General features: G+C 64.2%; 115 protein-coding genes and 8 pseudogenes (1 of these 123 cut by a window edge). 57 read left to right on the forward strand and 66 right to left on the reverse strand.

Translation table 11 applies throughout. The features are described 5' to 3' along the window. On the forward strand, window positions 1-858 hold an 858-nt coding region (locus DM868_RS10380), incomplete at its 5' end, for a dihydrolipoyl dehydrogenase family protein (RefSeq protein WP_137276822.1). 41 nt (window positions 859-899) lie between these two features. On the opposite strand, the gene DM868_RS10385 is transcribed toward DM868_RS10380, so the two are convergent. Then, window positions 900-1,685: an IclR family transcriptional regulator gene (locus DM868_RS10385; protein WP_137276823.1), complete on the reverse strand. Its 786-nt coding sequence runs from the start codon at window positions 1,683-1,685 to the stop codon at window positions 900-902. A gap of 262 nt (window positions 1,686-1,947) precedes the next feature. Between DM868_RS10385 and DM868_RS10390 the strand changes: the two are divergent. The 3 pseudogenes from DM868_RS10390 to DM868_RS10400 all read left to right on the forward strand — a co-directional run bounded on the left by DM868_RS10390 (window position 1,948) and on the right by DM868_RS10400 (window position 4,932). Then, window positions 1,948-2,582 (forward strand): annotated as a pseudogene (locus DM868_RS10390) (IS6 family transposase). Next, window positions 2,533-3,207, forward strand: a pseudogene (locus DM868_RS10395) (IS6 family transposase). The pseudogenes DM868_RS10390 and DM868_RS10395 overlap by 50 nt, the downstream one beginning before the upstream one ends. Before the next feature lie 1,071 nt (window positions 3,208-4,278). After that, a pseudogene (locus tag DM868_RS10400) lies at window positions 4,279-4,932 on the forward strand (AIM24 family protein). A 28-nt stretch (window positions 4,933-4,960) separates the two neighbouring features. On the opposite strand, the gene DM868_RS15150 reads toward DM868_RS10400, so the two are convergent. Further along, window positions 4,961-5,134, reverse strand: coding sequence for a hypothetical protein (locus DM868_RS15150; protein WP_170964482.1), 174 nt, complete (start codon window positions 5,132-5,134; stop codon window positions 4,961-4,963). A gap of 114 nt (window positions 5,135-5,248) precedes the next feature. On the opposite strand from DM868_RS15150, the gene DM868_RS10405 reads away from it, so the two are divergent. Genes DM868_RS10405 through DM868_RS10430 form a run of 6 tightly spaced genes read left to right on the forward strand, consistent with a single transcriptional unit; the run spans window position 5,249 to window position 9,546 of the window. Next, window positions 5,249-6,511, forward strand: coding sequence for a YihY/virulence factor BrkB family protein (locus tag DM868_RS10405; protein ID WP_246049061.1), 1,263 nt, complete (start codon window positions 5,249-5,251; stop codon window positions 6,509-6,511). Then, window positions 6,508-7,398, forward strand: coding sequence for a phosphatase PAP2 family protein (locus DM868_RS10410; RefSeq protein WP_137276824.1), 891 nt, complete (start codon window positions 6,508-6,510; stop codon window positions 7,396-7,398). The genes DM868_RS10405 and DM868_RS10410 overlap by 4 nt, the downstream gene beginning before the upstream one ends. 55 nt (window positions 7,399-7,453) lie before the next feature. After that, window positions 7,454-7,627: a 50S ribosomal protein L18Ae gene (rpl18a, locus tag DM868_RS10415; protein WP_137276825.1), complete on the forward strand. Its 174-nt coding sequence runs from the start codon at window positions 7,454-7,456 to the stop codon at window positions 7,625-7,627. Further along, window positions 7,624-8,082 (forward strand): prefoldin subunit alpha, encoded by a 459-nt coding sequence (pfdA, locus tag DM868_RS10420; RefSeq protein ID WP_137276826.1) that lies wholly within the window; start codon window positions 7,624-7,626, stop codon window positions 8,080-8,082. The genes rpl18a and pfdA overlap by 4 nt, the downstream gene beginning before the upstream one ends. A 6-nt stretch (window positions 8,083-8,088) precedes the next feature. Continuing rightward, window positions 8,089-9,153, forward strand: coding sequence for a signal recognition particle-docking protein FtsY (ftsY, locus tag DM868_RS10425; protein WP_137276827.1), 1,065 nt, complete (start codon window positions 8,089-8,091; stop codon window positions 9,151-9,153). Between the two features lie 3 nt (window positions 9,154-9,156). Then, window positions 9,157-9,546: a type IV pilin gene (locus DM868_RS10430; protein ID WP_137276828.1), complete on the forward strand. Its 390-nt coding sequence runs from the start codon at window positions 9,157-9,159 to the stop codon at window positions 9,544-9,546. 7 nt (window positions 9,547-9,553) lie between these two features. Here DM868_RS10430 and DM868_RS10435 read toward each other — a convergent pair whose 3' ends face one another. Further along, the gene (locus tag DM868_RS10435) at window positions 9,554-9,979 is read right to left on the reverse strand and encodes a cupin domain-containing protein (protein WP_137276829.1); all 426 of its coding nucleotides are present in this window, start codon (window positions 9,977-9,979) and stop codon (window positions 9,554-9,556) included. Between the two features lie 208 nt (window positions 9,980-10,187). Between DM868_RS10435 and DM868_RS10440 the strand changes: the two genes are divergently transcribed. Next, window positions 10,188-11,285 (forward strand): carbon-nitrogen hydrolase family protein, encoded by a 1,098-nt coding sequence (locus tag DM868_RS10440; RefSeq protein WP_137276830.1) that lies wholly within the window; start codon window positions 10,188-10,190, stop codon window positions 11,283-11,285. Window positions 11,286-11,301: 16 nt separating this feature from the next. Here the strand turns inward: DM868_RS10440 and DM868_RS10445 are convergent, their stop codons facing one another. Both DM868_RS10445 and DM868_RS10450 read right to left on the reverse strand, forming a co-directional pair. Further along, window positions 11,302-12,909, reverse strand: coding sequence for a hydantoinase B/oxoprolinase family protein (locus DM868_RS10445; RefSeq protein ID WP_137276831.1), 1,608 nt, complete (start codon window positions 12,907-12,909; stop codon window positions 11,302-11,304). Continuing rightward, a complete protein-coding gene (locus DM868_RS10450) occupies window positions 12,906-14,927 on the reverse strand; it encodes a hydantoinase/oxoprolinase family protein (RefSeq protein ID WP_137276832.1) in 2,022 nt (673 codons plus the stop codon). The genes DM868_RS10445 and DM868_RS10450 overlap by 4 nt, the downstream gene beginning before the upstream one ends. A 430-nt stretch (window positions 14,928-15,357) precedes the next feature. Here DM868_RS10450 and rimI point away from each other — a divergent pair, with 430 nt between their 5' ends. Genes rimI through DM868_RS10475 form a run of 5 tightly spaced genes read left to right on the forward strand, consistent with a single transcriptional unit; the run spans window position 15,358 to window position 17,899 of the window. Next, window positions 15,358-15,822: a ribosomal protein S18-alanine N-acetyltransferase gene (rimI, locus tag DM868_RS10455; RefSeq protein ID WP_246049062.1), complete on the forward strand. Its 465-nt coding sequence runs from the start codon at window positions 15,358-15,360 to the stop codon at window positions 15,820-15,822. Between the two features lie 47 nt (window positions 15,823-15,869). After that, window positions 15,870-16,403 carry a DUF5810 domain-containing protein gene (locus DM868_RS10460; RefSeq protein WP_137276834.1) on the forward strand — a complete coding sequence of 178 codons (534 nt, stop codon included), beginning with the start codon at window positions 15,870-15,872 and terminating at the stop codon, window positions 16,401-16,403. Beyond that, window positions 16,393-16,857, forward strand: coding sequence for a DUF5809 family protein (locus DM868_RS10465; RefSeq protein ID WP_222845527.1), 465 nt, complete (start codon window positions 16,393-16,395; stop codon window positions 16,855-16,857). The genes DM868_RS10460 and DM868_RS10465 overlap by 11 nt, the downstream gene beginning before the upstream one ends. Window positions 16,858-16,904: 47 nt before the next feature. Further along, window positions 16,905-17,495 (forward strand): NUDIX hydrolase, encoded by a 591-nt coding sequence (locus tag DM868_RS10470; protein ID WP_137277040.1) that lies wholly within the window; start codon window positions 16,905-16,907, stop codon window positions 17,493-17,495. A 44-nt stretch (window positions 17,496-17,539) separates the two neighbouring features. Then, window positions 17,540-17,899: a rhodanese-like domain-containing protein gene (locus DM868_RS10475; protein ID WP_137276835.1), complete on the forward strand. Its 360-nt coding sequence runs from the start codon at window positions 17,540-17,542 to the stop codon at window positions 17,897-17,899. Window positions 17,900-18,035: 136 nt separating this feature from the next. Here the strand turns inward: DM868_RS10475 and yciH are convergent, their stop codons facing one another. The 10 genes from yciH to serA all read right to left on the reverse strand — a co-directional run bounded on the left by yciH (window position 18,036) and on the right by serA (window position 29,198). Beyond that, window positions 18,036-18,329, reverse strand: coding sequence for a stress response translation initiation inhibitor YciH (yciH, locus tag DM868_RS10480; RefSeq protein ID WP_137276836.1), 294 nt, complete (start codon window positions 18,327-18,329; stop codon window positions 18,036-18,038). A gap of 34 nt (window positions 18,330-18,363) precedes the next feature. Beyond that, entirely contained in the window at window positions 18,364-20,595 is a 2,232-nt protein-coding gene (locus DM868_RS10485) for a transglutaminase TgpA family protein (RefSeq protein WP_137276837.1), read from the reverse strand. Beyond that, entirely contained in the window at window positions 20,592-21,629 is a 1,038-nt protein-coding gene (locus DM868_RS10490) for a DUF58 domain-containing protein (RefSeq protein ID WP_137276838.1), read from the reverse strand. Before DM868_RS10490 ends, DM868_RS10485 begins: the two co-directional genes overlap by 4 nt. A gap of 2 nt (window positions 21,630-21,631) precedes the next feature. Further along, window positions 21,632-22,603 carry an AAA family ATPase gene (locus DM868_RS10495; protein ID WP_137276839.1) on the reverse strand — a complete coding sequence of 324 codons (972 nt, stop codon included), beginning with the start codon at window positions 22,601-22,603 and terminating at the stop codon, window positions 21,632-21,634. Between the two features lie 153 nt (window positions 22,604-22,756). After that, window positions 22,757-23,047 carry a transcriptional regulator gene (locus tag DM868_RS10500; RefSeq protein WP_137276840.1) on the reverse strand — a complete coding sequence of 97 codons (291 nt, stop codon included), beginning with the start codon at window positions 23,045-23,047 and terminating at the stop codon, window positions 22,757-22,759. A gap of 84 nt (window positions 23,048-23,131) precedes the next feature. Beyond that, a complete protein-coding gene (locus tag DM868_RS10505; protein WP_137276841.1) occupies window positions 23,132-24,097 on the reverse strand; it encodes a sugar phosphate nucleotidyltransferase in 966 nt (321 codons plus the stop codon). A gap of 238 nt (window positions 24,098-24,335) precedes the next feature. Then, a complete protein-coding gene (locus tag DM868_RS10510; protein ID WP_137276842.1) occupies window positions 24,336-25,067 on the reverse strand; it encodes a diphthine--ammonia ligase in 732 nt (243 codons plus the stop codon). Window positions 25,068-25,109: 42 nt separating this feature from the next. After that, window positions 25,110-26,234 carry a DUF373 family protein gene (locus tag DM868_RS10515; protein ID WP_137276843.1) on the reverse strand — a complete coding sequence of 375 codons (1,125 nt, stop codon included), beginning with the start codon at window positions 26,232-26,234 and terminating at the stop codon, window positions 25,110-25,112. A 64-nt stretch (window positions 26,235-26,298) separates the two neighbouring features. Then, the gene (prf1, locus tag DM868_RS10520) at window positions 26,299-27,540 is read right to left on the reverse strand and encodes a peptide chain release factor aRF-1 (protein ID WP_137276844.1); all 1,242 of its coding nucleotides are present in this window, start codon (window positions 27,538-27,540) and stop codon (window positions 26,299-26,301) included. A gap of 77 nt (window positions 27,541-27,617) precedes the next feature. Beyond that, window positions 27,618-29,198: a phosphoglycerate dehydrogenase gene (gene serA / locus DM868_RS10525; RefSeq protein WP_137276845.1), complete on the reverse strand. Its 1,581-nt coding sequence runs from the start codon at window positions 29,196-29,198 to the stop codon at window positions 27,618-27,620. A 427-nt stretch (window positions 29,199-29,625) separates the two neighbouring features. Here serA and serB point away from each other — a divergent pair, with 427 nt between their 5' ends. Together serB and DM868_RS10540 are read left to right on the forward strand one after the other, a co-directional pair. Continuing rightward, window positions 29,626-30,258 carry a phosphoserine phosphatase SerB gene (gene serB, locus DM868_RS10535; protein ID WP_137276846.1) on the forward strand — a complete coding sequence of 211 codons (633 nt, stop codon included), beginning with the start codon at window positions 29,626-29,628 and terminating at the stop codon, window positions 30,256-30,258. Between the two features lie 63 nt (window positions 30,259-30,321). Continuing rightward, window positions 30,322-30,591 carry a hypothetical protein gene (locus DM868_RS10540; RefSeq protein ID WP_137276847.1) on the forward strand — a complete coding sequence of 90 codons (270 nt, stop codon included), beginning with the start codon at window positions 30,322-30,324 and terminating at the stop codon, window positions 30,589-30,591. Between the two features lie 28 nt (window positions 30,592-30,619). On the opposite strand, the gene DM868_RS10545 is transcribed toward DM868_RS10540, so the two are convergent. The 3 genes and pseudogenes from DM868_RS10545 to DM868_RS10550 form a co-directional block, all read right to left on the reverse strand. After that, window positions 30,620-31,909 (reverse strand): O-acetylhomoserine aminocarboxypropyltransferase/cysteine synthase family protein, encoded by a 1,290-nt coding sequence (locus tag DM868_RS10545; protein WP_137276848.1) that lies wholly within the window; start codon window positions 31,907-31,909, stop codon window positions 30,620-30,622. A 91-nt stretch (window positions 31,910-32,000) separates the two neighbouring features. Further along, entirely contained in the window at window positions 32,001-32,159 is a 159-nt protein-coding gene (locus DM868_RS15155; RefSeq protein ID WP_170964480.1) for a VanZ family protein, read from the reverse strand. 91 nt (window positions 32,160-32,250) lie between these two features. Beyond that, window positions 32,251-32,766, reverse strand: a pseudogene (locus tag DM868_RS10550) (DEAD/DEAH box helicase family protein); the annotation flags it as partial. Between the two features lie 208 nt (window positions 32,767-32,974). On the opposite strand from DM868_RS10550, the gene DM868_RS10555 reads away from it, so the two are divergent. From DM868_RS10555 to DM868_RS10565, 3 genes and pseudogenes are all read left to right on the forward strand, one after another. Further along, entirely contained in the window at window positions 32,975-34,228 is a 1,254-nt protein-coding gene (locus DM868_RS10555) for a saccharopine dehydrogenase family protein (RefSeq protein ID WP_137276849.1), read from the forward strand. Window positions 34,229-34,231: 3 nt separating this feature from the next. Then, window positions 34,232-34,471, forward strand: a pseudogene (locus tag DM868_RS10560) (hypothetical protein); the annotation flags it as partial. A 233-nt stretch (window positions 34,472-34,704) separates the two neighbouring features. Then, a pseudogene (locus tag DM868_RS10565) lies at window positions 34,705-35,009 on the forward strand (hypothetical protein); the annotation flags it as partial. A gap of 123 nt (window positions 35,010-35,132) precedes the next feature. On the opposite strand, the gene hutI reads toward DM868_RS10565, so the two are convergent. From hutI to DM868_RS10580, 3 genes and pseudogenes are all read right to left on the reverse strand, one after another. Next, entirely contained in the window at window positions 35,133-36,353 is a 1,221-nt protein-coding gene (gene hutI / locus DM868_RS10570) for an imidazolonepropionase (RefSeq protein ID WP_137276850.1), read from the reverse strand. Window positions 36,354-36,384: 31 nt separating this feature from the next. Beyond that, window positions 36,385-37,206 (reverse strand): M20/M25/M40 family metallo-hydrolase, encoded by an 822-nt coding sequence (locus tag DM868_RS10575; protein ID WP_137276851.1) that lies wholly within the window; start codon window positions 37,204-37,206, stop codon window positions 36,385-36,387. 133 nt (window positions 37,207-37,339) lie between these two features. Then, window positions 37,340-38,048, reverse strand: a pseudogene (locus DM868_RS10580) (IS701 family transposase); the annotation flags it as partial. A 482-nt stretch (window positions 38,049-38,530) separates the two neighbouring features. Here DM868_RS10580 and DM868_RS10585 point away from each other — a divergent pair. Together DM868_RS10585 and DM868_RS10590 are read left to right on the forward strand one after the other, a co-directional pair. After that, window positions 38,531-39,064 carry a DUF7342 family protein gene (locus DM868_RS10585; protein WP_137276852.1) on the forward strand — a complete coding sequence of 178 codons (534 nt, stop codon included), beginning with the start codon at window positions 38,531-38,533 and terminating at the stop codon, window positions 39,062-39,064. A gap of 8 nt (window positions 39,065-39,072) precedes the next feature. Continuing rightward, window positions 39,073-39,507 (forward strand): hypothetical protein, encoded by a 435-nt coding sequence (locus DM868_RS10590; protein WP_137276853.1) that lies wholly within the window; start codon window positions 39,073-39,075, stop codon window positions 39,505-39,507. Window positions 39,508-39,526: 19 nt separating this feature from the next. On the opposite strand, the gene metX is transcribed toward DM868_RS10590, so the two are convergent. From metX to DM868_RS10620, 6 genes and pseudogenes are all read right to left on the reverse strand, one after another. Beyond that, window positions 39,527-40,732: a homoserine O-acetyltransferase MetX gene (metX, locus tag DM868_RS10595; protein WP_137276854.1), complete on the reverse strand. Its 1,206-nt coding sequence runs from the start codon at window positions 40,730-40,732 to the stop codon at window positions 39,527-39,529. Next, the gene (locus DM868_RS10600; RefSeq protein WP_137276855.1) at window positions 40,729-42,009 is read right to left on the reverse strand and encodes an O-acetylhomoserine aminocarboxypropyltransferase/cysteine synthase family protein; all 1,281 of its coding nucleotides are present in this window, start codon (window positions 42,007-42,009) and stop codon (window positions 40,729-40,731) included. Before DM868_RS10600 ends, metX begins: the two co-directional genes overlap by 4 nt. A 71-nt stretch (window positions 42,010-42,080) precedes the next feature. Next, window positions 42,081-42,911 (reverse strand): hypothetical protein, encoded by an 831-nt coding sequence (locus tag DM868_RS10605; protein WP_137276856.1) that lies wholly within the window; start codon window positions 42,909-42,911, stop codon window positions 42,081-42,083. Between the two features lie 24 nt (window positions 42,912-42,935). Beyond that, entirely contained in the window at window positions 42,936-43,913 is a 978-nt protein-coding gene (gene gnd, locus DM868_RS10610; RefSeq protein ID WP_281280706.1) for a phosphogluconate dehydrogenase (NAD(+)-dependent, decarboxylating), read from the reverse strand. Next, the gene (thpR, locus tag DM868_RS10615; RefSeq protein WP_137276858.1) at window positions 43,885-44,433 is read right to left on the reverse strand and encodes an RNA 2',3'-cyclic phosphodiesterase; all 549 of its coding nucleotides are present in this window, start codon (window positions 44,431-44,433) and stop codon (window positions 43,885-43,887) included. The genes gnd and thpR overlap by 29 nt, the downstream gene beginning before the upstream one ends. Before the next feature lie 125 nt (window positions 44,434-44,558). Next, window positions 44,559-44,978 (reverse strand): annotated as a pseudogene (locus DM868_RS10620) (DUF3830 family protein). Between the two features lie 118 nt (window positions 44,979-45,096). Between DM868_RS10620 and DM868_RS10625 the strand changes: the two are divergent. Then, on the forward strand, window positions 45,097-45,780 hold the full coding sequence (locus tag DM868_RS10625; protein WP_137276859.1) for a haloacid dehalogenase type II: 684 nt from the start codon (window positions 45,097-45,099) through the stop codon (window positions 45,778-45,780). Window positions 45,781-46,059: 279 nt separating this feature from the next. Here the strand turns inward: DM868_RS10625 and DM868_RS10630 are convergent, their stop codons facing one another. Next, complete coding sequence (locus tag DM868_RS10630) at window positions 46,060-46,368, reverse strand: 3-keto-5-aminohexanoate cleavage protein (RefSeq protein ID WP_246049063.1); 309 nt, start codon at window positions 46,366-46,368, stop codon at window positions 46,060-46,062. Between the two features lie 83 nt (window positions 46,369-46,451). On the opposite strand from DM868_RS10630, the gene DM868_RS10635 reads away from it, so the two are divergent. Together DM868_RS10635 and DM868_RS10640 are read left to right on the forward strand one after the other, a co-directional pair. Beyond that, window positions 46,452-47,732 (forward strand): RNA-guided endonuclease InsQ/TnpB family protein, encoded by a 1,281-nt coding sequence (locus DM868_RS10635; RefSeq protein WP_137276861.1) that lies wholly within the window; start codon window positions 46,452-46,454, stop codon window positions 47,730-47,732. Window positions 47,733-47,945: 213 nt separating this feature from the next. After that, window positions 47,946-48,356, forward strand: a complete 411-nt coding sequence (locus DM868_RS10640; RefSeq protein WP_137276862.1) for a disulfide bond formation protein B — start codon at window positions 47,946-47,948, stop codon at window positions 48,354-48,356. Window positions 48,357-48,400: 44 nt separating this feature from the next. Here DM868_RS10640 and DM868_RS10645 read toward each other — a convergent pair whose 3' ends face one another. The 5 genes from DM868_RS10645 to DM868_RS10665 form a co-directional block, all read right to left on the reverse strand. Continuing rightward, window positions 48,401-49,087: a hypothetical protein gene (locus DM868_RS10645; RefSeq protein ID WP_246049065.1), complete on the reverse strand. Its 687-nt coding sequence runs from the start codon at window positions 49,085-49,087 to the stop codon at window positions 48,401-48,403. 217 nt (window positions 49,088-49,304) lie between these two features. Further along, on the reverse strand, window positions 49,305-51,554 hold the full coding sequence (locus tag DM868_RS10650) for an NADP-dependent malic enzyme (RefSeq protein ID WP_137276863.1): 2,250 nt from the start codon (window positions 51,552-51,554) through the stop codon (window positions 49,305-49,307). Window positions 51,555-51,676: 122 nt separating this feature from the next. Continuing rightward, window positions 51,677-51,898 carry a sensor histidine kinase gene (locus tag DM868_RS15485; RefSeq protein ID WP_246049067.1) on the reverse strand — a complete coding sequence of 74 codons (222 nt, stop codon included), beginning with the start codon at window positions 51,896-51,898 and terminating at the stop codon, window positions 51,677-51,679. A 206-nt stretch (window positions 51,899-52,104) separates the two neighbouring features. Beyond that, a complete protein-coding gene (locus tag DM868_RS10660; RefSeq protein WP_222845528.1) occupies window positions 52,105-53,355 on the reverse strand; it encodes an MFS transporter in 1,251 nt (416 codons plus the stop codon). A gap of 87 nt (window positions 53,356-53,442) precedes the next feature. Further along, window positions 53,443-54,264, reverse strand: coding sequence for a pantoate kinase (locus DM868_RS10665; RefSeq protein ID WP_137276864.1), 822 nt, complete (start codon window positions 54,262-54,264; stop codon window positions 53,443-53,445). Between the two features lie 113 nt (window positions 54,265-54,377). On the opposite strand from DM868_RS10665, the gene DM868_RS10670 reads away from it, so the two are divergent. Genes DM868_RS10670 through DM868_RS10710 form a run of 9 tightly spaced genes read left to right on the forward strand, consistent with a single transcriptional unit; the run spans window position 54,378 to window position 62,801 of the window. Next, entirely contained in the window at window positions 54,378-55,487 is a 1,110-nt protein-coding gene (locus DM868_RS10670) for a monovalent cation/H+ antiporter subunit E (RefSeq protein WP_246049069.1), read from the forward strand. Beyond that, the gene (locus tag DM868_RS10675) at window positions 55,487-55,756 is read left to right on the forward strand and encodes a cation:proton antiporter (RefSeq protein WP_137276866.1); all 270 of its coding nucleotides are present in this window, start codon (window positions 55,487-55,489) and stop codon (window positions 55,754-55,756) included. The genes DM868_RS10670 and DM868_RS10675 overlap by 1 nt, the downstream gene beginning before the upstream one ends. Further along, window positions 55,753-56,070, forward strand: coding sequence for a monovalent cation/H(+) antiporter subunit G (mnhG, locus tag DM868_RS10680; protein WP_137276867.1), 318 nt, complete (start codon window positions 55,753-55,755; stop codon window positions 56,068-56,070). The genes DM868_RS10675 and mnhG overlap by 4 nt, the downstream gene beginning before the upstream one ends. Beyond that, entirely contained in the window at window positions 56,067-56,624 is a 558-nt protein-coding gene (locus DM868_RS10685) for a DUF4040 domain-containing protein (protein ID WP_137276868.1), read from the forward strand. Before mnhG ends, DM868_RS10685 begins: the two co-directional genes overlap by 4 nt. Beyond that, on the forward strand, window positions 56,621-57,187 hold the full coding sequence (locus DM868_RS10690; RefSeq protein ID WP_137276869.1) for an MnhB domain-containing protein: 567 nt from the start codon (window positions 56,621-56,623) through the stop codon (window positions 57,185-57,187). The genes DM868_RS10685 and DM868_RS10690 overlap by 4 nt, the downstream gene beginning before the upstream one ends. Further along, entirely contained in the window at window positions 57,184-57,570 is a 387-nt protein-coding gene (locus DM868_RS10695) for a cation:proton antiporter subunit C (RefSeq protein WP_137276870.1), read from the forward strand. The genes DM868_RS10690 and DM868_RS10695 overlap by 4 nt, the downstream gene beginning before the upstream one ends. Beyond that, window positions 57,563-59,086, forward strand: a complete 1,524-nt coding sequence (locus tag DM868_RS10700; protein ID WP_137276871.1) for a proton-conducting transporter transmembrane domain-containing protein — start codon at window positions 57,563-57,565, stop codon at window positions 59,084-59,086. The genes DM868_RS10695 and DM868_RS10700 overlap by 8 nt, the downstream gene beginning before the upstream one ends. Further along, a complete protein-coding gene (locus tag DM868_RS10705; protein ID WP_137276872.1) occupies window positions 59,083-61,008 on the forward strand; it encodes a cation:proton antiporter in 1,926 nt (641 codons plus the stop codon). The genes DM868_RS10700 and DM868_RS10705 overlap by 4 nt, the downstream gene beginning before the upstream one ends. Continuing rightward, window positions 61,005-62,801 carry a Na(+)/H(+) antiporter subunit D gene (locus DM868_RS10710; RefSeq protein WP_137276873.1) on the forward strand — a complete coding sequence of 599 codons (1,797 nt, stop codon included), beginning with the start codon at window positions 61,005-61,007 and terminating at the stop codon, window positions 62,799-62,801. Before DM868_RS10705 ends, DM868_RS10710 begins: the two co-directional genes overlap by 4 nt. Before the next feature lie 18 nt (window positions 62,802-62,819). Here the strand turns inward: DM868_RS10710 and DM868_RS10715 are convergent, their stop codons facing one another. From DM868_RS10715 to DM868_RS10725, 3 genes are read right to left on the reverse strand one after another with little or no spacing between them, the layout of a single operon-like run. Continuing rightward, window positions 62,820-63,485 carry a cytochrome c biogenesis CcdA family protein gene (locus tag DM868_RS10715; RefSeq protein ID WP_137276874.1) on the reverse strand — a complete coding sequence of 222 codons (666 nt, stop codon included), beginning with the start codon at window positions 63,483-63,485 and terminating at the stop codon, window positions 62,820-62,822. Continuing rightward, window positions 63,478-64,041, reverse strand: a complete 564-nt coding sequence (locus tag DM868_RS10720) for a TlpA family protein disulfide reductase (protein ID WP_137276875.1) — start codon at window positions 64,039-64,041, stop codon at window positions 63,478-63,480. The genes DM868_RS10715 and DM868_RS10720 overlap by 8 nt, the downstream gene beginning before the upstream one ends. Then, window positions 64,042-64,722: an SCO family protein gene (locus tag DM868_RS10725; RefSeq protein WP_137276876.1), complete on the reverse strand. Its 681-nt coding sequence runs from the start codon at window positions 64,720-64,722 to the stop codon at window positions 64,042-64,044. It abuts the gene before it with no gap. 197 nt (window positions 64,723-64,919) lie between these two features. Here DM868_RS10725 and aglG point away from each other — a divergent pair, with 197 nt between their 5' ends. The 3 genes from aglG to DM868_RS10740 all read left to right on the forward strand — a co-directional run bounded on the left by aglG (window position 64,920) and on the right by DM868_RS10740 (window position 68,194). Beyond that, window positions 64,920-65,837: a glucosyl-dolichyl phosphate glucuronosyltransferase gene (gene aglG / locus DM868_RS10730; protein ID WP_137276877.1), complete on the forward strand. Its 918-nt coding sequence runs from the start codon at window positions 64,920-64,922 to the stop codon at window positions 65,835-65,837. 77 nt (window positions 65,838-65,914) lie between these two features. Beyond that, window positions 65,915-67,189: a nucleotide sugar dehydrogenase gene (locus DM868_RS10735; RefSeq protein ID WP_137276878.1), complete on the forward strand. Its 1,275-nt coding sequence runs from the start codon at window positions 65,915-65,917 to the stop codon at window positions 67,187-67,189. A 33-nt stretch (window positions 67,190-67,222) separates the two neighbouring features. Then, window positions 67,223-68,194 carry an SDR family oxidoreductase gene (locus DM868_RS10740; RefSeq protein ID WP_246049070.1) on the forward strand — a complete coding sequence of 324 codons (972 nt, stop codon included), beginning with the start codon at window positions 67,223-67,225 and terminating at the stop codon, window positions 68,192-68,194. Window positions 68,195-68,285: 91 nt separating this feature from the next. Here the strand turns inward: DM868_RS10740 and DM868_RS10745 are convergent, their stop codons facing one another. Then, entirely contained in the window at window positions 68,286-69,440 is a 1,155-nt protein-coding gene (locus DM868_RS10745) for a polysaccharide deacetylase family protein (RefSeq protein WP_170964484.1), read from the reverse strand. 371 nt (window positions 69,441-69,811) lie between these two features. On the opposite strand from DM868_RS10745, the gene DM868_RS10750 reads away from it, so the two are divergent. Both DM868_RS10750 and DM868_RS10755 read left to right on the forward strand, forming a co-directional pair. Continuing rightward, a complete protein-coding gene (locus DM868_RS10750; protein ID WP_170964485.1) occupies window positions 69,812-70,786 on the forward strand; it encodes a carboxylate--amine ligase in 975 nt (324 codons plus the stop codon). A 175-nt stretch (window positions 70,787-70,961) separates the two neighbouring features. Then, window positions 70,962-71,999, forward strand: a complete 1,038-nt coding sequence (locus DM868_RS10755; RefSeq protein WP_137276881.1) for a glycosyltransferase — start codon at window positions 70,962-70,964, stop codon at window positions 71,997-71,999. 294 nt (window positions 72,000-72,293) lie between these two features. Here the strand turns inward: DM868_RS10755 and DM868_RS10760 are convergent, their stop codons facing one another. Next, window positions 72,294-72,980, reverse strand: coding sequence for a CatB-related O-acetyltransferase (locus DM868_RS10760; protein ID WP_137276882.1), 687 nt, complete (start codon window positions 72,978-72,980; stop codon window positions 72,294-72,296). 444 nt (window positions 72,981-73,424) lie between these two features. Between DM868_RS10760 and DM868_RS10765 the strand changes: the two genes are divergently transcribed. The 3 genes from DM868_RS10765 (at window position 73,425) to DM868_RS15160 (ending at window position 78,304) form a co-directional block, all read left to right on the forward strand. Then, window positions 73,425-74,882 carry an oligosaccharide flippase family protein gene (locus DM868_RS10765; RefSeq protein ID WP_137276883.1) on the forward strand — a complete coding sequence of 486 codons (1,458 nt, stop codon included), beginning with the start codon at window positions 73,425-73,427 and terminating at the stop codon, window positions 74,880-74,882. Window positions 74,883-75,271: 389 nt separating this feature from the next. Then, window positions 75,272-77,590, forward strand: a complete 2,319-nt coding sequence (locus tag DM868_RS10770) for a BGTF surface domain-containing protein (protein WP_137277046.1) — start codon at window positions 75,272-75,274, stop codon at window positions 77,588-77,590. Between the two features lie 162 nt (window positions 77,591-77,752). After that, entirely contained in the window at window positions 77,753-78,304 is a 552-nt protein-coding gene (locus tag DM868_RS15160) for a hypothetical protein (protein WP_170964481.1), read from the forward strand. Window positions 78,305-78,785: 481 nt separating this feature from the next. Here DM868_RS15160 and DM868_RS15490 read toward each other — a convergent pair whose 3' ends face one another. Further along, window positions 78,786-79,133 (reverse strand): AAA family ATPase, encoded by a 348-nt coding sequence (locus tag DM868_RS15490; RefSeq protein WP_342776389.1) that lies wholly within the window; start codon window positions 79,131-79,133, stop codon window positions 78,786-78,788. Between the two features lie 241 nt (window positions 79,134-79,374). Here DM868_RS15490 and DM868_RS15165 point away from each other — a divergent pair, with 241 nt between their 5' ends. Further along, complete coding sequence (locus DM868_RS15165; protein WP_170964486.1) at window positions 79,375-79,521, forward strand: hypothetical protein; 147 nt, start codon at window positions 79,375-79,377, stop codon at window positions 79,519-79,521. Between the two features lie 22 nt (window positions 79,522-79,543). On the opposite strand, the gene DM868_RS10785 is transcribed toward DM868_RS15165, so the two are convergent. The 3 genes from DM868_RS10785 to DM868_RS10795 are packed head-to-tail and all read right to left on the reverse strand — an operon-like array spanning window position 79,544 to window position 82,170. Next, entirely contained in the window at window positions 79,544-80,311 is a 768-nt protein-coding gene (locus tag DM868_RS10785; RefSeq protein WP_137276884.1) for an ABC transporter ATP-binding protein, read from the reverse strand. Beyond that, window positions 80,308-81,111 (reverse strand): ABC transporter permease, encoded by an 804-nt coding sequence (locus DM868_RS10790; RefSeq protein ID WP_137276885.1) that lies wholly within the window; start codon window positions 81,109-81,111, stop codon window positions 80,308-80,310. The genes DM868_RS10785 and DM868_RS10790 overlap by 4 nt, the downstream gene beginning before the upstream one ends. Window positions 81,112-81,135: 24 nt before the next feature. Then, the gene (locus DM868_RS10795) at window positions 81,136-82,170 is read right to left on the reverse strand and encodes an ABC transporter substrate-binding protein (RefSeq protein ID WP_137276886.1); all 1,035 of its coding nucleotides are present in this window, start codon (window positions 82,168-82,170) and stop codon (window positions 81,136-81,138) included. A 233-nt stretch (window positions 82,171-82,403) separates the two neighbouring features. Between DM868_RS10795 and DM868_RS10800 the strand changes: the two genes are divergently transcribed. Continuing rightward, window positions 82,404-83,525: a pyridoxal phosphate-dependent aminotransferase gene (locus DM868_RS10800; RefSeq protein WP_137276887.1), complete on the forward strand. Its 1,122-nt coding sequence runs from the start codon at window positions 82,404-82,406 to the stop codon at window positions 83,523-83,525. 62 nt (window positions 83,526-83,587) lie between these two features. Then, a complete protein-coding gene (locus tag DM868_RS10805; RefSeq protein WP_137276888.1) occupies window positions 83,588-83,953 on the forward strand; it encodes a hypothetical protein in 366 nt (121 codons plus the stop codon). Window positions 83,954-84,084: 131 nt separating this feature from the next. Here the strand turns inward: DM868_RS10805 and thsA are convergent, their stop codons facing one another. From thsA to DM868_RS10835, 6 genes are all read right to left on the reverse strand, one after another. After that, complete coding sequence (thsA, locus tag DM868_RS10810; protein WP_137277047.1) at window positions 84,085-85,761, reverse strand: thermosome subunit alpha; 1,677 nt, start codon at window positions 85,759-85,761, stop codon at window positions 84,085-84,087. 326 nt (window positions 85,762-86,087) lie between these two features. Further along, window positions 86,088-86,651 (reverse strand): KH domain-containing protein, encoded by a 564-nt coding sequence (locus DM868_RS10815; protein ID WP_137276889.1) that lies wholly within the window; start codon window positions 86,649-86,651, stop codon window positions 86,088-86,090. A gap of 46 nt (window positions 86,652-86,697) precedes the next feature. Then, on the reverse strand, window positions 86,698-87,021 hold the full coding sequence (locus DM868_RS10820) for a hypothetical protein (protein ID WP_222845529.1): 324 nt from the start codon (window positions 87,019-87,021) through the stop codon (window positions 86,698-86,700). A gap of 5 nt (window positions 87,022-87,026) precedes the next feature. Further along, entirely contained in the window at window positions 87,027-88,412 is a 1,386-nt protein-coding gene (locus tag DM868_RS10825) for a cryptochrome/photolyase family protein (protein ID WP_137276891.1), read from the reverse strand. 47 nt (window positions 88,413-88,459) lie between these two features. Then, the gene (locus DM868_RS10830; RefSeq protein ID WP_137276892.1) at window positions 88,460-88,963 is read right to left on the reverse strand and encodes a GNAT family N-acetyltransferase; all 504 of its coding nucleotides are present in this window, start codon (window positions 88,961-88,963) and stop codon (window positions 88,460-88,462) included. Beyond that, on the reverse strand, window positions 88,960-89,469 hold the full coding sequence (locus tag DM868_RS10835; RefSeq protein ID WP_137276893.1) for a metallophosphoesterase: 510 nt from the start codon (window positions 89,467-89,469) through the stop codon (window positions 88,960-88,962). The genes DM868_RS10830 and DM868_RS10835 overlap by 4 nt, the downstream gene beginning before the upstream one ends. Before the next feature lie 85 nt (window positions 89,470-89,554). On the opposite strand from DM868_RS10835, the gene DM868_RS10840 reads away from it, so the two are divergent. Next, window positions 89,555-89,947 carry a DUF2237 family protein gene (locus DM868_RS10840; RefSeq protein WP_137276894.1) on the forward strand — a complete coding sequence of 131 codons (393 nt, stop codon included), beginning with the start codon at window positions 89,555-89,557 and terminating at the stop codon, window positions 89,945-89,947. A gap of 22 nt (window positions 89,948-89,969) precedes the next feature. Here the strand turns inward: DM868_RS10840 and DM868_RS10845 are convergent, their stop codons facing one another. The 4 genes from DM868_RS10845 to eif1A form a co-directional block, all read right to left on the reverse strand. After that, window positions 89,970-91,418, reverse strand: a complete 1,449-nt coding sequence (locus DM868_RS10845) for an NCS2 family permease (protein ID WP_137276895.1) — start codon at window positions 91,416-91,418, stop codon at window positions 89,970-89,972. 89 nt (window positions 91,419-91,507) lie between these two features. Further along, a complete protein-coding gene (locus DM868_RS10850; protein ID WP_137276896.1) occupies window positions 91,508-92,221 on the reverse strand; it encodes a phosphoribosyltransferase family protein in 714 nt (237 codons plus the stop codon). Between the two features lie 76 nt (window positions 92,222-92,297). Further along, window positions 92,298-92,825 (reverse strand): orotate phosphoribosyltransferase, encoded by a 528-nt coding sequence (pyrE, locus tag DM868_RS10855; protein WP_137276897.1) that lies wholly within the window; start codon window positions 92,823-92,825, stop codon window positions 92,298-92,300. A gap of 66 nt (window positions 92,826-92,891) precedes the next feature. Beyond that, the gene (gene eif1A, locus DM868_RS10860) at window positions 92,892-93,179 is read right to left on the reverse strand and encodes a translation initiation factor eIF-1A (protein WP_137276898.1); all 288 of its coding nucleotides are present in this window, start codon (window positions 93,177-93,179) and stop codon (window positions 92,892-92,894) included. Between the two features lie 150 nt (window positions 93,180-93,329). On the opposite strand from eif1A, the gene DM868_RS10865 reads away from it, so the two are divergent. Then, entirely contained in the window at window positions 93,330-94,397 is a 1,068-nt protein-coding gene (locus DM868_RS10865) for a zinc-dependent alcohol dehydrogenase family protein (protein WP_137277048.1), read from the forward strand. Between the two features lie 53 nt (window positions 94,398-94,450). Then, on the forward strand, window positions 94,451-94,657 hold the full coding sequence (locus DM868_RS10870) for a DUF7470 family protein (RefSeq protein WP_137276899.1): 207 nt from the start codon (window positions 94,451-94,453) through the stop codon (window positions 94,655-94,657). Window positions 94,658-94,850: 193 nt separating this feature from the next. Here the strand turns inward: DM868_RS10870 and DM868_RS10875 are convergent, their stop codons facing one another. Further along, window positions 94,851-95,084 carry a hypothetical protein gene (locus DM868_RS10875; RefSeq protein ID WP_137276900.1) on the reverse strand — a complete coding sequence of 78 codons (234 nt, stop codon included), beginning with the start codon at window positions 95,082-95,084 and terminating at the stop codon, window positions 94,851-94,853. Between the two features lie 77 nt (window positions 95,085-95,161). On the opposite strand from DM868_RS10875, the gene DM868_RS10880 reads away from it, so the two are divergent. Beyond that, window positions 95,162-95,494 carry a hypothetical protein gene (locus DM868_RS10880; protein WP_137276901.1) on the forward strand — a complete coding sequence of 111 codons (333 nt, stop codon included), beginning with the start codon at window positions 95,162-95,164 and terminating at the stop codon, window positions 95,492-95,494. A gap of 133 nt (window positions 95,495-95,627) precedes the next feature. After that, window positions 95,628-96,803, forward strand: a complete 1,176-nt coding sequence (locus DM868_RS10885; RefSeq protein WP_137276902.1) for a tubulin/FtsZ family protein — start codon at window positions 95,628-95,630, stop codon at window positions 96,801-96,803. Here DM868_RS10885 and DM868_RS10890 read toward each other — a convergent pair whose 3' ends face one another. The 5 genes from DM868_RS10890 to DM868_RS10910 all read right to left on the reverse strand — a co-directional run bounded on the left by DM868_RS10890 (window position 96,804) and on the right by DM868_RS10910 (window position 101,086). Further along, the gene (locus tag DM868_RS10890; protein WP_137276903.1) at window positions 96,804-97,910 is read right to left on the reverse strand and encodes a DUF2157 domain-containing protein; all 1,107 of its coding nucleotides are present in this window, start codon (window positions 97,908-97,910) and stop codon (window positions 96,804-96,806) included. Window positions 97,911-97,934: 24 nt separating this feature from the next. Continuing rightward, window positions 97,935-99,299 carry an oxidoreductase gene (locus tag DM868_RS10895; protein WP_137276904.1) on the reverse strand — a complete coding sequence of 455 codons (1,365 nt, stop codon included), beginning with the start codon at window positions 99,297-99,299 and terminating at the stop codon, window positions 97,935-97,937. 1 nt (window position 99,300) lies between these two features. Beyond that, entirely contained in the window at window positions 99,301-99,738 is a 438-nt protein-coding gene (locus DM868_RS10900) for a DUF6069 family protein (RefSeq protein ID WP_137276905.1), read from the reverse strand. 102 nt (window positions 99,739-99,840) lie between these two features. Then, window positions 99,841-100,380, reverse strand: a complete 540-nt coding sequence (locus DM868_RS10905) for a CDP-2,3-bis-(O-geranylgeranyl)-sn-glycerol synthase (protein ID WP_137276906.1) — start codon at window positions 100,378-100,380, stop codon at window positions 99,841-99,843. Between the two features lie 64 nt (window positions 100,381-100,444). After that, window positions 100,445-101,086: a DUF502 domain-containing protein gene (locus tag DM868_RS10910; protein WP_137276907.1), complete on the reverse strand. Its 642-nt coding sequence runs from the start codon at window positions 101,084-101,086 to the stop codon at window positions 100,445-100,447. 136 nt (window positions 101,087-101,222) lie between these two features. Between DM868_RS10910 and DM868_RS10915 the strand changes: the two genes are divergently transcribed. Next, window positions 101,223-102,083: a UbiA family prenyltransferase gene (locus tag DM868_RS10915; RefSeq protein ID WP_137276908.1), complete on the forward strand. Its 861-nt coding sequence runs from the start codon at window positions 101,223-101,225 to the stop codon at window positions 102,081-102,083. A gap of 23 nt (window positions 102,084-102,106) precedes the next feature. On the opposite strand, the gene DM868_RS10920 is transcribed toward DM868_RS10915, so the two are convergent. Continuing rightward, entirely contained in the window at window positions 102,107-102,352 is a 246-nt protein-coding gene (locus DM868_RS10920; protein ID WP_137276909.1) for a PRC-barrel domain containing protein, read from the reverse strand. A gap of 362 nt (window positions 102,353-102,714) precedes the next feature. Here DM868_RS10920 and DM868_RS10925 point away from each other — a divergent pair, with 362 nt between their 5' ends. From DM868_RS10925 to hisB, 3 genes are all read left to right on the forward strand, one after another. Continuing rightward, entirely contained in the window at window positions 102,715-102,894 is a 180-nt protein-coding gene (locus DM868_RS10925; RefSeq protein WP_137276910.1) for a DUF7511 domain-containing protein, read from the forward strand. Window positions 102,895-103,054: 160 nt separating this feature from the next. Further along, window positions 103,055-103,786, forward strand: coding sequence for a GNAT family N-acetyltransferase (locus DM868_RS10930; RefSeq protein ID WP_137276911.1), 732 nt, complete (start codon window positions 103,055-103,057; stop codon window positions 103,784-103,786). 67 nt (window positions 103,787-103,853) lie between these two features. After that, window positions 103,854-104,441: an imidazoleglycerol-phosphate dehydratase HisB gene (gene hisB, locus DM868_RS10935; RefSeq protein WP_137276912.1), complete on the forward strand. Its 588-nt coding sequence runs from the start codon at window positions 103,854-103,856 to the stop codon at window positions 104,439-104,441. Window positions 104,442-104,459: 18 nt separating this feature from the next. On the opposite strand, the gene DM868_RS10940 is transcribed toward hisB, so the two are convergent. The 5 genes from DM868_RS10940 to DM868_RS10955 form a co-directional block, all read right to left on the reverse strand. After that, complete coding sequence (locus tag DM868_RS10940) at window positions 104,460-104,681, reverse strand: hypothetical protein (protein ID WP_137276913.1); 222 nt, start codon at window positions 104,679-104,681, stop codon at window positions 104,460-104,462. Window positions 104,682-104,742: 61 nt separating this feature from the next. Beyond that, on the reverse strand, window positions 104,743-104,886 hold the full coding sequence (locus tag DM868_RS15170) for a hypothetical protein (RefSeq protein WP_170964487.1): 144 nt from the start codon (window positions 104,884-104,886) through the stop codon (window positions 104,743-104,745). 1 nt (window position 104,887) lies between these two features. Continuing rightward, window positions 104,888-105,382, reverse strand: coding sequence for a redoxin domain-containing protein (locus tag DM868_RS10945; RefSeq protein ID WP_137276914.1), 495 nt, complete (start codon window positions 105,380-105,382; stop codon window positions 104,888-104,890). A 63-nt stretch (window positions 105,383-105,445) separates the two neighbouring features. Further along, window positions 105,446-106,597, reverse strand: coding sequence for a thiolase family protein (locus DM868_RS10950; RefSeq protein WP_137276915.1), 1,152 nt, complete (start codon window positions 106,595-106,597; stop codon window positions 105,446-105,448). Between the two features lie 116 nt (window positions 106,598-106,713). Further along, a complete protein-coding gene (locus DM868_RS10955; protein WP_137276916.1) occupies window positions 106,714-108,594 on the reverse strand; it encodes a heme-binding protein in 1,881 nt (626 codons plus the stop codon). A 314-nt stretch (window positions 108,595-108,908) separates the two neighbouring features. Here DM868_RS10955 and DM868_RS10960 point away from each other — a divergent pair, with 314 nt between their 5' ends. Together DM868_RS10960 and DM868_RS10965 are read left to right on the forward strand one after the other, a co-directional pair. Continuing rightward, window positions 108,909-109,166: a hypothetical protein gene (locus DM868_RS10960; RefSeq protein WP_137276917.1), complete on the forward strand. Its 258-nt coding sequence runs from the start codon at window positions 108,909-108,911 to the stop codon at window positions 109,164-109,166. Next, window positions 109,163-109,420: a hypothetical protein gene (locus DM868_RS10965; RefSeq protein ID WP_137276918.1), complete on the forward strand. Its 258-nt coding sequence runs from the start codon at window positions 109,163-109,165 to the stop codon at window positions 109,418-109,420. The genes DM868_RS10960 and DM868_RS10965 overlap by 4 nt, the downstream gene beginning before the upstream one ends. Before the next feature lie 13 nt (window positions 109,421-109,433). Here DM868_RS10965 and DM868_RS10970 read toward each other — a convergent pair whose 3' ends face one another. Both DM868_RS10970 and lysS read right to left on the reverse strand, forming a co-directional pair. Beyond that, window positions 109,434-111,218, reverse strand: coding sequence for a site-2 protease family protein (locus DM868_RS10970; protein WP_137276919.1), 1,785 nt, complete (start codon window positions 111,216-111,218; stop codon window positions 109,434-109,436). 60 nt (window positions 111,219-111,278) lie between these two features. After that, window positions 111,279-111,445: the 3' end of a lysine--tRNA ligase gene (gene lysS, locus DM868_RS10975; RefSeq protein WP_137276920.1), read on the reverse strand. The gene runs 1,468 nt beyond the window's last position; 167 of the gene's 1,635 nt are visible here — the last part of the coding sequence; its start codon lies off the right edge, out of view — the gene reads right to left on this strand; the stop codon is at window positions 111,279-111,281.

Below are 111,445 nucleotides of genomic sequence, written 5' to 3' on the forward strand. Positions count from 1 at the left end.
ATCGGGATGGAGCTGTCGACGATGCTCGCGAAGCTCGGGACCGAGGTGACGGTTGTCGAGATGCTCGACGACATCCTGCCGGGGTACGACGAGGACGTCACGCGACTGGTTCGCAAGCGCGCCGAGGGGTTGGGGATCGAGTTCCACTTTGGGGAGGCCGCCCAGGGGTGGGAGGAAGTAGCTGCCGCGGCGCGGGTGAGGACCGAGACGGAGGACGGCGAGGGCCGCGAGTACACGGCCGAACGCGTCCTCGTCGCCGTCGGCCGCCAGCCCGCCTCCGATACCTGCAACGTCGAGGCCGCCGGCGTCGAGTCGACCGACCGAGGGGTCATCGAGACGGACGACGCGGCGCGGACGACCGTCGAACACATTTACGCGGTGGGCGACGTGGCCGGGGAGCCGATGTTGGCGCACACGGCGTACCGGGAGGGCCACGTTGCCGCGGAGGTGATCGCGGGGGAGCCGTCGCGGCTGGATTATCAGGCGATTCCGGCGGCCGTCTTCACGGATCCGGAGATCGGGACCGTGGGATTGAGCGCCGCGGAGGCCGAGGCGGAGGGGTTCGAGCCGGTGGTCGGTGAGATGCCGTTCCGAGCGTCGGGGCGGGCGCTGACGCTCGGTATCGAGGGGGGGTTCGTGCGGATCGTCGCCGACGCTGAGACGGAGTTCGTGTTGGGCGGGCAGATCGTCGGGCCGGAAGCGTCGGAGCTGATCGCCGAGGTCGGACTGGCGATCGAGATGGGGGCGCGCCTCGAGGACATCGCGGCGACGATCCACACGCATCCGACGCTGTCGGAGGCGGTCGGGGAGGCGGCGGCGAACGCGCGCGGTGCGGCGACCCACACGCTCAACCGGTAGCGACGTCACGCCGATCTCTCCTGTGTACTCGGTAAATAGGCTTAATTTAGCGTTCCGGATTCATGTGCTTGTCGTAGATCAGCTTCTAACGCTTGTTTTTTGTCGAGTAGTTTGTTCGGAATTTGCTCGAAGAGTCGATCATCATTAATTCGATACGCCGGCCCACCGACGCCAAGGGCTCCGAAGACCGAGCCGTCCGGATAAGTAATCGCTACCCCGACCGACCGCATTCCTTTGACCAACTCTTCATCGGTTATTCCGAACCCTTGCTCCCGTACTTTGTTAATTTCGTTTAACAGAGTCTCTCGATCAGTGATCGTACTACTCGTCGACGCTGGAAGCCCCCATCGATCGATGATCTCGTTCACTCGATACCTCGGTAATTCTGCGAGTACAGCCTTCCCGCCAGCCGAATTATGCAGGTCGAAACGGCGTCCGACCTGAAAGTTCGGATCCTCGATACTTTCGACGTCATTATAGATGGTGAATAACTTCCCCTGCTCTTGGACAGTGAAATCCGCGCCTTCTCCCAACTCGTCGGCTATCTGGAATACGTATTTGCGAGCAAGCGGATAATATTTGTTCCTCGATTTGGCACATTCACCGAGATGTAACAATTGAAGCCCGAGGACGTACTCTGGGCCGTGTTTGACCAACAACCCGGATTTTTCTAGAGTAAATAAATACCCGTACGCTGTACTCTTTGCCATATCGAACTGCTCGATCACGTCGTCCATTCGAACACCTCCCGATTCCTTCACGAATTCAACTATCTCGAGAGAGTTCTCTAATGTTTTTAATTTCCGGCCCTCTGGATCGCCAGACATCCTAATACATCAATAGCATACTGCGGGATAAAGGTTCTTCGTCGTGTCTTCTCCGATATAATTTAAAATGTAGGTTGGGGCACTGGGTACTGTTTAGATAAGCAGTTTGAGAAACGAGCAGATCAATGGTTTAGGTGTTCATGCTCAACCAAGATCTGCTCAAAGAAGCGTTAGATACGGCGAATGTTGAATGTTGGGAGCATGAGCGGGGCGGTGTTCAGATAAGAATGAAGAGTGAGGCGGTTCGTTTTCTGAGTGATCTATGCCCGAAAACGACCGCCTCAACGGCTGTTTGGACGAGATCGAGTTAGGTTTTGTGGAACGAGAAGCGACACCGAAATTTCTGATGAAGCTCGGTATTCAACTCCATCTTGCCGGTCTATCACGTTCGAATACTGTTTCTATTCTTGAACTATTCGGTGTCAATCGCGCTCAATCTATCGTACACAACTGGGTTCACAAGGCAGAACTACAGCCCGAATCTGGTCGAAATCCGGATCACGTCGCCGTCGACAAGACTGTGATCCAACTCAATAACGAGCAGTATTGGCTGTACGCTGCTGCCGATCCGAAACAAACGAATTACTTCATACACGGCTTGAACCAACCACAAACAGCGTAATCGCTCACACGTTCTTTGCTGAACTCCGCGAGAAACACGACGTTGGCAACGCCGTGTTTCTCGTTGATGGTTCGCACTCGTTGAAAGATGCCTGTCGCCGACACGGCCTCAATTTCAGACACGAAAAACATGGAAATCGGAACAGTATTGAACGTATCTTTCGAGAGATAAAACGACGAACTACCAGCTTCTCAAACTGTTTCAGCAACGCCGAAGCAGAAACTGCTGACGATTGGCTTCGATCTTTCGCCTTCGCATGGAATCAGCTTATCTGAACACTACCGTGAGCGGACGGCGACGCCTGTTCGGGCGTTCGCCGTCCGTCCCCAAGCGACCGGTTGTTCTCTTCGAGGGATACAAGAAATTCTTCGACTCTTCGGCGTGGAACGCTCTCACTAAGCGATCTGGAAATGGGTACATCAAGTTGCTGACAGCGTTCTCGACCCACCTGAGGCGAAGCCGAAGCGGGTCGCGGTTGACGAAACCGCTGTCAACATTAACGGCGAGCTGTGTTGGGTGTATGCTGCAATAGACCTTGACTCAAAATTTATTCTCGACGCTGAATTGTTCGGACGACATGGCACTGATCCGGCGGCTGCGTTTCTTCATCGCCTTGCCGAGAAACACGATCTCTCTGAGACCGTGTTTCTCGTCGACGGATTCGGATATGAGACTGTGTTTGCCCGATTAGGATTGAGCGGTCGGCGGAACTATACCGGCCGAAACCTCATCGAAACGTGGTTTCAAATCTTGGAACAACGTATCGACCGCTTCTACCACTCATGGGTGGACAGTCGGCGAAGCGTTCGACAATGGATTGAACAATTTGTACACTATTATAATCACCAACGACCCCATCAATCACTTCAAAATCGACCGCCAGTTGAAATCCTTAACTAGACAGTCCTAGATTGGATATTTGTCACTTTACGAATATTAAAAATGTCTAATTATACTTGTTTGAGGGACGAGAAGGCCGTTGAGTTGGTTCAGTATGATGCTCGTGAACTCGAATCAATGAGTGCTTTGTGGCGGCTTTAGAAGAATAGTGGAAGCAGGTGCAGGGTCATATTGGAACGAATAAGCAAGTGAGGGTGATTTCAGCCGATTCATAACAAATATAAATTGCCTCGACGATCGTCACGACAGGGCCGAGTTAGATCGTGCGGGGCGAGAGTGAACGACATCGAGCGAACTGATGGAGCTCAACGCTCCCTTCTACGTGCCAAAAATATCTATTTTGAATACAATTAATTAATTATATGATTTTGTGTCGAGCCCTCATAAAAATGCGTTACTTACGGGTGCAAAAAGTCGATCCAGCTCGCTAGCGACGCCTACCTGAACGTCGTTGCGCTCGATGAAACAGTGGAACAAATCAACGGCTAAACGTTTTGGCTGTTTACAGTTCTCGCCCCGGAACAAATACACTTCTGCAGGCACGTTATTTATAATAACGACAACGGCATTAACACTGCAACCTCTGCGGTGACTTCGCAAGAAACACGACGTTGAAAATACCGGGTCTCTCGTTGATTATGCGCAGTATCTCGCGGTTGTATTACAGGTCTCTGTACTCAGATCTTAGGCGATTCAGTATATATTCTAAACATCTTTGAGCATGTATTTTGATATATCTGATGACATACGTAGTCGTTTACAAACAGCTTTAGTCACGTCGATCGCAATACTGGCGAAACGTGGTTGCGAGGCTTCGCAGTCTGAGGAACTCGCGTAATTGAACACGATGCACTATATTGTGTATAGTTGACAATTCTTATACTAGTTTGCCAATTGGCTATGATTGTTCCTATTGTGGGGCCGTTCGAGCACCAACGAGACGAGCGTCCTAGCCGACGACTGAGCGCCGACGCCCTCGACACTCAAATCCTGCTTTCACAATCATTCACTTTCTTACCCTGGTCCGACAAACGTTCGGCGGAGCCGCCCTGAATCCGGCTCCGTGATACCATGGATATCGACCAGTTCAAATCCCAACACGCTCCCACCGACTCGGACGACACGTTCCAACTGGAGAACAGCTACACGCTCGACGTCGCCGTCGACGGCTCCGTGATGGCGAAAGCTGGCTCGATGATCGCTTACACGGGCGATCTCTCCTTCACCGGGTAGGCGACGCCCGAAGGCGGTCTCACCGGCTTTCTCAAAGAGGCCGCGACCGGCGAAGGTACTCCCATCATGAACGTCGAGGGCGACGGACACGTCTACCTCGCCGACCACGAGAAGAAGGTGCAGACCCTCTATTTGGACGCCGGCGACGCACTCACCGTCAACGGCGAGGATATCCTCGCGTTCGAGTCACAAATTTCCTATGAGATCAGCTCCATCGACAGCCTCGCGGGGGCGCTCGCGGGCGGCTTCACCAATGTCTATCTAGAGGGCCCCGGACACGTCGCGATCACCACCCACGGCGATCCGGTCGTCTTCGAACCGCCCGTCACGACCGATCCGAGCGCGACCGTCGCGTGGAACAACACCGCCCCGAACGTCGAGGTCAACCGGAACCTCTCAGACATGATCGGCCAAGAGTCCGGCGAACGCTTCCAGATGACGTTCGGCGGGACGGACGGGTTCGTCGTCGTCCAGCCGTACGAGGAACACTGACTTCCGCGCTAGTCGCCTCACGCACCGGTCAAAAGAGGTCGAGCACGTCCAACACCCGTTCGATGTACGCGTCGTACTTCCCATCGGTCCGCTCCTCGTCAGCGTCCGCGCTCTTCGGCTTGTCGTCGGCCACGCGGCGCGCTTCGAGCGTGCCGAGGGTGAATCTTCCGCGATCCCCCGCTCCGGTCGAAACCGCGTTCACGTGCGGATGATCGACGGCGATGTACGCCGATCGAACGGCGCGGTATCCGCGTTCGATCGCGACGGCTCGTTCGCTCCCACCGATTATATGTACCGCTCACCCATATCCGCGAACGTGAAGGGGTACGTCGACCGGACGGTGGCGATTGTACGCGGCGTCGCCGCTGGCGCGCGGTCCGATCGCGTGACGTTCATCGCCGCGGGGTTGGCCTACTACGCGTTCATCTCCCTCATCCCGCTGTTGCTGTTGGTGCTCGTCGTCACCTCCCTGTTCGGCGATTCCCAACTCGTCGGAACCTTCGTCGCCGCGATCACGAACGCCCTCGGCGACGAGGCCGGCCTGGCGATCGCCAACGCCCTCAGCGGAGCGGCTGGTCGCGGCGGCGCGACGGTCTTCGGTGTCGCGGCTCTGCTGTGGTCTGGGCTCAAACTCTTCCGAGGGCTCGACGTCGCCTTCTCCGAGGTGTACGGCCACCCGGGACCGAAATCATTCGTCGCCCAGATCCGAAACGCCGTCGTTACGCTCGGCGGCGTCGGCGTCGCCGTGACCGCGACGGTCGTCGTCGGCTCGCTCATCGCCGGACTGGGCATCGGCTCGATCGTCGAGACACCCACTGGGATCGGACTCGTCGGCAACGTCGGGCTCGTCGTCGGGCTCTCTGCGGCCTTCCTGCCGCTGTACTACGTCCTCCCCGGCGTCGACCTCCCCGTTCGTGAGGCGATCCCGGGAGCGGTGTTCGCCGCGATCGGCTGGACCGCACTCCAGACGGGGTTTCGCATCTACGTGACCGTCGCCGGCAGCTACGAGGCCTACGGCGTCATCGGCGGCGTCCTGTTGCTCGTCACCTTCCTGTATTTCGGCGCGCTCGTCCTCCTCGTGGGGGCCGTCCTCAACGCCGTGTTGGCCGGGCGGGCGGACGAGCGGACCGGACTCGCTGCTCCACCCGAGGAATCGACGCCCGAACCGACCGCGGTACTCTCAAGAATTATGACACGTGACCGACCAGACGACGAGGCATCGGCCGAGGAACTCCGCGACGAACTCGAACAGCTGTACGACGAACTCGACCGGTTCGAAGACCGGATCGACGATCGGACGATCCACCGCGAGGAGATCGAGCGCGACCTCAAGCGCTACGTCCGCGCCCGAATCCGCCGCGGAAAGGCCCGCGGCTGGGGGCCGTACCTCGTTCTCCTGTACGGCACCGCGATGACGCTCGGGGCCTTCTATTTCCTGTCGAGCGGCTGGGCGATTCTCGCCATGCTCGTCATCTGGCTGTCGACGCTCGGTCTCTACGCGCTGATGCTCGTCGTCGGAACCACCGTGACGGTCGCCGGCCTTCCGGGACGATTGAAGGACCGCTTCGACAGCCGATGACCCGGGAGCTCGGTGCGGTCGAGTTCGCCGCTGGACTGCCCGATTCGGTCGTCGTCGCGGCGGCGCTCGTGACGGCGCTCGGCGACGTCTGGTTCGTCTTCTTGCTGCTCGGGACGCTGTACTGGTTCGGGACCGCGCTCCCGGCTCGCCTCTCGCTCTCGCGTCGTCGCGCCGCCTTCGCCATCGCGCTGGCGTTCGGCGGCCTCGCCGCGACGACGGCGCTCAAAGAGACGTTCCGGTTCCCCAGGCCGCCCGGCGCGGCCGAACCGGCCGCAGCCGGTCTGATACCGGACGCGCTGCTCCCACTGTACGCCGAGATCGGGGCGTCGTCGGGCTTCGGCTTCCCCAGCGGCCACGCCGTCTCGGCGGTCGTCGTCTACGGCGGGCTCGCGCTGTTGATCGGTAGCACTCGGAGCTACGCCGTCGGCGCGGCGCTCTGCGCCGTGCTCCCGCTCACTCGGGTCGTCCTCGGGGTACACTATCTCGTCGACATTCTCGCCGGGGTGGCGTTCGGGGCGGCGTACCTCGGCCTCGTCCACCGGCTCTGTGGTCGCGGTTCAAATCCGGGACGGGCGATGATGATCGCGCTCGTCGTCGCGGTCGTCGGGGCCGGCGTGGGCTACACAGCCGACACGATGCTCGCGTTGGGCGGCGCGCTCGGCGCTCGGATGGCGTGGGGGGCCATTGGCGGCGCAGTCCTGGACGAGTCCGCGACGCGACTCGGCGGCGCGCTCGGGGCGGCGGTCGGGCTCGCGTTCGCCGGACTCTTCGCCGTCGTCTACGCCGTCGATCCGGCCCCCTATCTCTCCTTTATCGGGATGTTCGTCGTCATCTGGGGCGTTCTGGCCGCGCCGCTGGCCGGCGAGTCGCTCGCCCGACGCGTCTGAATCGGTCGGCAACTCTTAGGAAGATACTTCCGACTCGCGCGACGTATTATGTGGTATGAGTGAGTTCACAGTACGGGGTCGCTATCCCGCCCGCTACGGACAACAGGCGTTCGAGACGACGGTCGACGCACCCAACGAGAACGTGGCCGAGGAGCGCGTCTACGCGAACTTTGGCTCTCAGCACGGACTGAAACGAACCCAGATCGAGATCGACGGGGTGGACGCATGAGCCTCGGTGGCGGCGGCGGTCAGATGCAGCAGCTCCAAGAGCAGATGCAGGCGCTCGAACAGGAGAAACAGGCGATCCAAGCCGAGGTTCAGAACCTCCGCGGCGAGCAGGGCGAGATCGACGAGGCGATTGAGGCGATCGAGACGCTTGAGACCGGTTCGACGGTGCAGGTGCCGGTCGGCGGCGACGCGTACGTCCGCGCAGAGATCCAGGACATCGACGAGGTCATCGTCACGCTCGGCGGCGGCTACGCAGCCGAACGCGACAGCGACGGGGCGATCGACTCCCTCGAGGACAAACAGGACGCGCTGGACGACCGCATCGAGGAGCTGCAGGGTGAGATCGAGAAGGTCGAATCCGAGACCGCCAACCTCGAGGCCAAAGCCCAACAGGCCCAACAGCAGCAGATGCAGCAGATGCAACAGCAGATGCAACAACAGCAGGACGACGAGTAGGGGCCGATGTTCGACGGACTGAAAGAAAAGCTCGGCCGGTTCAAGAGCGACGTCGAGGCCGAGGCGGAGACAGAGGCGGAAACGGAAGCCGACGCTGACGCGGCGGCCGACGCCGACAGCGTTGCGACCGGGTCCGCCGAGCCGGACGCGACCGGCACAGACGACTCGGATGACGACGGCCCCGGGCTGGCCAAGAAGGCCGCCCTCGCCGCGACCGGCCGGACGATCATCACCGAGGAGGAGCTCGAAGCGCCGCTGGAGGCGCTCGAACTCGAACTGCTGAGCGGCGACGTCGAGATGGGCGTCGCCCGCGAGATCACCGAACGCATCCGCGAGCAGCTCGTCGGCGACACCCGAAAGCAGGTCGAATCGGGCGAGCAGGTGATCGAGCGGGCGATCGGCGACGCGCTGCGCGAGGTCATCGGCGTCGGCCAGTTCGACTTCGAAGACCGGATCGCCACGGCGGATAAACCGGTCGTCATTGTCTTCACCGGCGTCAACGGCGTCGGCAAGACGACCTCGATCGCGAAGCTCTCGCGGTGGCTCGAAGAACGTGGCTACTCGTCGGTGATGGCCAACGGCGACACCTACCGGGCCGGCGCGAACGAGCAGATCGAAGAGCACGCCGAGGCGCTCGGCACGAAGATCATCACCCACCAGCAGGGCGGCGACCCCGCGGCGGTCATCTACGATGCTGTCGAGTACGCGGAGGCGAACGACATCGATGTCGTGTTGGGCGACACCGCCGGCCGTCTCCACACCTCCAACGACCTGATGGCCCAACTGGAGAAGATCGACCGCGTCGTCGATCCGGACATGACGCTGTTCGTCGACGAGGCGGTCGCCGGCCAGGACGCGACGAACCGCGCGCGGGAGTTCAACGACGCCGCTGAGATCGACGGCGCAATCTTGACGAAGGCCGACGCCGACTCACAGGGCGGCGCGGCGATCTCGATCGCTCACGTCACGGGCAAGCCGATCCTCTTTCTCGGCACCGGACAGGGCTACGACGACCTCGATCGGTTCGACCCCGACGAGATCGTCGACCGACTCCTCCGCGACGAGGCGTGAGCCGTGCGTGACAGCACCGCAATCGCGGCGGTGCTCGTCGCCGTCGCGGCCGTCGTCACCGGACTCTGGTTCGTCACGGCGGAACTGTCGGCCGACGACCCGCCCGACGCGATGTTCGAGGTAATGGGCGACGCCTCGGCCGGCGAACTCACCGTCCAACACGTGGGCGGCGATTCGGTCGGCTCCGAATCGCTCCGAATCCTCGTCTACGAGGATCGGCCTATCGTCCCCGACCGGACGGTCCACGGGACGATCTGGGAGACGGAGACGGGGCTGATTCGGCCCGACAACCGAATCACGTTGGAGGATCGGCGGTTCGAGCCCGGACAGCGACTCGTCGTGCGCTGGTTCGGCGACGACGGGCAGGAGTCGATCTACGAGACGACGATCTGAGCCGGCGCTACTTGCCCTCCCAGTAGTCCACGTTCGAGTCCATCGGGTAGTAGCCATAGATCGTCCGCTCCTCGCGGCCGCCGGGTGGGGACTCGACGAAGACGCTCAGCTTTTCCGAGTCCGGGCGCACCGTCACTTCGGGATCGTTTATCATCGAGAACACGAGACATCGGAGCGGTTCCTCGGCGTCGTTGGCGATCTTGTGCCCGCCGCTTCCGCCCGCTGGGAACGCGACGTACTCGCCTGCGGTGAGTCGATGCGTCTCGTCGGCCAATCGGAGCGTTCCCGTCCCCAAGAGCACGTACGCGGCCTCCTCGTTCGCGGTGTGGTAGTGATAGGGCAACGACTCCTCGCCCGACGGGAGTTCGTAGAGGCTACAGCCGAGCCCCTCGCCTCCCGCGGCCTCGCCCAGTTGTTTCCGTCGGACGCTCATCTCCCCGCTCCCGATCTCCGTCCGCTCGATCTAGTCTTCGTTCACAAAGGTGCAAGGAGGAAGCCCACGGCTTTAGCCGTGGGAGGAATCCGACTGGTCCCATAGCATACCCGAGGCGTGCCGAGTAGATGAAAACCGAGGCCGCCCCGATTTCGCTCGCGTCAGAAAACCCCCAAACCTATCTCCCCCTGCAAAGTATGCCCATACCATGCCTGCCGAGTCATTCACGCTCGCGGCCGCACAGATCGAACCGGTCTACCACGACAAGGAGGGGACGCTGGATAAGACCTGCAGATACATCGAGAAGGCCGGAAAACAGGACGTCGACCTCGTCGTCTTCCCGGAGACGTACTTCCCCGGCTACCCGTACTGGCGTGGGAGCGTCTCCATCCCGCGATGGACTGACCTGATGGTCGATCTCCAAAAGAACAGCCTCTCGGTCGACGACGAGGCCATGGACGTCCTCGGCGACGCGATCGACGACGCCAACCTCAACGTCGCCCTCGGCACGAACGAACTCAGTGACCGCGCAGGTAGCGAGACGCTGTACAACTCGATCTTCTACTTTGATCGCCACGGCGAGCTGATGGGCCGCCACCGGAAGCTGATGCCGACCCAGGAGGAACGGGCGATCTGGGGCCGCGGCGATCCGTCGAGTCTCGCCACCTACAACACGGACATGGGGACGCTCGGCGGGCTGATCTGCTATGAGAACCACATGCTGCTGCCCAAGGCGGCGCTGGCGGCGATGGGCGAGGAGATACACGCGGCCGTCTGGCCGGGGTTTTGGGAGCAACACGGCCATCCGGGCGACAAGACTCGCGCCGAGAGCGCAGACGCCATCGAGACGTGTGATCAGTACCCCGCGATGCGCGAGTACGCCTTCAGCACGCAGTCGTTCGTCGCCGCCTGTTCGGCGTACATGGGCGACGACGTCCCCGAGGGGTTCTCCGAGGACGAACTCGGATGGAACATCGCTGCCGGCGGGAGCATGCTCATCAACCCCGCCGGGATCGTCAAGGCCGGGCCGCTCATCGGCGAGGAGGGGCTGTTGACCGCCGACTTCGAGCGCGACGAGCGCCGGGCGACGAAGGCATACTTCGACGCGATGGGCCACTACAGCCGGTGGGACGCGGTCTCGCTCGACGTCAGCGACGAGACGCTCTCGCCGTTCTCCGAGGGGTCACGCGGCCACCACGGGCGCTGTCTCTCCGCCGCGGCCGCCCAGGAGATCGCCGAGGAGTACGAGATCCCGATCGACGCCGTCGAGGACGTCGCCGACGCGGTGTCCGAACGGAACGTCTGAGAAAGGGGCTTTTCAGCTACTCGTCGTCCGATTCGGTTTTCCCGTCCGCGAGGTCCGCCTCGATCGCCTCCGGGTCCCGCTCGATGGGGTCACCGTGGCCGCCGCCGCCGGGCGTCCGCACGGTGATCGTCGTGTCCGCGGGCACGTCGACGGTCGTCTTCGCGCCGACCGCCTCGCCGTCGATCAGGTTCTCACCCGTCGCGCCCGGCCCGCCGCCGTCGATCCCCTGCGGCGCGAACCGTCTGCGCTCGGTTAGAAGCGACACCGTCGCCTCCACTTCAGTTCGGACCGTCCGTTCGAGACCTAACCCGCCGCGGAACCGACCCTCGCCGCCGCTTCCGGGCCGGAAGGCGTACCGCTCGACGAACAGCGGATACTCCGCCTCGAGCGATTCAATCGGCGTGTTGAGCGTGTTCGTCATCCCGACCTGCACGCCGTCCATCCCGTCCTTCGCCGCCCGGCCGCCGAACCCGCCGCCGATCGTCTCGTAGTAGGCGAACGAGCCGTCTCGGCCGCCGATGGTGAGGTTGTTCATCGTCCCCTGACTCGCCGCCGGCACGCGCTCGGGGGCCGCCGCCCCGAACGCCGCGAGCGTCACGTCGGTGACGCGCTGGCTCGTCTCGACGTTGCCGCCGACGACCGCGGCCGGCGGGGTCGGATTCAACACCGACCCCTCGGGCGCGTCGACCGTTATCGGCGCGTAACAGCCAGCGTTCGGCGGGATCTCCGGATCGGTCACGCAGCGAACGACGAAGTAGACCGCGCTCTTCGCGACCGCTCGCGGCGCGTTGAGGTTGCCGTCCACCTGCGCGCCCGTTCCGGCGAAATCGACGGTCAGCTCGTCGCCGTCGATCGTCACGCCCGCGACGATCGGGATCTCCGTCTCCGTGATCCCATCGCCCTCGAGGGCGTCCTCGGCCTCGTAGACGCCGTCCGGGAGCGATTCGATCTCCGCGGTGATCCGCTCGCGCGAGTACTCGATCACGGCATCGAACGACCGGACGACGAGCTCGAAGCCGTGCTCGTCGATCAGGTCCCCGAGGCGTCGCTCGGCCCGCTCGTTCGCCGCAAGCTGCGCGCGGAGGTCCGCCCGCCGCTCCGTCGGGTTTCGAACGTTCGCGAGGAGCAGATCGAACACCTCCTCGTTCCGCTCGCCGGCGTCGACCAGCCGCGTCGGGGGGATCCGAAGCCCCTCCTGGTAGATCTCTCTCGCGCCCGCGGGCATGCTCCCCGGCGTCATCCCGCCGACATCGGCGTGATGAGCGCGGGAGACGGCGAAGCCGATGATTTCGCCGTTTCGCTCCATCGCCGAGACGAGCGTCACGTCGGGCAGGTGCGTCCCGCCCGCGAACGGGTCGTTGACCGCGAACACGTCGCCGGGTTCGGGATCGCGGTCGAGGACGGCCTCGACGGCCTCTGGCATTGCGCCGAGGTGGACCGGGATGTGTTCGGCCTGCGCGACGAGCCGGCCGTCGGCGTCGAACAGCGCCGTCGAGCAGTCCTGTCGCTCCTTGATGTTCGGCGAGTACGCCCCGCGGATCAGCACCTGCCCCATCTCCTCGGCGATGCCTTCGAGCTGGTTTCTGAGCACTTCGAGCGTAATGGCGTCGATTTGATCGGTCATCGGTCTGCCTCCGTGTCAGCGGCGTCATCCGCCACCCGTTCCAACGAGAGCGCGCCGTCCGTGCGGATTCGCCCGCGCCAGCCCGGTTGGACGACGGTCGTGCTCTCGGCGCGTTCGAGGATCGCCGGTCCCTCGATCTCGGTGCCCGGTGCCATCGCGGCTCGGTCGTAGACACCCGTCTCAACCGTTCCCACATCGGGGAACACCGCTTCTCTGGTGTCGATCACGCCGTCGCCGCCACCCGCTCTGGAGACGGACGGTGGTTCGGTGCCGATGGCTGCGGTCACCCGCAGCGTGACCGCTTCGACCGGCGCGTCGAGCCGATAGCCGTAGGCGCGCTCGTGCGCCGCCTCGAACCGCTCGGCGACTCGCTCGGGGTCGAACGTCTCGACGGGGACGGTCAACTCGAAGCTCTGACCGGCGTACCGGCAGTCGGCGGCCCGTTCGAGTCGAGCCTCGTCGGGGTCGGACACGGCTTCGATGACGGTCGATTCGAGGTCGCCGTACACCGCGATCCCCTCACTGGGATCCGACGCCCCGAGCGGGAGTCGAACCGTCCGGAGCGTGTCGTGCGTCTCGTCGGCCGCGAGCAGCCCGTACGCTGAGAGGACGCCGGCCGGCCCCGGGATGACGACGCGTTCGATGTCGAGACGATCCGCGAGCGCGGTCGCGTGCATCGGTCCCGCGCCGCCGAAGGCGACCAGCCCGAAGCTCCGCGGGTCGTGGCCGCGCTCGACGGTCACCGAACGGATCGCCCGCGTCATCGTCGCGTTCGCCACACGGTAGACGCCCCGGGCGGCGTCCTCGGCGTCCTCGAGGCCGGCCTCGTCGGCGAGGCGCTCGAGCGCCGCGTGGGCGGCGTCGGCGTCGATCGTCAACTCGCCCCCCAGCGCCGCCTCCGAGCCAATGTAGCCCAACACGACGTTCGCGTCGGTGACGGTCGGTCGCTCGCCGCCGTGGCCGTAACAGGCTGGACCGGGGTCCGCGCCGGCCGACTCGGGGCCCACGCGGAGCGCGCCGCCCGCGTCGACCCATGCGATCGAGCCGCCACCCGCACCGACCGTCTCGATGTCGACCATCGGCGTCCGGATCGGGACGCCGCCGATCTCGGTGTCGGAGCTCCGCTCGGCGTCGCCGTCGCGGACGAGGCTCACGTCGCTGGAGGTGCCACCCATGTCGAAGGTGACGACGCCGGCCCGCTCGGAGCCGGCGGTCGTGGCGGCCCCCACGACGCCCGCGGCGGGCCCCGAGAGGACGGTCGTGACGGCCTGTGAGCGGACCGTTTCGATGTCCGCGACGCCGCCGTTGGACTTCATGATTCGTGGCTCCGGCAGCCCCTCCTCGCGCGAGCGGTCGAGGAGTCGACCCAGGTAGCCGCCGATCCCCGGGGCGACGTAGGCGTCGGCGACGGTTGTCGCCGTCCGCTCGAACTCGCGGAACTCCGAGAGAACCTCGTGGGACGCCGAGATGGGCACGTCGAGCTCCTCGCGGAGCGTCTCCGTCACCACTCGCTCGTTCTCCGGGTGCGCGTACGCGTGGAGCAGGCTGACTGCGACGCTCTCAGCGCCCGTCGATTCGATCGCCGCCGCGACGTCTCGAACCTCGTCCTCGTCAACGGGGACGTCTATGCCTTCAGGTGTCGCCCGTTCGTCGAGTTCGAACCGGCGGCGTCGCGGCACGAGCGGCGTCGGCTTGTCGACGTCGAGGTCGTATAGGTCGGGGCGGGCCTGCCGACCAATCTCGAGGACGTCCCGGAAGCCGGCCGTCGTGACGAGCGCGGTCTCGGCGCCCGCGCGTTCGAGTAAGGCGTTCACGGAGACGGTCATCGCGTGCGCGAAGTGGTCGACGCTCTCCGGCTCGATCCCGGCCTCGTCACAGGCCTTCCGGATGCCGTCGAGGACGCCGACGCTCTGATCGCCCGTCGTCGGTACCTTCGCCGTCACCAGATCGTCGTCGACGACGAGCGCTACGTCGGTAAACGTGCCGCCGACGTCGACGCCGATCCGTGCATCTGTCATGCAACACCCTGCGGCGTCCGGGGTATAGTATCCACCGCTGTCTGTGAACGGGACGGACCGAAAACGCTTCCGAGCGTCGAACCAGATTCCCAGCAGTTTCTCGCCGACACCGCATCGAACGAGCGTCGTATCGATGGCGAATATCTGTGAAAAGCTGGTTGGTATCTCTCTTATCTTGCACGATGGTCACGCCAGTCTGCGCGGTCGACGAATCGATGTACGACAGCGGCCTAGCTCGGAGGATTAAAAGCGGGGTGGGGGGTGGGGATGCACCCAAACGGGTGCGTATGCGCATTAAAACCCCGTCTATATCAATCTTCTGGCAAAGCCGCTTTCTGCTGGTACTTTCTCGGTGCAGTTTATAAATACGCCGTCGAGGCGTATATAATCGCCCGACAGGGCTATGTTCGCCACGGCGGTACGTCGACGCGTGACGAGCACCGATCCACGCGCCGCACCGGAGGTGCGTACGGCCGTCCGCGCCGACCTCCTCTCGGTGTTTCGAATCGAGAAGCGCTCGTTCGGTCAGCCGTGGCCGTACGCGGCGTTCGAGGGGTTTCTCGGCGCGCCCGGGTTCTTGGTCGCCGAGGTCGACGACTCGATCACCGGCTACGTGGTCGGTGACACCGTCGACGCCTACGGTGCCCCGGTCGGGCATATAAAGGACCTCGCGGTCGCCCCCGAACACCGCCGGCGTGGCATCGGCCGGACGCTGCTGTCGCGCGGTCTCGTCGCCCTCGCGTCCGCCGGCGTCGACCGCGTCAAACTCGAGGTCAGGCGGACCAACGAGGCCGCCCGATCGCTGTACGCCGAATTCGGCTTCGAACCACACCACGTTGTTCCAGCGTACTACGACGACGGCGAGGACGCTTTTGTCATGGTCAAACACTTCTAACGGCCGCCGTGCGCAGGCGTTTTGACGCTGGCGCGCCGACGGCCGGTATGGGATACGCCTGCCCCGTCTGTTCGGATCCGCAAGCCGACGCGGGACACCTCGCGAACCACCTCGCGTTCACCGCGATGCTGCGCGCCGACGGCCACGAGGCGTGGCTCGACGAACACGCCGCCGGATGGAGCGACATGGGCGAGCGTGAACTCGCGGCCGTCATCGCGGATCTGGTTGAGGAGACGGAGTTCCCGCAACTGTTCGAGGACACCGTCGGCGGCCTTGATGAGAACTCGGAGCCGCTCGAAGAACGCTCCGGGGCGCTGTTCGACGACGGGCCGGGGCACGACCACGCCGGCCACCACCACGACCACGGCGCTCACGACCGCGACCACGACGACCGCCGCGATTCGGCCGGCCCGGTCGACACCTCGGGTCCGATGGACGCCGAGACGGCCGAGGTACTGGAGGAGGCGAGAGAGATGACGCGTCGGATGCGCGAACCCCCCGCCGACGAGTCCGCGGAGGCTGCCGACGGCGACGCTGCGGGCGACGCGGACGGCGCTTCGGGAGACCGCGATGACGAGTGAAAACGCCGCCGAATCCGGCGACGTGGAGCGTCGCGGTTCCGTCACACCGGACTCGTGGGCCGACGCCGAGGCCCGATACGACGCGCTCGGTCCCACCGCTCAAGCCGTCGTCCGCGAGGTCGCGCGCGCGATGGCGTTCGACCGCGAGGAGTACGACGAGCGGGTCACGGGCAACGTCGTCGAGACGGCCCGGCAGGCGCTGTTCGCCGAGACGCTCGCTGTTCGAGTGGGATCGCGCGCGGCGTTCGACGCGTGGCGCGAGACGTACCCCGACGACGTCCGCGTCGCCGGCAGCGACAACGTCGACCGCGTCGCCTGGCACGTTTCGCCCGCCGCGGGGGCCGCTGTCGCTGCGACGTTCCAAAACGAGCCGGACGCGGCGGTCGCGACGGTGCGCCGGATGGCGTTCAATCGCCTGTACCGCGAGCGGTTGACCACGGGTGGGGCGGAGTGACCGACGACGCCGACGATGGGACTCGAAGGTCCACCTCGACCCTCGACCTGAGTCCCACGGAACACGAGTGGCCGGTGCTCGAATCGGTCGTCGAGTACGAGACGGGGTGGTACACCGGCGGGTACGATCTCGTCGAACTCCCCGACGGGCGGACGAAGCGCTACTACTGGGCCGAACTGCCGCCCGCGGTGGTCGTCGTCGCCGTCGTCGACGATCCGTCCGGCTTCGGGCTCCCCGTTCCCGAGACGGACGCGCCCGCCGGCCCCGCGGTCGTGATGGTCGAGCAGTACCGGCCGCCGATCGGCGAGCTCTGCTACGAACTCCCGGCCGGGATCGTCGAAGGCGACGAGGGCTACGCCGACGCCGCCGCGCGTGAACTCGAAGAGGAGGTCGGACTCGTCCCCGAGTCGATCGAGCTCCTCGAGGACTTTTGGTGTTCGACCGGCGTGCTCAGACACCCCCGTGGGATCGTGTGGGCCGAGGGGTTCAGCCGCGGCGAGCGGAAACTCGACGGGAGCGAGTTCCTCGACGTGGTCACCGTTCCGGTCGAGGGGGCGCTCGACGTCGCGCGGCGCGATCCGGCCAACGACGCGACCATCGAGGGGCTGCTGTTGGCGCGCGCCGACGGCCACCTCTGACCGCGACGACAATTTCTATAAGCCCTCCAGGGCGTACGAACGGTATGGACGGCGAAATCACCGCCGAAGAACTCCGGGAACTGCTCGATTCGGACGTCGATCTCTGTATCGTCGACATCAGGTCACCAGGGCAGTTCCGCCGCAGGCACATCCCCGGCAGCGAGAACGTCCCGTTTCCGGAGCTGACGGCTCGGATCGAGGAGTTCCCCGAGCGCGACCGCGTCGTGACGGTCTGTCCGCACGGCCAATCGAGCGTGCAGGCGGCGCGGCTCATCGCCTCCTACGAGGGGTTCGACGGGCGCGTCGAGTCGCTCAAACCCGGCATCGACGGGTGGCCCTACGACCTCGAAACGGACGCGGAGCCGACGGCTACCTCGGCGGACGGTCCGGACGCACCGTTTTAATTCGGTACCGAATCGCGCCTCCTCGACGGAGCACAAGTCCTCCAAACCGACCGTGTGTCGTTTCGCTGCGCTCACAGCGGCGGCTTCCCAGCGAGAAATTTGCACAGAAAAGGAGGTCGATGGCGGTTAGAGGGCGTTAGGCGACATTGAACCCCTTCTCCCGAAGGAACTCCTCGATCCGACCGAGGTGGTTGCCCTGGAGTTCGATCGAGCCGTCCTCGACGGTGCCGCCGCAGGCGAACTTCGATTTGAGATCCGACGATAACGAATCCATGTCGACGTCCCGCGGATCGAACCCTTCGATGACCGTTACCTCCTTACCGTATCGGCGCTCGTCGATGCGGATGTTGATCTCCTGAGACTCCTTGGCGACGTCCTCGCAGACGCAGAGCTCCTCAGGGAGTCCACACGTCGAGCAGACTTCCGACATTACAGTTCGCGTTACACGACGGCTGTATTAAACACTATCGGGACCCCCTGCCGGGCTTTCGCAGCCGGCCGGCCAGTTTCGACCGGTCCGCGCGCACCGCGTCGAGATCCACCCGAACGCGGGCAGCCGCCGTCTCGTCGACGCCGGGGCCGTAGCGTGCGCGTTCGTACGCCCGTTCGATCCGCCGCAGGCGCTCGTCGGCGTCGGCGAAGAACTGCCTCGGCGTCTCGCCCGGTGGTTTCGCCCGTCCGTCTCGCGATTCGAGGTAGACGGCGCGGCGATACGCACCCGCCACGACCGCCTCGGGCGACCCCTTCGGCAGTCGGCGGAGCCACCACTCGCGGTACAGTCGGGTCACCACACCGCTGCGACGAGCGCCCACGAGCGCGAGTATCGCGACGCCGAGTCCGAACCCGAGTTGCTCACCGCTCGGTAGCGGGACCGACGCCAACGGCGACGTCGACTCCCCGTCGGCGTCCGCCTCCCGGTCGCCGATGTCGGGTCCGTCAGCCACGGTCGCCGTCGGTTCTTCACCCCCAGCGGCGGGCGTTTCGGTCCCCGTCTGTTCGGGCGTTTCCGTCCCCGATTCGGGGTCCGTTTCGGTTCCGTTCGTCGTCCCATCGGCTGAGAGGCCGCTACCCGCTCCCGCGCTCTCGCTTCCGTCGCGGACCTGTTGTGCGGCCTCCTCGCGCGGTTCCGAGGGTGTGGGGTCGAACTCGATCCAGCCGTGTTCGGGGAAATACACCTCGACCCACGCGTGCGAATCGTAGCCGCGGACGACCCACTCGTCGTCGCCGACCTGCTCGCCGGGCGTGTAGCCGACCGCCATCCGCGCGGGGATCCCCTGCGTTCTGAGCATCGCCGTCATCGTCGTCGCGAAGTACGTACAGTAGCCCGCGGCCATCTCGAAGAGGAACGCGTCGGCGATGTCACCGCGCGGTCGATCGACGTCGAGACTGTACTCGTACTCCGTGCGGAACCAGTATTCGAGGACGCGAGCGGTGTCGTAGGGGTTCTCGGCGTTCGCGGTGAGTTGGTCCGTTCGCTGTGTGACTCGATCCGGCATGTCGGTCGGGAGCTGGGTGTATCGAGACTCGACGTCGTCCGGATAGTCCGTCCCCGCGTTTCGGAGTTCGTCCGCGGACGCCACGGGGATTTCGCTTTCGACGGTGTACGACTCGCCCGCCTGTAGCGTGCTGGTCGGCTCGAAACTCCCGCCCGGCGTGACCTGCACCGGCACCGGGACGCCGTCGATCCGGATCGGTTCTCTCGCCGCCGGAAGCGTCGCGATCGTGGACTCCGCCGTGTACTCCTGTTCGAGTCGCCGCGTGTCACCGGGTGGCCCCGGAAGCCGACCGTCGTATCCGCTCGACGACCCGCTCCGAACCCAGCCGCCCCCCGTGTAGCGATCGTACGTCCCGACTCGCCAGTAAGCGGGCTCGTCGGCCTCGACGGTGTATCGCCGCTCGGAGGTGAGTTCGACGGGGCCGGTGACGGCGACGCTGTCCCCGGCGTACACCAGGCTCGATTCGATCGTCGACCCGGACTCCCCGAAGTCGCTCTCGGGAAGCACCGCTCCGATCGCCCCTGGGACGACGCCGACGAAGAGCGTCAGCGTGACCATCGCGGCGACGGCGACGGCGACGGTGTCGACGTTCCCGAACCGCTCGCCGCGGCGCTCACAGTCCCCGATCGCGACGGCGATAGCGACGCCGACCACTCCCACGAACGTCTCGCCGTTGGTCGCGTCGCCGGTCAGGACGACGAGTCCCAACGCGACACCGCCCACCACGCTCGCGGCGACGTATCGCCGCCGGACGGCGAGATACCACGTCAGAAACACCGGTCCGGGGGCGATCGCCAGCGCCCACACGTCGGCGTTGACGATCCGGAGTACCGACAGCCCCGAGAGCAACGCCGTGATGTCGTCGAGAATCGGTTCGGCGAGCACGAGGAAACTGCCGCCTCCCGGTAGCGATCTGATGTACAGATACGTCCCGACGGTTCCGGCCGCCACCGAGACGACCGTCGCCGTCCGGGGACGGATCACCCGCGCGGCGACCGTTCCGACGACGACCGAGCCCACCACCGCGTAATACAGCGGCGTCGGATCGCCGGTAATGACGCTGATCCGGTGTAACACCGATAGAAACGCGCCGAGAACGACGACGATGCCACCGAGCGCGATGGCTCGCAGCAGCGGCAATCGTCCGACGGCGGCGGACGCGCCGCCGACGATCCTCGCTCTCGGGTCAGCGACGCTCATGCGATCGTCCCCGTCTCGGTCGGTGCGATCGATTCCGTACGCTCTTGGCGATTCGAGTCCCGCTCGGGTCCGATCTCGAGTCGCCGGCCGGCCACCGTGGCGGTCACGTCGTCACCCTGCCCGCGAACGTACACGTCTGCTCGGTCGCGCTCTCCCGCGGCCACCGTCCCGCCGCCAGTCCGCGCGAGCAGTCGAAGCGCGGTGACCGACCCGCCCGGACGGCTCGTACACTCCCCGTCGGCGACGACGACGGTGGCGGTGCGACCCATCGCGTCCAACCGGGTGAGGAGGCTCGTGACGGCCGACGCCATCGCGTCGGCGTCGTCCGAATCGGATTCGCCGACGATCATGACGCGGTCGCGCGTCGTGCGTCCCCCGTACTCGGCGACGAGGAACTCCTCGTCGGGTCGCTTCGCGCTCGCCCGCCAGTGGATGTCGCCCATCGTATCCTCGGTGGTGTACTCGCGCAACCGCTCGAACATCGATCGATCGGTACCGCCACCGCCGCTCGTGAGCCGGGACAGCGCTCGCGCCTCGACGTCGTACACGGTCGGATACACGAGGACGGTCTCGGCTTCCTCCTCCCCAGTGACCGCCGAGAACAGCCCGAACGAGTCCGAGATCCGACACCGAGCCGGTCCGACGCGGTGTTCGCCGCGGCGATCGAGTTCGACGGTGTACTCGAACTGACCGCCGTGACCGATCGCTTCAGTCACGGGATTCGTGGTCCCCTCGGGTACCGCGAGTCCGTCTCCCACCGGTTCGACGACGGTGCAGGGCGCGCTTGACTCGACGGTGACGCGCACCGTTCGGCGGTCGCCCGGGAAGCCGGCGTCGATACTGGCTCGGTCGACCTTCGGGGCGTCCGCCCGAAGCGTCTGTACCGCACCGATGAGGAGCGCGGACGCACCCGGGACGACGACGGCACCGAGCGAACGCATACCGAACGCGCTCCCGAGCGCGAGCGCGAGGCCGACGACGGCCGCGGCTCCGAGCCCCCGCCGCGTCGGTCGAAGCTGTCGGAGGGCCGCCATCGCTACCCCTCGACCGGCACCGTTTCGAGCGCGTTCGAGACGAGCGATTCGGCGTCGGGGTCGCCCGGGCGCGTCCGTATCCGGTGGGCGAACACCACGGATGCGGCCGCCTGTACGTCGTCGGGGATCACATACGACCGTCCGTCGAGGATCGCTCGTCCCTGCGCCGTGCGGACCAGCGCGATAGAGCCGCGGGGACTGACGCCCAACTCGGCGTTCTCCCGCGTGTAGCGGGCGAGGCGAGTGACGTACTCTCGGATCGGCTCGCTGACGTCGACCGAAGCGGTCGTCGCCCGGATCGCGCGAAGATCGTCGACCGAGGCGACCGGGGTGAGCGCCCCGATCGCGTGCCCGCCGATCGCCCGTTCGATGATCGCCGTTTCGTCGTCGGCGTTCGGATAGCCGAGACGCAGTTTCAGCATGAACCGATCCAGCTCCGCTGCGGGGAGTTCGTACGTCCGCTCGCGCTCGATCGAGTTCTGCGTCGCGATAACGACGAACGGGGACGAGATCCCGTGCGTGCGGCCGTCGACGGTGACCTGCTGTTCCTCCATGGCTTCGAGCATCGCCGCCTGGGTCTTCGGCGGGGCGCGATTGATCTCGTCGCCCAACACGACGTTCGCGAAGATCGGCCCGGGGCGGAACTCGAACTCCTCGGTTTTCCGGTCGTAGACGTTCGTCCCCGTGATGTCAGCGGGCAACAGATCCGGGGTGAACTGCACGCGCTTGAACGAGCAGTCGAACGACGACGCGATGGCGCGCGCGAGCATCGTCTTTCCGACGCCGGGGACGTCCTCCAAGAGAATGTGTCCTCCACCGAGCAGTCCCGCAACGAGCTGTTCGATCGACGCTCGGTTGCCGACGATAACGCTCCCGGCATTCTCGATGACCGCCCGCGCGACGTCGCCGGCCCACTCCGCGTCGGCCGGTCGCCCGTCACCGCCCACGGTCCGCGGATCGGTCGCATCCGTCATGGACTAAACACGATCGGCCGACCGATCGGACGGTCACTCCGCGGCTCCGGTGCATCGCTGCGTGTCATTACCGACCGAACGGGTCCCACGGACGTAAGCACTACGGCGGTACACGTCGGGTCGCCGGGCGTCCGGTCGATCGAGACGATCGCGCTATCTGACGGTGAACACCGGCTCGGAGACGCTCTCGCTCTTACACGTCGGGCATCTCGACGGCCGATTGATCAGCGAATCGAACCCGTCGAACCCGCAGTCGCGACACTCGGGTGGTGCCGCGAGCAGCCGTTCGTCGGTTCCGTCGAGCGACTTCGAGATGTGTTCGACGTGCGTCAGCGCCGCCGCGGTCGTGATCTCGAACTCGGTCGCGATCTGGCCGGCTTCGGCGGGTCGCTCGCGGAGAAACGAGGCGATGCGCTGTCGGGTGGTCCGCTCTGCACCCTGCATACTCCGCGTTCGAGGTCACTGCACAAAACGGTACTGCCGACACCGGCGGTTCGCGGCCGTTCACCGCCCCCGCACCGCCGGAGATCACTCGCCGTTCGTCAACTGGGTGTGCGCACCGATGAGCGCGCCGGCGAGGTCGATGTCCTCGATGCGGGTCCCCTCGTCGATGATCGTCTCGTGGATCTCACAGCCGTCGATCGTCGCGCCCTCGAAGACGATCGATCGGTCGAGCGTCGAGTCAACGATCTCCGCGTCGGCCATCACGTGGACGTTCTCGCCGATCGTCGACCGCTCGACTGTCGCCGATTCGGCGATCACGCTGTCGCCGTTCAGCTCCCAGGCGATCGCCTCGAGGTACGACCGCGGCGTCCCGATGTCGAACCACGGCTCCTCGAAGGTGAACGCGTGGACCGGCTCGCGGCTCTGGAGCCACTGGAGGAACCACCCGGGCTCGTCGGGGTTGTGCCCGTCCTTGAGGTACTCCTCGAATCGGAGCGACCTTCGTGGGAAGCCGTAGCAGGCGATCGAGACGAGCGTGCTGTTCGGCTCCTCGGGTTTCTCCTGGAACTCGACGACACGGTCGCCGTCGAGTTCGACGAGTCCGTAGGATTTTGCCTTCTCCCGGTCCCCCACGTCGTACGCCGCGAGCGCGGCGCTCCCGCGATCCTCGAAGAAGTCCACGAAGTCGGACAGATCGAAGCCAATGAGATTGTCGCCCGCCACGACGAGGAGGTCGTCGTCGATCCCCTCGCGGTCGACGAGCTGCCGAAGCGCGCCGACGACGCCGAACTTCTCGTCTTCCTCGACCGTCTCTTCGACCGAGAGAACCGGCTTCTCGAACGCGCTCTCTGCCAAATGCCTCTCGAACTCCTCGGCGAACCGCTCGTTCGTCGAGACGTACACCTCTTCGATCCGATCGTCGGCTTCGAGCGCGCCGAAGATTCGGTCGATGACCGTCGTCTCGCCGATCGGTAACAGCATCTTCGGCCGATGCTTCGTGATGGGCCACAGCCGCGTCGCATAGCCCCCCGCGAGTACGACAGCTTTCATTACCCCGACAGACAGAGCGAGCGGGTAAGTGCTTTTTTGTCTCGCCCACGCATTTATATACGATCGTGGGGCCATCGACGGCATGCCCTGACCGAGGCGGCGGCCCGCCCAGGCGGTTGCGGGAGCGTGGGCACCTCCCGATGCGACCGGACTCGATCGGCGTCGATTCCGCGAGCACGGCACACGGGTCGCCACGATCGAGCGTGCCGTCTGTTCGCCAGTCCACCCGACACCCCGCTCACCGACTATCGGAATCGCCCAGCCATGCGTCCGTGATCTGCAAACTTCCTCGAACTCCGTCGAATTCGGTCTCGTATTCGAGGCGAATCGGCCGCTCCATGTGCGGCCCGTCGGTGACAAGCGTCTCGAACTCCCCGCCTTCACCGAGAATGTGGATCCCGTAGGCCTCGTTGAGTTCTTCCAGCTCCGCGAACGCCTCGGCGTCCAATCGCCGACCGAGCCACGACTCGTCGAGCCCCGCCGCGGCGACCCTGACGATCGTGATCTCGAAGCCTGCATCGAGCATCGAGTCGGCCAACTCACGGGGGTTCGCCCGCCACAGCGGCGCGAACAGCTCCGCGTCGAGCCGCTCGCACATCGCCTCGATCCGATCGGTCTGGTAGCTGCTCTCGATCGCGCCGGCGGTGACGCCGCCGATCCCGCCTAGCTCCTCGGCCAGCGCTTCGAGCGCGGCTTCGAGCGGTTCGAGTTCGCGGTCGCCACGAGCGCCCGAATCCTCGTCGTCGGTGGCGCCCGCCTCGAAGTCGGCCGGTCGAACGTCGACCAGCGGGATCCCGATGCTCTCGGCCGCGAGTTCGGCCAGCTCGGTCGCCGGCATGTGGTACATGAACGACTCGCCCGACGGATGGACGGTGACGAGTCGTTCGACGGGAGCGTCGCGCTCCAGCGCTCGATACAGCGCCCACGCCGAGTCCTTCCCACCCGAAAAGAGGCTCACCCACGGATCCATACGATGGCTATTCGATCGGTGAGTAAATGGCCGTCGGTTGGTCTACTCGGGAAACTCCTCGAACGGCCGGTCGTTCGCCATCCGCGAGGTGAATGCGACGCCGATCAGACTGACGAGGATACCCGCCGCGACGTAGACCACGAGCCGACCCCAAATCGAGACGATGAATCCGTCGACCGAGACCGCCCCGGCCGTGACGGCCGGAACGACGACCGGATCGAGGAGGTCGGCGCGCTCGAGGAAGTAGCCGGTGAACCCACGAACGACGAGCCCGACCGCGACGATGCCGAACGGCAGGTTCATCAGCGCGCTCGATACGCCGTCTTCGGCCAACAGCTCGTCGATGAGCCGCCCCGTCGCCGCGGTGAGCGCGGCCACGGCGAACCACGGGACGCTGTAGAAGAGGAATCGCAGGCCGATCAACAACTCCGCGGTCTCGTCCGTCCCGGCCGCGCTGATCCCGCCCGCGAAGACGCCGATGAGCGCCAGTCCGGCGCCGACGACATACGTGACCAGCGATACCTGCCCCGAGTAGAACCCGTCGCGAATGACCGCCGGAAGTCTCGACACGAGTGAGTCGATCCCGAGGCCCTTGTAGAGCAAGAACATCCCGATGACGCCGACGATGGCCGACAGCGCGACCGCGACGTTGTCGGCGAGAAAGAGCAGGATCGGGAATGCCAGGAGTGCGGCACCGATCGGGACGAGAACCGTTCCCCGTAGCTGTTCGTCGCCGAGAAACTGCTTCAGCAGGTAGTAGGTCGACTGGATGTCGTGCGACTGACGGACGACGACGCGGTCGACCGCGTCGACGCGGATTCGGCTTTCGATGACCGGGACGAGCCGTTCGTCGCCGGCCGAGTCGATGACGACGACCGCGGCATCGAGGTCGTACTCTCCGATCAGCTGATCGATGCCGCGGGCGACCTCTCGGTCGGTTTTGATCCCCTCGCCGTCGCCCGGAATGACCGCGACGACCGTCTCCTCGCCGCCGTCGCTGAGATCACGAGCCACGTGGAGCGTCTCGAGCAGACAGTTGACGCGGCTGTCCTCGGGGTCCTCGAGGCCGATATCCGTGACGAGCGCCTGCACGGCCTCCCACCCGACCGTGGTGCCGTCGTGTCGACCTCCCCTGTCGCGATCGACGTACACGACTAGCGTACTCACGAGGGACCATTTCGCGGCGGTGGGCAAAAAGATTCAGGGGGTCGGTGCGTCGAGGCCGCTTCGTTCACACGCCGGTCGAGTACCGGAGGATCCCGGCGATCCCGCCGAACGCTGTCAGGAGCTGTTCGCCCTTCTCGAAGTCCGTCGAGATGAACTTCACGTCCGAGCCGCGCTGTTCGGCCAGTTCGATGAGGTGGTCGATCGCGTCCTCGCGCTCGATCACCTCGGCCTCCTGTCCGTTCTCGCAGGTGTGCGTCGGCGTGTTCGCCCGCCGGTCGACGAGTTCGTACTCGTCGCGCTCGCCGCACTCGTAGGTGACGACGTCCTGACGAAGGTCTTCGCTGATGAGGAGGCGATCGACCGAGCCCATGACCAGATTCCGCCGCGTCGCGTCGAACCCGTAGGTCGCCTTGCCGCCGTCGTGGAGCTGCTCGAAGAACTCCTCCATCTCGGATTTGTCCTTCATCACCTCCGTCTCGGCCAGCACGTCTTCGGCGGCGTCGACGAGGTCGTACAGCCCCGATTCGTCGGTGTAGGAGACGTCGAACTTCCCGAGCACCATGTCGCCGATCTCGTGGTGGAGATACTCGCCGTCGAGGAACTCATCCTTCGTCGGCGATGGCCCGCCGACCAACACGCCGTCCATCTCGTGGCGCTTCGGGACGAACAGGTCGTTCGCCATCCCCGCGACCTCCTGATAGAAGTTGTCGATGGCCTCGAGTCGGAGGCGGGCGAACCGCTGGGCCGACTGGCCACCCTTTCGCTGCTTGCCGGGCACGAGCGAGGAGGCCGACTTGACCGGCTCGACACGCTTGCCCTTCAGCCAGCCGACGTTCGCCTCCCGGCGATCGAGGACGACGAGGCCGTACAGCCCCTTGTCGCCCAGCATCTCCTGGAGCGGCTCGGTCAAAAAGTGCGAATCGCAGTGATAGCGGAACGACTCGATGGGGTCCGGCGGCGATTCGAGCACCTCAGTCACCATCGTCGTCTGGCCGCCACCCGAATCGACCGCGCCCGAGAAGAGAACCATTCCGTTCTCCGGTGGATGCACGTCGTAGTACTTCAGCCGGTCCTTGATGCTCTTCAAGGCGTCCTGCACCGCGGTTCTGGTCTGTTTGGACTTGATGTTCGACGCCTCGCTGTGTTCCTGTGTGACGTGCGCGACTACGTCGCTTATCAGCCGGTCCTCCGGGATGTAGATCGAGACGAGCTGGGTTCCCGAGCCCGAGTAGTCGTCGAGCTCTTCGATCACCTTCTGGAACTCGTATTTTTGTTTGTCGGACGGCTCTCCGTCGTCTTCGCTCATTGGGGGCCCTTGATGCCGGGGCGGTAAAACTCCGTCCTTTGTCCCTCGAACGCGAGTGCCGAAGCCGGCTGAAGCGCTCAACCGTTGAGGCTGATGTACTTCGTCTCGATGATCCGGTCGTCGGCTTCGAGCTCCCGTCGCGCTTCCTCCGGAACCTCCTGATCGATGTTGTAGACGGTGAGCGCTTCGCCGCCGTCGACCTCGCGGGCGTTGAACATCCCCGCAATGTTCACGTCGTACTTGCCCATCACGGTCCCGATGTGGCCGATGACGCCGGGTTCGTCGGTGTTGCGCGCGACCATCATCTGCCCGCCGGGGATCGCGTCGACCCGGTAGCCGTCGATGCGGACGATGCGGGCGTCATCGTCCGCAAACAGCGTGCCGCAGACGCCGATCTCGTCCTCGCCGTCGCTCACCGTGACGGTGACGAGCGACTGGAAGTCCTCGGACTGACGCCGTTTCGTCTCCGAGACCTCGATGCCTCGCTCCTCGGCGATCCGCGGGGCGTTGACCGCGTTGACCTGCCACTCGAGCGGCTGAAAGACGCCCTTGAGCGCCGACGCGGTGACAATCTCGACGTCCTCCTCGGCGATGTCGCCCTCGTACGTGATCTCGACGCGCTCGACGCGGCTGTCGAGCAGTTGGACGGCGGTCTTGCCGGCCGTCTCGGCGAGATCGATGTAGGGTTCGACCCGCGGGAACGCCGACTCGTCCATCGACGGCGCGTTCAGCGCGTTCATTACGGGTTCGCCGTTGAACGCGGCGAGCACCTGTTCGGCCGTCGAGACCGCGACGTTCTCTTGGGCCGCCTCGGTCGACGCGCCGAGGTGCGGCGTGACGATGACGTCCTCGACGTCGAGCAGCGGGCTGTCTTTGGGCAGCGGTTCCTCCGCGAAGACGTCGAGAGCGGCCCCGGCGACGATACCGTCCTCGACGGCCTCGGCGAGCGCCGCCTCGTCGATGATTCCGCCCCGGGCGCAGTTGACGACGTAGCCGCCCTCCATCTCGGCGAGCTCGGTCTCGCCGATCAAGTTCGCCGTCTCCGGCGTCAACGGCGTGTGGATGGTCAGCACGTCGGCGCGTTTGAGCGTCGTCTCCAGATCCGCGAGCTCTGCGCCGAGCTGTTCGGCGCGCTCCTCGGAGATGTACGGATCGAACGCGACGAGGTCCATCCCGATCGAGTCGAGCTTCTTTGCGACCTCCTGGCCGACCCGTCCGAGACCGACGATGCCGAGCGTCTTGCCGTTGAGCTCCGTGCCGAGGAACTCGCCTTTCGCCCACTCACCCGCTTTGAGGCGGGCGTGCGCCTGCGGGACGGAGCGCGCGGTGGCGAACGCCATCGCGACGGTGTGTTCGGCGGCCGCCCGAACGTTGCCTTCGGGCGCGTTCGCGACGATGACGCCCTGATCCGTCGCCGCCTCGATATCGATGTTGTCCACGCCGATGCCGGCCCGTCCGACGATGACGAGTTCGGGCGCGGCTTCGAGCACCTCCCTCGTGACTTCGGTCCCCGAGCGGACGATGAGCGCGTTCGCATCGGCGACCGCGTCGAGCAGTTCGTCGCCCTCGACGTCGTAGGCCGTGACGACCTCGTGATCGGTGTCCCGGAGGACATCGATCCCGGCGTCCGCGATGGGATCCGTGACCAGTACCTTCATGCGCGTACACTCCCGTCCGTCAGGGATAACGCTTTCTTCATCGATCCGCCTGAGCGGCGTTTTTCGACGAAATAAACCCACATATATGCATACTTTTTAACAACCATAGCTCTCTATACTCAGAATTGTGCGACTATCTCGACCCCGACGGTAGATCCTTGGGTCGCCCCGGCGATACGGGCTTATAGCTCTGGATCCCGGACTGACGCTCGCGGGCCTCATCCATGCGAACGTTGGGCGGCCTCCGCGAGAGGGCGATCGGATCGAGATCGGCCCGATAGCGCTGACGATGCTCGACCCGACCGAGACGCGTCTCCGGCGCATTCGGCTCGAGTGGAGCGAGCGAACCGGCTAATCGGGTGCCACGCGACCCCCGCCCACGACCGAGTACGATAACCCCTATGACCCCCCGCGACGCAGGACGAGTATGCTCATCGCGTTCGACTTCGACGGGACGCTCTCGGACTCTGAGATGACGGTGCTGCTCGGCGAGGAAGCCGGCGTCGCCGACGAGATCGACGAGATCACCGAACGGGCGATGAACGACGAGATCTCCTACGCCGAGAGCCTCTACGCCCGCGCGGAACTGCTCGACGGCCTCGAGGAGCCCCACGTCGAGGTGGGCTTCGATCGCGTCAGTTTGCGCCCTGGCAGCGCCGACGTGATCGAGGCGCTCTCGGCGGCCGGCCACCACGTCGCCATCCTAACCGGCGGCTTCGATCGCGGCGTCGAGAAGGCCCTCGACGCGGCGGGGACCTCCGTCGATACGATCGTCGCCAACCGACTGCCGATCCGAAACGGGAAGCTGACCGGGAACGCCGAGGGGCCCCTCATCGAGGGGACGAAAGACGACGCGCTCGCAGCTCTCGCCGAGGACCTCGACATCCCGATGGCCGACACCGTGGCGATCGGCGACGGCGCGAACGACCTCCCGATGCTCGAAGTCGCGGGGCTCGCAGTCGGGTACGAGCCGAAACCGGCCGTCGAACCGCACTGCGACGTGCTCGTCTCCTCGATGGCGGAACTGCGCGAGGTCCTGGAAACGGAAGGCGTGCTATAATCTCGACTCGCGGCGACTGTCCGTCTGACGCAACTTTATTCCAACCCGAAACGTGGAGAACGCATGAGCGTTCGCCGAATCGTGTTTGCGCCGCTGTATCTGCTCGCCGACTGGACCGACGACAATCCGATCAGCGCGCTCGGCGCGGTGGTAGCATTGGGTGCGCTCGCCGCGCTGCTCGTCTCCACGTCGCTCAGTAGTGGGGCAATTTCCGGCGGGCTAGCACTCGATTCGACGACTGCGGAACGGTTCGTCGACACCGCGATCGAGCGACCGGCCTACCTCGCGGCCGCCGTCGTTGGCCTCACGATGGTGGTGTTTTACGACGGGTAGACGGTAGCCGTCCCGCCGCCTCCGCCCCTCAGTTCGTCGCCGCCTTGATCGCCTGATCGAGGTCCTCGATGATGCGGTCGGTGTCCTCCAGGCCGACCGACAGTCGGATCAGGTCGTCCGTCACGCCGCTGGCTTGCTTTTCCTCGTCGGTGAGCTGTTGGTGCGTCGTCGACCCCGGGTGGATGATGAGCGTCTTCGCGTCGCCGACGTTCGCGAGCAGGCTCGCGAGTTCGACGTTGTTGACGGTCTTTCTGGCGGCTTCGTAGCCGTCCTCGAGTCCGAACGTGATCATGCCGCCGTAGCCGCCGTCGAGGTACTTCGTCGCCTCCTCGTGGGTCTCGTGGTTCTCGAGGCCGGGGTAGGTGACCCACGACGTCTCGGGGTGGTCCTGCAGGAACTCCGCGACGGCCATCGCGTTCTCGCAGTGGCGCTCCATTCGCATCGGCAGCGATTCGAGCCCCTGAATCGTGGCCCACGCGTCGAACGGGGCCTGCTGGTTGCCGAGGTCGCGGAGCCCGCGCGTCCGGGCGGCGTAGGCGAAGGCGGCCTCGCCGAACACTTCGGAGAAGTTGATGCCGTGGTAGGCGGGGTTCGACTTCGCGACTTCGGGGAACCGGTCGGCGTGTTCGTCCCACGGGAAGTTCCCGCCGTCGACGAGGACCCCGCCGATCGTCGTCCCGGAGCCGTGGATCCACTTGGTCGTCGAGTTCCACACGAGGTTCGCGCCGTGCTCGATCGGCTGACACAGCGCGGGCGTCGCGAAGGTGTTGTCGACGAACAGCGGGACGCCCGCGTCCTCGGCGATCTCGGCGAGCCGTTCGAAGTCGGGCGTCACGAGCGCCGGGTTGCCGATCGTCTCACAGTGGATGAACGCGGTGTCCTCGTCGACGGCCTCCTCGTAGGCGTCGTAATCGAGCGTGTCGACGAACCGGGTCTCGACGCCCCGGCGCTCGACGGTGTGCGTGAGGTAGGTGTAGGTGCCGCCGTACAACGACGACGCCGAGACGATGTTGTCGCCGGCGCTCGCGAGAATGAACGTCGCCAGGTCGAACGACGCCATCCCCGACGATGTGGCGAGCGCGGCGATTCCGCCCTCCAGCGTCGCGATGCGTTTTTCCAGCACCGCGTTGGTCGGGTTCATGATCCGCGAGTAGATATTGCCCACTTCTTGGAGTCCGAAGAGGTTCGCCGCGTGCTCGGCGTCCTCAAACTCGTAGGATGTCGTCTGATAGATCGGCGGGGCTCTCGCGCCCGTGGTCGGATCGGCCTCTTGGCCTGCGTGCAACGCGTTCGTGTAGAGGTCGTCTCTGTCGAACATACGAATGAGACGCACCGCGTCGGTGTTAATACCTAGTATCGATGGCAACCCTGGCCGATATCGGTGACGTAGCCTCACAGGCTCTCGACGATCAAACCGGCGGTTCGAGCGGGCGACCGACGCGGTAGAGCCGCACTCGACGGCGCAGTATCCGCCAGAGCCCGACTACGATGGCTGCTCCAGCGGCGTTCGCGAGCACGTCGCTGACGCTCGAGTATCGACGCGGCAACGCGAGCTGGAGGAGTTCCATCGCGGCCCCACGCCGATCGCGACGAGAAAGACGATCGCCAGCACCTGCCAGTCGGGCCGGGGGCTGTCAGCGAGCGCGTAGCCGAGAACCAGTGCGACCCCGGCGTAGGCTCACCCACCGAGGTATCGACAGGGTCGAAATCGGCTGTAAGTTGGTCGCCGAAGGCGTTGGTGAGCGTGGCGTGCCACTGGTTCATCAGATCGATCGTCGGCGTCACGACGAGCGTGCTCACGCCGGCGTCGGCGATGGCCTGGAGACCGAGAAAGGTCTTCCCGCTCCCCGTCGGGAGCACGACACTCCCTTGACGTCCGTGGTTGATCCAGGCGTTGAGGGCGGCCTGTTGGTAGTCACGCGGTTCGATGTGAAGTGCCGGCGTAAGTTCGAGGTCTGGGTAGCCCCGGGCAGCATCCTCGCAGGCTGCACCGAATCCATCGAGGAGTGTGGCTTGGTCGTCGTTGCCCGTCCATGTGCCGGCCCATTCGAGGAGGGCTCGATATCGATATGCCTGTGTGCGATGCTCGTCGATGCGGTCGTCCCACTCCGCGTGGGGCACATTCTCGGTCGCGTCACGGAGTAGGAGAGTTCCGTCGTCGAGTTCGATCCGCATTCGCTATGTAGATGTATGCGACCGGCCGGATTCAATCTGTGGGTCGCGTTTGAGTGGTTCCTGTGACTTGAGCTGAAGGCTTCGGTGCCTCATACTCTTCCCTCGAAACCGGGTGTCGTAGAAACCCGATAAAATGGTTCCACTATCATCGGTCAGTGCCTTGCCCGAACAGTTGAGGTTCTTCGCGTCCTATTGGTAGTAGAAACCCGTGTCATCTACAACAAACAACTACGATATCGTGGTCTGGGGAGCCACAGGATTCGCTGGCCAACTCGTCGCCGAACATCTCACCAGTCACTACCCCGCTGCTGAACTGTCTGTTGCTATTGGTGGTCGAAATGAATCTGAGCTCCGCCGACTCGCAGAAGGGCTTGCAGATGAGTCTGATCGAGAGGAGATCGCCATTGTTGTCGGTGATGCCACCAAACCGGCGAGCCTCCGTGAGATGGCCAGCCAAACGAAGGTCGTCTGTACGACAGTCGGGCCCTACACGACATACGGGACACCACTCGTCGAAGCCTGCATTGAGGCTGGAACCGACTACTGTGATCTCACCGGGGAGATTAATTGGGTCCGAGAGATGATCGACCGCTATCACGACGATGCTGTGGCTGCCGACGTGAAAATCGTCCACAGCTGTGGGTTCGATTCGATCCCATCCGACCTCGGGGTCAAACTGCTGCAATCGTACGCTACCGAGGCGTTTGGAGACCCTTGTGAGTTCGTTCGTATCTATCTCGAAGATGGAGAGGGTGGGGTGAGTGGCGGAACCTTAGCCAGTGCGGCCGAATTATTCGAAGCCGCTGCAACTGATCCGATTGCCCGAGAAACAGTATCGAATCCGTACTCGTTGGCTCCACCGGGCGAACGCTCCGGTGTCGATACAGGCGAACAACGACGACCACAGCGAGATTCCATTCGCTCGATATGGACGGCTCCCTCGCCGATGGCAGCCGTCAACGAACGGGTGATCCGACGGAGCAATGCCCTCTTGGAGTATCCGTGGGGCCGAGAGTTTCGGTGTACAGAGGTCGTTCCAACCAGTTCTGGGATCGGCGGTGCCGCAGCAGCTGGCGGGATCGCACTCGGCTTGGGTGTCGGAACCGCTGCGATGAAGAGTCGGCTGCTTCGGCGTGGATTGCGTCGGTTCGTGTTCCCTGAGCCGGGCACAGGGCCCTCGGAAGCGAAGATTAAATCAGGTCACTTCTTGATTCGTGTCATCGGCCGAGGGACAACGACCGATGGGCCGTTCACTGTGGTAAGTGAGATCGGAGCCGAACTGGATCCTGGCTATGGCGCAACCGCCCGGATGCTCGGAGAGGCTGGGATGTGCTTGCTGCGGGGTGAGACGGAGTCACCGCTAGACGGTGGCATTCTGACGCCCGCTTCGGGGATTGGTGATCCACTCGGTGATCGACTTCGGGATGTTGGCTTCACCGTGACCGCTGGTGCGTGGCAATGAGCTCGTGACGTTGCCCGTTACGCCGAATCGTTGGCTGAGCACAAGGAGCGGAACCCCCGGCTCGAAGAAGCGTCAGATGACCCCGACACCGTAGACCGTCCCGAAGATCTCCCGGAAGACGTCCCGACAAAAACGACGGTCACCATCAAGGAGATCAACGATAACCGCTACTACTACTGGCAGTGGCGGGAGGGAGACAAAATCAAGTCCAAGTGCAAGGGTCCAGTCAGTCCCAACGAGTAGGAGGGATAGCTAGCGTGGAATTGAATGGACGATCTCTCGTGTACGAGATGAAATCCCCAAGAGGATAGACAAAATCGAGGGGGATAAGAGCTCGTCATCAAACGAGAGGAGCCGCGAACGGATAAAAAAGCCGGTAATGGGTCCATACACGAAATTCGAGCTAGCGTACGTTCTCTCAGAAGGGACTGATCCAGAGGGTGTTGAGGCTGATCTCGGTGCATTCACTGATGCCGATCGTGACCGGCGACGGTGAGATGGCACGGAAGACGATTGGAAGCCTCAAGGGGGTCGAAGCCCGCGACGCGCCCGTAGTCGCGGTGACGGACGGCCAATCCGACGTCGAGCGCTACGCCGACCACGTGCTTCGGGTGCCGGAGACCTATCCCCAGGCCGCGGCGGTGCTCGCGAACGTCCAGTTACAGTTGGCGTCGTATCACGTCGCGAACCGACGCGGTCGATCGACAAGCGTCGGAACCTCGACAAGAGCGTGACGGTGGAGTGGGCGGACGTTCGAATCCCGACTGAACAACATCGGTAGCACTGTGTCGTGTGTCGACCGAGTCGAGAGGCGACCCTGAGTGTTCGACGCCCTATGGCAAGGGAAGCGGAGGTCAGCCAACAAGAAATCGGGTGGCTGGTGTGAAAGCTGGTGATCGAACAGTCAGTGAACGACGGTGCCGTCTTTGAGGACTGTCTCGACGAGCGCGCCGTCGTACTTGTACGGCAGGTGTCTGTACGTCGGTGCATCGAGGACGACCAGGTCGCCGGGTGCACCAGTGCGAAGGGTACCGCGGCCGTCAGTGCGGTCGAGTGCAGCGGCACCACGTTCAGTGATGCCGCGAATCGCCTGAGCGGGCGTCATCCCGACGCCGACGCAGGCGAGCGTCGCCGCGAATCCGAGCGTCGGCGCGTAGCAGTTGGGGTTGAAGTCGGTCGCAATTGCCGGAATCGTTCCGCGCTCCTCGAAGGGTGCAAGCCTCGGATACTCACCGTCGAGTCCGAAGGCAGTTCCCGGGAGGAACGTGGGGGTGACGCCGTTGTCGACGAGGCTGGCCGCGTCCTCGGGCGTCGACTGGAGCAGGTGGTCGGCGCTGGCTGCCGACAGTTCCGCGGCGAGCTGTGACCCACCGAGGCGGGCGAACTCGTCGGCGTGAATCTTCGGGGTGAGGCCGTGTTCCTGCCCAGCGGTGAGGATGCGACGGGACTGCTCGACGGAGAAGACGTCGGCTTCACAGAACACGTCACAGAACTCGGCGATGCCCTGGTCTGCCACCGTGGGAAGCTGCTCGGTGACGACCGACTCCGTGTATGCCTCGCTGGTAGTGTCGTCGGGGACAGCGTGTGCGCCCATGAATGTCGGGACGAGGCCGACGGGGTGGTTCTCGTTCACTCGGTCGATGACAGCGAGCATCCGGAGTTCAATGTCGGTGTCCAGTCCGTAGCCGGATTTTACCTCCGCTGTGGTCGTCCCGTTTGCAAGCATCACGTCGAGGTGGGTACGGAGTTGGGCTGCGAGTTCGCCGTCGGTCGCCTCGCGGACGTTGCGGACGGTGCGGAGAATGCCACCGCCATCGGCGAGAATTTCTTGGTAGGACTTGCCCGCGAGTTTGGCCTCGAACTCGTCGGAGCGGTCGCCGACGAACAGCGCGTGGGTGTGGGAGTCGACGAAGCCGGGGAGGATGCAGTTCCCGCTGGCGTCGACGGCTGTCTCGGCGTTTGCAGGCGGGTACTCGGCGGTAATCTCCGCCGACGGCCCGACGGCACTGACCGTCCCGTCCTCGATGACCACGGCCGCGCCGGTCTCGGTCTGGAGCGTCTCGCTGTCCTCGTCGGCCGGGCCCGTGACGATCTCAGTGGCGTCGTGAACGACGGTGTAGGTCATGCGTGCCCCCTGAAAGCGACTTGCGTCGATGTCATTCGCCCTCAGTTGCGTCTCGCATCGGGATTGGGACGTCGGACTCGTTGGCCTCCGCAAGCGCCTCCTCGTAGCCAGCGTCCGCGTGGCGGATGACTCCCATTCCTGGGTCGGTGGTGAAGACGCGACGGGCTTTCTCGGCGGCCATCTCCGAGCCGTCGAGGACGACGTGGTTGTTCGTGTGCAGCGAGTTGCCGATGCCGACGCCCGCGTCGTTGCTCGTGAGTTTCGTCCCCTGCTCGATGTGCAACTCGACCCAGGAGTCCCAGTGCGCCGCATCGATGGTGTCCTCGCCCGCAAAGCCGATGCGCTCCAAGTGAGTGGCGAGGGAGACCCCCTCGTCGTCGGTCAGTGAGAGCGCTTCGGATGCCGTACGTTGTCCTGTCGCCACTGACGAACCGAGCGTGCCGACACCGAAGCGAGCGCCCTCCTCTTCGGTGAAACAAACGACCTCGATCGGGCGGGCGGGAGAGACCTCTGCCGCCTGCATGGCGCGGACGCTCTCGAGTGCGCCATAGGTTCCCAGCGGCCCGTCGAAAATCCCACCGCGGGGGACGGAATCGAAATGGCTGCCGACGGCGACCGGGGCAGCATCCGGGTCACAACTCGGAGGTATCCAGCGACCGACGATGTTGCCAACGGCGTCGACGCGGACGGAGAGACCTGCCGCGGAGAGTCGCTCGACGAATCGCTCTCTCACTTGCTTGTCTGCGTCGCTGCCGGTGAGGACGGTTCGAGCCGGCCCCTCGCTCGCATCGACCGCCCCGAACTGCGCGTTCGCCTCGATATCCGCACGCAGACGCGCCGCGTCAACGTTCATGTTCCAATACTCTGTGTAGCCACTGATAAAGGCGCAACCACCGTGTGGGCGGTCTGCCCTATTCGAGCTCCGCTGGGTTCGCGTTTGTGCTGAGGATGGCGAGAGAGAGGCAAACAGGTCACCACATCTCAAACACATCGCGCTCAACCGTGTCGATTCGCTCGGCCAGCTCATCGACACGGAGTTCTTCGCCCGCGTAGGTCACTTGTCGATTGCTGCGGAGCGGGCCAATCCAGTCCTTGCCGTACGATTCGATCTGTTTGGGGAGGTCGGAGTCGTGAGCGAACCACGAATCGAAGAGGTAGGTATCCGCAGGCACACCTACCTCTTCTTCGAGCTCCGTAACGATCTCTCTGGCTAGATCGTATTTCGTATCGCGGTCGTCGTCCTCGTCATCTTGCTGTTCGTAGAGGCGGAAGGTGAGCGGCTAGGCGGTTTTGTCGTCAGCGTAGAAGGCGTAGATGAGGTCTTGGCCCCAGACAGTGTCACCTTCAGCGTGATCGTAGAACCGGCCGACGCCGGGGACTTCGTCCCCGGCTTTCTCGGTGATCGTGTCGTCAAGGATGATGTAGCCATCTTTCGACCAGCGCGTTTCACCGTGTTTCTGAAGCTCTTCGAGGCGTTCGTGGTTGAACTCCTGGTCGTCCCAATCGGACTCGGTGAGGAACTTATCGAGAGCGCGTTTTCCGCTGGCTGGAAGAACTTCGCGTGCGATGCCCGCCACAGGTCTTGTTGCTGGCCGCAACAAGACCTGTAGCGTAGGTTTTGGCGTGGTGTCGTTGTGCTGGAGACAGCGACTCGAACACACGCGTACACGACAGGAAGCCCGTGATCGGCATCATCCGTCTTTGCCACCGCCTACGTCACGCTCTACTTCAACGTGCAAAGCTGAGTTATTTACTGAATCGTGTAGGAGTCTGCCTGTCATCTAGAGTGCGTCGGCGTCGTCGGCTTCCTCCCACGACTGAAGTCGTGGTTTTCGGTCTTACTATTCTATGAGCGAATCGGGTGGCACGAATCGACCGTCAGTCGGCGGGCTGTTCGAGAGGATCTCATCACCCGACTCACCTGGTCGGCCTCGCTGACAACTGATCGCAGTCACGACGTGCCGGTCGACAACCCAGATACGTTCAGGGTAAAACCTGCTCGAAAGCTCCGGATGCACTGACCTAGGCGAGTTAACCAACAATTCTCTGAGTCCGGGGCTATTGTTGGTTAATATCGTGCTTCTCTCGAAGCCAACAGCCGACACCCAGTACGCTACTCTTATCGGGAAACTATTCCCCTAAGTAAGAACTATATCCTTCAACCTACAATCTCGAGTATGTCCGAAACAGACGCCGCCGATGGGCCGCCCCCCTTCGATGACGCGTTTAGTAGCGACGACGTCGAACAACGCATCTACGGCACCATCCTGCAGACCCGCGAGCCGACGACTGCAACCGCGATCGCCGACAGCGTCGACTGTGACCCCAAGACCGCCCGGAAGTACCTTGGCTGGTTCGACGATTTGGGAATCGTCACTCGACACGATGGCCATCCGGCCACCTACGAACGAAATGACGCATATTTTGAGTGGCGACGCATCAATCAGCTCGCAGCCGACCAGTCCGTCGAGGACCTGCAGGATCGCGTTCGTGAGCTGACGACGCGCATCACCGAGTACGAGGCGACGTACGACGCCGCGTCACCGGCCGCAGTCGACGCCGTCGCCGCTGCAGAGGACAGCGACGAGCGGACCATCGACGACGTGTACAGCGACCTCGGCGACTGGGCGACTGCCCGCGAGGAGCGCGACCGCTACGAACGCGCCCGCCAGCAACGCACGAGTGGCGAGCGCGAACAGGCGTCCGGGTAGCCCGCTCGATGGTGCCACCGACAGGCGATGGTGGGAGTCCTGCCCCCATCGATCGTTCCATCCTCGAGTTCCTCCAGACGCGGCTCCAAGCGACGAGGCAAGTCTCACGAGCAACCGTCACGGATACAAGCGGTCATCTGGAACTCCACGTCGTCTTTGCCCCGTCGTACTACCCAGCAGCCGTCGACGAGGCGCAGTTGACGGTCCGTTGGTACACAAACGACGATTTCAAACTCCACTATCGAGAGCAGCACCCGGACCACGCCTGGGAGTGCCGGTGGGACCGACACCCGAATCCGCACAATACACGAGACCACTTCCATCCCCCGCCCACCACCCCGACGCCCGGCCAGGACGCATCGTGGCCAGACGACCATCGTGACGTCGTTGCGCTCGTCCTCGACGAGATCGAAGACCGGATCACAGCCCTTTGGAGCGAGTAATATACCCGGCGTTCCTCGCTCAGTCCGAAAACAGGCTCGTGTGGACCGGCGCGAACTCGTCGCCCTCGTCGGTTTCGACGGTGTCGGAGACGGCCTTCCCGCGGATGCCGTCCTCCAGGAAGTCCGCGACGGGCGGGCCGACCCGATCGGGTTCGACGAGGAACGCGTCGTGGCCGTGATCGGAGTCGATGACGTGGTGGGCGGTGTCGGCGTCGGTCTCGCGGAACGACGCCGCGAGCGCCTCCGACTGCTCGACGGTGAAGTGCCAATCGCCGGTGAACGAGAGCAGCAACGCCTCGCCGTCGAACGCGGCGAGCGCGTCCGCGTCGTCGTCGTAGCCCGAGGCGAGATCGTAGTTGTCCATCGCCCGCGTCAAGTACAGATACGAGTTAGCGTCGAAGCGCGTCGCGAACTTCTCACCCTGATAGTCGAGGTAAGACTCGACCTCCCGATAGGGAAAGAAGCCGGCGGCGGGGTCCATCTGGAACGTGTCGCGCCCGGCGTCCATACCCGCGGAGCGCCGACCGAACTTGTCGTCCATCGACGACTTCGAGAGGTACATCACGTGGCCGATCTGGCGGGCGAGCGCGAGCCCCTCGGTCGGCGGTTCGCCCCCGTAGTAGTCGCCGCCGTTCCACTTCGGATCCGTGGTGATCGCCCGCTGGGCGATCGCGTCGAGGGCGAGACACTGGGGGTCGAGGCGGGCCGCCGCGGCGATCACGACGACACGGTCGGCGTGATCCGGGTGGCGTTTGGCCCACTCCAGCACGTTCATGCCGCCGACGGAACCGCCGACGACGGCGTGAAGGTTCGGGATGCCGAGGTGGTCGAGCAGGCGGCGCTGCGCGCGCGTCCAGTCGGTGACCGTCACCGCCGGGAACCGGGTCCCCCACGGCTCGCCCGTCTCGGGATCGATCGTCGGCGGGCCCGAGGAGCCGTAGCACGAGCCGGGGATATTGGCGCAGACGACGTAGTAGTCGGTCGTGTCGACGGCCTTGCCCGGCCCGACGATGTCGTCCCACCAGGCGTGTGCCTGCCCTGCGGTGTCGGTGCGGCGGCGGCCGCCCGCGACGTGTGCGCTGCCTGTGAGGGCGTGACACACCAAGACGGCGTTGTCGCCGGTGAACTCACCATAGGCCTCGTAGGCGATCTCGAGGTCGGGGATCGACTCGCCACACTCGAAGGTGAACTCCCCCAGCGAGGCGGTTTCGGGCCCGTCGCTCATAGTGCCCCCTCGAGGTCAGCGATGATATCTCCCACGTTCTCGATGCCGACCGACAGTCGGACCATCTCGGGGGCGACGCCGCCAGCTCGCTGTTCGGCCTCGCTCAGTTGCGCGTGCGTCGTCGAGGCGGGGTGGACGATCAACGTCCGGGCGTCGCCGATGTTAGCGAGGAACTTCGCCACTGCCGTTTCCTCGCACAGCCGCTTTGCGGCCTCGTAGCCGCCTTCGAGGCCGAGCGCGACCATACCGCTGTAGCCTCCCTCGAGGTATCTCGACGCGAGGTCGTGCGTCTCGTGGTGTTCGAGGCCGGGGTAGGCGACCCATGAGACGGCGGGGTGCTCGTCGAGGTACTCGGCGACGGCCAGCGCGTTCTCGCAGTGGCGCTCCATTCGCAGCGGGAGCGTCTCGACGCCCTGCATCGTCACCCACGCGTCGAAGGGTGACTGCTGATCGCCGAGGCTCCGGGCCCCGCGCTGGCGGGCGGCCATCGTCAGCGCGCGATCGCCGAAGCGTTCGGTGAACGTCACGCCGCCGAAGGCGGGGTTCGGGGCGGCGATCTCGGGGTACTTCTCTGGGTGCGATTCGAACGGGAAGGAGCCGTCAGTGACGAGGATGCCGCCGAGGGTCGTCCCGGAGCCGTGGATCCACTTCGTCGTCGAGTCCCACACGATGTCCGCGCCGTGTTCGAGCGGCCGACAGAGCGCGGGCGTCGCGAAAGTGTTGTCGACGAACAGCGGGACGCCCGCCTCGTGGGCCACCTCGGCGATCTCCTCGAGCGGCGGCGTCACGAGCGACGGGTTGGCGACCGTCTCGCAGTGGACGTAGGCGGTGTCCTCATCGATCGCCTCGGCGTACGCGTCGGGGTCGAGCGTGTCGACAAACCGGGCCCCGATTCCGCGGCGAGCGGCGGTGTGAGAGAGGTACGCGTGGGTACCGCCGTACACCGAGGACGCACAGACGACGTTGTCGCCGGCCTCGGCGAGGACGAGCGTCGCGGCGTCGAGTGCGCCCATCCCGGAGGCAGTCGCGAGCGCGTCGACGCCGCCTTCGAGCGAGGCGAGCCGCTTCTCGAGAGCGCGAACCGTCGGATTCGAGATGCGGGAGTAGACGTTGCCCTCGTCCTCGAGCGCGTATCGGGCAGCCGCGGTCTCCGCGTCGGGAAACTCGTAGGAACTCGTCTGATAGATCGGCGGCGCGGCGGCCCCTGTCGTCGGATCGGGGCCCTGTCCGACGTGGAGACATCGCGTGCCGAAGCCCAGCTCCTCCTCGGTGGTCATGTATGTGGTGCATATATCTCTACATATCTATAACTGTGAGTTACGGCAAGAATTGCCTTACGGTCGGCTGATCAGATCCCACGCCACCCGGCGAGGCCGAGCGCGGCCCCGATACCGCCGAGAACGACCGCAGCGTACAGGCGAATCGCCGGTTCGTCGATCGAGACGGACGCCAGCGCCGCCACGCCGAGAAACAGTGCGCCGCCGATCAGGAGAACCGTCTGGACCGCCCGATCTGGCGGTTCGATCGCCGGGTCAGCGTCGACGCCCGCGTCGAGTCGATCGAGTACGGCCTCCCGTTTCGACCGGGGAACGACGAACAACCGCGGGACGAACAGGCCGGTCCGTTCGACGTACGAGAGCCAGACGACGGTGTGATCTCCCAGGCGAGCCGACCTGACGCGTCGAAGGCGTGCCAGCGGAACCTCGGTGCGGTTGATAGCGAGCCCCTCGCCGTCGAGTTCTCCCCGCGTCGTGGCCATGGCGACGAGGATCGGCGAGAAGACGCAGACCACGACCAGCCAGTAGACGACCTCGAACGGGACGCCGACGACCACCAGTCCGAGGATCACGACCGCCCCCGATGCGGCGGCGATCGAGACGCTCCGAACGCTGAACGGAAACCCCTCCGCTCCCGCGAACTCCGCAGTGCTCGGCCGCTGCTCTGGATCGGTGAGCATCGGCCACAGGTACGCCAGCGAGAACGGCCCGCCGATGACGAGCAGCAGCAGCAAAACCAGGCCGGGGCCCGAAAACAGCACCGTCGGGTTGGTGACCACGAACACGAGTCCCGCGCCGAGCACCAACAACAACGCGCCGCCCAGCGCGGCCGGCGAGAGGTGGGCGACGGTGCGGAGAGGCCGGGAGGTCGAGGCGTCGATCGACCACTCGAGGGAGGGCATGGTCGGAATACAGCGCGTTAGCGCTTAATCGCGGCGCTTGACCTCGTGGCGACCGAAGCCGTATCGAAGCCGGTTCGCGAGCCGCCGGGAGAACTTCCCGTCCTCGACGCGCGAGTCGAATCGCTCCCCGAGCGCCTCGTAGATGAGCGGGACGGCGACCTCCTGTTCGAGCGCCTCTTTGACGGTCCACGTTCCCGTCGAGCCGCCCGCGACGTGGTCGTCGACGTCGCCCAAATCGGAGCCCTCCTCGCGGAACGCCTCCTCGCAGAGTTCGAGCAGCCACGAGCGGATCACCGCGCCGTTGTTCCACGTGCGGGCCACCGACTCCATGTCGAGATCGTACCGGCCCTCGCTGAGCAGCTCGAACCCCTCGCCGTACGTCTGCATGAGCGCGTACTCGACGCCGTTGTGGACCATCTTGACGTAGTGGCCCGACCCCTGCGGCCCCATCCGGTCGTGGCCGTCGGGTCCGGTCGCGACGGCATCGAAGACCGGCACCAGCGCCTCGTAGGCCTCGGCGGGCCCGCCGATCATGAGCGAGAAGCCGAGCTCTGCCCCCGCGGGACCGCCGGAGGTCCCGCAGTCGAGATACGCCGCCGAGAGCGACTCGCCGCGCTCGATCGACCGCTCGAAGTGCGAGTTCCCGCCATCGACGACGACGTCAGCCTCGTCGAGGAGCGGATCGAGTTCCGCGAGCGTCGCGTCGACGGCGTCGCCCGCGGGCACCATCAGCCAGATCCGCTTGTTCTCGGGGAGCGTTTCGACGAGTTCCTCGATCGAGTCTGCGGGGGTCGCGCCGGCCGCTGCGGCCGCGTCGACCGCCTCGGAATCGAGGTCGAACGCGACCACGTCGTGGCCGTCGCCCAGCACGCGGTCGACGACGATCCGTCCCATCCGGCCGAGGCCGATCACACCCAGTTGCATACCCGTGGGTCGACGGCCCGGTAGGTGAGGGTTGTGATTCGCTCGGTCGTTACAGCCCGAACCGAGCGACCGTTCGATACGTCGGCCCGTCTCCGGTCAGCGTGCTCTCCTTCAGTCGGAGTTCGTCGATGTGAACGGGTCCGACCTCGGGCGGGTCTTCGCGGAGGAACGCTTGCACGTCGGCCTTCGCCGCCGCGTGCTCCATCCGGGCGAGCGTGACGTGCGGCGTGAACTCGTGGCTTTCCGCGTCGTATCCGAGCGCCGTCGTTTCGGCTTCGAGGCGGCGGTGTAACGCCGTCAGCGGTTCGGCCCCTCGCCCGACGCCGAGCCAGACGACGCGGATGTACGCCGTCGAGGGAAACGCGCCGACGCGATCGAACGTCGCCTCGAACGCCCCGACATCCGCCTCGTCGATCGCCGCGTCGATCGCGTCCGAGAGGGCGTCGAGATCGTGGTCGCCGTCGCCGAGAAACTTCATCGTCACGTGGGCGTCCGCGGAATCCGTGAGACGAAGTCCCGAAAGCTCCGCGAGCGGTGCTTGGAGCCGGTCGATCTCCTTCCCGAGCCCGCCCAGATCGACGCTGACGAACAGTCGCATACTCCCGTTTGGGCCGAAGCGAAAATACACTCGTTGACGATGCCCGAACTGCGGGCCGAGCCGTCTGTCTCCCCCGCGCGATCAGCACCCGCCGACCGAGCCCGACGTCGATCCGTCGCGAGCGGTCACCCGGTTTCCTCGACTCGGATCGGGAACATCCCGTCCTCCAGCGTCTTGTCCTCGAGGCGGCGAAGCTCGCGGTCGGACGTCCGGAGCTTCGCGACGTGGTTCCCCGCGAGTTCGCCGGCCGGACTCTTGAAACAGGTCGGGCCACAGGCGATGAGTATCTCCTGATCGTTTCGGTATCCCGGATACAGCAGAATGTCTCCCCTCGAGGGGTAAACCGTGTGGTTCTCTCGCGGTATCTCCGGCAACTCGATCTCGTCGATGTTGATCTACGTCGCGTGTCCGCTCCAGCGAACGTGCATCAGGTCCGACTCGAGCGGTAGGATCTCCCGGAGCGCCGCGACGGATTCCGGTGCCGCCTCCTCGAGGAGGTCCGCGACGTATCGCTGCCCGTCGACTCGTAGTTCGATCTGACTCATCAATTCGACCGTCTCCGACCGGTTATTTAAAATTTCGTCACACGTGACGCCGTGGCGGACAATACCCGACTACGCACGCCCGCGGCACGCTTTAGTTCGTGCCTCGTGACCTTCCGATATGTCGTTCGATCCAGATGCGGTGGCGACCGTCACCGTCGATTCCTACGGAACGCTCGTCGACCCCTCCGCGGCGGTCGACGCGCTCGACGCCCACGTCGAGGACACGGATTCGATCTCCGATCTCTGGCGGACCAAATCGATCGAGTACACGATGGTCGGCAACTTCGTCGATGCTTATCAGCCGTTCTACGACATGAACCGCGACGCGCTTCGCTACGCGCTCTCGGCCCACGGCGTCGACCTCGACGACGAAACCGTCGAGGAGATCCTCGCCGTCTACCACGAACTGGAGGTCTTCGAGGACGTTCGCGACGGCATCGAGCGCCTGATCGACGGCGGCTACCCGGTGTACGTCGTCTCGAACGGCAATCCGGAGATGCTCGACTCGATGGTCGACCACGCGGAGATCGGCGATCTCATCGAGGACGCGATCAGCGCCCACGAGGTCCGGACGTTCAAACCCGACGTCGAGATTTACCGCCACGCCGCCGCGCGGACTGGGACGCCGATCGAATCGATCGCCCACGTCGCCGGCCCGCCGTTCGATATTCAAGGATCCAAACACGCCGGCATGCAGGGCGTACGACTCGACCGGACCGGCGACCCGTGGGGATCGTTCGGGGCGGAGCCGGATCTGACCGTCGAGAGCTTCTACGAGTTCGCGGACGCGCTGGGCGTGTAAGCCGAGCGCGTCGGACGCGCCGCTGATGCTGCGACGCCCGCCGAAACGCGGCTCCGATGGTTTATATACCAACAGGCGGCCAGACCGCCTATGAGCTGATCGATGGCCGGCAGTCCGCCAGGGCGGGAGTGCGGCGTACGGACTGTCGGACGGAGGCGCCGCCTGTTCGCAATCGGATAACCGTTCGGGGAGCCGCGCCGCCGGTCGAGACGCTCGTTCGCCGCCACGGTCATGTTCCGAGGCCGGAGCGGGAGAGCGCCGAACACTGATCGGGCTCCGTCAGTCGAGCCCGAGTATCTCTCTCGCCTGCGCCGGCGTCGCGACCGCCCGCTCCAGCGTCCCGGCCAGCTCCGCCGCCCGCGCGACGAGCTGTTCGTTCCCGGTCGCCAACTCGCCGCGACGGTAGTAGACGTTGTCCTCTAGCCCGACGCGGACGTGCCCGCCCAGTATCGTCCCGAGCGCCGCGAACGGCAGCTGATGGGGACCGAACCCGAGCGTGTTGAAGATCGTGCCTTCCGGGAGGTTACGGAGAATCGAGGAGAAAGCCTCGCGCGTTAGCGCGGGGATGAATCCGACACTACCCTTCACAGTCCACCGTTCGATGGCACGGCTGGATATTCCACGCTGAGCAAATACACAGCTTCAAGTAAGTTGACCTACATAGGTTACGTATGGCGAAACAGGTCGTTACTCGCACCTATACTGCTTCCATACGGAACCAGTCTCGGGTGCAAGACGACCTTGATTCGCTCGGGTTCGCAGCCAGTAAGATCTGGAACGTCGGACGGTGGACGTGTAGTCGGATCTGGGATGAAATCGATCACATTCCCAACCACAACGAGCTCACCACGTACCTCAAAACCCACGACCGCTATGATGATCTGCATTCGCAGTCAAGTCAGCGAGTCCTTCAAGAACTCGCTGAGGCGTTCAACGGCTGGTACGGCAAACGACGTAACGGAGACACGAGAGCGAACCCGCCCGGCTATCGTAAACACGGCGATGAACACCCTCGTTCCACAGTCACGTTCAAAGCCGCTGGCTTCAAACTCGACACCCAGTACAACCGCGTCCGACTCTCAAAAGGATCGAACCTGAAAGAGTACTGGTCGGATTTTGTCCTGTGTACGTACCAAACTCGTCCCGACGTTGACCTCTCCGCCGTGGAGAACGTCCAACAAGCCAAGATTGTGTGGACGGGCGACGAGTGGGAACTACACTTCGTCTGTAAGGTCGAAATCGATGTGACTGAAGCTCCCGGTGAGAAGACTGTGGGTGTTGATCTCGGGATCAACAACTTTGCCGCGCTCGCCTACGAGGACGGCCACAGCGAGCTGTACCCGCTGAACTGTTTGAAGCAGGACGACTACTACTTCAGCAAGCGAATCGCTCGGTGTGACGGCTCGAACTCCGAGCAGGCCACCCGGCTGAACCACAAGAAGTCGGCTCGCCGTACCCACTATTTCCATACGCTCTCGAAACACATTGTTGAACGGTGTGTTGAGGAAGACGTTGGAACGATCGTAGTGGGAGATCTCTCGGGAGTCCGCGAAGATGACGACGCTAACGAGTCGAAAAACTGGGGGAAACACGGCAACCTCGACTTGCACTCGTGGGCATTCGACCGGTTCACCGACCTCCTCGAATACAAGGCGGAGATGGAAGGTATCACCGTCGAAGAAGCCTCCGAGGAGGACACGTCGAAGTCGTGTTCTTGCTGTGGTCGCAAACGTGACTCGAACCGTGTCGAACGTGGGTTATACGTGTGCGATGAATGCGGTACAGTGGCGAACGCTGACGTGAACGGGGCCGAGAATATCCGACAAAAAGTATCTCCGAGTCCCGCCACGGATGGCGGTGATAGGAGTAACGGCTGGTTGGCACAGCCATCGACGTTCCTGTTTGACAACGAAACTGGTGTATTCGCACCTCAAGAACAGGTTACGTCGTAAACCACAATATCCCAACCTAGCGGCGCGGTGCCGTGGGAATCCTCGCGCTTCAGCGCGGGGAGGATGTCAACATCCGCGTGTAGTGGTTAAAACCCCGCGCGTCGTTCCGAGACCGAAAGTCGACGAGGAGTGACGCTCGAACGCGCGTCCCGGAGCCGAAACGCCGATAGCTCAGGAGCCAGTACCGATCACCGACCGATCACTTCACCGCCCATGACGCCAGCTATCACCGATCGATCAATACTCGCGGCTTCCACCCTCGTCGCGACCGTCGCGACCGCCGGAAGCCTCTACTTCAGCGACGTGATGGGACTCGTCCCCTGCGAACTGTGCTGGTTCCAGCGTATGGGGATGTACCCGCTGGTCGTCGTGTTGGCCGTCGCGACGTACGAGGATCGGATCGCAGCTTGGCGAGCAGCGCTGCCGCTGTCCGTCGGGGGTGCGGTCGTCGCGGCGTATCACTCCGCTTTGCAGTTACGGTCGGGGGGAACCTGCTCGCTTGGTGGCGGGTGCGGCAGCGTCCAGTACGAACTGTTCGGAATACTCTCGATCCCAAATCTGTCGCTGCTCGCGTTCGCGTTGATTTCCGTCGGCCTCGCGGCAGGTGCGCTTCGGGATCGGTAGCGCGCGGCTGGAACGCTCCGTACACCGATCGCTCGCTGTCCCGATCACCGCACGGCGCGAATCAACTCGATCAACTCGTCGCGAAGGTACACCCGATCGATCCTCGGCGTCCGAACCCCTACCGCATCGAGACGCGCCTCCAGCCCGTGCGTCGGATACGCGCCGCCGGCGATCCGGAACGATCCGTCCGTCACCCACACCGCGAGCCACCCCTCCGCGTCGATCCGTTCGGGACCGCGCTCCGCTGCGATCGGTAGGTGCGCGGTGAACTGTCGGAGCCGAGTCCGATCGCCGGATTCGGTTCGGACCCGTTCGCGCCGTCCGCTTTCGACGCCCTCGAACCCACGCCCCTCGAGTTCGTCGACGAACGTCCGCCGCGCCTGCCTCGCGACGGTCGGACGGATCGACACGGTCCCGACCATCGGTGCCAACGGCGGTCGAAACGACAGCGCCGTGGCGAAGAAAAAGCGCCACGACCCGCCGTCGCCGTCGTCACCGACCCGGTCGTCGACCTCGGCGTCGCCAACGATCGCCGCCACGCCGGCCGCTTCGATCGCCGCCCGCAGGTCAGCATCGTCGTACAGCAGCGTGCGCCCGGTCACCTCCATCCCCGGCATCCGAAAGACCGTCCGCTCGCGCTTCGATCGCAGCTCCCAGCCGTCGGCGAGCAGTCGGTCGTGCGGGACCGACGGATAGCCATCCGCGCTCCCGGTCACGGGATTCTCCCCCACCGGCCTCCGATCGCCTCGAACATACCACGCGTTGTGGCTTCGAGGGTATGAATCTGTGCGACGTCCGGTTCGATTAGTCGTCCTGTGCGTCGACGACGGCGACGCCGGCGAGGTTGACGATATGCTTCCAGCCGTTTCCCGCTCGGGGTTCACGTTCGCTCACCGTCGCGGCAAACTCCTGGACCGAAAAGGCCGCTCGGCCCGATGGGCCTCGCGGTCAGTCGTCCTGTGCATCGACGACGGCGACGCCGGCGAGGTTGACGATATCTTTGACCTCGTCGCCGCGCTGGAGGACGTGGACGGGTTTGTCCATGCCGACGAGCATCGGGCCGATGGCTTCGGCTCCGCCGAGTCGCTGCAAGAGCTTGTACGCGATGTTGCCCGCCTCCAGGTTCGGAAACACCAACACGTTCGCCGGCTCGTCGAGTTCCGCGAAGGGGTAGTCCTCGGTCAACAGCTCCTCGACGACGGCGGTGTCGGCCTGCATTTCGCCGTCCACTGGGAAGTCGACCGTCGAGTCCTCGCGCAGCAGCCGGGCCGCCTCCCGCGGTTTGTACGTTCCCTCGTTGTCGACCGTCCCGAAGTCGGAGTACGACAGCATCGCCACGCTCGGGTTGACGTTGAACTGCCGGGCGAGCTCGGCGGTGTGTCTGGCGACCTCCGCGAGCACGTGCTCGTCGGGGGCCTGATTGACGGTGGCGTCGGCGACGAAGACGACGCGGTTTTTGAACGTCAGCATGTACACGCCCGCGGCGTACTCCGAATCGGCGTCCGTGCCGACGATCTGCAATGGCGGCCGAAGCGCCGTCGGATAGTGGTTCGTCAGCCCGGTAAGCATCGCGTCGGCGTCGCCCATCTCCACCATCACGCTCGCCAGATAGTTGCCGTTGTGGACTAGCCCCTCGGCTTCCCGTCGGGTGACGCCCTTCCGCTGGCGGAGCTCGTACAGTCGGTCGGCATACGGCGATAGTTCGTCGCTCACCGGATCGACGATCTCCGGTTCGAAGTCCAATCCGAGCTCGGCCGACTGCTCCCAGATCGATCGCTTGTCGCCGATAAGCACGGGTTCGGCGATCGACTGCTCGATCAACTGATACGCGGCTCGGATCATCTTCGGGTCGTCGCCCTCGGCGAGGACGAGGCGTTTGGGATCGCTTTTGGCCTTGTTGAGCACGACCCGCATCATCTCTCTGGACTTCCCCAACCGCGCCTCCAGTTCCTCGCGGTACGCGTCGAGGTCGAGTTCCTCGCGCGCGACGCCGCTTTCCATCGCGGCCCCCGCGACGGCCCCCGACACCTCGAACAGTACACGCGAATCGAGCGGTTTGGGGATGATGTACTCGGGGCCGAACTGCAGCGGTTGGTCGCCGTAGGCTTTGACGACGGCGTCGGGGACGTCCTGTTTGGCGAGGTCGGCCAGCGCCTCGGCGGCCGCCACTTTCATCTCCTCGTTGATCTCCGTCGCCCGCACGTCGAGCGCGCCGCGGAAGATGAACGGGAAGCCGAGTACGTTGTTCACCTGATTCGGATAATCCGAGCGTCCCGTTGCCATGATCACCGTGTCGTCGCGCGCGTTCTTGGCCGTCTCGTAATCGATCTCTGGCTCCGGATTCGCCATGGCGAAGATGATGGGGTCATCGGCCATCGAGCGGACCATCTCCTCGGAGACGATCCCGCCGACCGACAGCCCGACGAACACGTCCGCACCCGCCATCGCGTCCGCCAACTCCCCGCCCGTCGGACTCGCGAACGCCTCGACGTAGGTGTGTGGATCGCCGTCCGCGACCCGAGCCTCGGTGATGATGCCGTCGATGTCGCACATGGTGACGTTGTCGGCCCGGACGCCGAGCGACCGGTAGAAGTGTGCCGTCGCGGTCGCGGCTGCCCCCGCGCCGGAGAAGACGATCTGGAGTTCGTCGAGCGATTTGCCGGTGATCTCGGCGGCGTTCAACAGCGCCGCCCCGGAGATGATCGCCGTGCCGTGTTGGTCGTCGTGAAACACCGGGATGTCCATCTCCTCACGCAGCCGTGACTCGATCTCAAAACACTCCGGTGCTTTGATGTCTTCGAGGTTGATCCCCCCGAACGTCGGCTCCATTCGCGCGACCGATTCGGCGAACTCGGTCGGATCGTCCTCGTCTATCTCGATGTCGAAGACGTCGATGTCAGCGAAGCGCTTGAACAATACGCCCTTGCCCTCCATCACGGGTTTGGATGCTTGCGCGCCGATATCGCCGAGACCCAATACAGCGGTCCCGTTCGAGACGACGCCGACCATGTTCCCTTTGCTCGTGTAGGTGTACGCCTCCTCGGGAGTTTTTGCGATCTCGTTGCACGGGGCCGCAACGCCCGGTGAGTACGCCAGCGACAGATCCCGTTGGGTGTTCGTCGGCTTCGTGGTCGAAATTTCGATCTTTCCCGGCGGGTCGATCCGGTGATACTCCAGTGAATCCTCGTCCAATCCCATATCGATATTCGCAACGTGCAGCCTAAAGAGTGATCGCTTCTCGAATCCGCCATTGTCGGCGCATATTCCGTGCGTATCGATCGCACATGTCTGGAAAATCGGACGGATGTTGAGACTTCGATTCACCGGTCGTCGACGTGGAATTCGAAGCGCACGCCGCCGTCCTCGCCGCCGGTGATCCGGATGGGCCAGCCGTGGCTGTCGGCGACCGCGTCGACGATCGCGAGCCTGATGCCGGCCCCATCGCCGCCTAAGTAGCCGGATTTCAGCACCGCGTCGAGTTCGGATTCGGGGATCCCGGGACCGTCGTCCTCGACGTAGAAGCCATCGTCGAGCCGATCCAACGCGGCGGCTGGCCCGGGGGCCGTGACGACATCGAAGTCCTCCCGCTCGAGGTACTCCGCCGAGAGCGACCGGAACGCGTCGTCGGCCCGCAGAACGCGAATTTCGGGAGCCGAACGGGTGTGTTTTCCGAATCCGCAGTTAAACCTTCGCGTCTTTTCGCCCCGGTCGATCGACGGTCGTCTCGCCCCGTCGGCTCGCAGCCGAGTCAGGGCCGGGTGACCAACACGACTGCGATTGCCCCGGCCGTCGCCGCGATGCCTGCGAGGACGACGAACATGACCGAGACGGAGGCGTACGTCAACACCGTCCCCGTGATGGCGGCCCCGAGCGCGCCGATGCCGAAGATCGCGAGGTACGTGTACCCGAACGACAGTCCCCGAGACTCGGGGACGGAGTACTTCGTGATCGTCGCCTGCGTGAGCGGCTGCATCGCGAACAGCGTGAATCCGAGGGCGACGCTCGCGACGACCAGCCCGCCGAGTCCCGCCCGGGCGGCCGGAACGAAGGCCAACGCGATAACGCACAGCGACGACAGCATGACGATCAGTCCGCGGTCGGGTTCGATCCGTTCGGTGAGTCGCCCGCCGAGATACTGACCGCCGATCCCGACGGTGAGCAACCCCGCGTAGAGGTAGCTCGACAGGTCGAACTCCTCGGCGACCGCGCTGTCCGGATCGAAGAGCCCGAGTCGGACGTCGCCCACCGCCGCGGTGAGAAAGTCCCCGAGCAGATCCGGCAGGAACGTCAGCGCCCCCCGGTAGTACAGCCCGTTCAGCGCGACGACGACGAACACGAGCGCGAACCCGGCGGTGAAAAGCGTCCGGCTCTGGTCGACGAACGCCGAGAGGCTCTCGGGGCCCGTGCTTTTGTCGAGCGTCTCCGCGTCGCGCTCGTCGATCGCCGCCGTCGGGTCGAACTCGATCCGAAGCCCGACGGCCGCGGCGACGAGCGCCGGCGCGGCCAACAGCATGGCGACGGTCTGCCAATCGAACGCCAAGAGCAACAGCGCCGTCACGAGCGGGCCGCCCGCGATCCCGGCGTTGCCGGCCATCCCGTGGAAGGCGAAGCCGCGACCGCGGTCGACGACGCCGTTGCTGATGAGCGTGAGCCCCGCCGGGTGATAGACGCTCGCGGAGATCCCCCACAGCGCGAGCGCGACGGCGATTCCGGGGATGCTCGGTGCGACGCTCAAGACGAGGAACGACAGCCCCATACCGGCGAGACAGCCGACGACGAGCGTCCGAGAGCCGTAGCGATCGACCAACAGCCCGCCCGGTAGCGCGCCGACGCCGAAGAGGCCGTAGCCGACCGCGACGACGGTGCCCAACAACGCCGCCGTCGTCGAGAACTCCAACAGCCAGATCGTCATCAGGATCGGGATCGACAGCTCGTAGATGTGGACCATCCCGTGCCCCGCCATCACGAAGCCGACGATCGACCTGTCGTTTCCGTTCACGCTCGCGCTACTGCGAAGACGATGTTAGACCATTCGGTTTCTCGACGTGTCTCGGTCGCGCCATCTCTTTTGGCGGCGCGAACAAGGTCACCGGAGGTGAGCACCGGTGAGGTTGACCTCGCATCGCTCGGCGTCGTACCCTGCCGCCGAGAGCCCATCGTCGAGCGCGAAGACGGTTTCGCCGAGCATCGCCATCGCCGCCTCCCCGCCCGCTTCGGAGACCGCACGGATGGCCTCCTCGACCGGCGACGTCAGGAGATCGGCTTCCCGTGCGAACCGCCGCGAGACTTCCATGAACGTCTCGACGGACGGCTCGGCGACGAGCGTCGACAGCGCCCGCGTCCCCGCAGCGGTCAACTCCTCGGTGTCGCCCGTCAGGATCTCTGCCGTCGACAGTTCGCCGAAGTTGACGTACTCGATCGACCGGCGGTCGGGGAGCCCGTCCATCGCGCCGTGTGCCGGCGCACCGGGTTCGAGCCGGATCGGGAAGCCGCCGCGCGCCTGTCCGACGACGTCACCGAGTCCGGTGCCGGCCTGCACTTCCGCGCCGTGGGCGATCGTGACGAGCTCATTCTCGGAGAGCGCGCGGGCAAAGACGGCGTTCGTCGCGAGCGCGGTCCCGAGCGCGGCCGCCCCCGACACGCCGAAGCCCGCCCCGAGCGGGAGGTCGGTCTCGACGGCGACGTGGGCGGTCGCTCGAAGCGCGCCGAGCACGCGGTCGACGGCCTCGATCGTCGCGGGCTCGCCGTTGAGTTCGAGGCCGTCACCGGGTTCGAGTCGGACCACGACGCCCTCGTCGACGGTGACGCCGGCCCCGCGCGAGCCGGCAATCGTGGGATCGTCGTCCGGGTGGGCGCTGAAAAACCCGGTCACGTGTCCGGGAACGAACGCGCCCGCCGAGTGTGCCATGGCGTGGGCTCGGAGATGAAGCGAGTTAAACGTGGCTAAGCGCGTCGATCGCGGCGCAGTCACGAAGGTAAACCGTTTTGATGCGGGTGGACCAAGACGTGGATAGAACACTCGTGGCTGATCACACAGAGGAACCGGCGTCCGGCGGTGCGGTGCTCGTCCCCGTCGGTGAGTCGGTGACACTGCGGAACACGGTCTCGTACGCGATCGAGGCCGCCGACGAGGCCGGACTCGACGCGGTCCACTTTGTCGCGCCGGTCGCGTGGCACGACATCAGCGACGTCGAGGCCGAGGTCAGAGAGCGGACCGAGTCGCTTTTGACTCGCGTCTCGGCGTGGGTCGACGAGGACGTGCCCGAGGGATCGCCGGCCGCCGAAACGGCGATCATCGGCGAGGACGAGTACCTGTTCAGCCCCGACGACTACGCCGACGTGCTCGCTGGGTACGCCGACGAGCACGGAATCGACCGCATCATCGTCGACCCCGAGTTCAGCCCCGGCGGCAACGTCCCGCTGTTGCGTCCGATGGAGGTCGCCCTCGCCGCGCGCGGGTTCGAGGTGTCGGAAGCGCCGACGCGACGCACCGTCCGTCGCTCACGGCTGACGCGGGCGGGCGGCGCGCTGCAGTTCGGGCTGCTGTTCGGCGTCTCGTTTCTGTTTTATCAGCTGCTCGGCGGCTTCGCCGTCGTGACCGGCGATAGCTACGATCTCGCCTACGAACTCGTCACGGGCACGCTCACCGCCGGGATCGTGGCGGGCGCGCTGTACACCGTGACGCTCTCCGAGCGGGTCCGAATCGGACGGCTCGCGATACAACTCGCGAGGTTCGCGCTGTTCGTTCCGTATCTCCTCTACGAGATCGTCGTTTCGAACCTCTACATCACGTACATAGTCCTCCACCCGAACCTCCCGATTGATCCCCGGATGACTCGGGTTCGATCGGCGGTGTGGGGCGGTCCCGCGGTGACGACGCTCGCGAACAGTATCACCCTCACGCCGGGAACGCTCACGGTCCGAACTCGCGGACAGTACCTCTACGTTCACGGCCTCTTCGAGGGCGCACGCGATGGGATCGCCGACGGTGCGCTCGAACGCGCCGTCCGGTTCGTCTTCTACGGGCGACGGGCGATGACGATCCCCGGTCCGGCCGAGCGCGGCGACTACGAGGAGCTACAGAGTCCCCGAGCCGATGACGCGACGAAGGAGGGGAAAGACGAGTCCTGATGTTGACGCCCATCTTTCTCGGGGCGGCAGCCGTCCTCGTCGTCCTCGCGCTCGTTGTGCTCTACCGGGCCGTCGTGGGGCCGACGATGCAGGATCGCGTCGTCGCGGTCAACGTCCTCGGGACGAAGACCGTCCTCATCCTGGCGCTGTTGGCGGTGGCGCTCGACAGCGAGTCCTTCATCGACATCGCGCTCGTCTACGCGCTGTTGAACTTCCTCATGGCGGTCGCCATCTCGAAGTTCACGGTCAAGCGGGGGGGCGTCATATGAACGATCTCCGCCTCGCGGCGATCCTCGTGCTACTCGCCGCCGGGGTCTTCTTCACGCTCGTCTCCGTCGTCGGCGTGATCCGGCTGCCGGACGTCTACTCGCGCGCCCACACCGCCTCGCAGACGGACACGCTCGGCGCAGGACTCGTCGTGGCATCCGTCGTACTCGCCTACGGCGTCGATTCCGGCGTCATCAAAGCGGTGTTGTTGCTCGTGTTCATCTTCATCACCAACCCGACTGCGGCGCACGCGATCGCACGGGCCGCGTACGAAGAGGGTATCGAACCGTGGACCGAGGGGGACGACAGACGATGAGCGCGGTCGGCTTCGCGCTCGCTGGGTTCGTCGTCGTCACCGCGGTCGCGACCGCGCTGTTGCGCGACACGCTCGCGGTCATCATCGTCTTCGCGGCGTACAGCCTCGGCATGGCGCTTTTGTACTCGCTGTTGCTCGCGCCGGACGTCGCGCTCACCGAGGCCGCGATCGGTGCCGGCGTGACGACGATCCTGTTGCTCGTGACGATCACGAAGACGACGCGGCCGCGAACCGAGGAGATCTTCGCGTCGGTCAACTGGCCCGCCGCGACCGTCTCCGTCGGGCTGGCCGCCGTCCTCCTCGCGATCACCGGTGCGATCCCCGTCGAGAACTTCCTCGGCGGCACGACGCCTGTGACGGGGGCGGCCGGGACGCCCGGTGAGGCCGTCACCGGTCACTACCTCGCGTCGTCGTACGCGGAGACCGGCGTCACGAACGCCGTCACGGCCGTGCTCGCCGGCTACCGCGGCTTCGATACGTTCGGGGAGGCCGTCGTTGTCTTCTCGGCGGGCGTCGCTGTCGTCCTCGTTCTCCGACGGGGTGAGTTCCTGTGAGCGACGTCGACGCAGCCCCGGATGTCGACACCCGATCCGGGGCCGCGGCCGCCGCCGCATCGGAGTCGGCCTCGGACGACGCCGAACAGGCCGCTCCCGAGTTCGATCCCGACCGACCCTACACGGAAAGCGAGATCATCATGACCGCCGTCCGCGTCGTCACGCCGTTCGTCCTCACGTACGGCTTCTTTATGACCTTCCACGGCGCCGATTCGCCGGGCGGCGGCTTTCAGGGCGGCGCGCTCGTCGCCGTCGTCGTCTTCATGCTCGCCTTCGCCTTCGGCATCCGTCCCACGCGTGAATGGGTCGGGAGCGGGGTGATGACCGGACTCGCCGCCGGCGGCGTCATCGTCTTCGCGTCGGTCGGTCTCGGCGCGCTCGGGCTGGGTGGGGCCTTCCTCGAATACGGCCGCTACGCGCGCTTCATCGGTCCCGACGCCACGAAGTGGGGCATGGAGGCCATCGAGATCGGCGGCGTCGCCCCGATCGTCGCCGGCGTCATCATGGGGCTGTTCTTTCTCACCGCCGCCGGCTACGAACTCGACGGGGGTGACGAGGAGTGAGTCTCCTCGCCCAGTCTGCCGTCGAGTTCCTATCGACGAGATACGCGTACGTGACGGTCGTACTCCTGCTCGCGATCGGGCTGTACATGATGATCGCGAGCCCGAACCTCGTCAAGAAGATCATCGGGCTGAACCTCTTTCAGAGCGCGATCTTCCTGTTTTTCATCGCCATGGCGTACGCCGATGGCGGATCGATACCCGTCATTCCGACGGAGGGCGGCGCGGTCGGCGAGTACGCCAGCCCGCTGCCGCAGGTCATCGTGCTCACCGCTATCGTCGTCGGCGTCAGCCTCACCGCCGTGGCGCTCGCGCTGATCGTCAGGCTCTACGCGGCGTACGGCACCCTCAACGAGGAGACGATCCGGGAGGTCGCGAATGAGTAATCCCGAACTCGCCCTGTTGATCGCGATCCCGATCATCGCGGCGACGCTGCCGCTGCTCGCGGGGCTGAAGTTCGAGGCGGTCGGCTGGCCGATCGCCGCGCTCACCGCCGGCGTCGAACTCGCGCTCGCCGGCAGCGTCGTCAGCCGGGTGGTCGCCGAGGGGCGATTCGTTCACAACCTCGGGGGCTACCCGCGGACTTACGGGATCGAGCTGGTTGTCGACGAGTTCTCGGCGGTCGTGATCTCGTTGATCGCCGTCGTGACGCTCGTCGTCGTCGCGTACGCTCGGCGCGGCGGCCCCCGCGAGAACGCCTTCTACAGCGCCTTCTTGTTGCTCCTCGGCGGGCTGATGGGCGTCGGCCTCACGGGCGACGTGTTCAACATGTTCGTCTTCCTCGAGATCGTCGGCCTCGCGACCTACGCGCTGGTCGCCGCGGACAGATCGGCGCGGGCCGCGCTCGCGTCGCTGAAATATCTCATCGTCGGCACCGCCGGCGCGTCGCTGTACCTCGTCGGCGTCGGCTTCCTCCTCGTCGCTACGGGGACGCTGAACATGACCGATCTCGCCGCGACGATCCCGGAGACGGTGGGCTACACCGATCCGCTGATCGTCGCCTCCTTCTGCTTCGTCGCCGTCGGCCTGTCGGTGAAGGCGGCGATCTTCCCGTTGCACACGTGGATCTCCGACGCCTACGCTGAGTCGCCGGACACGGTCACCGCCTACATCTCCGGGCTCGCCTCGACGCTCGGCGCGTACGCGCTGGCGCGGCTCGTCTACGCGGTGTACACGCCCGCGTTCTTCGAGGCGGTGCCGCTCGCGGGCGACGCGCTCGTGGCGTTCGCGACGGTCAGCATCGTCGCCGGCTCCGTGCTCGCGGTGATCCAATCGGACGTCAAGCGCATGCTGGCGTACTCGTCGGTCGCGCAGTTCGGCATGATCGTCGCCGCCTTTGGACTCGCCACGGAACAGGCGCTTGTGGGCGGGATCGTCCACCTCGTCGGCCACGGGCTGATGAAGACCGCCCTCTTTCTCGGTGTCGGCGTCATCGCCTCAGCGTACGGGATCAGAACCGTTCGGCAGTACGCCAATCTCGGCTACCGCTCGCCGGTGGCCGTCGCGGCGATCGCGGCGCTGCTTCTCGGCCTGGTCGGCGTTCCGCCCTCGATCGGCTTCCTTGGCAAGTGGTACATCGCCTGGGGCGCGATCGAGGCGGGCGCGCCGATCGTCGCCGCCGTCGTCCTGTTCAGCACGCTGTTGACGCTTCTGTACGTCGCTCGCCTGCTGGAGACGATGTACTTCCAGCCGGCCGACGACATCGAGGGCGCGGTGACGGCCGACGGTCGCGGTGTCCGATTGCTGTCGGATGGCGGCTCGGGTGACGACGACGACGAGCGCCCGGTTTCGTTCGGCATGGTGTTCGTCGTCGCCGCCCTCTCGGTCGCTGCGGTCGCGCTCGGGTTCGCGGGGCCCGTCTTCGAAGCGTTCCTCGACCCGTTCTTGGAGGCCGTACTATGATCGACACCTTCCCCCTCTACGCCGTGTTGGTATCGCTCGTCGGAATGTTCTGCATCTTGGCCGCCCACCGCCGACCGAACCTTCGCGAAGCCGTCACGATCATCACGGCGTTCGCGAAGTTCGCGATCGTCGCCGCGATGTTGCCGGGCGTCCTCGCCGGCGAGACGTACGTCTTCTCGGCGGGCGAGTTCGTCGCCGGGATCGAGTTCGTCCTCCGCGCCGATTCGCTCGGCATGCTCTTTGCGTTCCTCGCGAGCCTGCTGTGGATCGTCACCTCCTTTTACAGCATCGGCTACATGCGCGGACTGGACGAGCACGGCCAGACCCGCTATTTCGCCTCCTTCGCCGCCTCCCTGTCGGCGACGATGGGGATCGCCTTCGCCGGCAACCTCGTGACGATCTTCCTGTTTTACGAGCTGCTCTCGGTGGCGACGTACCCGCTCGTCGCCCACGACGAGACCGCCGAGGCGCGCTCGGCGGGCCGGAAGTACCTCGCGTACACCATGTTCGGCGGCGGCGTGTTGGTCCTCGCCGGAACCGTCTTGGTCTTTTGGCTCGCCGGCACGGTCACGTTCACCCCCGGCGGGATCGAGGGCCTGGCCGCGGTCGCGAACTCGAACGGGACGGCGGTCCAGGTCGCGTACCTCCTCCTCGCGGTCGGCTTCGGTGTCAAGGCCGGGCTGATGCCGCTGCACCAGTGGCTGCCGACTGCGATGGTCGCGCCGACGCCCGTCTCGGGGCTGCTCCACGCCGTCGCGGTCGTCAAGTCCGGGGCGTTCGGCGTCGCCCGCGTGACCCTCGACGTGTTCGGCCCCGAGGTGGCCTACCAGCTGGGGATGGGCCTCGTCATCTCCGTACTCGCCGCGTTCACGCTGCTCGCGGCGTCGTTCATCGCGCTCCGAAAAGATCACCTCAAACAGCGCCTCGCGTACTCGACGGTTTCGCAGCTCTCGTACATCGTGCTCGGGCTGGGGCTGTTCGGCCCCTACGGGCTGATCGGCGCGCTCTTGCACATCCCCGCCCACGCGTTCATGAAGCTCACCCTGTTCTTCTGTGCGGGCGCGGTCCACGTCGAGACGCACACCGATCACATCTCCGAGATGGCGGGTATCGGCAAGCGGATGCCGGTCGTCTTCGGGGCCTTCGCGCTCGCCGCCGCCGGGATGGCGGGCATCCCGCTCTTTGCGGGCTTCGTCTCGAAGTACTACCTGCTCATCGGCGGCATCGAGATGGGGGCGACCCTCACGCCCGTCGGCTACTATCTCGCGGGGGCGCTGTTGGTCTCCGGCGTGCTCAACATCGCGTACTTCTGGCCGGTCGTCTACACGGCCTTCTTCGAGGCCGAGGACGACCACGATGCCAAACCGCTCGTGGACTTCCGCCTTGGCGGCGAGCGGCGGTCGATACTGCCCGCGACCGACGGCGGACGACCGATCGACGACGCCGAGGACTCGACGGCGGACGGCAACCAAGATGCCAGATCGGCAGACGCTGACGCCGACGAGTCGCCAGACATCGACCCTGCGGACCTCCAGCCGGACTTCTCGAGCACGGCGGAACGTCGCGATTACAGCGAGCCCGCGCCGCTCGTCGACGGCGAGTACGCGGTCGATCGAAAGCCGAGCGATCACACAGTGTCCGACGACGAAGACCACGCTGTCCACGACGATAGCCGCGCGGATCACGACTCACACGCCGACCACGACACCCACCACGAGGGGCCGCCGCCCGGCGGCTGGCGGCGACTCACGCCCGCCGAGGCGCTCCGCGGCGAGGAGACGACGTGGTTCATGCTCGCCCCGATCCTCGCGGCGGTGACCGGCGCGATCCTGGTGGGGATCGTCCCCTACGAGGTCGTGTTCCTCGAACTCGTCGAGGTCATCGTCGAGGGCGTCCTCGCGGGCACGGAGGTGGCCCCGTGATCGAGTCCGTTCCGCCGTTCGCGTACGTGCTCTTTGCGGCGTTCGCTGTCGCGATCCTGCCGCGGTTGCCGGGTCATCTGCTCGCGGGGCTCGCGACGGCGGCGGTCGGCGTGCAGGCGCTCCTGTTGGAGAACGGGACGTACGTCGACGCGCGTTTCCTCGGCTTCGACGCGGTCTTTCTCAACGTCGACGACCCCGCGCGGCTCGTCGCGGTCGCCGTCTCCATCCTCGCGACCGCGGCGGTCGTCTACGCTTACGAGACCGACGCGACGCGCACGCAGACCGCCTTCGCGATGAGCTACGTCGCCAGCACCGTCGGCGTCGTACTGGCCGGCGACTGGCTCTCGATGATCTTCTTTTGGGAGCTGATGGCGGTCACCTCGACGCTCCTCGTGTGGCATCACGGCGGGACGGCGGTCCGGGCCGGCTACCGCTACGCGCTGTACCACGGGATCGGCGGGACGATCCTCCTTGCGGCCGTGATCGTCCACTTCGTCGAAGTCGGATCGTTCCGCTACGCCGCGACGCTCGGGATCGCCGACGCCGCCATCCCGCTGGCCGCGGTCGGGATCGGGATCAACTGCGGGTTCATCTTCCTACACTCGTGGCTGCCCGACACGTACCCGCGACCGCACGTCGCGGCGTCGGTGTTCCTCTCGGTGTTCACGACGAAGACCGCCGCCTACGTCATGTTCAGAGCGTTTCCGGAGGGCGGGATGTGGCTCGCGTACATGGGCGGCGCGATGGCGGTCTACGGGGCCTTCTTCGCGCTGTTACAGTACGATCCGCGCCGGCTCCTCTCGTATCACATCCAGGCGCAGGTCGGCTACATGCTCGCGGGGATCGGGCTCGGCACCGAGATCGCCGTCGCGGGCGGGCTCGCTCACCTGTTTAACAACGTCCTCTACAAGGCGCTTTTGTTCATGGCCGTCGGCGTCGTGGTCTACCGGACCGGCGAGGAGAACATCAAGCAGCTAGGCGGCCTCTGGAACGTGATGCCGCTGACCTTCCTCGCGTACCTGCTCGGCGCGGCCTCGATCACGGCCATTCCCGGCACCAACGGCTTCGTCTCGAAGGGGATGATCCTCGACGAGGCCCACCACGTCCACACCCTCGAGCTGGGCATCGAGGGAACCGCGGCCTACGGCGACGTCCTCTGGTGGCTGCTCATCCTCGGTGCGATCGGGACGTTCATGTCGTTCATCAAGCTCGGCTACTACGTCTTCTTCCACGGCGAGAACACCGTCGAGCCGGCGGACGCCACGATCGGCCAGACCGTCGCCATGCTGACCGTCGGCGGCTTCTGTCTGCTCTACGGGCTGGCACCGGGACTCCTCTTCGAGTTGCTCCCTTCGACGGAGCTCCTCGCCGCGGAACTGCACCCCTACAGCGCGAGCCACCTGACGGAGAGTGCCGTCCTGCTCGTCGTCGGCTTCGCGGCGTTCTTCGGGCTGAGGGGGCCGATCACCCGGCTGGCGTGGCTGCCGGACGTCGATCGCGTCCTCTTTCCGGCGGCCTTCTACTCGGGCCGGGGGCTCGTCTGGGTCGTCACCGAACTGTGGGCCGCAGTCGACCGGGCCGTCATGGCGACTGCGGGCGGCGCGATGGCGGTCGGCCGCGATCCAGGTCGGTACGCCTACCGGGCGGCCGAACGGCTGCCGGGCGTCGACCTCGATTCGCTGCCGGCGGATCACGAAGCCGAAACGGTCCGCCTGAAAGCCTCGTCGGGGACGAGCATCTTCTTGCTCACCGTGGCACTGCTCGGCGCGCTCGTCGTGTTGGTGCTGCTGTAGTGTACCCGTTCGCCGCGCTCAGTAGACGACGAGCGCGAGGTACAGCTGCCCGATCCCGGCGACGATCATCACGACGCCCGCAAGCCGCTTGAGCCACCCCGAGTACGCCGTCAGCCGGCTCGCGTTCGTCACCAGCCCCATCCCGGTCGCGACAGTCGTGGCGACCATCAGCGCGGCGACGCTGCCGGCGTACGTCGCGAGGACGAGCGCGGCCACGTCGCTCGGCAGCGAGGCGGCGCGGGCCGTGACCGCGATGAATATCGGGGCGACACAGCCCGCCCCGGCGAGCGCGTAGCCCGCGCCGAACACGCCGAAGCCGAGCACGCTCGCGCGGCGCTTCGGCAGCGGGATCGACAGCGACGGCGCGCGCCCGATCACGACGAGCACGCCGAAGCCGATCAACAGCGCCCCGACGAGCGTTTCGAAGAGCGTGATGTTCTGGAGCGTCGAGTGCCCGACGAACAGCGTCGCCCCGGTGAGCGCGCCGAACGTGGCGAGGACGCCGATCCCGGCGACGATCCCCCGGACGCCCGCCCCGCCGAGCGACGCCTCGTTCGCCTCCGTCTGGTTCACGTAGAAGCCGACGTAGCCAGGCAACAGCGGGTACGCGCAGGGCGAAAAGAAGGTCGCCACGCCCGCGGTGAGCGCGAACGACAGGTTCGTCGCGAGCGTGACGTCACTCATCGTCGAGGGCACGCTCGATCCCGGCGACGAGCTCGTCTGTCGTCTTGACGCCCGATTCGGACCACTGGACGGTTCCCGACGCGTCGATCGCGACGGCGGAAGGGTAGCCGCCAGCGAGATACCGAGCGGCGAGCTCGGCGGTCGAATCGACGCCAACCGTCCAGCTCCCGTCGTGCTCAGCCCACCAGTCAGCGACGTACTGTTCGCTGACGGCCCCGCCGACATCCTCGGTCGTCACCGAGACGAACCGCACCTCGTCGCCGAGTCGGTCGTGCGCTTCCACGAGCGCCGGCATCTGCTCCTCGCAGGGCGGACACCACGTCCCGAAGAAGTCGACGAACGACGGCTCGCCCGTCGACGGAAGCGAGATCGTCCCCTCGTGGCTGCCCGGGGCGTCGATCGTCTCGATCTCGATGGGTTCGCGTGATTCGCCGTCGCCCTCGTTCGCGGTGCCGGATTCGCCGCCCGGCGACGGGAGCCCGCGAATCGCGATCGCGCCCGCCGCGCCGAGCGCGCCAACGCTCGCGACGCCGGCGAGGAGCTCCCGTCTGCGCATCTACCCGTTCACCACCGTCACGAAGTCGTCGACGATGCGCTCGACGTCGACCCCGACGGCGTTCGGGTAGGCGCGCTCGACGACGCCGTCGGCGTTCGCCAGCAGGATGAGGTTGTAGTGCGGGAAGGCGTACTCAAGGTTCTCGTACTCCTCGGCGTCGGTCTTTTCGATCACGAGTCCGAACTCCTCCTCGTAGAGCTCTTGGCCCGTCTCGTACGTCTCCGGGCGGAGGAAGTGCCAGTTGCCGGCGTCGAGGTCGACGCCCTGCTCGCCGGCGTACGTTTCGAGGGCATCGGCGGTGTCGCGCTCGGGGTCGAACGTCGCGGCGAGAAACGCGGCCTCGTCGCCGATGCCGTTCTCCGCGGCGACCGCCTGCGCGCGGCGCAGCCGGAGGATGAGCGCGGGACACATCCCGTCCGGGCAGTTCGTGTAGAAAAACGTCATCAGTTGGGCGCGCTCGCCCTCGAGATCGGCCGTCGAGATCGTCTCGCCCGAAATCGGGTCCGGCAGACTGATCTCCGGCATGTCGTCGCCGTGGCTGGGGTGTGTGGACGCGCTCAAATCGACCTCGGGCTCGCCGAGGATCGTCCGGCTCCCCAGGCCGGGGACGGCGTCGAGACATCCGGCGGTGGCGACGATTCCCGTGGCTGCGATCGATTGGAGGTACCGGCGGCGTTCCATATCTCCCCCTTACGAAGCGTCGTATATATGTCGACCGCTGCCGGTCGGGATCGGCGTACGACCCCTCGACCGGTGAGTGCTCCCTTTGCTCGTCCTCTTAGCTGTTGGAATCGTCGAACTGGACGAATATGTACTCCGACGGTCTTCAGATATCGAAGACACAACCCTTATCGCTCAACCGTCAGTAAAGCCTCCGAATGAAGGTCTCCGTCGTCATCTGTACGTATTCATCGGAGATGTATGAGCACTTTGCGGACTGTCTGGAGAGCATCCGCGGGCAAACGTACGATGACATCGAGACGATAGTCATCGTCGACGGGAACGATGATCTCTACGAGCGTGTCGATTCTGAGTACGGTGACGACCCGGATCTGAAGCTCCACTGTAATGAACGAAACCTCGGACTGTCCGGGAGCCGCAACGAGGCACTCGAGTACGTCACCGGTGACATGGTCGCGCTCATCGATGACGATGCGGTCGCCGACGACCGGTGGATCGAGGAACTTGTTTCGGTTTACGAACGTCGCGACGCCATCGCTGCCGGTGGAAAGATGACGCCGATCTGGGTCGCCGGAAAACCGGATTTCCTGCCCGAAGAGTTCTATTGGCTCGTCGGCGTCACCCACCGGGGATTCGCCGACCCCGGCGAGGAGGTCCGAAACACCTTCGGTTCGAATATCTCCTTCAAAACGGATGTACTTCGTACCCTCGGCGGGTTCGCCACGGAGGTTGGGCGGCAGGGCGAAAAGAACCTGCAGGCCCACGAAACGGAATTTTGTGCTCGGATGCGGGAGGAGTACGGTCGCGGTGTCGTGTATAACCCGGACGCGACGGTCGGACACAAGGTCTTCGAGTGGCGAACCGACAAACGATGGCTCCTCGAACGGGCGTTCTGGCAGGGATATTCGAAACGGGCCATGGAGACGCTGGTCTCCGAAGCGTCGAGCGCCGAGGAGTCCGATTTCCTGAAGCGACTGGTGTTCGAGTTCGTCCCGTCTCGCATCCGGTCGCTCGTCACCGGCCCAACAGTAACCGAGGCCAAACAGCTTCTCGCGCTATTCGTGCTCACTGGGACGGTCGGGCTTGGATACGTGTACGGTCTCTTGAAGTGGTGAACACCGACTCGTGCTCAGTTTTTCTGCTCTATCGACAAGCGATGGGCTAAAATTCCCCTGTCTCGACAGATCAATATATGAGTTCCCACACGCCTCGCGTCGGCGTCGTCGGATTGGGATACGTCGGTCTCCCACTGGCGCTCGCGATGCACCACGCGGGCCACGACGTGATCGGGGTCGATGTCGACCGCGAGACCGTCGAACACCTCAACGACGGTCGGACACGCGTCAGTGACGTTTCTAACTCGGACGTCGAAGACGCCCTCGCTGAGGGTATCGAATTCACCACCGATTATGCGGCGTTGGGTGCCGTCGACGGTGTGTCGATCTGTGTTCCGACACCGCTTCGGAAAACTGATACGCCCGATCTCTCCTTCGTGCTCGACGCGGCCGAACAGCTCGCGCCGGTCGTCCCGGAAGGGGCGACCATCGTCCTCGAAAGCACCGTCTATCCCGGTGCGACTGAGGAGGTCGTTGGCGAGGCACTCGCGGAAAACGGAGCTACCATCGGCGAAGACATTTACCTCGCGTTCTCCCCCGAACGTATCGATCCCGGAAACGAGGAGTACGGCCCGACGGATATCCCGAAGGTGTTAGGCGGGGTCACTCCCGCGTGTGGTGATCACGCTGAGGCGCTTTACGAACCGGTCTTCGACGAGGTCGTCCGCGTCAACTCGGCGACCGAGGCCGAACTGGTCAAACTGCTGGAGAACACGTTCCGAGCGGTCAACATCGGTCTGATCAACGAACTCGCGCAAGTTGCGCACGAACTCGACGTCAATATCTGGAGTGCGATCGACGCCGCGAAAACGAAGCCGTTCGGTTTCATGCCGTTTTATCCCGGCCCGGGGCTTGGCGGTCACTGCATTCCGATCGACCCGTTCTATCTCTCCTGGAAGGCCAACGAGCAGGGGATCGATACACGCTTTATTCACCTCGCCGACGCCGTCAACCGCGAGATGCCGAGGCACGTTGTCCAGCGGGTCGTCGAACGATTGAACGACAGGGGAGTTGCGCTGTCGACCGCAGATGTACTCGTCGTCGGTGCGGCATACAAGCCCGACGTCTCCGACACGAGGGAGTCTCCGGCGATCGACATAATTCAACAACTCGAAGAGTGGAACGCGGCTGTAGCGTACCACGATCCACACGTTCCGGAGCTCGATATCCTCGGAGAGCTCTACGATTCTGTACCTTTGACGATTGAACGTCTCGAAACGAGCGATTGCGTCGTCATCGTCACTGACCATTCCGACATCAACGTCGACCGCCTCGTCGAACACGCGCCGTTGGTGTTCGACACGCGAAACGCAACCGGTGATTTCGTTGCGGAGAACGTCGTCCGTCTGTAAATTACGTCCCTTCCGCGCCTCGATCGACCTTCGTTGTCCAGAAGACGATACACTCAACCAATAGCCCTTCTGAGATCCGGTATGCCGACGGCGCTTGTAACAGGTGTTGCGGGATTTATCGGTTCAAATCTCGCGGACGAACTTCTGGACCGTGGTTATACCGTTCGAGGAATTGACAACCTCGTGACTGGACGGGAATCAAATCTCGAGGCGATCGCGGATGAACTCAGCTTTCACCAGGGTGACATTCGAGACGCCGAACTGATGGCTGATCTCACCTCCGGTGTAGATTACGTCTTCCATCAGGCAGCAGTACCATCCGTCCCTCGGAGCGTTGATGACCCTGTAACGTCGACCGATGCCAACTGTACTGGCACGGCAACTGTCCTCGATGCGGCCCGGCGTGCTGACGTTGAGTGTGTCGTTGTCGCCTCTTCGTCGTCAGTCTACGGTTCGAGCCAGAAGTTGCCGAAGGTCGAGACGATGCCCGAGAATCCCGAATCACCGTACGCGCTCTCGAAGTATTTCACCGAAAAACTCGCCCTGCAGTGCAGCGATCTCTACGATATCGACACGGTCGCCCTACGCTACTTCAACATCTTCGGTCCGAGACAGGATCCGGCGGGGGATTACGCCGCGGTGATCCCGAAATTCATCGATCTCATGCTTCGGGGCGAACGTCCGGTGATATACGGCGATGGCGAACAGTCGCGCGATTTCACCTATATCGACAACGCCGTCGAAGCGAATATTCTGGCGGCCGAGCGTGACGTGACCGGAGAAGCGTTCAACGTCGGCTGTGACGACCGCTTCACGATCAACGAACTCGTTCACCGACTTAACGAACTGTTGGGCACAAATCTGGACCCGATCTACGATGAGCCACGGCCCGGTGACGTACGACACTCACACGCTGACATCTCGAAGGCTGCGGAACTGTTGGGGTATGAGCCCGTGGTTGATTTTGATGAAGGATTGACCCACACACTAACATATTACGAGTGACTCCCGGACCAATTCGCATCGTAATTCAAGTGTTCTACAATACATAATAAAAGAGCGGGTGAATTTTGTATATGTTTGATAATCGCCTTGTTCATCGTCGATCAGGCTTCGCTCCGGCCGAAAATACGTCTGATTGCTGTTTCCAGTGTTCTCCGATTTCCCGAACAGAACCAAACCACGCTCCTTCTTCTTTTAAATATTCAAGAACACGAGTGTAAAGTGATCGCCACTCTCGATTCGAGATCGAGGAAGGGTGCCATAGGAGGGTGAGAACACCGCCAACCGATTTGACCTCAGCCGCTATCTGCTTGACATACTCGAATGCGGTCTCAACATCTAGACGAAGTCCCTTCGATTGATTCAACAATGCGTTATCCTGAATGACGAGCGGTATCTCGATGAGTGGCAGTGATTCTTCGGCTTCGAGGTCGTACAGTTGCCACGGATACGACGTTCCGAATCGGAACCCGACGTTGTCATTGAAACCGAGCGTAGAATCATATTGGAATCCCGCATCGGCGTGTGCTCGTGGTGTCTGCCCGATATCGTAATGAAGGAAGTGCTGACGTACGCTCTTGACTTCGTGATCGAGAACCGACTCGAGACGAGACTTTTGCCGTTCGAGTTCTTTCGGATCGTCGTATGATGGCCACGTGGGATGGAGCCCAATCTCCCAGCCACGGTCATCAATCTCTCTTATCATTTCCCCTACCGTCATCGTCTCTTGGTCGAAGACGACTGTATCGGAAAAGCTGTAGTGTGTGTCTGTATGGTGGCGTGCTGTCCGCTCGTCGGCGATAAAAAAGAACGTCGACGTTCCCTTAACTGATGATTCGATGTTTAGCCATCGTTCGTACTGATGGAGAGGGTCCGATCCCAGTTGGAGTGACTTGATCGTGTCGTAGCCGAGCCGGAGAAAACTTTCAGATACTTTTTGAACATACGCGTCAAGAGAAAGTTGCTCTCGACAGCGTGCGGTGTTTACTAGCCGGCGGTACGTCTGCCGGATCGAGTGCTCGGTAACAGTATCCACGTCATGAGTGAGACAGACTGCGAACGAAGCGTCTCCCGGCCAAGTTGGGCTTTCCCGTTCGGGATCAAGAACTGGTCTATATAGTGTTTCCGAACGATTGAATGGCGAATAACCGAAATCTGGAACTTTGCTGTCTAAATCGATATCGTCCAGCATCGTGGCCTCCCTTTCGCCTCGGAGAATGTCTTCGGAAGAGTACGCCCGATCTCTCATCGTTCCTCGTATTTGAATTACTGCACACGAAACAGTATCGGTTGTTAACGCGCTTCGTATGCCGGTTAGTAGTCCCCTCAATCAACCCTGTGAACTGTTCTTTATTCTGTATAATCCATCCTCACCGATGTAACGATAGTCACAATTTAACAGTCGCGACTGTTATTCAGAATTATATGTGCCTCTCGGTATTGGTTACAAACGCTCAATCGAAGCAGACTCTCGCCATTGTTCGAGGCCTTTCGAATTTCGGCTACGACATTATCACCGTTGGCGCCCATCCTCGTTCTCAATCATTTTACTCTAAACACTGTCTTGCAGGGATACAGGTAGCTGACTCCGAAACGAACCCCCGACGATTCACGGCCGACGTGAACAAAGCGGTTCAAGATTACAATATCGACGTTGTATTGCCCGTGTCGTCGTCTGATACGATGGCTATCGCGCGGTACAGAGAGGAGTTTGGTGACCGTGTGCAGATTCCGATCGCAGATTACGAGATTTTAGTCGCAGCCTTTGACAAAGAATTGACCTTTGACCATGCACGTGAGCAGGACATCCCAATTCCGGAGACGTACTGTCCGACCGATCGAGCGGAGCTTGAGGACCTTGCCGACGATCTCTCGTACCCCGTAGTCGTCAAACTTCGCCAGACGTCTGCATCGGAAGGGCTACGGTACGCACATTCACGGGACGAACTGCTTTCAGTTTATGAGCTTGATGGTCCCGATGGTGTGTCAACGGAATACGAGCGACCACTCGTTCAAGAGTATATCGAAGGTGACATCCACGATGTCTGTGTTCTCTTTCAGGACGGCGAACTGAAGCGAGCTCTGACCCAGAAGCGACTTCGTATGTATCCCGCATCGGGTGGAGGTGGCGTGGTGAATGTCACTACTGACCGTCCTGAACTAATTGAGCTAGCTGAGGATCTTCTCTCTACGCTTGACTATCACGGTGTAGCGCAGGTTGAGTTTATGATCGAGGAGGGAACTGGTGATCCGTATCTCATCGAAGTTAATCCGAAGCTCTGGGGAACGTCGGGACTGTCGATCGCAGCCGGCGTGAACTTCCCAAAATATCTGGTCGAGGTGTCGCAGGGTAAGACGCTTGAGCGGAATCTCTCGGATTACGAAGTTGGTCTAACGTATGTCTGGCTCAGTCCTGGATTATTGGGCAACGTAGAACAGTCGGACGGTGTAGTAGAGGCACTAATTGATATACGGCGAGTACACGCCTCGAACGGACAGACGGACCTCGACTTTTCCGACCCGATTCCTCATCTCGTTCGGATGCCACAGATCGCTTGGATCGTTTTTCGGTCGCTCTTTTCACGTCTATCGTAGGATCGTGGTAAAATATCTTCCCGCAATTGGGGTTTGACGGTTTGGTACACTGTTCTGTGGGATTTCAGCATTCTAAATAATCGGAACGTTGGTAACGCCCGCGTTGAAACCCGACTGATAGAGCAATGATCAGCGGGTTCAGAGTGCCGGACGCTACAGCGGATCGTATAAAACAATGAGTACAGGCCGTGAGTCGATTCGAGTCCTCTGGCTGCGTCCCACCGTCGGAACGCACATCAGCACCCGTCGAGAGCGTATCAAAGAGGGATTGACAGACCGCGGTGTGACCGTTGATATCGTCGATACGAGCGGTACGGAAGCCATCGGTGCGATCAAACAGGCGTTTTCCGAAGAGTACGATCTCATCGCGGGGACCGTCCGCGTGGGCGTATATTACGGGTACTTACTCGCCCGGGTGAAGGGGGTGCCGTTCGTGGCCGAAGTCACCGAACCGATCGAACGCGTCCGGGAGGATCTGCCGTGGCCGGTTTTCCGCTTTTTCAAGTGGTACGAATGGAACGTACTCGAACGCGCGGATGCGCGCTTCTTCGTCGAGGAGGACGTCCTCGAACGGGTTCGCCGCCGCGGGATGGACGGTCACCTCGCAAGGAACTCCGTGTGGTACGAAAAATTCGCCGATCCGGATCCGACTGTCGTCACGTCTGCTCGGGATCACCTTGAGGCGATAGGGGTAGATTTCGACTCGCCGGTGGCGATATACCTCGGTGGATTCACCCGACAACAACATATCCCGGAGATACTCGACGCGATACCGAAGTGTCCCGAATGGGACTTCCTGTTCCTCGGTGAAGATGGTCAACACGCCGGTGCCGTCGAGGAGGCCGCAGAAACGCACGAAAATGCGTATTTCGGTGGAGTCGTTCCACACGACGAGGTCCCCGGCTATCTGTCCGTTGGGGATGTCGGATTCTCGCTGTCTTTGGGCGAGCGTCCGCTTAAGTTGCTCGAGTACGGGGCCGCAGGACTAACCGTGCTCGGAATTCCCGGCCGTCGGCAACGCATTTTTTCGGATGATCAGGTCCACTTTATCGAGCCGACTCCGGATCGGATTGCCGAAACTCTCGAGAAGATCCGTCTTGATCCCGAGGCCGTTCCGGCTACCGGAAGTGCGCTGCAAACGTACGCGAAACATAATTCGTGGGACGATATCGCTCAATTGTATTACGATGTCTTTTGTGAATCAATCGACTGAATGATTTATAAAATTCTTTATATACGAGCTATTGCTGAGAGACCGTAGCATCTAACGTGAATTAGGTGGATCTTCTCTATGGATAAATTCCAACATGAGTACTGGAGTTCTGCCGGATAGATTCGCTGGCTTGAGGAGCTTCAGTACCCATAATGTTGGTCTGGATCAGTACCCAAGCTTAGTTATCACCGAGAATACCAGTGGTGTCCTACTAGTGATTGTTTTGCACGCTTCCATAATTTATACTCAATATATTTTCAAAAACGATGTTTTCAACAGAAAATGTATAATAAGCTATTCAATTAATGAATATATGTCGGATGTCTCACGAAGATCACTTTCAAAAAATTCGATATTTTTCTTTTGTCTCTCCTCATCCCAATCCCACCAAGCAATCTCTTGGAGGGCCTCCCTTGTGGACTCATCAAACCTGTAGCCTTTGTGAGTCGCAGGATTTCCAGCCACGATGGAATACGGCTTAACATCGTCTACTACAACTGAATCCGCTGCAATTACGGCTCCATTTTCGATGGTAACATCCGACAAAATTTTTGTATCTGAGCCGATCCAGACATCATTCTCAATTTTAATTGGACCTTTTGAAATATGTGGTAACTCTGAGCCTATCTTATTATAAAATCCCATCGACATACTTGGTTTGTACGTTGGGTGGTCTAGGGTTCTCATCCGTGCACGTGCAGCAATAGGACAGTATTTGCCAATACTTACTTCACCTATTATCGAATTATTTCCCATTAATCCAGTATGATCTCCTATATTTACATCCCCCATAATTTTAACATCTTTTTTGATTGAGACATTTTTCCCAATCTCGATATTGCCATAAAGCTCTGACCCCCGCCCAAGAGTGGCCGACTCACTTATGTTAATCGAGCTGTCTGAGAATTTATTTATAATTACGTTAAATAATTTTGGATGGCCAAAAAATTTAGAATAAAGTTTATATGCTCTCTCCTTCATATACCATAGAACTATGCTGTATTTAATAAATATTCTCGTCTATTACGTGGACATTGGATAGATCCATATGATCGTGGTTCTGAAGTTAATTAAATAGTTATTCTGATAAGGTCACACGAATCAACCGTCCCTACTGAGCGTTCAGCTCTAGTGAACTACATCCTACCAGCGGGATGTATTGGCCGATATAACGAAATGAATCGATACTTCAGTCTGCTGGTTCGTCTATAACATCGGGCGCGACGTGGAACAGTATATCCTATCGCTCGTACCGTTCAATATCGCCAGTTAAACTGACTTTCACATTGAACAATTAACTCCGTAAATTTCATGTCCATGAGTGTTCAAAATCACCACCCCCACTACCTAAATTAATAAGTAAATGGATGGAGTATTCTGGTCTGCCGCTGTATTTCGATCACAAACCACTACGATTATTTTAGTATGAATATCGGACAGACCTCAATAATCGTATATTTATCTCTGCTGTTCGCCTCTGCGCTCGGGTTTTTATCCACACTATATTTTGCTCGAAAACTAGGGCCAGAAATAATTGGTATTTTCTCTTTGTTGATGGCTGTTATAACCTGGTTATCTCTAGCTAATGTGGGCCTTGGTGAGGCGATGAAAAAGAGAATTAGCGAGGGGAATGATCAAGGTGAATTTCTTTCTGCAACAATTTTATGCATCATTCCGATTGCAGTTATCGTCGCGATTCTTGCAGTAGCCTTCCAACCAACCTTACAAAATTATGTGGATGGATTTGACAAATATGTAAATATTTCAATCGTTTGGTTCGTTATGGGAGTCTTTTTGATTCGTACGTTTTTCCAATCAGTATTCAGGACTTTGACCTCTCAACGAATGGTCCACATTCGCGGGCTACTCGATCCGGTGAGTATTGGCGGCAAGAGCCTATTCCAGATCATTCTCGTCGCCGGTGGATACGGTCTCTTGGGAATGCTCGTCGGGTGGATGCTGGGCGGACTCCTCGTCGGCGTGATCGGGCTGTACTGGGTGCGAATCCGTCCCGCGCGACCCAGCAAACGCCACTTCAAAAGCCTGTTCGAGTATGCCAAATTCTCCTGGCTGACCGGCCTGAAATCGCGCGCGTTCAATCAGGTCGATATCCTCCTTCTCGGTGCCTTCGTCTCCTCGTCGCTCGTCGGCGTGTACGCCGTCGCGTGGTCGATCGCGAAGTTCCTCGAACTGTTCGGGAACTCGATCGGTCAAACGATGTTTCCGGAGATCAGTCACACGTCGGCGCAAGACTCCACCGAAGCTGCGGCCGGATTACTCGAGGATTCACTGGCGTTCAACGGACTCATCGCCATCCCCGGTCTGATCGGCGGTCTCGTTCTCGCCGAGCGTCTCATGCGCCTGTACGGGCCCGATTTCACGCGGGGCGGGGCTGTACTCGCACTCCTCATCCTCGCGACGCTCGTGTACTCCTATCAGAACCAGCTCCTCAACACGCTGAATGCGATCGACCGCCCGGATATCGCCTTCCGGATCAACGTCGTGTTTATCGCCCTCAACGCCGTGCTGAACGTCGTACTCATCTCGCAGTACGGCATCGAGGGTGCCGCGGCCGCGACCGTAATCTCGGCGGCTGTCGGCCTCGGTCTTTCCTACTATGCGTTGGACAGCCTGATCGATTTCGAAACGCCGGTCCGCGAACCCACTCGTCAGATCGCCGCCGCGCTCCTCATGGGCGGCGTCATCTGGGTCGCGCTCGAATCGATCGAAACCACCGGGCTGATAACGCACAACGCGATCATCGTCGTCAGTCTCGTCACGAGCGGCGCTGGGGTGTACTTTCTCACTTTGCTCGGTATCTCGCCACAGTTCAGAGCGACCGTCAATCGGAACCTCCCTTTTGAGGTCCCGTTCTTAGGGTAACGAATCGGGATCCCGCTCGACCCCGAGCGGAGGAGCGTTCTGTGGCCTTTGACTCCGAACACACGCGCGAAGATGGACGAATACCGCCGGCGATCGCTGAGGTGCGTGAATAAGCGTTTTCATACGTCGATTTCTCTCTCGACTTCGTTTATATACTCATACGTCCGACGTTCGCACGACGCCAAAACCACGAAACGGCCTCTCCCCGCTGATATCGCGCCCGACAAGCGTTATCACACCCCGCCCTGCCCCACAAAGCATTTATACTGAGCGATAGAGTTTGAAATCGTACCCCTACCCATGGTGGCAGTGCGGAGTATCGATGTGGCCGGCGATCGCGCCACATCGTACGCGACGTGCGGCCGCCGATTGCGACAACGAAACACAACATGACACGAAACAATAACGACAAGCTGCGTGCGGTAGTCCTCGCGGCGCTGATGGTCCTGTGGGTCTTCGCAGGCTCCGTCGCGCTCGCGGGCAGTGCTGCAGCGGCTGATGCAACAACCAACACAGCTCAAATCGACGGTGATGAGTTCTATCAAGGCCAAGAAGTGAATATCTCTACGGGCCTTGGTTCAGGCACTAGCATCCAAGTCCGAGAGGTAACAGGACGTGACAGTGGCGGCAACGCGACCACGTCGGCAACTCGCGTCACCAACGAGGTTGACGCTAACGGCAACCTTACTATCGACTCTGCAAACTTGCCAGAAGGCCAGTTTGTGCTCCAAAGAGTTGATACTAACGAGTTCTTGGATACTGCTAACACTTGGCAGACCACAAGCCTCCGGGACATGGATCCCCGTGCCGCAGAATTCTCTGTTGTCGTTCAAACACTAGCTGTCGAGTTTGACGACGGCGACGGCGGAAGTGAAGTTCGCGCTGGGGAATCCATCGAACTTGACTTTAGCTCACCGGAGCGTGCTAGTGGATACAACGTTAATGTCACTGCTGATGGCGATATCAGCACGAGTGAACTGAACAGTACGTTCTACGACCTCGTCGGTGAGGAAGTCGAAGACATTAGTGAACACCCGGATGACGACACGATCACTCTCGAGGGTGTCAACAGCTCGTTCACACACGATGTCACATTCGACTCCGACATCGACCCCGATGACTACGAAATTGAGTTCTCGGTTACGGACACGACCGCTGAAGCCACCGCAGATGTGACGGTGCTTGAAAAGATCGAAGCAGACGCATCCTTCGACGAACCGCAGTTCGTAGAGAACCGCGGTGACGTCGCATCGATCAATGCGACCGTCGATGGTGGCGTTGATCAGGTTGACATCGTTATCGGTGACTTCGACGATGTCGGCTACGAGATGAACCTCACCGTCGAACCGAATGGCGACGGCGAGATCGCTCTGCTGTTCAATACATACGAAGCCGGTCAGGGCCCCGATACGACCCCCGATAACGCTGCAAACAACGTCATTGAGGCTCGTGACGACTACGGAAACGTCGTCGACACTCATGAGAAAACTAGTGGCGACCAATCTCTTGGTACTGTCCTTGAGGCAGGTCTCTACGATATTAGCATCCGTGAGAACACGTACGATACAGGCGATGGATCGGTTGATGCCAATGCCGAAGAGTACGATGTCTCTACGCTGGATCTGACCGAACGGTCCACCGATGGCATCACGCTCTGGCGTGCACCGAACGGAGCTAGTATTAGCGACGTTGATGATGTTCAGGCAGGTATCGAAGCAGGAAACATCACGCAGACTAATTCAGTCGCTATCCAAGACTCCGATCGCGGTAGCACCGCAGATATCATCGTTCACCAGATTGAAGTCTCTGGTGTCTACGGTCAAGGTACGAGCGCCGCCGCCCTGCTCAACAACACGGGCAATCTGACGCTCGAATATGAAGAGACCGATGCATCTGCAAACCGCGCGCCACTGATGCTCAATATGAGCAACTCTCACGCGACGGCTGAGGGTGACTTCGGTGTTATCGTCGACGAAGAGAACAACATGATTTTCGCGGCCATCCCGGCCAACCTAATCGAAGTCTCGCGTGGAAACGGTGCTGCGGAACGACTCCCGACTGGGAACGACTTCGAGGTCCGGTACAACGTCACCGCTAACTACCTGAACAACTTCGATAGTGATGGTGACCTCGGGAGTCCGGATGACGACGAAGTCGTCTCCGACAGCTTCTCGACGGTCGACCGCGAACTCACATTCGACACGGCAGAGGATGGCAACGTGACCGTTCCGCCGACCGCTGATGCGGAAGTCACGGGTACGACTACGATCGCTCCTGGTACGGAGATCACCGTCCGCACCCGTGCGACCGGTGACAACGCGTTCCTCCGCACCAGCGACACGGAAGTCGACGCTGACGGCATGTTCAATGCTGCTGGCTTCGACTTCAGCGACATCCCGGCTGGCACGGAGTTCACCGCGAGCGTCCGACAGCAAGGCTTCGAGAACAACGCCGAAACGGACGGCATAGTCAGCGAAGACGCTGGCGCGCCGGAACCGACGCCGGAACCGACGCCGGAACCGACGCCGGAACCGACGCCGGAACCGACGCCGGAACCGACGCCGGAACCGACGCCCGAGCCGACTGACGAACCCGAACCCGAACCGACCGAAGCGCCTGAGGATCAGGCCGGATTCGGAGCCGTCATCGCGCTCATCGCGCTCATCGGCGCTGCGCTGCTGGCAGCCCGACGGAACGCGTTCAACTAACTGACGACGACCCACGCGGGTCCGACTCGGTCTCGCGGTTTGCGGTTTTCATTTTTCGACGACGCTGCGACGGACAGCGATAGCTGCGGCTGTCAATCGTTGTTCGATGTCGCTATTCGAGTCGAGAATTTCGTTCTCCGATAGCTGTCGAGTCAACTCCGCATGGAAACAGTTCTCGCCGTTCGACCTCTTCAAGCGTTCTGGCTCTGGCTGACGTCCGCCACGACGACCGATCGTCACCGTTCGACGCGTTCGGTCGACGTTCTCGATGGCCTCTCCGCGATGTTTCGAACGGGGTCGGAGACTTCGGCGGCCATCTCACGCGACACGGCGGCGCTGTTGATAAACCCGCGTCTGACTGTCAGGCGTGTGCCCCACTCGACGGCTATGGTGGTGGATCGCAGACGATACACACTCCATCGGTACGGCACCAACACGATTGGTGAGTTGTTACCGCACCAAGAGCTGAACGCCCCGACTTCTCTGGACGAGGCAAGCGTTTTATCCCATCATAGATCGGAAAACCGTCTTTCAAACTCAACCGCGGTGAAGAACTCACGCTCACTGCCGACGACAGGGGGCGGGCAACGCTCCTCAAAGAAGTTCGCGACCATTCTGGGTGTCAATCGCCTCGGTATCGACGGGATACCGTTCGCGGCGCTCCTCGCGCTCGTGATCGGTGGTATCGCGCTCTCGCTCGTCTACCACTGGTGAGCGCCGCGCTACTTTCGTTCGGACCGAGACCGGCATACGCGCTCGGCTGTGGGACGCGAACGTCCGAGAGGACCTCCACGAGGATATCGGTCGCTACCGCCCCATCGACTCGGGTGTCGAGTATCAACACGGGCCAGTGAGACAACACTGGCGGGGCCATCGTCTTGACGCCATCCGGCGTCGCGAAGGGTCGTCTTCCGAGCGCGATCCGCGTTCGGACGGCCTCGAAAAACCGCTGTACTCCGAGGTACTCGCGAACCGTGGGCTCGAAGCGGATCGAATCCGACACGCCGGGGGGTCGATCGAGCGACCCGAGCCTACAGACTCACTCGACCGGCCGCGACTCCTGCGCGCGGGCGGCCCGTTGATTGATCAGTTCGGGGTCGCTCGCGCGGTCGGGGTAGTCGAGGCTCGTCCTGGCGATGAACCGATCCAGTTGGGCGACCGGGAGACCGAACGTGACGTCTATCTCGACTGGGTTCTACCTATCGATGACGACGAAGGGGTCCGGAAGCGGATACGAGTCGCCGTCGACCGTGACCTGGCCCTCCTCCGTCGCCTCCAACAGCGCCGATTGGGTCTTCGGAGGAGCGCGATTGATCTCGTCGGCCAACACGATGTTCGCAAAGATCGGTCCGGGTTGGAACTCGAACTCTCGGGTCGCCTCAACGGGGACGTTCGAGGGTAACAGATCGGGCGTGAACTGAATGCGTTTGAACAGACGCCGACCACGTCCGCAAAGGAGCGCGATGCGTGTCTTTCCCGTCCCCGGAACGTCTCCCGACAGCCCGTAGCCGTCGGAGACGATACCGGCGTGTACCGTCTCCAGCGTCGCTCAGTCGGTCACGACCGCGCCCGCGATTTGATCAATGATTCGGGCACACTGCGCTCGAACCCCGCCGGGTTGCATACCGGACAGTTCGATGACACCGTGATCGTAAAGCGCTACATAGCGAACTGTTCTAACCGGTTGCGAACGAATTACGCCGGCGCGCTTTGATCGTCTGTCGACACCAGTCGATCGATCCGACACGGCCGCCTCTTTGTCCCGCCGTATCGTCGACCCGTATATGAGCGAACGCGACGACGCGACCGAGCGATTCCTTCGGAGGGCCGGGGACGGTTACGGCGAGTACGAGCAGGGGTACGCCGACGCGGACGCGACGCTTCGACGCCTGAAACGACACATCGAGGCGCTCCGGGAGGGGACCAAGTGAGCGGGGGTGTCGCCGGCCGCCGTCACTCCCGGATGAGGTCCAATACACGCTCGTAGTGCGCCCCAAACTCGGGGTCGGAACGAGAGCGTGGCCGCTCGAGGTCGACGTCGAGTACCTCTCGAATGTGTCCCGGCGACTTCGACAGCACGACGATACGGTCGGCGAGTTTGAGCGCCTCCTCGACGTCGTGAGTGACGAACAGCACCGTTTTCCCGGTTTCTGTCCAGATGTCGAGCAGTTCCCGTTGGAGCATCTCGCGGGTTTGGGCGTCAACGGCCCCGAATGGCTCGTCCATGAGCAACAGATCCGGATCGACCGCGAGCGCCCTCGCGATGGCGACGCGCTGTTTCATGCCGCCCGAGAGGTCCTTCGGATAGCTGTCGCCGAACCCGTCGAGGCCGACGAGGTCGACGAGCTCACCGACGCGGCGGCGACGTTCGGCGTCCCCATCGCTGTTTTCGAGGCCGAAGCCGACGTTACCCCGGACCGTCCGCCACGGAAAGAGGTGGTACTCCTGGAAGACGACGCCCGTGTCCGGGGTCGGTCCGTCGACGCGGGTCCCGTTCAACAGGACGTCTCCCTCCGTCGCCGACTCCAGTCCGGCGATGATCCGAAAGAGCGTCGTTTTCCCACAGCCGGAGCTACCGACAATACAGACGAACTCGCCATCGGACACGTCGAAGCTGACGTCATCGAGCGCCTGCACCGGCCCCTCCGCGCCGTCGTAGCGCTTCTGAACGCCGTCGATGCTGACGCGCGCGCCGAACGCCCCGTCCGAACGTCCGTTCATCGCCACGCGAGCACCCTCCGTTGAACCGTTCGGAATGCCACATCGACGACGAGGAACATGAGGCTCAACACGAGAATGTACGCGATGACAACGTCGACCTGCAGGTTGTTTGAGGCGCGCAGTATTCGCCGACCGATCCCCGGGACCCCGAAGATCTCCGAGGCGACGACGAGCATCCAACAGCGCCCGATCCCGGTTCGAACCCCCGTCAGGATCTCCGGCGACGCCGCGGGGACGACGACGGATCGAAGCAGGTTGACGTCGCGGTCGACGCCGAGACTCCGCGCCACGTCGAGGAGGTCCTCCGAAACCCCCTCGACGCCACCGTACGCGGCGTAGAAGTTGATCCAGAACGCGCCGACAGCGATGATGAACGCCGCGCCGGCGTGGTTGATCCCGAACCACGCGATCGCGAAGCCAATAAGCGCCAGCGGCGGCACCGGGCGGAGGGTCCGAACGATCGGTGCCGACACGTCGTCGGCGATCGAACTCCACGCCAGCACGACGCCAGCCGCGACGCCAAGCGCGGTGCCGATCGCCGCGCCAGGGACCCAGTGTCGGACGCTGTGGCCGATGGCAATCGCCATCTCGCCGCTCGCCGCCTCCGCGTAGAACGTCTCGCCGACGGCGATTGGCGATGGCAACACGAACTCCGGTTGAGAGAGCGACGCCGCCCACCACATGGCGAGGAAGCCAGCGATCCCGGCAGTACCCAACACCGCCCGGCGCGGATCGAACTCGAAGATCGAGCCGTTGACCCGGCCCTCGAACTCCCCGTCTACGCCCGTTTCGGTTGCCATCCGTTCCCTCCGAATCGGTCGGTGTTACAGCGCATCGTACACGTCGTAATGGAAAATGTGGTCGATCGATAGCTGTTGATCAATCTGTTCGTTCTCGTAGGCGAACTCGGCGAAGATCTCCGCCCCGCTCTCGATCGCTCGCGGATCGGTGACGAAGTTCGAGAGCGGCGAGTCGAGCGCGCGACGGGCGCGCTCGGCCGGCATTCCGATCCCGCTCTCGACGTGCTCGGCCGTCCGATCGGGGTTCTCGGCGATGAATTCCGTCGCGCGGACGTGCTGTTCGAGGAACTGCCCGGCGAGCGACGAGTCGCGCACTTCGTCGCTCATGAGGGTCACGGCTGCAGGCTGGCCGGGCATGATCTCACTCGCCGGCAGGAACATCGTCACCGACGACTCCTCCTCCTCGGCGATCGTCGGCACGGGTTCCATGATCGACGTGCCGTCGATCTCGGCGCTGGCGATCGCTTGCCAGACGGCGTTCGCCCCGTTGATCTCGATGATTTCGACGTCGGACTCGGGATCGACGCCGATCTCTCCCAGCCAGTATCGCAGGAGGACGTCCGGCACGGATCCCTGCGGGAACGTGCCGAACCGGAACGGTTCGCCGCGTTCGTCCTCCCAGATGCCGAACGCATCGGCGCCGTGTTCGGCCCACAGCTCTTGGAACGCCTCGTCGGCCATGATTCCCATCGGTTCGACGATGTTCGCGGCGGTCACCATCGCCGGGATGCCCCGGTCGATGACGATCATAGCCGGGACAATCCCGAACATCGCGATATCGATCTCACCGCCACCGTATGCCTGGATGATCGCCGGGCCATCGGTGAACTCCCTGCCGTCAATTGTGGCGTCGATCCTGTCGAAGTAGCCCTCGCCGTCCATGACGAAATACTGCAGATCCGGGTAGATCGGCATATAGGCGACCGTAAGCTCGTCCAACGAGCCGCCGTTGCCGCTGCCGATCCCGAGCCCGCCGCTGAGACAGCCGGCTAGCCCGCCTGCTATGGCCGCGCCGGCTCCGCCGAGATACGCACGTCGAGAGAATCTGCCGTCCGTCATTGGCCACTCTACGACTCGAGTACTTATGCCCGGACAGGTCGCGGTAGCGTTTGACTCGACATGGGACGCCGCTGATGTGCGTATTCGGCCGATCTGGGCGTCAGATATTCTTATTTGTTTCCCTCAGCTGAAATCCGATCGTAGTGTGTGTCGGCAAAAATAACTGATACTTCGAACGGACGGCCGCCGATCGACACGGCAGAATTATTGCGTCGCCGGACGCCCCCTCTCGCATGAGTGGTTTTTCAGCCCGCGTCGAGCGGATCTCGATCAGCGGCATCCGCGAAGTGTTCGAAGCGGCCGGCGAGGACGCGATCAACCTCGGCTTGGGACAGCCCGACTTCCCGACGCCCGAGAACGCGCGAAACGCGGCGATCGAGGCGATCGAATCCGGGGAGACCGACGCGTACACGTCGAACAAGGGGACCGAAGCGCTCCGGGAGGCCATCGCGGCCAAGCACGACCGGGACAACGACTTCTCGGTCGACCCCGCGAACGTCATCGCCACGGCGGGCGGCAGCGAGGCGCTGCACATCGCCATCGAGGCCCACGTCGATGCCGGCGAGGAGGTCATCTTCCCCGATCCGGGCTTCGTCTCCTACGAGGCGTTGACGCATCTGGCCGGCGGGACGCCGAAGCCGGTCGAGTTGCGTGAGGACCTCACGATGGCTCCCGAGGCCGTCGAGGCTGCGATCACCGACGACACCGCGATGTTCGTCGTCAACAGCCCGGCCAATCCGACGGGTGCGGTCCAAAGCGAGGCTGATATGCGCGCCTTCGCCCAGATTGCCGACGAGCACGACGTGGTCTGTCTCTCCGACGAGGTGTACGAACCGTTCGTCTTCGACGGCGACCACCACTCGCCGGCCGATTTCACCGACTGGGAGAACGTCGTCGTCGTCAACGCCTGCTCGAAGGCGTACTCGATGACCGGCTGGCGTCTCGGCTGGGTGGCCGCCTCCCACGAACGAACCGAGCGGATGCTCAGGGTCCACCAGTACGCTCAGGCCTGCGCGTCCGCGCCCGCCCAGTACGCCGCCGAGGCCGCCCTGTCGGGGCCGCAGGACCGCGTCGACGAGATGCGCGCGGCCTTCGAGGAGCGCCGCGACGTGTTGCTCGACGGTCTCGAAGGGATGAGTCTCGACGTGCCGACGCCGCAAGGGGCGTTCTACGCGATGCCGCGGGTGCCGGACGGCTGGGTCGACGAGGCCATCGACCGCGGGGTCGTCGTCGTCCCCGGCGAAGCGTTCGGCAAGCGCGGGGCGGGCCACGCCCGCATCTCCTACGCAGTCGATATCGAGACGCTGCAGGAGGCGCTCGAAATCATGCGCGAGGCGACGGCCGCCGTCCGGTGAGCGCTCGACGACCGGTCCGGTAGCCGCCGGGTACTTATCCGACGCGTCGCGCTATCGCCGGTATGAACGGACGAACACTTCTCGCGGCGATCGGTGCGGGGATCGCGACGTTTCTTCTCGTCACCGTCGCGGTCATCGAACTCCTCGACTTCGAGTTCTCGGCGATCGTCGCGCTCCCGATCGGACTCCTCGCCGGTGTCGTCGTGCTGATCGGCGTGGGCGTCTCGATGAGCGTCTTGAGCGCCGGGGTTCGCCGATTCGTGAGCGCATACGCCGCCTTTGGCCTCACTGTCATCGCACTGCTCGGGCTTCGCTACGTGAACGTCGGGCGAAGTGTCCTGTCGACCGATCTGATCGTTGGTGCGGGCTTCGCAGTCGCGGTCGTCGCGTACGTCGCGCTGTTCGTCGGCTCGCGGTCCGCGTCGTAGCGACTCGCGTCGGCGCGGCGTTGCGGATCGCGCGCCCGTCGCTATCGGCTTCGTCGAAAAATCGAGAATGTTCGTCGGTCGAGCGGCGATTCGGATGGTCGGTCGGGATGGATGGTGCGCGCTGTCGCGGGTTACATCATGCCGCCCATGCCGCCGCCCATACCGCCCATGCCGCCCATGCCGCCGCCCATACCGCCGGCGCCACCGGCAGGCATGTCCTCGCCGTCGTCGTCGTCGCTGGCACCGCCCTTCAGGTCGCCCGCGGCGATGACGTCGTCGATGCGGAGGATCATCACGGCCGCCTCGGTGGCCGCCTCGATGGCCTGCGTCTTCACGCGGAGCGGCTCGACGACACCCTCGGACTCCATGTCGATGACGTCGCCCGTGTACGCGTCGAGGCCGAAGCTGCTGTCTTTGGTGTGCTGGCTGCGGAGCTCGACGAGCGAGTCGATCGGATCGAGGCCGGCGTTCTCCGCGAGCGTGCGCGGGATCACGTCGACGGCGTCGGCGAACGCCTCGATGGCGAGCTGTTCGCGCCCCTCGACGGAGTCGGCGAAGTCACGCAGACCGAGCGCCAGCGCGATCTCGGGCGCGCCGCCGCCGGGGAGCACCTGTCCGTCCTGAAGCGTGGTGCGAACGACGCCGAGGGAGTCCTCGACCGCGCGCTCGACCTCGTCGACGACGTGTTCGGTGCCGCCGCGGAGGATGAGCGTGACCGCGCGGGCCTGCTCGACGTCCTCGACGAAGATCTTCTCGTCGCCGGCGATCGGTTTCTGGCCGACGGAGCCGGCGAAGCCGAGGTCGTCCTCGGTGATGTCGTCGATGTTCGAGACGACGCGGCCGCCCGTCGAGCGGGCCAGCGCCTTCATGTCGGACTTCTTCGCGCGGCGGACCGCGAGGATGCCCTCCTGGGCGAGGTAGTGTTGGGCCATATCGTCGATGCCCTTCTGGCAGAAGACGACGTCCGCGCCGACGTCGGCGAGTGTGTCGACCATCTCGCGGAGCTGTTTCTCCTCTTGCTCGAGGAACTGTTCGAGCTGGTCGGGATCGGTGACGTTGACCTCGGCGTCGATCTCGGTCTCTTTGACCTCGATCGGCGTGTCGATCAGGGCGATGTTCGCGTCCTCGACCAGGGCGGGCATGTTGTCGTGCACGCGCTCCTTGCCGACGATAACGCCCTCGACGAGTTCGGACTCGTCGACCGCGCCGCCGACGACCTTCTCGACTTTGATGTTGTCCGTGTCGATCTCGTCGTCGTCCGCGACCGCGCGGACCGCGTCGACGACGAGGCCGGAGAGCAGGTCCTTCGAGTTCTCCGCGCCCTTGCCGGTCATCGCCGTCGCGGCGATGGCTTCGAGGACCTCGGTGTCGTCCGCATCGACGTCGATCGCGATCTCTTCAAGGATCTCCTTGGCCTCGGCGGCGGCCTGGCGGTACCCCTGTGCGAGGACCGTCGCGTGGATGTCCTGCTCGAGGAGGTCTTCGGCCTGCGAGAGCAGTTCACCGGCGACGACGACCGATGTCGTCGTGCCGTCACCGACCTCTTCCTCTTGGGTCTCGGCGACCTCGACGATCATGTTGGCTGCGGGGTGTTCGATGTCCATCTCGCTGAGGATGGTGACGCCGTCGTTCGTGACGACGACGTTCCCCGTCGAGTCGACGAGCATCTTGTCCATCCCCTTGGGGCCGAGCGTAGTGCGTACGGACTCAGCGACCGCTTTCCCCGCGGTGATGTTCATCGACTGTGCGTCCCGTCCGGAGGTTCGCTGGCTCTCCTCGGAAAGGACGATCATCGGCTGGTTGCCCATCTGTTGTGCCATAGTCGTCCGAATGATTGTCTGTGGTTCTATATAAATCTTGCTGAAACGGTGGGGACGAAACCGCCCGACGTGCCCCGAATGGTCGTGGTAATGCCTTTCACAAAACGCTTTTATATGCTGTTTTGCTGGTTCGCAAACTCCGTCGTCGTCGGACGGTTTTTGCGCCAGCCCCGTTTCCGGTATCGCGTCCCGATCGATGGCGTCTGCTCCCATGTAGTTCCGCCTTGATGATATCTATCTCCGCTACGGCGGCTTTCCGTTTCTCTAGCGGCTGATTCCGCAAAACGGTAGCCCGTCGCGACGATCGACCCCGCTCAGGCCGACCGCGATCCGTCCGAAAACTGGTGGTACTGGATGTCGTTCGATCGCATCTCGTTGTGGCGGCGCTCGAGGAACGAGTAGACCGCGCCGTGCGGCGCGCCGTCGAGGATCATCTCCGCGGCGCTGCGGACCGCGTCGACCTGTTCGGGCGAGCCGATGGTCCCGAGCGTCGTCCCGTAGATGACGACCTCCGCGCCGCTGAGTTCGGCCATCAGCTCGCGAGTCCGGCCGTTTTCGCCAATAAGCCGCCCCTTCTTCCGACGGAGATCCTTCTTGTTTCGTGTCGCGGCCTCGATGTCGATGAGGTCGAACATCTGCATGTCGTCTTCGAGCAGTCGGAGGGCATCCTCGGGGGGGAATCCGCGGCCGATCGCCTTGACGATGTCGGGACCGTTCATCGCGACGATCGGGTCGCCGACGGATTCGACGCGGACCGAACCCGTCTCGGAGTCGATGTCGAGGCGAACCTCCGCGCGGGCCTCGATCTCGCGCATCGTCTCACCCCCCGCACCGATCAGCACACCGATCCGGTCTTTCGGTACCGTGACGTGTTTCATACCCACGTTTCGTGACGCGGACTTTTAAGGATACGCTTCGGTGCCGCTACCACTCGAGGGTCCCGTCGTAGCGGTGCGTCCCGTCGACGGTCGCTCCGTACCGATAGGCCTCCGGCGTCTCGATCCCCCACGCCGCCAACCGGTCGTCGACCCCGTCGACGATCGTCCGGACGAACGACCCGCGCTCCCGAAGCGTGGCCGGCGTCCGTGCGTGCTCGGTCTCGAACTGACACGGCGCGCTCCGGCCGCCGTCAGGGGCTGATATCCGGAGCCGGAGATCCGACCGGAGGCGCTCGCGAACCGGCGGCGGCGCCCCGTAGAGGATCCCCTCGCCGAAGGCGTCGATCGCGTCGAGCGCGTCGTTCGGCACGTGGTTCACCGTTTCCCGAGCGCGTGCTCGAAGACCCGCTGTGCCCGCTCGTACCCCTCGTTGCGGTCGACGATCGGGTCGGCGTACTCGGGGGCTAACGACGCCCGTTCCTCCCGAGCGAGCGTCGGCCACTCGATCACTTTCCGCGTCGGCACCCCCTCGAGTTCCGGGACGTACTCGCGGATGTACGTCGCCCCCTCGTCGTACTTGCTCGCCTGGCTCACGGGGTCGAAGATCCGCACGTCGACGGAGTCGGTGCCGGTGGAGGCGACCCACTGCCACCCACCGTGGTTCGAAGCATAGTCGTGATCGAGCAACTGGTTCGTGAAGTACCGCGCGCCGCGGCGCCAGTCGATCTGGAGGTGTTTCGTCAGAAAGCTCGCCACGACCTGCCGCGGGCGGTTGTGGACGTACCCCTCCCGGTTCAGTTGCCGCATGCCGGCGTCGACGAGCGGGTACCCGGTCTCGCCGCGGGTCCACGCCTCGAAGGCCGCGTCGTCGTCGCGCCACTCGATGTCGTTCGGGAACGACTTGTAGTTCGACACCGCGAGATCCGGGTTGTAGTACAGCAGGTGATACATCTGCTCGCGCCAGGACAGTTCGTATCTGTACTTGTCGACGTTCCGGCGCTCGCTGCCGTGGACGGCATCGTAGACGTCGCTCGCGGTCGCCCACACCTCCCGGATCCCGATGGCCCCGGTCGCGAGGTACGGCGACAGTCGCGAGACGGCGTGGGTCGGCTCCTCGACGGCCGCCCGCAGGTCGTCCCGGGTGTCGTTGTACGAGGTGATCCCGTGGTCGACGAACGTATCGAGGCGGTCGCGGGCGCCGCGGTAGCCGGCCGCCGGCAACTCGACTTCGACTTCCGGCTCCGGGACCGTCTTCCCGTCGCTGACCGCCGCGAGGGCCTCGGCGTCGGGTTCGGCGTACGGCCCCCGCTTCGGGACCGCCTCCCAGTCGCCGTGGAACTGGCTGTGGTTCGGGTAGGACCGCTCTAGTTCCTCGGGGCCGACCAACACGAGGTCCGTCCGCACGTCGGTCCTAACGCCCTCGGCCCCGAGCGCGTCCTCGACGGCCCGCTGTCGGTTCCGCCGCGCCGCGCGGTAGTGCGTGTTGTAGAAGACGGTGTCAACGTCGTACTCCGCCGCGAGGTCGACGAGGACCTCGTCGGGGTCGCCCGCCCGGACGAGGAGGTCGCTGTCGAGTTCGCGGTAGCGGCGTTCGAGCGCCTTGACGTGTCGGAGGTACAACGCCCGCTGTCTGGCCCCCATCGTCTTCAGGAGGCCGCTGTCGTACACGAACACCGGAACGACCGTTCCCGCCCGCGCGGCGGCCGCGAGCCCGGCGTTGTCGCGCGTTCTCAGGTCCCGGCGGTGCCAAAACAACTGCATACGATCCGTTCGTCCGGCGGCGGCTAAGGCCTTCGGCAGGCGGCAGCCTACGTTTCCCGGAGGTCGTACTCGTACTCGTACTCCTCGTGGGTCGCCCCGACGATCTCGGCGTCCGCCCGCCGCCCCCGCCGGAATCCGACCGCCTCGAAGAAGCCGATCCCGATCGCGTTGTCGCCGAGGACGCCGCAGGTGATCCGGTCGACGCCCGCCTCACGGGCCCACTCGGTGACCCGATCGAGGAGCGCCGAGCCGATCCCCTCGCCCCAGCGGTCCGGGTGGACGTACAGCGTGTGGAGTTCGACCTCGTCGGCCCACGTCTGTTCGGCGCTCGCGAACCCGACGACCGCCCCGTCGACTTCGGCGACGTAGAACGCGATCGCGTCGTGGTCGATCCCCGCCTCGATGAGTTCGGGGTCGTAGTACTCCACCAGGGCCGCCGCGATCGTCGAGGGGTCGAGCGCCCCGCCGTAGGCGGCGTACCACGCGGCCTCGGCCACATCGAGTATAGCACCCACGTCGTCGTCGGCCGCCTCCCGAACGCGGACCGTCATTCGCCGTCGATCTCGTGGAAGACGACCGTGTCCCCGTCCGTCTCGATCACCGCGACCGTGCGGCTGTCCTCGGGCACGGTCGGAAAGTGCGCGCCCGGATTGACGACGATCGTATCGCCGACCGCCCGCTGTTCGCGGACGTGCCAGTGGCCGTGACAGACGTAGTCGTACTCCCCGGTCGCCGCGAGCGCCTCGATCACCGGCTTCTGCTCGCCGTGGAGGATCGCGAACGATCGCCCATCGAACGTCAACTCCGCGAACCGGCCGTGGAGCGTCCCGCCGTCGAGGGCGTCGAAGGCGTCGACGAGGCCCTCGCGCTCGCCGTCGTTGTTGCCGCGGACGGCGTGGACCTCGAGCCCCTCGCGGTCGAGAAACGGGACGAGCGGCGGCGCGATGAAGTCACCGCAGTGGCACACCGTCTCGACCCCCTCGCGCTCGAAGCGATCCATCGCGGCCGCCGTCGCCGCCACGTTGTCGTGCGTATCGGAGATGACGCCGATTTTCATGTGTGGTGGTACGGGCGTCGTCGAAAAGAAGCCTCGGTGTCTGCCGGACGCCGGGACTTTTGCCCTCTCGATCCCTCTGAAGCGTATGCCCGAACGGAACGTCCTCGGCGAGGAACTGAAACCCTGTAGTACCGATCCGCTCACCGGCTTCGAACGCGATGGCTGCTGTGGCACTCACCCCGATGACCGGGGACGACACGAACTCTGTGCGGTGCTGACGGAGGAGTTCCTCCAGTTCAGCCGGACGCGGGGGAACGATCTCATCACGCCGCGGCCCGAACTGCAGTTCCCGGGCCTCGATCCGGGCGATCGGTGGTGTCTCTGTCTCGGGCGGTGGCTCGAAGCGCTCGAGGCCACGCGTGGGCAGCGACTCGCAGAAACCACGGTTCCGTCGGTCGTCCTCGAGGCGACGAACGAGTCCGTGCTGGACGCGGTCGACCGAGAGACGCTCGAACTGCACGCGTACGACCCGACGTGACGAATCGGAAAACTGCTCGGCGTCAGAACGCGACGAACCCGCCGTCCGCGAGGAAAAAGAGGACGTAGTAGCCGACGAGCGCGAGCGCCAACAGCCACTGGCCGGGCGTGACCTCCCGACCCCGGCCGACCGCGACGTTGACCAGCGGGTAGCTGAGGATCCCGGCGGCGAGCCCGTTCGCGATCGAGGCCGTCAGCGGCATCACGGTGATGGTGAGCGCGGCCGGGATGGCCCAGGCCGGATCGTTCCAATTGACGTCGGCGACTCCCTGCAGCATGATGATCCCGACGATGACGAGTGCGATGTAGGTCGCATACAGCGGGAGTAGGCTGATGAGCGGCACCACGGCGAGCGAGAGGAGAAAGAGGAGTCCGACGACGAGCGCGGTGAAGCCGGTCCGGCCGCCCTCCTCGACACCAGTCGACGACTCGATGTACGTCGTCACCGTCGAGGTGCCCATCATCGCGCCGACGGTCGTCCCGATCGCGTCGGCCATGAGCGGTTTGTCCATCTCCGGGAGGTCGCCGTCCTCGTCGAGAAACCCCGCGATGCCGGAGACGCCGATCAGCGTCCCGGCGGTGTCGAAGAAGTCGACGACGAAGAAAGTGAACACGACGAGCAAAAAGACGAGCGGTTCGTCGGCGATCTGGCCGAGCCCCTGGACGAACCCCTCGACGAGCGGGAGGAAGTTGTACTGCACGTCCGTGAGGAACGCCACGAAGCCGACGTCCTGAATGACGCCGACGGTGTTCGGCGGCGCGAAGGTCGTCTGCTGGCCGGGCACGAACAGCGCGATGAGCCAGCCAACGACCGCCGTCGAGAGGATCCCGATGACGATCGACCCCGTGACGCCGCGGGCGTACAGGAACAGAGTCAATGCGAGGCCGGCGACGGCGACGATCGCCGTCGGATCGAGGAAGAAGTTACCCAACTGGACGAGCGTCCCGTCCGGGTACTCGACGATGACGCCCATCTCCTGCAGTCCGAGAAACAGCAAGAACACACCGATACCGGCACCGACCGCGAACTTGACCGGCTCGGGAAACAGCTCGATGACGTAGCGGCGCGCGCCGACGGCGCTCAGGATGATGAACAGTATCCCCTCGACGAACACGGCGGCCAGCGCGACCTGCCAGGGGACGCCCAGCCCGAGGACGACGGTGAACGCGAAGAAGGCGTTGAGCCCCATCCCTGGGGCGAGCCCGAACGGCCGCTTCGCGTACAGCGCCATCACGGCGATCCCGGCCACGGAGGCGAGGATCGTCACGACCGCGAGCATCTGGAGCACCTGCGCCTCGCCCATCCCCGCCGGCGGATCCGTCATGATCGCCGGCGTGAGGATCACCGGATTGACGACGATGATGTACGCCATCGCGAGGAACGTCGTCGCGCCGGCTAGCGTCTCCGTTCGGAAGTCCGTGTCGCACGCCTCGAAGTCGAAGTAGTCAGCCAGTGAGTCAGCTACGCCCATATTTCACGTTTGAGCACACCGTCGGAGGCGGATATAAAAGTTTTCGTCAGACGAGCGTAAAAATATACACGTTCGTGGATGCCGTGGTGCTATCCGAGTTTGACGAGTGCGTCGACCGGCGCGTCGGTGCGCGAGCGCGCGCGTTCGATTCCCTCGTCGCCGACCGCGATGAGCGCGAACACGCCGCCTACCTCAGCGTCGGCCGCGGCGGCGATCTCGAGGAGGAGTTCTTGGGTCTCCCCCGATCGGATCAGGTCGTCGACGACCAACACGGAATCGCCCGCTGAGATCGCGTTCGCCGGCAGGTAGTAGTCGATCTCGATACCCGAGGAGAGACGCTGTCGAACCTCGATGAACTCATCGACGGCCGTCTCTCTCGACTTCTTCGCGTAGGCGCATCGTGCGCCGAAGTGTCTGGCCATCGCTGCCGCCAGCGTGATCCCGTCGGTCGCCGCCGTCAACACGATGTCCGGTGGTTCGATGGCCAGCAGCTCGGCGGCGACGGGCGGGACGAGCGACAACAGCGCCTGATCGAAGACCAGCCGGGAGTTGTCGACGTACCCCTCCTCGTCGACGACGATGCGGGCGTCGAGTTCGTCCATCAGGAGCTCGGCCCCGACGTCGGCGACGATCTCGCGGGCGCGACGCTCGCCCGGCAGGACGTGCCCGTTCACGTAGCGATTCAGATCGCCCGCCGGCAGGCCCGTCTCGGCGGCGAGTTCCTCGTAGGTGTGCGTCTCCTTCAGCGTCCGCAACACGTCGACCGCGCGCAACTGGAGGGCCGCCTTCTCCGAACGGTTCATACGTTCCAGTGGGTTACCGCACGTGCTTGAATACTTTGGTGTCGATCGACGACTGGATAAGCACTAAATTGTGTATCTATCGGTCTCGATCGGCCAGCAGTTCCGTCGCCGTCAACAGCGACTCCAGTTCGATGTCGCGTTCGGCGAGGTTCTCGCGAGCGCCCTCCTCGCGGTCGACGACGACGAGCACGCGCTCGACGACCGCGCCCGCATCCCGGAGCGCCTCGACGGCGTCGATGGCGCTTTGACCCGTCGTGGCGATGTCCTCGAGGACGGCGACCTCCTCACCGGCCTCGAACTCGCCCTCGATTCGGTTGCCCGTGCCATACTCCTTGGCCTGCTTTCTGACGATGACGTAGGGGCGATCCGTCTCGACGGCCGTCGCCGCCACCAGCGGCACCGCACCCAGTGCGACGCCGGCGAGTCGCTCGTCACCGATCCGGTCGGCGAAGGCCGCGGCGATGAGCCGCAGACAGCGCGGATCCGTCTCGAAGACGTACTTGTCGACGTAGTAATCGGACGTCCCGCCGTGTGAGAGCTCGAAATCGCCGAACTTCACCGCCTCGGCGTCGCGGAGCGCGTCGATGAGTTCCCGGTTGACCATACCGGACTCTCACCCGTCGGGGGCAAAAACGGCGCGGAATCGAGCCGCCGGCCAAACCGCGCGGCGCTAGCCCGTGATGTGGCCTTCCTGGCGGAGTTGGTCGGCTTCCTGTTTCTCGTATCGCCAGACGACGTCGGCTTTCTCGTCCTGCCAGTCCCACGGTTCGACGAGGACGACATCGTCCTCGCGGATCCAGATGCGCTTTTGCATCCGACCCGGAATCCGCGCGGTCCGCTCAGTGCCGTCCATACACCTGACCTTCACCCGGTTCGCACCGAGCATGTTCGTGACGACGGCGAACACCTCGTCGCCCTCGGGCATTCGGAGGTTCTTTCGTCCCTCGTTGTCGCTCATACTCGTCGGTTGGATAGCTGGCCTTTTAATCCTTTATCGCCCCGCTAGGTGGGGTACGCGGCCGCTCGGCCGCCCGAAAGCGACACACGGCACGGCTGCGGTGTGGCAAGCGTTATACCGGTCGGTCGAGTGTGTCCCGGTATCATGTCGATGCGCGCGGTCGTCTTTGAGGAGGTCGGCGAACCGATGGCGGTACAGGAGATCGAACGTCCCGAACCGGGCCCCGACGAGGTCGTCGTCGAGACGGAGGCCTGCGGCATCTGCCGCTCCGACTGGCACGCCTGGCAGGGCGACTGGGACTGGGTCGGCGTCGCGCCGACGCCGGGGCTCGTCTTCGGCCACGAACCCGTCGGGACCGTCACATCCGTCGGCGAGGACGTCGAGACGCTCGCGGTCGGCGACCGGGTCTGCGTGCCGTTCAACCTCAGCGACGGCACCTGCCGGTACTGCAAACAGGGCAGAGCGAACATCTGCGAGCGCGTCGTCCCCCTCGGATTCGTCCCGTTCCAGCAGGGCGCGTTCGCCGAGGAGTTCCCCGTTCGGAACGCCGACCACAACGCGGTCAAACTCCCCGACGGCGTCGATCCGGTCGACGTCGCCGGCCTCGGCTGCCGATTCGCGACCGCCTTCCACGGGCTCGTCCACCGCGTCGACGTCACGCCCGGCGATTGGGTCGCCGTCCACGGCTGCGGTGGCGTCGGCCTCTCGGCGGTCCACATCGCGGACGCCCTCGGCGCGAACGTCGTCGCCGTCGATCTGTCGACGGACAAACTCGAGAAGGCCGTCGAACTCGGCGCGGACGCGACGGTCGACGTGCGCGAGGTCGACGACGTGCCCGTCGCCATAAAAAAGGAGACGCCCGGTCGCCGCGGCGCGCAGGTCAGCGTCGACGCGCTGGGCGTCGCCGAGACGTGTCGAAACTCCGTCAAGTCTCTGTGCAAGGGCGGCCAGAACCTCCAGATCGGGCTCACGACGAGCGAGGAGGAGGGCGAGGTGTCGCTCCCCGTTGACTCGATCGTCATGGACGAGCGGGAGTTCGTCGGCTCGTTCGGCATGCCGCCCCACGAGTACGAGGAGATCTTCTCGATGATGGAGCAGGGGAAGATCGATCCCGGCAAGATCGTCTCGAAGACCGTCTCGCTCGAGGAGGTCCCCGAAGTCATCGCCTCGATGGACGACTACGAGACGGTTGGCATCCCGGTCTGCGACGAGTTCTGAGCACGTCGAATCGTTTCACCGGATTTAATCGCCCCGTCCCGAAATCACCGCGCATGGACACCGCCGAACTGCGCGAGACGCTCGGTGACACGGGCATCGCGGGAGCCGTCCTGTTGCTCGTCGGCCTGCTGATCGTGGGTCGCGAAAACCGCCGCGCCGGCCTCGGGGCCGCCGCCGTCGTCGCCGGACTCGGACTGATCGGACACGGGATCGTCGGCTCCTTCCTGGCGTCGATGGGGATGAGCTACGACGATCTGTGAGCGGTCGGCTCGCGACGTATTTAAATAATCGCGTGGGGGGAGGAGCGCTCGGTATTTATATACTGCACTCGGATTCGAACGGCGATTTTCGGCGCGGTGGTTTATAAATAGTTTATAAACGATCGCGGGTGGTTGATAAACTCCTCCTCGCAATCTATCTGACAGCGTTCGTCGGGATATCTATAAGTGGCTCTCACTCCCGCTGCCAGATGTACACCGCGAGGGCGACGAAGCCGCCGAAGAACGTAGTGACCGTCAGCCCGCCGACCGCCAGCGCCCACAGGGCGGCGTTGTCGTCACCTCGCCCCTCGGCGTCCTTGTACGTCCAGTACGCGAGCACGAACGGCAACACGACGAGGAGCGCGAAGATGAGCAGGAGGATCAACAGCTCGGGACCACCCGGTACACCGAATTGGAGGGGCGACATGCGTCCGATTTCACCCGCCAGAAAAATAAACCCTCCCGCGCCGAAGCGACTTTCCCCGCGGCGACCCTCCAGCCGGTATGGAGCAACCGAAACCCGCAGAAGGGTGGCCCGACAGACCGCTCTCGGAGGACGAGGCTGCGGACCGTCTCGGCGAGAACGGCCGCGCGGTCTGGGTGATGGACGCCGACAGCGCTGTCCGGTCCGCGACCGTTCCGCCGGACGCGCCCGAGGATCCCGTCGTCGATCTCGTCGTCGAAACCGACGAGGCCTTCGAGATGTACAGCTACTCGCGGGGTCGGTGGATGGACTACGGAACCCAGCGGAAAGACGACGACGAAGCGCCGTCGATGGCCGGCACGCTCGCGAGCTATCGGGTCCTCGTCGGCGAGAGCGACCTCGATCTCGACTAGCGCTCGTTTCACTCACCCGAAGATTGAATATTACGCCGTCGGTCTTGTTTAACATGTTGCCCTCCATTGCAGGTCGAACCGCGACGGAACCGTTCGATGTCGAGCCCCGACCGGACGGTCGGGGGGGTACGCGATGAAACTCGCCATCGTCGGCGTCGGGCAGGCGGGCGGCAAGATCCTCGATCGGCTCCTCGAATACGACGCGACCCGGAACACCGGGTTCGTCGGCCACGCAGTCGCCGTCAACTCCGCAACCACGGACCTCGACGGGCTTGCGCACGTCCCCGAGCGCGACCGGTTGCTCGTCGGGAGCGCGATCGTCAACGGCCACGGAACCGGCACCGATCCCGAGGTCGGCGAACGGTGCGTTCGCGAGGAACTCAGCGAGATCGAAAGCGCCGTCGGACGAGCCACCACGAGCCACACCGACGCGTTTCTGGTCATCGCGGGACTCGGCGGCGGAACCGGCAGCGGCGGCGCGCCAATCGTCGCCGAACGTCTCGGCGAGATCTACGCGGAACCGGTCTACGGGCTCGGTATCCTCCCCTCCGAAGACGAGGGCGGCATCTACAGCCGAAACGCCGCCGATTCCCTGCAGCGTTTCGTCGCCGCCACGAACAACGTCTTGCTTTTCGACAACGGAGCCGCGAAGAGCGCCGGCGAGACGCTGTCGGGCGGCTACGCGGACATCAATCAAGAGATCGCCACCCGGTTCGGCACCCTCTTTTCGGCCGGCGAGATCGACGCTCTCGGCGACGACGTGGCCGAGAGCGTCGTCGACTCCTCGGAGATCATCAACACCCTCGGCGAGCGTGGGCTCACGAGCATCGGGTACGCCTCCGAGCAGCTCCCCCAAGCGGAGCGCGGGGGTGGCGGCGGGCTGCTCAGCCGGTTTCTGGGCGGGGACGACGAGCCGGAGTTCGCCTCGTCGGGCGACGCGACGAATCGGATCACCTCGCTCACGCGGCGGGCGACGCTCGGCCAGCTCACCCTGCCCTGCGAGCGATCGAGCACGTCCAGAGCGCTCGTGATCGTCTCCGGACCGCCCGACGCGCTCAACCGCAAGGGGATCGACGCCGCCCGGCGGTGGCTCGAGGAGACGACCGAGTGTCGAGCGGTCCGCGCCGGCGACTATCCGCTCGCAGACGAGGACCGCGTGGCCGTGTTGGTCGTCCTCTCGGGCGTCACGGACGTCCCACGCATCGAGCGGCTCCAACAGCAGGCGGCCGACAGCGAGGCCGAAGCCGAGGCGCGCGAGGCGACCTCCGAAGAGAAGACGCGCGACCTCCTCGAGTACGACGAGGAGTGATCACCGCCCGAACGTCGCGAGCACCGACCGCCGCCCCCGTTCGAGCGCGACGCCCGCGACGATGAGGATCGTCCCGGCGACGACGAGCGCGATCGACCCCGACAGCGCATCGACGACGGTCGCCGCCACGAACGACAGCGTTTGGACCAGTGCGCCGACGGCGGCCACGTCGACGAACGCCCGCGAGCTCGTCCGGTAGCCGTAGTACCCGGTCGCGGCGACCGCGGCCAGCGCCGTCAGGTGAACGACAGCCAGAGCGGCCGCGTTCGGGATCGGCTCGGGTGCGAGCACCGCCGCCACCGTCCCGACCGCGACTGCGACCGTCGCCGCCGTCGCCCACGCCGCTTCGGCTCGTTCCGCTCGCCACCACGCAATCACGACGCCCGCAATCGCCCCGAGCGCGAGCGCCGCGAGCGTCGCCGACGCCTCGAGTTCGAACCACTCGAACCGGCCGTCGAGCCTCGTCAGCGCGATCGTCCCCGTGAGGACGAACGCCGCGCCGACGACCCGGTAGGTCCACCTGACGCGCGCTGTCCTCGCGACCGCGACACAGAACAGCGCCACGCCCAACAGCGCGGCCGGGACGGGCGGATCGCTGGGCGAGGCGAGATCGAGGACGACGGCCGCGAGCACGAGCAGGCCGAACCCGGTCCCGACGCGCGACCCGATCGCGTGGCCCGTCGGCAGCGCGATCGCCGTCCACGCGAACAGGATCCACACCGAGTCGATCGTCACCGCCGCGAGATCGGCGAGCAAGAACAGCGACGGTCCGGCCAACGCCGCTCCGAGGAGCGTCAACGCCAGCCCGGCGCGCGGCACGGATCGCCGGTACGCGGTCGCGCCCGCGGCGTAGGCGAGCCCCGGTCCCGCGAGCAGGACGGCGATCTGTCCGGCCATCGGGAGGTCGTCCCAGTTGGTCGCGAGAAACAGCGTCACGCCGACGAGGACGAGCGCCGACCCGACGACCGACAGCGCGAGCACCGTCCGTGACCGTCCCGCGTCGTCACCGTCGTCGTAGCGAGCGAGGATCGCCTCGGCCTGTTCTTCGGTGATGATACCGTCTCGAACCCACTCGTCGACTTCCGCTTGGAGGGCGTCGGGGTCCATATGCCGCGGTTATCGGCCGTCCGATTATAGCTTTGGTCCGTCCGAATCGCGCCGTCGGTTCCCGCCCTCTCGCTCGTATGCGCCGCGTTTCTCGAACTCCCCTCGCTGTTTCAAGACTGCCGGCGTCCGACAGACGCCCGGTTCGCCGACGGCTTGCGGCGGCACGCAGTTGTTGCAGCTCTCACAGACGGCCGTCGCGTCGGACTCGGCGAGCAGTCTCGCTGCCAGTCGCGGTTCGGCGTAAAACGGCCTCGCCATGCCGACCATCGAGCAGGCGTCCCCGAGCAGCCGATCCGCTTCGGATCGGCCCCTGATCCCCCCGACGCAGAGGACCGGCACGTCGACGACTGCGCGAACCCGCCGGCAGAGATCGGCGTTCCAGGCGGCCTCGAAGGGGGTCGTCGCGGCGTCGATCCGCGCGGCGAGTTCGACGAGCCGGCGACGCCACGGTCCGCCGAACGCGGCCTCGAACCCCCGCGAAACCCGATCGTCGAACCCCCGCGAGCCGAACTCACCGCGGATGATCGCGTGATCCCAAAACGGCGACGATCCCACAGGAACGACGGCGTCGTAGCCGATCTCGGCGAGGCGTCGGCAGGCCTCGATCGCCTCCTCGGCGTCGATCGACTCGCGGACGAACCACGGCGTCTCGGTTTCGGCGGGGACCTTGGTGACGAGCGGAACGTCCGTCCGCGCGCGGATCTCCTCGTGGACGACCTCGAAGAATCGAAGCCGATCGTCGAGCGCCCCGCCGAACTCGTCGTCCCGACGGTTGTAAAACGGCGAGAGGAACTGCTGGAAGATTCCCATCGTCGCTCCGGCGAGGTGGACGCCGTGGTAGCCGGCGGCCGCGGCGCGGTCGGCGGCTCGCCCGAAGTCGGCCGCGAGTTCGTACACCTCGTCGGTCGACAGCGGGTCGGCGTCGATCGAGAGGATGCCGAGCCGGTCGGCGAGCCTGAGTGGGAGCGGCGGTTTCGAGACGACGCGCTGTCTGAGTCCGGGATTGCGCCGGCGGTAGCCCGCGTGCCAGACCTCCATCGACCGGAGCCCGCCGTGGGCGAGCTGGGCGAAGATCCGGCTTCCGTGCGCGTCGATCCGGTCCGTGAGCCGGGACATGCTGGCGACCCGATCGGGATCCTCGAAGCCGGTCATGCCCGGAGCTGCTCGGCCCTCCCGCCCACGGATCGGCGTCGCGCCCTGCATGAGCAGGCCGACGCCGGCTTCCGCACACGGTTCAAGTTCGTCGAGCAAGCGATCGACGGGATCGTCGTCGCCCGCGTGTTCCAACAGCGGCGCGCGGTAGAGCCGATTGGGAAGTTCGAGCCCGCCGATCGAAACCGGGATCTCGAGGGTCACGTCGTAGTCCGTCGAGCCGTCGAACGCGGCCATCTCAGTCGGTCGCCGTCCGAACGCGGACGCCGGTCAGAACGACGACGCAGACGACCGCTGTCGTGACGTGCATCGCGCCGAGAATCCCGCCAGCGGCGAGGTTCCCGCCGGGCTGGTTCGGAATGACGGTGACGTCGGGAATCAACGACAGCACGAGGACGACGGCGGCGACGATGGTGAACATCCGGTCTGGATTCGACGAGACCCGTGCGAGAACGCCGTAAACGAGCGTTGCGCCGACGACCCCGACGGTCGTCAAGAACGTCACCGAACCGTACTGCAACGCGTTCAACTCCGGCGCGACGGCGGCCGAGATCGCGCCGAAGGTGATGAGCCAGTTGATCACGAGAGAGAGGGCGAGCGCCGCGACCCCCCGGCGGAGGAGGACGACTCCCGAAGCCCCCCCGGTGGCGCGGCCGCGCTCGGTCGCTGTCGACATACTCGTATATCGGCGTACCTCCTGAAATACGTTTTGTCAAATACTGTCACAGTTGGGGGCTGAAACGTGTTGGCTACCTCGGACGGGCGTCGATCGCCTCCGTCACCACGGCTCGTCTTTCAGGCCGAACGCGTACGCGATCGCGTTCGTCGAGACGTGCAAAAGCGGCGTTAACACCACCACCGCGACGAGCACGGGGAGCGTGAACGTGTCGAGAAACCACTCGGTCGCGACGATCGCCGTCAGCAGGAGTGACACGACGACGAAATCGAGTTGATCCACGCCTGGAAACGCCGCGCCGCGCTGTCGCCCGGTACGACGTTTCAGAAACGAGGCGAGGATGTCGCCCACCATCGCTCCGAACGCCAACGAGAGCGCGGCGAGGAGCGGAAACGGATCGGCGAACACGACGTCGCTCACGAACGGATGCAGTCGATTGAGCGCGAGCGCGACGGCGACGCCGGCCGCGGTCCCGAACGCCGTCCCGCGCCAGGTCTTCCCGTCGCCAAGGAGCCGTGCTCCGTCGCCGAGTGTCCGCCCCCCGTCGATCGGTCGGCCGCCGCCGGCGAGCACGGCGACGTTGTTCGGGATATAGGCCGGTAGCATGGCCCATATCGCCACCACGACCGTCTCGAATATCATACCGCGTGTGCGATCGGCCGTCGTATAAAAAGCGTGGTTCGCCGGACGCGCGTTCCGTCGACGATCAGCCCTCGTCGGCCGTCGAGCGCTCCGACATCGTCGACAGCGACGCCTCCGTGACGTCGATGTCGACCCCTCGATCCCTGTTCTCTCCGAAGCCGGCGCTCAGAATGCGGGTCAGCGAATCTTCGACGGACTCGTCGATCTCGGTGTAGCGATCCGATTCGACCTCGACGACGAACCCGGTCGTGATGTTCGGTGCGGTCGGCAAAAAGAGCACCTCGCGCCCGTCTTGGGTCGTCTTCCCGGTCTTGAACGCGGTCATCCGAAGTCCGTTCCACGTTTCGAGTTTGACCGGCGTTTGGAGCTCTTCGGGACCGCTGACGGCTGTTTCGACCGCCATCTTCGAAGCGTTGTAGACCACTCGGAGTCCGGGGAGATAATTCATCAATCCGTCGAGCGTCGCTTCGAGAATATCGCCGACGGTCGTTCGCATCAGATAGCCGACGGCGAGGATGAGGAGTCCGAACAGCACGAGCGTGATGAGCACCCGAACGACGACCGGGAGGTCGCCGAGCGTCGTCTCGAGGAACGGGAGATTGGCGATTGCCTGATAGATGAAGGCGACGACGTACGCCGTGATAAGGAGGGGGACGAGGACGATGAGCCCGCTTGCGATGTCTCGCTTCCAGGAGGACGGCAGCATTCATCCGTACGTCGGGCCGGCGTGTAATCAGCGCTTCGACTCCCTCAGCCGCCCTGGTATCGGGATCGCGTCGTGCGCTCGCCCCGACGCAAAGAGTCAACCGACTCGCCCACGTACTTACTGCATCCGCCTTCGGATGCGAGGCTCAATCGTCGACCAAACGCCGGTAAAAGCGCCGCTCGGAGCCGCGCTCGCGTTTCTCGTCCACAGCAATCTGTTCATCTCGGCCGCGGCGACGGGCGTCGCCCTCTCGACGACGTTGCTCGTGGAGTTGCCCCCGGATCCGATCGCGCTCTTTATCGTCTTCGCCGCGACGCTGTTCGTCTACAGTCTCAACCGGATCACGGACCTCGACGAGGACCGGACGAACGTCCCGAACCGCGCCGACTTCACGGAGCGATACGGACGGCCCCTGTTCGTCGCTGGCGTGACGCTGTATCTCGCCGCTATCGGCGGCGCGCTCGTCCTCGGCCTCCCCGGAGCGCCGTTTCTCGTCCTGCCGGCCGTCGCCGCGGCGCTGTACTCGCTGTTTCGCGTGAAACGGCTCCTCCTCGTGAAGAACCTCATCGTCGGAATCTCGTGGGGGATCATCCCGCTCGGCGTCGCCGTCTACTACGGAATCGGCCTCACGACGCAAATCGCTGTCCTCTCGGCGTTTTTCACCGTCATGTTGACGGTGGCTGCGGCCGTCTTCGACATCAAGGACATCGAGGGCGACCGCGCGGAGGACATTCGGACGGTTCCCATCGCCTTCGGGCCTCGAAAGACGCGGCTCGGTGCCCTCGTCGTGACCGCTCTCGTCGCCGTCTGTGTCGGCGTCCTCGTTGCGGTCGGCGTCGTTCCCCGACGGTTCCTCGTTCTCCTCGCCTTCCTTGCGTACGTCGCGGCCTACGTTCCCTTCGCGACGCAGGACCGTGGCTCGCTGTTTTACGGGTTCGTCATCGACGGCGAACACGTGTTCCTCGCCGCGCTGGTGATCGCGATGCAGTTGGTGTGAACCGCCTCGGCCGTCGCGAACGTCTACAGGTCGGCCCCGAGTCGAACTTCATCGTCGGTTATCGTGTCGATACGACCTCTCTCGAGGACGTAGTCGTCCTCGTCGGCGTCTCCCCAGCCGAGCTTGGATCTGATCTTGTCCGCGATCCCCGGGTCCGGATCGACGTACGCCTTCCCGGCTTTAAGCTCGGTCACCATGCCGATCTCGTCACCGTCCGCGTTGACCACTCGTTTCCCCTCGTCGTCTTCGGTTACGTTGGTTCGCGCCATCGCGGATCGGGTTAAACGGGTTGAGGGCTTTAGGAAGTGCAAGGCGAAAACCCACCCGTTTACTACGTGCTCGACGGCCTGGACGAATCCGCCTCGGCGATGAAACCCTGACGGTCGAGACGGGGACGACGCTTCGCGCCCCGCCGGAGACGCCCCGCCGACCAGTCGGGTTCCTCGGGTCCGTCTGTTAACTAGCTGGTTCCTAACCGACGCGTAATCGGTCGTCATCGGTGTCCGTACTCCGCCGAGACACGCTATCTCATACCGTCCCCCCCGTTCGGAGCGGAGCCGTGACTGCCCACCTGTTCCCACTAGTTACAAGTTTCATTACTATTAACAAATAGGCCCCACCCTAATCTACGATGATTCCGACGGGTGAACCGAGCGAACGGGGACAGCTGATCCGGGCGACGATCGTCGAGTACGACGACAAAGTGGACGAGTGTACGCTCCATCCGGTCGCCCCCGACGACGACAAACGGATCACCGAGTGGATCACGGCCCAACAGGGGTCGTACAGCTCCCTCGACGCGTGGCGGTGAGCGCGACTCGTCGGTCCGTCTCGGTACCGGCGGGCATGTCGAGCCAGTATCGATAGAGCCCGCGCCGAACCGCCCGTCGCGTCGCTGCCCCTCGACGCGTACGTCGGCGAGTTTTCGGGTGGAGCCAACATCTAATACCCCCTCGCCCGTTCCGAACGGTATGGAAACGTCCGAGCGGCCGACCTTCGAGACCGAGGCCGGCGAGGAGATCTACCGGTACGTCGAGCGCCACGGCACGGCGGCCCGCCATCGAGTTCGCGAGGTGACGTCGCTGGACCCGGACGAGTTTCAGGACGCGCTCTCGGAGCTAAAAGAACGCGGCTACCTCGAAGACGACGGCGGGACGCTCCAGATCGCCCTCGATGTCGGCTCGGTCGAGGCGTACTCGACGGACGATCTCGAGTACGTCATCCGACCGGCGGGGCAGTCCGACTTCGACGGGCTCATCGACACGATCCGTGACGTGACGGCGGAGGACACCTACATCGTCGCCGAGTCGATCGCCGAACAGCTGCTGTACGAGGACGCCGTCAACCGCCACAACGCCGCCGAATCGCGCGTCTTCTTCGTCGCGACCGTCGACGGCGAGGTCGTCGGCTGGGTCCACCTCGATCTGCCGCAGCTCGACAAACTCCAGAGCACGGCGCAGTTGACCGTCGGCGTCCGCCGCGACTACCAGCGACGCGGCATCGGCGGCAAGCTCGTCGATCGCGCGCTGGGGTGGGCCGAAGCGAACGGCTATCGGAAGGTGTACAACAGCGTTCCGATCACCAACGACGAGGCGATCGCCTTCCTCGAATCCCGCGGCTGGGAGACCGAGGGCGTCCGAAAGGAGCACTACACGATCGGCGACGAGTTCGTCGACGAAGTGATGCTCGCGTACGCTTTCTGAGCGTCGGCCCGGATCTCGCCGCCGCCGGAGGCCAATGACTGATGTACGTGCGCGAAAAGAGAGTGGTATGACCGACCGAACGGCGGCCCGGACCCGCAACACGGCCGAGACCGAGATCGAGGTGACGATCGACCTCGACGGCGATGGCGACAGCACGGTCGACACCGGCGTCGGCTTCTTCGACCACATGCTCGAGGCGTTCGCGAAGCACGGCCTCTTCGACCTCACCGTCCGTTGTGACGGCGATCTCGACATCGACGATCACCACACCGTTGAGGACGTCGCCATCACGCTCGGGGCGGCGATCGCTGAGGCCACCGGCGACAAACGCGGCATCGTCAGGTACGCCGACCGTCGGGTGCCGCTCGACGAGGCCGTCGCGAGCGTCGTCCTCGACCTCTCGGGTCGCCCCCGGTTTTACTTCGATGGCGAGTTCTCCCAGCCGACCGTCGGCGCGTTCACGAGCGACATGGCGCGGCACTTCGCCGAATCGCTGGCGCTCAACGCCGGGATGACGCTGCACGTCGAGGTGACCGGCGAGAACGCCCACCACGAGATCGAGGCGCTGTTCAAATCGCTGGCGCGATCGCTGGACGACGCGACTCGGATCGACGAGCGCCGGGGCGACACGCCGAGTACGAAGGGGACGCTTTGATCGAGCCCCAACGAGCGCTCATCGAACCTGTTCTCTGTCGTCGATCTCGCGGTAGACCACCATCGCGATAAAGTACACCGCGATGAAGCCGACGAAGCCGGCGCTGAGCGTGAGCACCGTTCCCGTGGTGAGCTCGATCGCCGTGCGGCTGACGACGAAGGCGATCGCCGCGACGAAGACGGCGAGTGCGAAGAGACCGGAAACGACGTACACTCCCGTATCGGTTTCCGGCAGTACCATATCGGCTCATCGACCGCCTCTGTAAAAATACTGTCGTGCCGGCGGCGGCCCCTCGTGGCGACTACGACGAGGGCGATCGAACCGTGAGGAGTATGACCACGACCATGACGAGCGAGAGCGCGAGGTAGCCCTCGTCGAAGCGGCCGGCATCGGCGACGACGCCGAATACGACCGGTCCGGCCGAGCCGAGCGTCGCCGAGCGCACATTAGGGCCGCAGTCCCGCGACCGCCGACTCGATCTCGTCGACCAGCTCCGCGAAGTCCGGGTTGTCCCCGTCGCGGACCCATCTGTACGCGACCGTGCCGTCGGTATCGAGGACGAAGACGCTTCGCTCGGCCACTTCGATCATCCCGTACATGTCCTCGAGCACCACGTCGTAGGCGTGGATGACCTCGTGGTTCCAATCGGCCAGCATCGGGACGTTCAATTCCTCCTCGCGGATCCAGACGTTCTGTGCGAACGGGAGATCGACGCTGACGCCGTAGACGCTCGCGTCGAGGTCGTCGAAGGCGTCCATCGAATCGCGGAACGCACACATCTCCTCCGTACAGCCGCTCGTGAAGGCGGCGGGGTAGAACGCGAGCACGATTGGACCGTCGCCGACGGCGTCGGAGAGGGTGAACGGTTCGATGTCGTTGTAGGCGTCGCCGCCCGCTTTCGGGACGGTGAAGTCAGGGGCGTCGCGTCCGACAGGTATCATGTGGTGGTTGCGCCTCGGTGTGACCTAATTGTTCCGCCGGTCGCCGTCGAATCCCGCGTCGGCCTACTCGACGAGGAACTCGATCGCCGCGCCCTGCCCGAAGCCGATGCACTCGGTCGCCAGTCCGCGACTCGCGTCGCGTTTGTGCATCTCGTGGATCAGTGTGACGGGTAGACGCGCGCCCGTCGCCCCGAGGGGGTGTCCGAGGGCGATCGCGCCGCCGTTGACGTTGTAGGTCTCGTTGTCGAAGCCGAGTTCGTCCCGGCAGTAGACGCACTGGGAGGCGAACGCCTCGTTGAGCTCGACCAGATCGTAGTCGTCCGCGGTCGTCCCCGAGCGCTCGAAGAGGTCCTCGCAGGCCGGAACCGGACCGATACCCATCACTTCGGGTTCGACGCCAGCGACGGCGTTGTTGCCGATCTCTGCGAGCTCCTCGAAGCCGTGTTCCTCGGCGAATGCCCGGGAGGTGACGAGCAGCGCGGCCGCCCCGTCGGTCATCTGCGAGGCGTTGCCCGGCGTGACGGTTCCCTCCGATTTGAACACGGTCGGCAGTTCGGCCAGTTTCTCGGCGGTCGTGCCCGGGCGGAGCCCCTCGTCCTCCGTGACGGTGATCTCCTCGCCCTCGTCGTCGTGGCCCGCGATCGGGACGATCTCGTCGTCGAAACGACCTTCTTCGGTCGCCGCGACGGCGCGCTGTTGGGACTGGGCGGCGTACTCGTCTTGGGTTTCCCGGGAGACGTCGAATCGCTCTGCGACCGCTTCGGCGGTCATCCCCATCTGCAGCGCGGCGACGTTGTGGTGGTCGTTGAGCCCCGGGTGGATCTCGTTGTTCGCGCCCATCGGCACCCGCGACATCGACTCGACGCCGCCCGCGATGATACAGTCGCGCTGGCCCGCCGCAATGGCGTCCGCGGCGTTGATGATCGCCTCGGCTGAGGAGGCACACCAGCGGTTGATCGTCGTCGCGGGCGTGTCCTCACCTAACTCGGACATCAACGCGATGACGCGGGCCATGTTGTTGCCCTGCTCGCTGCGCTGCTGGGCGCAGCCCCACTTGAGGTCGTCGACGTCCTCGCCCGTCAGCTCGGTCTCTTCGAGGATCCGATCGATCAGGGGGATCGAGAGGTCCTCGGGTCGGACGTCCGCGAAGACGCCGCCCTCCTTTCCGAACGGAGTTCGATACGCCTTGACCACGACCGGCGTGTTGTCACTCATGCAGGTAGATGCTCGGTCCGATACGTTAAACCCCTTGCTCAAACCGCAGTTCCCTGTAACGTATTTACCCGAAATGGGCGTCGGATGTTAAGCTCCTACTACCCGCCAGCCACCGATCACGCCAAGAAGACGTGTCGCGGCCGGTCGGCGAGCACCTCGCGGCCGTACTGGACCGTCTCTCTGAACGCGTCCGACCGGAAGAACGCCATCGCGTCCTCGCGGCGCTCCCACTGACTCGCGATGAACATGTCGTTCTCGTCGTCGAGGTTCGTCATGAGATCGGTTTCGAGATGGCCGTCCATCCCGGCGAGCAGCTCGCCGACCTCCTCGAACGTCTCGACGAAGTCCTCGCGGTACTCGGGCTGGACGGTGTAGAACATCCCCATCGTCCCAAACCCACCACTCTCGTCCGCGCCCGCGCGGGCGACGACGCCGGGGAGCTCGGCGAGGAAGCCGCTCGCGGTGTCCGCGGCCTCCTTCGTCTCCCAAAGAGAGACGACCGCCGAGCGCTCGCCGCCGTGTTCGTTCGCGTACACCGCCGACTTGACGTGCGTGTCGTAGTGGCCGAACCGCTCGGCGAGCGGCGCGAGTTCCTCCCGCACCGTCTCGACGTCCGCCTCCGAGTACAACACCATCGCGTAGACGTCCTCGCCGTGCGGCTTGCCGGCGTAGATGTTCAGGTCGTCGAGCTCGCCCCGGATGTCGTCGTCCGCGTCGGTACCGTGCGAGCTCGCCGCCGCGCCGCGATCCGCTTCGCCATCGCCGTCGAGCGACGCACCGACGCCCGAACTCACACCCTGGAGGTCCGCGAGGAAGCCGCTCGCCGTGTTTGCCGCGCGCTCGTTTTTCCACAGCGAGATGACGGCCGTCGTTCCGGAGTCGGCCCGAACGGCGGTCAACACGTGCGTGTCGTAATGCTCGAAGTTCCCGCGAAGGCCCTCGACCGCCTCTGTCAGCGCCTCGGCATCCGCGTCGGCGGTGAAGAGCAGTCCGTAGCCCGCCTCCACGTGTTCGTCGAGGTCGATCCCGAACCGGCCGAGCCGCCCGGCGAGCGTCTCCGTGTCGACCTCCTCGTGGGCGGGGCTGGTGTCGGGTCGTCCGGACGATCCGCCCCCGTGGCTCGTCTCATCGTCGTGGTGCTCCGCGTTGCCGTCGTGGTCCGCGTCCGCGCTGGCTCCGGATTCCGATCCACTCGCCGAGTCCGTCCCGTCCGTCGGCACCGCCTCGCCCGCCAGCAGCGCGGGGAGGTCCTCGGGTTGGAACTGTCGCCCGACGTAGAAGGGGCCGAACTCCGCGAACTTCGAGGATGAGGGGTCGAAGCGCATCTCGTAGAGGAGGTGTTTGATATCGGTCGCGTCGTTCGCGAACAGCGTCACGCCCCACTCGTAGTCGTCGAGGCCGACGCTGCCGGTGATGATCTGGCTCACCTTGCCGGCGTACTGCCGGCCGATGTCGCCGTGGGCGGACATGTACTCGGCGCGTTTGTCGAAGGGGAGGTCGTACCAGTTGTACTCCGGCTCGCGGCGCTTGTCCATCGGGTAGAAACAGACGTGCTTGGCGTCGGGGATCGTCGGGTAGATGCGCTGTTGCATGTAGTTTCGCATCCCCGCGTCCTCGATGTCTTCGATCCCGTCGACGAGCTCCTCGTGCATGTACCCAGACACCTCTGTCACGGAGACGTACGAACTCGCCCGTTCGGTGAACTCGGCGAAGGCCGTCGCCTCGAACCGTCGCTCCGCTCGATCGAGCGCTTCGAGCGTCGGCCGGAGGTGGAGGATCATGATATCCGCCTTGTGGCCGACGATCGAGAAGACCGCCGAGCCGCCCTCCTCGGCCTCGGCGAGGTCGACGTGCGATCTGAGGTGCCCGATCCCCTCCTCGAGCGCCCGCTCGCGCTCGCGGTCGGGGGCCGCCCGCCAGGCGTCCCAGTCGATCCGTCGGAGGTCGTGCAACGCGTACCATCCTTCCTCGGTCCCCGGTGGCTTCCGTCGCTCCATGCCGACCGGTTCGGTCGCGTGAGTAAAGGAGCTTGTGAGTCGCGCGCGACGATGGCATCGCCGTAAACTGCGCCGATTCGGGGCCGCGAACTCCGTTTCGGAGCGGATCCCTCGTGCGCCGCGCGTCGATGTGATCGCCGGAGATACGGCGTCTAAAAGCGTTATAAAATCTAAAAAAGTCGCTAAAAACGTCGTTAAACGAATCAGGAATACGCTAAATCGCCGCGAATTCGGTGAACGATCCTGAACCGACGCGAAGGCTCTGCGGTTTATATGCAGGTCGCGGCGCATAGATGGAATCGAGGAGATCACCGATGTCGAGCGCCACCCAATCCCAGCCCCACTCCGCCCCTCCCGTGACTGATGAACAGCGTCGCGTCATCGCGTGGGGCGACCGTCTGCTTGACGGCGTCCGCGCGACCGCGTTCTGGGCCACCGCCACCCTTCCACTTTTGCTCCTCGCCGGACTCGCCACCGGCGTGGCCGGTCAGTACCCGCTCGCGCTCGCCGCAGTATTGGCGATCAACGTCGTCTGCGCCGTCGTCGGGCACGGTCACTCGCCGGAACGATGACGCGAACCGATCCCTCGAATCGGTTCGCGTACCGCTCTCACGACTCCAAGCGATTGGCGACGTACCTGCGAGCCGAAGCCGAACGAACGAGCGGTGATCTCTACGTCAACGGCGATCGGCTCACGGACCGCTTCGGACGCGCCCCCGCAGAGATCGACCGTCTGCTTCGGGAGCTATCCGGCTCGGTTCCGGGGCTCAGACTCTCGCTCGCTACCAACTCTCGACGAGTGCTTTGGCGCGTCTCGCGACCCTGACTTCACGGACGTTTCAGCTCAGGAGCCACGGCACGAACAGCATCGCGAGCAGACTCACGATCATCGTCGCGCTTATCGCCGTGGTGATCAGCCCGACGGTGACCGAGCTGATGTCGCCCGGCAGCCGCGAGACGATCGCCTCAACGCTGGAGCGGAGGATGTGGCCGCCGTCGAGCGGGTACGACGGGATGCAGTTGAAGATTCCGAGGTTGATGTTGACCCAGCCGGTCCAAAACAGCGCGTTCACGAGCCCGAAGACGACGCCGGCGCTCAGTGGGCCCGACACCGTGTAGAAGTTCGTTATCTCGCCGTTGAACCCCGCGAAGTTGTAGCTGACGGCCGGATCGACCATGCTCATAAAGGGCAACACGAGCACGGCGAACGTCCGGGTGACGAACGTCGTGATCGGATCCTCGCCGCCACTCGTGCCGCCCAACATCGCGTAGTACTGATCGGCCGGATACGTGTCGATGCCGAAGTCGTCGACGACGATGCCGCTCGTCCCCGTCTGAATCCCGCCGACGCCGAGGAAGCCGTGGTCGTCGTTCGGGTGCTCATCGAGCGTCACCTCGTAGACGTGTCGCTCGCCGCTCCAGGGGTCGTCGTCGCCGTGATACGCGACAATCTTGACGGTTTCGCCGGGGTCGGTCTCCGAGAGCACCGCCGAGAGCGACTCGTGGTCTGGAGTCGGTTCGCCGCCGACGCTGTGGACGATCATCGCCGTGTCGGGTGCGCCCTCGGATCCGAGCGGCCCATCGCTCGGCACCGTGCTCACGAACGTCCCGACCGGGACGGAGACGCTCTCGTCGTCGCTCCCGTTACCGGCGTTGACTCCGAACTCGACGACTTCCCTCCCGGAGAGCGCCGTCTGAAACGCCGATTCGGTGAACACCGCCTCGCCGTCGACGCGCTCGATCCGACTCCCCGTCCCGATCGGCCCGTCGACGACCGCCCGGGTGACGATGAGGCTCCGCTCGACCGTCACCGGATCGCCGTCCTTTCGATCCACGGTGACCTGTCTGTCGGCGTCGGCGAGGGCGGCGTTGAACTCGCTCTCGCCGTCGATCGCCTCGCCGTCGACGCCGACGAGCACGTCGCCGCGGTCGATCCCGGCCTGTTCGGCCGCGGACCCGGGGAGCGCGCCGCCGATCGCGACGCCGGGCGCGACGGTGACGAGGCTCGTGACGATGCCGAAGAGCAGTGCGAAACTGATCGCGGTCACGAGGAAGTTGTTGGTGACGCCCGCCGCGAACATCCGGGTCTTACCGCCGCGATCGGCGGCTTCCTGACTCTCCTCGTCGGGTTGGACGAACGCGCCCATCGGGATGAACGCGAGGAAGGCGACGCCCATGGATTCGATGTCGATGTCCTCGACCCGACACAGTAGGCCGTGGCCGCCCTCGTGGACGACCAACCCGACGAGCAGTCCGATCACGATGTCGATCGCCGCCTCCCACGGCAGGAACTGGTTGACACCAGGAATCACGAGGGCGTCCTGCGGGCGGACGAAGCCGGCCGACTGCGGCGCAGAGAGCGTCGCGAGCGCCGACAACAGCACCGCGAGAAACGAGCCGACCATGATGACGAGCGCGATGCCGACGCCGAGGTTCCCCCACGCGCGCCAGAGGCGTTTCGGCGTCGCGAGCCACTCGAGGAACGCCCGCCCCCGCTTCGTGTGGATCGTCACGATCGGCCCAGACACCTTGAACGACGTCGGCAACAGCCCGCGCGATTGGAGCGACACCACGACGGCGGTGTAGAGCAAGATCCCGACGACGACCCAAAGCAGCGTACTCATTGGCTACCCGTAGGGCTTCGGGGACTGATAGGTATTGTCGTCACCGCCCATCGATTTTCGCTACCCCTCGCGCCTGAGTCGCCGAACGACGAACGCATCGTCCATCGCCGCGAGGAACGGCCCGAGCCGCGGCCCCTCGTCCTCGTCGAGGAACAGCCGATAGCCGGCCCCGAAGAACTCGCCGACGGGGACGTCGTTTCGCCGGGCCGTCTCGTAGATCTCCTCTT

Source organism: Natronomonas salsuginis, assembly GCF_005239135.1.
Lineage (GTDB): Archaea > Halobacteriota > Halobacteria > Halobacteriales > Haloarculaceae > Natronomonas > Natronomonas salsuginis.

Excerpts from the sequence above, each read along its gene's own strand:
- pfdA (WP_137276826.1), top strand. The coding sequence starts at position 7,624 with ATGAGCCTCGGTGGCGGCGGCGGTCAGATGCAGCAGCTCCAAGAGCAG.
- DM868_RS10845 (WP_137276895.1), bottom strand. The coding sequence starts at position 91,418 with ATGGGCGTAGCTGACTCACTGGCTGACTACTTCGACTTCGAGGCGTGC.
- DM868_RS10465 (WP_222845527.1), top strand. The coding sequence starts at position 16,393 with ATGACGAGTGAAAACGCCGCCGAATCCGGCGACGTGGAGCGTCGCGGT.
- DM868_RS15160 (WP_170964481.1), top strand. The coding sequence starts at position 77,753 with ATGGAAACAGTTCTCGCCGTTCGACCTCTTCAAGCGTTCTGGCTCTGG.
- DM868_RS10545 (WP_137276848.1), bottom strand. The coding sequence starts at position 31,909 with ATGTTCGACAGAGACGACCTCTACACGAACGCGTTGCACGCAGGCCAA.
- DM868_RS10850 (WP_137276896.1), bottom strand. The coding sequence starts at position 92,221 with ATGAACCGTTCGGAGAAGGCGGCCCTCCAGTTGCGCGCGGTCGACGTG.
- serA (WP_137276845.1), bottom strand. The coding sequence starts at position 29,198 with ATGAAGGTACTGGTCACGGATCCCATCGCGGACGCCGGGATCGATGTC.
- DM868_RS10835 (WP_137276893.1), bottom strand. The coding sequence starts at position 89,469 with ATGAAAATCGGCGTCATCTCCGATACGCACGACAACGTGGCGGCGACG.
- DM868_RS10795 (WP_137276886.1), bottom strand. The coding sequence starts at position 82,170 with ATGACGGACGGCAGATTCTCTCGACGTGCGTATCTCGGCGGAGCCGGC.
- DM868_RS10885 (WP_137276902.1), top strand. The coding sequence starts at position 95,628 with ATGAAACTCGCCATCGTCGGCGTCGGGCAGGCGGGCGGCAAGATCCTC.
- DM868_RS10960 (WP_137276917.1), top strand. The coding sequence starts at position 108,909 with ATGTCGAGCGCCACCCAATCCCAGCCCCACTCCGCCCCTCCCGTGACT.
- DM868_RS10475 (WP_137276835.1), top strand. The coding sequence starts at position 17,540 with ATGGACGGCGAAATCACCGCCGAAGAACTCCGGGAACTGCTCGATTCG.
- aglG (WP_137276877.1), top strand. The coding sequence starts at position 64,920 with ATGAAGGTCTCCGTCGTCATCTGTACGTATTCATCGGAGATGTATGAG.
- ftsY (WP_137276827.1), top strand. The coding sequence starts at position 8,089 with ATGTTCGACGGACTGAAAGAAAAGCTCGGCCGGTTCAAGAGCGACGTC.
- DM868_RS10485 (WP_137276837.1), bottom strand. The coding sequence starts at position 20,595 with ATGAGCGTCGCTGACCCGAGAGCGAGGATCGTCGGCGGCGCGTCCGCC.
- DM868_RS10970 (WP_137276919.1), bottom strand. The coding sequence starts at position 111,218 with ATGAGTACGCTGCTTTGGGTCGTCGTCGGGATCTTGCTCTACACCGCC.
- DM868_RS10705 (WP_137276872.1), top strand. The coding sequence starts at position 59,083 with ATGATCGACACCTTCCCCCTCTACGCCGTGTTGGTATCGCTCGTCGGA.
- DM868_RS10715 (WP_137276874.1), bottom strand. The coding sequence starts at position 63,485 with ATGAGTGACGTCACGCTCGCGACGAACCTGTCGTTCGCGCTCACCGCG.
- DM868_RS10895 (WP_137276904.1), bottom strand. The coding sequence starts at position 99,299 with ATGGCCGCGTTCGACGGCTCGACGGACTACGACGTGACCCTCGAGATC.
- yciH (WP_137276836.1), bottom strand. The coding sequence starts at position 18,329 with ATGTCGGAAGTCTGCTCGACGTGTGGACTCCCTGAGGAGCTCTGCGTC.
- DM868_RS10830 (WP_137276892.1), bottom strand. The coding sequence starts at position 88,963 with ATGACGGTCCGCGTTCGGGAGGCGGCCGACGACGACGTGGGTGCTATA.
- DM868_RS10725 (WP_137276876.1), bottom strand. The coding sequence starts at position 64,722 with ATGGAACGCCGCCGGTACCTCCAATCGATCGCAGCCACGGGAATCGTC.
- prf1 (WP_137276844.1), bottom strand. The coding sequence starts at position 27,540 with ATGAGCGAAGACGACGGAGAGCCGTCCGACAAACAAAAATACGAGTTC.
- DM868_RS10910 (WP_137276907.1), bottom strand. The coding sequence starts at position 101,086 with ATGCTGCCGTCCTCCTGGAAGCGAGACATCGCAAGCGGGCTCATCGTC.
- eif1A (WP_137276898.1), bottom strand. The coding sequence starts at position 93,179 with ATGAGCGACAACGAGGGACGAAAGAACCTCCGAATGCCCGAGGGCGAC.
- DM868_RS10665 (WP_137276864.1), bottom strand. The coding sequence starts at position 54,264 with ATGGCACACTCGGCGGGCGCGTTCGTTCCCGGACACGTGACCGGGTTT.
- DM868_RS15165 (WP_170964486.1), top strand. The coding sequence starts at position 79,375 with ATGAGCGAACGCGACGACGCGACCGAGCGATTCCTTCGGAGGGCCGGG.
- DM868_RS10865 (WP_137277048.1), top strand. The coding sequence starts at position 93,330 with ATGCGCGCGGTCGTCTTTGAGGAGGTCGGCGAACCGATGGCGGTACAG.
- DM868_RS10575 (WP_137276851.1), bottom strand. The coding sequence starts at position 37,206 with ATGAACGTTGACGCGGCGCGTCTGCGTGCGGATATCGAGGCGAACGCG.
- DM868_RS10585 (WP_137276852.1), top strand. The coding sequence starts at position 38,531 with ATGTCCGAAACAGACGCCGCCGATGGGCCGCCCCCCTTCGATGACGCG.
- DM868_RS10825 (WP_137276891.1), bottom strand. The coding sequence starts at position 88,412 with ATGCAGTTGTTTTGGCACCGCCGGGACCTGAGAACGCGCGACAACGCC.
- DM868_RS10915 (WP_137276908.1), top strand. The coding sequence starts at position 101,223 with ATGCGAGGCTCAATCGTCGACCAAACGCCGGTAAAAGCGCCGCTCGGA.
- DM868_RS10605 (WP_137276856.1), bottom strand. The coding sequence starts at position 42,911 with ATGCCCTCCCTCGAGTGGTCGATCGACGCCTCGACCTCCCGGCCTCTC.
- DM868_RS10840 (WP_137276894.1), top strand. The coding sequence starts at position 89,555 with ATGCCCGAACGGAACGTCCTCGGCGAGGAACTGAAACCCTGTAGTACC.
- DM868_RS10490 (WP_137276838.1), bottom strand. The coding sequence starts at position 21,629 with ATGGCGGCCCTCCGACAGCTTCGACCGACGCGGCGGGGGCTCGGAGCC.
- DM868_RS10635 (WP_137276861.1), top strand. The coding sequence starts at position 46,452 with ATGGCGAAACAGGTCGTTACTCGCACCTATACTGCTTCCATACGGAAC.
- DM868_RS10460 (WP_137276834.1), top strand. The coding sequence starts at position 15,870 with ATGGGATACGCCTGCCCCGTCTGTTCGGATCCGCAAGCCGACGCGGGA.
- DM868_RS10650 (WP_137276863.1), bottom strand. The coding sequence starts at position 51,554 with ATGGGATTGGACGAGGATTCACTGGAGTATCACCGGATCGACCCGCCG.
- DM868_RS10700 (WP_137276871.1), top strand. The coding sequence starts at position 57,563 with ATGAGTAATCCCGAACTCGCCCTGTTGATCGCGATCCCGATCATCGCG.
- DM868_RS10755 (WP_137276881.1), top strand. The coding sequence starts at position 70,962 with ATGAGTACAGGCCGTGAGTCGATTCGAGTCCTCTGGCTGCGTCCCACC.
- DM868_RS10940 (WP_137276913.1), bottom strand. The coding sequence starts at position 104,681 with ATGGTACTGCCGGAAACCGATACGGGAGTGTACGTCGTTTCCGGTCTC.
- DM868_RS10410 (WP_137276824.1), top strand. The coding sequence starts at position 6,508 with ATGACCCGGGAGCTCGGTGCGGTCGAGTTCGCCGCTGGACTGCCCGAT.
- DM868_RS10930 (WP_137276911.1), top strand. The coding sequence starts at position 103,055 with ATGGAAACGTCCGAGCGGCCGACCTTCGAGACCGAGGCCGGCGAGGAG.
- DM868_RS10905 (WP_137276906.1), bottom strand. The coding sequence starts at position 100,380 with ATGATATTCGAGACGGTCGTGGTGGCGATATGGGCCATGCTACCGGCC.
- DM868_RS10890 (WP_137276903.1), bottom strand. The coding sequence starts at position 97,910 with ATGGACCCCGACGCCCTCCAAGCGGAAGTCGACGAGTGGGTTCGAGAC.
- DM868_RS10625 (WP_137276859.1), top strand. The coding sequence starts at position 45,097 with ATGTCGTTCGATCCAGATGCGGTGGCGACCGTCACCGTCGATTCCTAC.
- DM868_RS10770 (WP_137277046.1), top strand. The coding sequence starts at position 75,272 with ATGACACGAAACAATAACGACAAGCTGCGTGCGGTAGTCCTCGCGGCG.
- DM868_RS10540 (WP_137276847.1), top strand. The coding sequence starts at position 30,322 with ATGAGCGTTCGCCGAATCGTGTTTGCGCCGCTGTATCTGCTCGCCGAC.
- DM868_RS10945 (WP_137276914.1), bottom strand. The coding sequence starts at position 105,382 with ATGATACCTGTCGGACGCGACGCCCCTGACTTCACCGTCCCGAAAGCG.
- DM868_RS10590 (WP_137276853.1), top strand. The coding sequence starts at position 39,073 with ATGGTGCCACCGACAGGCGATGGTGGGAGTCCTGCCCCCATCGATCGT.
- DM868_RS10815 (WP_137276889.1), bottom strand. The coding sequence starts at position 86,651 with ATGAAACACGTCACGGTACCGAAAGACCGGATCGGTGTGCTGATCGGT.
- DM868_RS10925 (WP_137276910.1), top strand. The coding sequence starts at position 102,715 with ATGATTCCGACGGGTGAACCGAGCGAACGGGGACAGCTGATCCGGGCG.
- metX (WP_137276854.1), bottom strand. The coding sequence starts at position 40,732 with ATGAGCGACGGGCCCGAAACCGCCTCGCTGGGGGAGTTCACCTTCGAG.
- DM868_RS10600 (WP_137276855.1), bottom strand. The coding sequence starts at position 42,009 with ATGACCACCGAGGAGGAGCTGGGCTTCGGCACGCGATGTCTCCACGTC.
- DM868_RS10435 (WP_137276829.1), bottom strand. The coding sequence starts at position 9,979 with ATGAGCGTCCGACGGAAACAACTGGGCGAGGCCGCGGGAGGCGAGGGG.
- DM868_RS10880 (WP_137276901.1), top strand. The coding sequence starts at position 95,162 with ATGGAGCAACCGAAACCCGCAGAAGGGTGGCCCGACAGACCGCTCTCG.
- DM868_RS10720 (WP_137276875.1), bottom strand. The coding sequence starts at position 64,041 with ATGCGCAGACGGGAGCTCCTCGCCGGCGTCGCGAGCGTTGGCGCGCTC.
- DM868_RS10735 (WP_137276878.1), top strand. The coding sequence starts at position 65,915 with ATGAGTTCCCACACGCCTCGCGTCGGCGTCGTCGGATTGGGATACGTC.
- thpR (WP_137276858.1), bottom strand. The coding sequence starts at position 44,433 with ATGCGACTGTTCGTCAGCGTCGATCTGGGCGGGCTCGGGAAGGAGATC.
- DM868_RS10805 (WP_137276888.1), top strand. The coding sequence starts at position 83,588 with ATGAACGGACGAACACTTCTCGCGGCGATCGGTGCGGGGATCGCGACG.
- DM868_RS10445 (WP_137276831.1), bottom strand. The coding sequence starts at position 12,909 with ATGACCGATCAAATCGACGCCATTACGCTCGAAGTGCTCAGAAACCAG.
- DM868_RS10640 (WP_137276862.1), top strand. The coding sequence starts at position 47,946 with ATGACGCCAGCTATCACCGATCGATCAATACTCGCGGCTTCCACCCTC.
- DM868_RS10450 (WP_137276832.1), bottom strand. The coding sequence starts at position 14,927 with ATGACAGATGCACGGATCGGCGTCGACGTCGGCGGCACGTTTACCGAC.
- DM868_RS10800 (WP_137276887.1), top strand. The coding sequence starts at position 82,404 with ATGAGTGGTTTTTCAGCCCGCGTCGAGCGGATCTCGATCAGCGGCATC.
- hutI (WP_137276850.1), bottom strand. The coding sequence starts at position 36,353 with ATGACCTACACCGTCGTTCACGACGCCACTGAGATCGTCACGGGCCCG.
- DM868_RS10675 (WP_137276866.1), top strand. The coding sequence starts at position 55,487 with ATGTTGACGCCCATCTTTCTCGGGGCGGCAGCCGTCCTCGTCGTCCTC.
- DM868_RS10760 (WP_137276882.1), bottom strand. The coding sequence starts at position 72,980 with ATGAAGGAGAGAGCATATAAACTTTATTCTAAATTTTTTGGCCATCCA.
- mnhG (WP_137276867.1), top strand. The coding sequence starts at position 55,753 with ATGAACGATCTCCGCCTCGCGGCGATCCTCGTGCTACTCGCCGCCGGG.
- DM868_RS10900 (WP_137276905.1), bottom strand. The coding sequence starts at position 99,738 with ATGTCGACAGCGACCGAGCGCGGCCGCGCCACCGGGGGGGCTTCGGGA.
- DM868_RS10790 (WP_137276885.1), bottom strand. The coding sequence starts at position 81,111 with ATGGCAACCGAAACGGGCGTAGACGGGGAGTTCGAGGGCCGGGTCAAC.
- DM868_RS15155 (WP_170964480.1), bottom strand. The coding sequence starts at position 32,159 with ATGGAACTCCTCCAGCTCGCGTTGCCGCGTCGATACTCGAGCGTCAGC.
- DM868_RS10965 (WP_137276918.1), top strand. The coding sequence starts at position 109,163 with ATGACGCGAACCGATCCCTCGAATCGGTTCGCGTACCGCTCTCACGAC.
- serB (WP_137276846.1), top strand. The coding sequence starts at position 29,626 with ATGCTCATCGCGTTCGACTTCGACGGGACGCTCTCGGACTCTGAGATG.
- DM868_RS10920 (WP_137276909.1), bottom strand. The coding sequence starts at position 102,352 with ATGGCGCGAACCAACGTAACCGAAGACGACGAGGGGAAACGAGTGGTC.
- DM868_RS10440 (WP_137276830.1), top strand. The coding sequence starts at position 10,188 with ATGCCTGCCGAGTCATTCACGCTCGCGGCCGCACAGATCGAACCGGTC.
- DM868_RS10385 (WP_137276823.1), bottom strand. The coding sequence starts at position 1,685 with ATGTCTGGCGATCCAGAGGGCCGGAAATTAAAAACATTAGAGAACTCT.
- DM868_RS10745 (WP_170964484.1), bottom strand. The coding sequence starts at position 69,440 with ATGAGAGATCGGGCGTACTCTTCCGAAGACATTCTCCGAGGCGAAAGG.
- DM868_RS10875 (WP_137276900.1), bottom strand. The coding sequence starts at position 95,084 with ATGTCGCCCCTCCAATTCGGTGTACCGGGTGGTCCCGAGCTGTTGATC.
- DM868_RS10510 (WP_137276842.1), bottom strand. The coding sequence starts at position 25,067 with ATGGATCCGTGGGTGAGCCTCTTTTCGGGTGGGAAGGACTCGGCGTGG.
- rpl18a (WP_137276825.1), top strand. The coding sequence starts at position 7,454 with ATGAGTGAGTTCACAGTACGGGGTCGCTATCCCGCCCGCTACGGACAA.
- DM868_RS10765 (WP_137276883.1), top strand. The coding sequence starts at position 73,425 with ATGAATATCGGACAGACCTCAATAATCGTATATTTATCTCTGCTGTTC.
- DM868_RS10870 (WP_137276899.1), top strand. The coding sequence starts at position 94,451 with ATGGACACCGCCGAACTGCGCGAGACGCTCGGTGACACGGGCATCGCG.
- hisB (WP_137276912.1), top strand. The coding sequence starts at position 103,854 with ATGACCGACCGAACGGCGGCCCGGACCCGCAACACGGCCGAGACCGAG.
- pyrE (WP_137276897.1), bottom strand. The coding sequence starts at position 92,825 with ATGGTCAACCGGGAACTCATCGACGCGCTCCGCGACGCCGAGGCGGTG.
- DM868_RS10785 (WP_137276884.1), bottom strand. The coding sequence starts at position 80,311 with ATGAACGGACGTTCGGACGGGGCGTTCGGCGCGCGCGTCAGCATCGAC.
- DM868_RS10685 (WP_137276868.1), top strand. The coding sequence starts at position 56,067 with ATGAGCGCGGTCGGCTTCGCGCTCGCTGGGTTCGTCGTCGTCACCGCG.
- DM868_RS10500 (WP_137276840.1), bottom strand. The coding sequence starts at position 23,047 with ATGCAGGGTGCAGAGCGGACCACCCGACAGCGCATCGCCTCGTTTCTC.
- DM868_RS10955 (WP_137276916.1), bottom strand. The coding sequence starts at position 108,594 with ATGGAGCGACGGAAGCCACCGGGGACCGAGGAAGGATGGTACGCGTTG.
- thsA (WP_137277047.1), bottom strand. The coding sequence starts at position 85,761 with ATGGGCAACCAGCCGATGATCGTCCTTTCCGAGGAGAGCCAGCGAACC.
- DM868_RS10505 (WP_137276841.1), bottom strand. The coding sequence starts at position 24,097 with ATGAAAGCTGTCGTACTCGCGGGGGGCTATGCGACGCGGCTGTGGCCC.
- DM868_RS10495 (WP_137276839.1), bottom strand. The coding sequence starts at position 22,603 with ATGACGGATGCGACCGATCCGCGGACCGTGGGCGGTGACGGGCGACCG.
- DM868_RS10950 (WP_137276915.1), bottom strand. The coding sequence starts at position 106,597 with ATGAGTGACAACACGCCGGTCGTGGTCAAGGCGTATCGAACTCCGTTC.